This is a genomic window from Bordetella sp. 15P40C-2 (genome assembly GCF_009763235.1).
GTDB lineage: Bacteria > Pseudomonadota > Gammaproteobacteria > Burkholderiales > Burkholderiaceae_B > Bordetella_A.
The window spans coordinates 115,344-230,686 of record NZ_WSJA01000017.1; the positions used below are offsets into that span (position 1 = coordinate 115,344).

Genomic DNA, 115,343 nt, shown 5'->3' on the forward strand with positions numbered 1-115,343 from the left:
TTCCGGTAGGCGGCGACTTTCCGGTGTTTCTTCATCCACGGACCAAAGAGGAATACGCGCTGGCTCGTACCGAGCGCAAATCCGGCCGTGGCTATAAAGGATTTACGTTCTACACCGGCGTTGATGTGACGCTTGAGCAGGATCTGCAGCGACGCGACCTTACGGTCAATGCGATCGCCTGCACACCGGATGGCCAACTGCAGGATCCGCTAAACGGCGCGCGCGATCTCGAAGCGCGCGTGTTGCGCCATGTAGGCGAGGCCTTTGCCGAAGACCCGGTGCGGATACTGCGCCTGGGCCGCTTCGCCGCGCGGTTCGCTGAGTTCCGCGTCGCTGACGAGACCATGGCGCTATGCCGGCGCATGGTCGAAGACGGCGAGGCCGATGCTCTTGTGCCGGAACGCGTATGGAAAGAACTGTCGCGTGGCCTCATGGCGGCGACACCGTCGCGCATGTTGGATGTGCTGGCACAATCCGGCGCGCTGGCGCGCGTGATGCCGGAACTGCAGGAGGTGGCGATGGTCGGCCAGGATCTTGATCGCGCCGCGGCACGCGAGCAACCTCTGCCCGGACGCTATGCCTTGCTCTGCCGTCTGACGCCGGAACGTGATGCTTTGGCCCGGCGCCTGCGCGTGCCGGGCGAATGTGCCGATCAGGCGCGTTTGCTGCCTTCGATGTTGGAGGCGTTGCACGCGGTCGATGCCGAGGACCAACTGGGGCTGATCGAGCGCACCGACGGACTACGCAAGCCCGAGCGGTTCCTGGCAATGCTCGATGCCGCGACGGTGGTGGCCACGACGAACGCTGACGCGTGGCGCGCCCGGTTGGACGAGGCGCGCGGGGTCGATGCAGGAGCGATCGCCAAGCAGCACAGTGGAAACCCTGGCGAGATTAAAGCAGCCGTACGCGCCGCGAGGTTGCAAGCGCTGCAGTCGCTGCGGCATTAAGCCGCCGTATTCGCTGTAGAGCGCAGTTCAGTATGCGCTGCAGAACGCAGCCCGCCTATACCCGGCTTGCCTATAAGGTTGAAAGTCTGTCGCCGCGCGCGAATCCCAGCAGCGCGGTTTCGACTCCACGCCCTACAGCCAGCACTTTGAACAGCTCCCCCATCTCCGCTTCGCTGAGAAGCTTTTGCACCGGTGCGACGGCCTGCGCGTAGCTGCGCACGTCGGTCGGGTCGAGCTGCGCCAGCAACTCGGCCAGACCCGCGTTCATCAAAAACCGCGCTTGCGAGGTATAGCCCAGCACCTGCATGCCCGTCTCAAACGCGGCGTCCGCCATCGCGGTGAAGTCCACGTGCGCGGTGATGTCCTGCACGCCCGGCGCATAAAACGGATCATCATGCGCGTGATGATGCAGATGGCACATCAGCGTTCCGCCCGCGCGCTGCGGGTGGTAATACTCGCGACGAGGAAAGCCGTAGTCGAACAGCAAGGCAGCGCCTTTTTCCAGCCAGCCGCTCATACCGCGCATCCAGGCCTCGGCTTGGAGGTTGATCTCTGACACATAACCGGCCAAAGGCGGCATACGCGCCGCTACCGCGCGTGCAAGCTCAGGCCCCGCAGTGCGCTCCTGCCAACAAAACGCGCCTTGCGCATCGAGTGCGACACCCCGCTCCAGCACATCGCCATCCTCGCTCCAGCGAAACACCGACACGGGCATGGCGTCCAGCACTTCATTGGCGAGCACGCAGCCGGAAAAAGCCCCTGGCAAGGCGTCGAACCACTGTACGCGATCACCAAACTTCGCTAGCCGCGCCTGCTGACGAGCGCGCAGATCCGCCGAGATCTCCATGATGCGATATTGCACATCCGGCAGCAGCTCATCGAGCGCGTTGAGTACGCTCTCGGCCAGTGCCCCGGTCCCGGCGCCAAACTCCAGCACCGTGTGCGTGTCAGTCGCGGAAAGAATCTGCGCCACCTGCCGGGCCACCGACTGCCCAAACAGCGGTGTCAGTTCCGGCGCAGTCACAAAATCGCCCTCTGCGATCGGAATGCCGCGCGCATCGGTGGCAGCCGTGGAAGCAAGCTTGACCGCGCCGGCCGCGTAATAACCCAGGCCCGGCGCGTAGAGCGCCTGTGCCATCCATTGGTCAAAGGGCAGCCAGCCGCCCGCCGATTCAATCGCGAGGCGCAAATGGGCCGCCGCGCGGGCGCTGTGGTTCGCGCTGTCCGTATCCAAGACAGGCAGTGAGGAAGACGTAGTGCGTTGCATAGTCGCTATTGTCCCATGGTGACGGCATGCGATACGAAAGCTATGCCCACGCGTCATTGGAGACGGAAATGCTTGCGACGCTCATCCCAAACGAAACGCCCGCCGAACCCGTCATGGAACGGGCAGGGCGGGCGGTGTGTGCTTTACAACGGGTTGCTTGCGTCAGGACTTCCTGCGTAACACCCCGATGTCAGTCGCGGATTTGGTCGCGACGTGCGCCAGCGGGCTTGTTAAAGCGCTTGGCCGGTGCGCCGTCGCGCGAGGCGAACGGCTTGGCCGACGGGCGGAAACCGCTGGGACGACGGTCGGCGCCGCGGAATTCACCTTCGGCACGGGCACGCGGGCGGAACTCGCCACGAGGTTGGAATTCGCCGCGAGGCTGGAACTCACCGCGTTGACCTTCACGCTGCGGGCGGCCGGCAAAACCGGCAGTCGGACGCGAGTCGCGTTCAGCACGCCAGTCGCCGCGAGGCGCACCAGTACGGGCGGGACGGAATTCGCGATCGCCAGCAGGGCGCTCGTCACGACTGCGCCATCCGCCTTCACGCGGTTGGAAATCGCCACGAGGACCGGCCGCACGCGGCGCGAACTCACCGCGCGGCTTGAACTCGCCACGGGGCTTGAATTCGCCGCGAGGCTGGAACTCACCACGGGGCTTGTGCTCGCCACGGGCTTGGAATTCGCCACGGGGCTTGAACTCACCGCGCGGTTGGAATTCGCCACGAGGCTGAAAATCGCCACGGGCACCGCCTTCGCGAGCGCCTTCACCACGCGGGCTGTATCCGCCACGGCTTTCGCGGAACGGACGGTCACCACCGTGACCACCAGGACGCTTGCCAAACGGCTTGCCACCCCGGCCAGCACCAGCGCCGGTCGGACGCGGCGTGCGCTTCGGTTCCAGACCCGCGATGATTTCGGGGGTGATGGATTGACCGATGTAGTGCTCGATGCGGCGAACTTTATGACGCTCGGAATGCGTAGCCAGCGTGAACGCCTGACCATCACGGCCAGCACGACCGGTACGACCGATACGGTGCACATAGTCCTCGGCCTGCATGGGCAGGTCAAAGTTCACGGCATGGCTGATGCCTTGCACGTCGATACCGCGAGCGGCCACGTCGGTGGCCACCAGGATACGCAGCTGACCGCGTTGCAACTGAGTCAGCGTGCGAGTGCGTTGACGCTGGTTCATGTCGCCATGCAGCGCCGCGGCGGCAAAGCCTTGATCGGCCAAGCGATCAGCCAGGTCGTCGGCGCCACGCTTGGTCGCGGTAAACACAATGGCTTGATCCAGCTTCGCGTCACGCAACACGTGATCCAGCAACTGCATCTTGTGGCTCGCATCGTCCGCGTACAGCAGGCTTTGCGTGATATTCGTGTGCTTTTCTTTGTGGCCGGTGATCTCGATGCGTTGCGGCTCGCGCATCATCTTTGCAGCCAGCTTGGCCACCGTGCCATCGAGCGTGGCCGAGAACAACAGCGTCTGACGATCTTCCGGCAGACGCGAGACGATGGTCTCGATGTCCTCGATAAAGCCCATGTCCAGCATGCGATCGGCTTCGTCCAGCACCAGCGTGTGCACGGTGCTCAGTTTGACGCGACCGGCCTTCAGGTGATCCAGCAGACGGCCCGGGGTGGCGACCAGCACGTCCACGCGACGCGACAGGGCCTTCAATTGGGCGCCGTAGGGCATGCCGCCTACGACCGTGGCGGTACGCAGACCCGGCAGATTGCGGCCATACGAGGCGGTGGCTTCGGTCACTTGCAGCGCCAGTTCACGCGTCGGCGTGAGCACCAGCACTTGCACGCCCACGCCCTTGTTGCCAGGCTGGCCCGCGATGCGGTTCAGCGCGGGCAGCATGAAGGCGGCGGTTTTGCCGCTACCGGTTTGCGAGGACACCATCAGGTCGTGGCCGGCCAGCGCTTGCGGGATGGCCTGAGCCTGCACCGAGGTGGGCGTGGTGAAACCGGCTTCTTGCAGAGCCGACAGAAGAGTGGGGGTTAAACCTAGGGATTCAAAAGACATTACTTGTCCTTACCGCAAATGCGGCGCATGTGCCGGGTACTGCCGGGAATATGCGGCGAAGTCCGGACGACGGTTGATGGAGCATCGGGCCGACCGGATCAACCGTGCGCACGGCGCGTTTTGCTACAACGCGAGGCGGAAGGAAAGGAGGTCAGGAATCGATGGTGTTCGGCATGAGGCCGGGCTTAATTCCCGACGATGACTGCGAATACCAATGGCGCTAAAACGCGCATGAATGCCGAAACAATTTGTGCAGTCCGAAGACTATAACGCGAATTCGCCCTGACGTACAGTCTTTTGAGATTTTTCCGTCGTCCAGTCAATAGGGGGTTTTCCCTGGTCCGCCAGCCAGGCATTGACCCGGGCGAAATGCCCACAGCCCAGGAAGGGGACAGGCGGACGGCGCGCCGACAGCGGCGAGGGGTGATTCGCCGTCAGCACCAAATGCGGGCTGTGGCTTGGCAGCAACGCTTGTTTTGCCTGAGCATGCGCGCCCCAAAGCAGAAAGGCCTTGGGCGTCGGATCCTCTGCCACGCACCGGATCAAAGCATCCGTCACGGTCTCCCAACCGCGCTTGGCGTGCGACGCCGGCTGGCCGTCTTCGACGGTCAGCGAGGTATTGAGCAACAGGACTCCTTGGTCCGCCCAGCGCGACAGATCATTGCCCTGTGGCATGGGCGTGCCAGGGAACTCGGCCGCGATTTCGTTAAAAATGTTCCGCAGGCTCGGCGGGCGTTTGCAGTCGTCGGGGACGGAAAACGCGAGCCCTTGTGCCTGGCCCGGGCCGTGGTAGGGATCCTGGCCCAAAATCACGACGCGCACCTCAGATGGCATCAACGCGGCGAGCGCGCGAAAAGGCGTGGCGGGGTACACCACCGCACCGTCCGCCAGTCGGGATTCGACATGCGCAATCACCCGCGATAACGCCTCGGCGACCGGCGGTGCGTCCAGCGCGGATCTCCAGGCAGCGTCCAATTGCCGGGCTTGCTTGGCCAAGGTGTTGCTGATCAATCGATTGTCGTGTGCCATAACGCGATTTTGGCATACCGAATGCTGGCCCACGGGCCACGGGAGATGGGCGAGCCGGGATTGCCCGGAGTCAGGTATGCCCATGACTAGGCCAGCCAAAATAGGACAGGCTAACCACCGACAGAGTCCCTCCCAACGTTGGCAAGAAAGTTTTTGCCGGTGGGAGTAAAGTAATCACAGCGATCAATGCTAGTTTGGCGGCGCGTACGCGGGCGCCAGACAAATTTTTTTGGAATACGAGTATGAAGTCCCGATTTTGGCGCGCGGCGGCGGTAGCCGTCGTGCTGGCGACCTGCAGTGCTCAAGTCGTGGCCGGTGGGCATCGTCATTACCACGGCTCGCGATATTACGGTGGCGCCGGCTGGTGGGTGGGCGGTGCGCTGCTGGGTGCCGGAGTTGCTCTGGCGCTAAGCAGCGGTCCGCGTTATGCCTATAGTGGCGTGACCTACGTCTCGCCGCCGGTTGTCTATCCGGGGCCGACTTATGTGGCTCCGGCTTATGTCGCTCCGTCGTATGTGGCTCCCTCCGTCACCTACGTGACTCCAGCCCCCGTGGCGACATACGCGCCACCGCGGCTGGCCGTGGCCCCCTCGAGCTTGAATGTGGTGGCCTATCCCGCCAAGGGGCAAAGCGAATCGCAGCAAATGCAGGATCGCCAAGCCTGCGAAAACTGGGCCATGAATCAAAGTGGCCTGAATCCGAACAACATTACCGAATACACGACCACGGCGTCGGCGGACTCTTACACGCGCGCGTTGGGTGCCTGCTTCAAGGGGCGCGGCTACAGCATAAATTGAGGCGGCAATGGCTCGGCGGGTGGACGCTTTGGAGGCGCGCGCCTCCAAAGCGCTAGCGATGAATTAATAAGAGCGAATTCGCCATACGTAATTCATCGCTGACCGGGAGGCCTGACTCGCGGTCCAGATTTGCCGACGCAGTATCGACGCCGCGTCGGCAAAGCCGAGATCACCGGATTGGCAACGCGTACATCAAACCGCCTTGCGTCCACTGCGCATTCAGGCCGCGAGGGATTTTCAGCGGGCTGGCTTCACCGACGTTGCGATCGAAGCTTTCGCCGTAATTGCCGACCTGCTTGATGATGTTGTAGGCCCATTTCTCATCCAGGCCGAGATTCGCGCCCGCGCCTGGTGTGACGCCCAAAATACGCTTGATATTGGGATTCTGGCTTTGTGTTTGCTCGTCCACGTTGGCAGACGTGATGCCGTATTCCTCGGCCTCGATCATTGCGTTCAAGCTCCAGGACACGATATTGCGCCAGCCATCGTCGCCCCGGCGCACGAAGGGCCCCAACGGCTCCTTCGAGATGATCTCGGGCAGCACGATGTAATCATCCGGATTTTGCAGCTTCGAAATGCGGATGGATGCCAGACCCGATGCGTCGGTGCTGAATACATCACAACGGCCCGCGGCGAACGCATTGACCACCTCGTCAAAGGTCTCGATCACGACCGGCTTGTACTCGACATTGTGCGCACGCGCCCAGTCGGCCATGGTGTTTTCGTTCGACGTGCCGGTTTGCATGCAAATCGACGCGCCATTCAGCTCCGTGGCGCTTTTAACACCGAGCGCCTTGGGCACGAGAAAGCCCTGGCCGTCATAGAAGTTAATGCCAGCGTGAGTAATGCCAAGCGCCGTGTCACGCTGTTGTGTGACGGTCGTATTGCGCGTGAGTACATCGACTTCGCCCGACTGCAGCGCGGTGAAGCGCTGTTGTGAGTTCAATGGGACGACCTTGATCTTGTTCGCATCGCCGAATACCGCCGCCGCCACCGCACGGCAAAGGTCCACATCCAGACCTTGCCACACCCCCTTCGCATCGGGCGCGGAGAATCCCGCGAAGCCGGTCGTTGTGCCACAGCGAACCTCGCCGCGCTTTTGCACCACATCCAAGGTCGCGGCTTGTGCGCCGGCTAGCGCTCCCAGCGTCAGTGCCGCGCCGACCACGCTTTTTGTTATGAGTTTCATGATGAGCTTCTCCGTCTAGCTTGGGCCGGATAGCGTTGGCCCGTATTGGTATTCGATCCTACAGATTACCGGGCACTTCATGGCTTGCCAAATTACCAGCCGGAATAAGCTTGCATGTCGCGCCTGCAGCCTTCGCGCAGGCAGTGGCTCTAATCGGTTGGCGTGGCCGAAAGCGCGCGAATCAATTGTTCCCGATATTGCGGCAGCACAGCGCGTACCCGGTCTAGCCTGGCTCTCCATTCCGGAGGCTCCGTCCCAGGGACGATGCGAGGCGCGGCCCATACCGCATCGGGGAAATGCCGGTCACCGCGCCAACGCGGAATCACATGCCAGTGCAAGTGCGGCACCATATTGCCCAAGGAAGCGAGGTTCACTTTATCCGGATGGAACACCTCGCGCTGGATCTGCTCCACGATATATACCGTGCGCATCATCAGGTCGCGTTCGGACAGAGACAAATCTGTCATCTCCGCGTGATGTGCGTTCCAGACAACGCGCGTAAATCCGGGATAGTCGGCGTCTTCGACTTCGATTACGCGCAGTCGTGGGCCGCGCCAAAGCACAACGCCGCCGTCTTGTGCGCAGAGAGGACAATCGAAATCACATGCAGTCATGGCGTCAAAAATAGCGTCGAGTTCGTTGATTGGGAGAGATGCCTGGCGTGCTTAACTGCACACTGACGGCAATGGATGTGACTATAGCCTGCAAGAGGAACCGGAGGCTCCTTTTATATGGAACATCTCACCATCCCCTGTTACTCACGAGTGGCTGGATTAATCTTCATATCAAGGACACTTCATGACCACTCCCATTAGCCTGAGCAGCACCTGGGGCGACATACAGCAGACGATTCAGAGCTACGTCGCCCCGTTTGCGTCCAATGACGCTGCGGTGCGCGAAAGCTACAACGCCAAGGTTACCGAGGCTTACGTCGAATTCGTGAGAAAGGCCAAAGAGTTCCACGATAACGAGCAGTGCTTTGGCGAAGACCTCGCCCGCGAGGCGTTTGAAATCCGTAATGCCATCAAAGAGGCTCACCAGGCGCAAACCTACTGGCTGGGACGCGCCGCGATCTTCGTGCGCAATGTCTTTACATACGGTTCTGGCAACGCCACGTTCGAAAGCCTGAGCAAGAAGAAAAACCCCGAAGAGCTGGCTTACTCGGCGTTCAGGACCGACGGCCGTGACCTGGGTTTGAAAGGCAACGAGCTGGCGGACGTTCTTGGCACGTGGTATGCCATCAAGGATGTCAGCACCCTCTATCCGGAAGACATCACTCGCGCGATGGTCGCAGCGTTCAAGGCTCAGCCCCTGGACAATATCAATCCGAATCCTATCCTCGCCGCTTACAGGCCGCCTGCCACGGCGAAACCGGTGAAGCTAGAGCAGCCGCGGGAGACGGTGGCCGAGCGACTGGTTGCGCAGTTCATGATGAAAGACGAGCAGGAAAAAGCACCCGCGGTACTCTCCAAGGATGCGCTAATGGCCACGATCAAGCCCGCGCACCACCGCGACTACGCGTCGTACATGTAAGACCCGCTTGTAAGCGTGCAGCCCCGCGCGCGACTCTGCCGAAGCAGGCCGGGTCGTGCGCGGTTTTGTTTTTGTTTGCCGATTAAACGATCAAGCAGAAAGTCCATTCATCGCCAACCTTACAGCCAAGGCAATCATGATGAGCGCAATGACGCCATCAAGTACCCGCCAGGCCTTCGGGTTGGCAAAGTAGGGCGCAAACACACGTGAACCCACGCCCAGCACGATCAGCCACAACACACTGGCCGTGACGGCCCCGGCGGCGAACGCCAATCGAGCCTCGTCAAAGCCATGCGCCAAAGACCCCAACACCATAATGTCCAACCAAAAGTGGGGATTCAAGAGCGTAAAGCCCGCTGCGGCCAAGAGTGCCGCCGACCGAGAGGGCACGGCATGTTTCGCGGCCACCAATCCGCCCTCGGCGCGAATCGCACGGCGCGCGGATTGAATCGCATACCACGATAGAAACAGTACGCCGAACCAAAGCACTGCATGCGTCAGCCACGGGAACCAGCTGACGACGGCTTGCAGGCCCCACACGCTGGCAAAAATACAGATGCCATCCAACAGCGCGCAGATCGCGAGAATGCTGAGCAGGTGTGCACGCATCAAACCCTGACGCAGGATGAAGGCGCTTTGTGCGCCCACGACCGCGAACAGACCCAGCCCGGTGGCCGTGCCGCTGGCCCAGGCAGAAAACGTGGCAGGGGTAGAGATGAGCGAGAACATAACTGCAAGCCGAATTAAAAATTACGCCGCAAAAGGGGCGGCGGGATGGCTGCCATTCTGGACCATTCTCGATATGAAATGAAGCTAATTTAATTTAAGCTGATTTAGAATTACTTAATCGTCACATATAGGTGTTCTCATGCGAATTGACCATGGCCATCTGCGCGCCTTGGCCGCCGTGGTGCGCGAAGGCACGTTCGAGCGGGCGGCGGCCGTCCTGCACGTCACGCCGTCCGCGGTCTCGCAACGCATCAAGACATTGGAAGAGCGCATGGGCCGCTTGCTGGTACAGCGTACGGTGCCAGCGGTGGCGACAGCAGATGGACAGGTACTGGTGCAGCTGGCCGAACAAACCGCCTTGCTGGAACACGATGCGCTAGGACGCCTGGGCCTGGATGGTGACGCGGCGCCACAAGTCAGTTTGACGGTGGCGGTCAATCACGACAGCCTGGAAACCTGGTTTATGGAAGCGGCACGCCAGTTCGCCAGCCGCAGCCGGACAACCCTCGAACTGCAATCCGAAGACCAGGACCATACTGCCGCGCTGTTGCGTAACGGGACCGTGCTCGGCGCGGTCACGGCCATGGGCGATCCGGTGCAGGGCTGTCGGGTCCACGCCTTGGGCAGCATGCGTTATGTGGCCACCTGCACGCCCGCGTTTCACGAAAAGTATTTTTCGTCGGGCGTGAGTGCCCGCACCTTGGCGCGCGCGCCGGTGCTCGTGTTTAACCGTAAGGACGCCATGCAGGCGCGTTTTGCGCGCAAGGTGATGGGCGACGAACCCTGGCAGCCACCGGTGTGGTGGTTGCCTTCATCGCGCGCCTTTGTGCAGGCGACGCTGGACGGGCTGGGTTGGACGATGAATCCATTGCCGCTGGTGCAGCAGGCATTGCAAGCAGGTGATTTAGTCCCATTACGCCCGCGCGCCACGGAAGACGTGCCGTTGTATTGGCAACATTGGGGGGTAAACTCAGAGGCTCTAAAGACTTTGACCGATTCGGTTCTGGCTGCTGCCAAGGCGGGCGGCTTGATCCGACGGCGTTAATCGTCAGCGCCGCATAGCGCTGATCAGTTCTCGGAGACGTATACATGAATTTCCGTCAGTGGGCGCTAGCTGCCACATTGGGTTTGTCCTCCATCGCGTCGGCTTGGGCGCACGATTACACCATCGGGCAGATTCGCGTCGATCATCCGTGGGTGCGTGCCACCGCGCCGGGTCAGGCCAATGGCGCTGGCTATATGGAGATCAAGAATTCCGGCGCCAACGCCGATCGCCTGCTATCGGTGAATTCGGATGCCGCCGCACGCGTCGAGTTGCACACCATCGAGACCGAGAACGGCGTGGCGCGGATGCGCCACGTGCCGGACGGAATTGCCGTGCCCGCCAATGGCGAGGTCAAGCTCGCCCCGGGTGGCTATCACGTGATGTTCCTGAATCTAAAGCAACCCTTTAGCCAGGATGGCGAAATTCCGGCCACGCTGAAATTCGAAAAAGCGGGCGAGGTGGCCGTGAAATTCCATGTCATGCCGATCGGTCACATGCAAAAAGGCGAGCATGATCACAGCTCGCACTCGATGAAGCACTAATTCAGGCGTAGTTCCGGGTGCCAAAAATGGCGCTGCCGATACGAACCTCGGTGGCGCCTTCTTCGATGGCGATTTCGAAATCGCCACTCATGCCCATGGACAGTCTGTCGAGCTCGACGCCTTCGATGGCTTCCGCTCGCAGACGGTCGCGCAAATCGCGCAGCGCGCGGAAACACGCGCGAACGGCCTGCATGTCATCGGACTGCACGGCCATCGTCATCAGGCCCTTCACGCGCAGGGCCGGGCATTCGCTCGCGAGCGTACGTAGAAACGCGGCGGCCTCCTCGGGCGGCAAACCATGTTTGCTGGGCTCGGGCGAGGTCTTGATCTGAACCAGCACGTCCAGCTCGCGGCCTTCCGTGTCGAGGCGACGCTGCAACGTGTGAGCAAGCTCCAGACGATCGAGCGACTGGACCTCGGATGCGTCGCGCGCGGCGTCTTTGGCTTTATTGGTTTGCAGGTGTCCGATCATGACCCATTGCACCGCCGCGTCGGATAACGCTTCGCGCTTTTGCCGGATCTCCTGCGTTTTGTTCTCGCCAAATCGGGTGTAGCCCAGCGCGATGGCTTCGCGCACGGCTTCGGGTCCGAATGTTTTGCTGACAGGTAAAAGGGCGACGCTGCCGGCCGGGCGCCCGGCGCGGGCGCAGGCGGCGTCGATACGTTGCTGGATACGGGCCACGCGGGCCGACATCGTGTCCTCGATATTCATCGGAATGTGCTGACTGTGTCGAAAACACGATGATAAACGTCCCGGCGGCACCTCGTGGTTCTACCTCCACGGGCTCGCGTTGACCCTGGGCGGGGCCAGGCATAGAATCGTCGGGCTTTTGTTCCTGTATCCGTGCGCTACGTCATTGGTCGCCGGATTTTGCGCCGGCAGCCCGGCGCCCACTTTTTCGGCTATTTCGCTCCATGTCGCTCGCCGCACCCAACTACGCGTTCGCCGCGCCCTTTCAGAACCCGCCCGCCTCGCCTATCCGTTCGCTGATGCCTTACGCTTTGCAGCCGGGCAACATATCCGTCGCGGGCGGCTATCCCGCCCAGGAGTTGTTCGACGTGGAGGGTCTGAACGCCGCGGCCGAGCAGGTAGCGGGTCGTCTGGGCAGCTGTTTGCAGTATTCCAATATCGACGGACAGGCGAGCCTGCGGCATGCGTTGGCGGCCTTGACCGCCGAGCGGGGGCTGATTTGCGACCCCGACACGGAATTGGCCGTCACGGGTGGTTCGCAACAGGCGCTGGCCTTGGTGAGCCGCGTGATGTTGCAGCCGGGCGACCACGTCATTATCGAAAGCCCGGCCTTTCCCAACTCGGTGCAGGCGCTGCGCTATACCGGTGCCACTGTGCATACCGTGCCGTCGGGGCCGGATGGCGTGGATATCGACGCGCTGGATGAAATGGCAGCGCGGATCCGGCCCAAGATGGTTTGCGTGGTGGCTTCGTTCTCCAACCCCTGCGGCGCCACGATCAGTCGCGAACGCCGTTTGCGTCTGTTGGAGCTGGCGGTCAAATACCAATTCCTGATCGTGGAAGACGATCCCTACGGCGAACTGCGCTTTGCTGGCGAGAGCGTGCCCCCGATCGCGGCGCTCGCCGAGGGCGAGGCGCGGCAGTGGGCGGTGTATCTGTCCACGATGTCCAAGACCATGGCGCCGTCCTTGCGTATCGGCTGGCTGGTGGCCCCGGCCGAGGTGCGCCGCCGCTGCGTGGGCGCAAAAGCAGCGGACGATATGGCGTCCTCGGCCTGGATCCAGGAAATCGTGGCGCAATACCTGGCCGATGGTCGCTACACCAAGCATGTGCCGCGTATCCGCGCCGCCTATGGGGCGCGCTGCGACGCGATGGCGCAATCGCTGCGAGCATCGCTCGCCGACCGCATCGTGTTCAGCCAACCCGAGGGCGGCATGTTTTTCTGGGCGCGGCTAAATGGCGATATCGACGCCACGCGACTTTTGCCCTACGCCATCGAACACGGGGTGGTTTATGTGCCCGGTAAAGTGTTCTACGCGGATCCCGAGCAGGCCGATTTGTACGCAATGCGCATGTCGTTTGCCACCATGAACGAAGCCCAGATCGCCGAAGGCATGGCGCGGCTCGGCCGGGCGCTGGAAGCCTGCGAGGCCAATGCGCCGGTGTCGATCACGTTGCCGTAACAGCGAGATCGGCGCAGCCGCGGCTGACCGGGCCAGCCTCTGGCCTTTCAGCACACCGCGCGTCAGCCTACTGCTTGCGCCGATACAACAGCGAGATTTTCGCAAAGGCGATTTGCAATTCACGTGTGCCGCCCTGGAACACCACGGGGCGGCCGCGCTGGGTAAAGACCACCAGACGTTTGGAAAAGAGCAGCGGCACGAATTTCGCGTAGTGCATCTCGTCCCAGGTCACCGCGCGTCGCGTGATCCAGGTCTGATGCAGCCCCGCCTCGTCAATCGTGGTGACGGATCGCTGCATATGCCACGTCACTAGGGCGAGGCCCACGAAACACAGCAGCACAATCCCGGCGGCGGTGGCGCTGATCTGTTCCGGCGGCAGGCGGATGGCCGTCAGCACGATCTGCAAGCCGATGACGCCGAGAATGACCCACGCCAGGATGCGTACCCAGTCAGGCCAGGCCTGGCCGGATAAGGGCAATGGACCGATTTCGCGTAACAGCGCCTGGCGCTCTTCGAGCGGGGGTATTGCAGTCAGAGGATGCATAAGTTCTACCGTCAGGCCGTCCGTTTAGCCGCGATGGCGTTGCCCGCGCGGCTGCCGCTGGCGCGATTCAGATTCGCCGCCATCCACTGCCCGATATCGACGACTGCATCGAAATCGACGCCGGTTTCGATGTCCAGACCGCGCAGCATGTACAGCACGTCCTCGGTCGCCACATTGCCGGTGGCCCCGCGCGCGTAGGGGCAGCCGCCCAGCCCCGCCACGGAGGTATGGAATATAGCGATCCCCGTCTCCAATGCCGCGAGAATATTGGCCAGCGCCTGCCCATAGGTGTCGTGGAAATGGCCAGAGATGCGGGCCGGATCGACGACTTGTGTGACGGCGCTCATCACTTCCCGCACACGCTTGGGCGTACCGACACCAATCGTGTCGGCCACGTCGATCTCATCGCATCCCAGGGCAAGGTAGCGCCGCGCCACGTCGACGACGGCGGCCACCGGGACCTCGCCCTGATACGGGCAGCCCAGCGCGCAGCTGATGCTCCCGCGCAAGCGCAAGCCCGCCGCCCGCGCGGCCTCGGCCACGGGCTCGAAACGCGCGATGGATTCGGCGATGGAGCAGTTGATGTTTTTGTGGGAGAAGGCTTCGCTGGCCGCGCCAAAGATCACGACCTCGTCGGCTCGGGCGGCGATGGCGCCATCCAGCCCTTTCATATTCGGCGTCAACACGGAGTAGATGACACCCGCTTTGCGCTGGATCCGCGCCATGACATCGGCCGCATCGGCCATTTGGGGCACCCACTTGGGCGACACGAATGACGTGGCCTCGATGTTTGGAAACCCAGCGGCGGTCAGCCGGTCGATCAGTTCCACCTTGATATCGGTGCTGATGAGCGATTTCTCGTTCTGCAGGCCATCGCGGGGCGAAACCTCGACGATCTTGGCGCGGGATGGCAAGCTCATGGCGTTTCCTATGGGGCGGCGCATCGTGGCGTGATGCGATTGGCTAAATCGGCAATGACGCGGGCGCATGACTCGGTCAATGATCGAGAAATCATATCGCAGTCGATTGGCACAGCGGTGGATGGTGGGTCAACGCGGTGATCCTCGCCCGTCCGGCGCATGGGCGGAGACGCACTGTCGGTGCCTCCGCGTTCGCGCTATTACGACTTTACGACTTCAACCGCTGAAAACGGCCGCCCTCCAGGCGTGCAATGTGACCTGCCAGCTCCAGTTCGAGCAGCTGTGCGGTCAAGGTCGGAATGTCCTGGCCGGTGCGTTCCTGTAATACGTCCAAATGCAGCGGGTCATAGCCCAGCGCACGCAATAAGGGCGTGTCAGAAGGGTCGGAGGCGTCCGTGTCGGTGTGTTCAGGCGGCGGTGCGTCCTCGTTGTCGGACGTTGCGGGCGATTGCGAAGACCGAGCCACCGATTTCGTTTGCCCACGAGCGCGGCCCCGCGTCGAAGCGGCCGGTCGGCCGCTGTCGGCTGAGCGGCGTGACCCGCCCAGTTCATCGGTGATGTCTTGCGCGGTCTCCACGAGCTTGGCGCCCTGGCGGATCAGTGCATGACAGCCGCGCGACAGGGGCGAATGGATGGATCCTGGTATCGCGAACACCTCTCGGCCGCTTTCGCCCGCGAGACGCGCGGTAATCAGCGAACCACTTTGACGGGCCGCTTCTACGACGAGTACGCCGCGCGCCAGCCCGGCCACGAGGCGATTACGCGCGGGGAAATGGTGTGGCAGGGCGCCCATGCCCAGCGGCAATTCGGATACCAATGCGCCATGCTCGGCGATACGGTGCGCGAGGTCGCGGTGGCGCGCCGGGTAAACACGGTCGATGCCCGTGCCCATGATGGCCACCGTGCCCGCGCCCTGGGGGCCGGCCTGCAGCGCGCCTTCGTGCGCGGCCGCATCGACGCCCTGCGCGAGGCCACTGACCACGCACCAGCCTTCGCCGGCCAGATACTGAGCAAAGGCGCGCGCGTTCTCGCAGCCGCCCGGCGTGGCGTTGCGCGCGCCCACCACGGCCAACGCGGGCCGGCTGAGATAGCCAGGGTCGCCGTTCACGTACAGCAGCAAGGGTGGGTCCGCGATGGTGAGCAGGTTCTGCGGATATTCTGCGTCCGCGAGCGTCAGGATGGTGTGCCCGGGTTGATCCACCCATTGCAGCGTGCGCTCGATTTGTTCCTGTACTTCGGGCGGCGTGCTGGCGGCCAGTTGGATAGCCAGCGCTTGGGGCACCACTTTGGCCAGCGCCGACGCGCCGAGAGAATAGATGTGTTCGGGCAAACCGAGCGTGGACAGCAGCGGGTAGCGCAGGGCGGGCGTGAGGCCCGGCTCGAGCGAAAAACGTAACCAGGCGGATAGCTCGGCAGGAGAATGAGTAAGCGGCATGGATCAACGAATGGCCCAACGAACGGATAGTGTCGCATGACGCATCCGGACGGTCGGGCGGAGATGGGACGAATTTAGCCCGCTTTGTGCATCATCCTGTTAGAAGAAAACTATTAGAAATCAAGTGTCTAATGAATTATTATTAACGAACCGCTGAAATCTCAGCTTTAACACCTGTTTTTGCTATGGCTCTGCTTCCTATTCTTCATTACCCCGACCCGCGCCTGCACAAAAAGGCCAAGCCGGTTGCGGTGGTGGACGACCGCATCCGGAAGCTGGTGCGCGACATGGCCGAGACGATGTATGACGCCCCGGGCGTGGGCTTAGCCGCCACCCAGGTCGATGTGCATGAGCGCGTCGTGGTCATCGATGTGTCCGAACAGGGCAACGAGCTGCGTGTGCTGATTAACCCCGAGATCACCTGGAAAAGCGAAGAACGCCAGACGTATGAGGAAGGCTGTCTGTCGGTGCCTGGCATCTACGACGAGGTGCAACGCGCCGCGCGGATCCGCTATCGCGCGTTGGATGTTGAAGGCAATTCGTACGAGGCCGAGGCCGATGGTCTGCTGGCGGTGTGCGTTCAGCACGAGCTGGATCACCTGGACGGCAAGGTCTTTGTCGAGTACCTGTCGAACCTCAAGCAGAATCGCATCAAGACCAAGCTGAAAAAAGCCGAACGCGAAGCGCTGCGAGCCTGATCCATGCGCCTGGTCTTTGCTGGTACGCCGGAATTCGCCCGCGTCGCGCTCGACGCGTTGTTGGCTGCGGGGCACGAGATCCCGCTCGTATTCACGCAGCCGGATCGGCCGGCCGGCCGTGGCTTGAAATTAACGCCGAGCCCGGTGAAACAAGCGGCCGTGGCCGCTGGGATCCCGGTCGCGCAACCTCGTAGCTTGCGCCTGGATGGCAAGTTCCCGGAGGACGCCGCCGAGGCACGCGCGCAGCTGGAGCAAGCGAACGCCGAGGTGATGATCGTCGCCGCCTACGGCTTGATCCTGCCGCGCTGGACGCTGGAGCTGCCGCCTCGCGGCTGCCTGAACATTCATGCTAGCTTACTGCCGCGCTGGCGCGGCGCTGCGCCGATTCAGCGCGCCATTGAAGCGGGCGACACCGAAACCGGCGTCACCATCATGCAGATGGACGAAGGCCTGGATACGGGCGATATGCTCTTGGAACGCCGTGTGCCTATTGGCCCGACCGACAGCGCAGCGCAATTGCATGATGCGCTGGCCGAGGCAGGCGGCGTCGCGATTGTGGAGGCCTTGCGGGCGTTGCAAGCCGAGGGTCTGACCGCACGCGCGCAGCCGGCCGAAGGCGTGACCTACGCGGCCAAACTCGACAAGGCCGAAGCCGCGCTGGATTGCACGCAACCTGCCAGCCTCCTGGCGCGGCGGGTACGTGCCTTCAATCCCGTGCCGGGCGCGACAGTGCGTCTGCCTGGCTTAGACGCGCCTGTTAAAGTGTGGCGCGCCGAGGCCTTGGATACCGCTGCGCAGGCTGCACCGGGAACGATTTTGCAGGTATCTGGCCAAGGCATCGATGTGGCCACCGGGGCAGGCGTTTTGCGGCTGCTTGAACTGCAAAAAGCGGGCGGTAAGCGTCAGCCGGTTGATATTTTCGTGCGGGGCTGGCAGCTACCCGTTTGAGTCGCGCCACCCAGTGAAAAGCCGCGTCGAGCGTCATGCTTGCGCGGCCTGCCGCCCCTCAATACAGCGTTTTACGCACCCGATCCGCGAGTTCGCGGTCATAAGTCTCGCCGTCGAACGTCCCTGCGCTCAAGTCAGCCAGCATGCAGCCCACGCTGGGTAGGGTGGTGCGATCAACCTGCTTGTCGGCATCCCAAAGCGCGGAGCGCAGCAGTGCGCGCGAGCATTGAAAGTAGACCGTTTCTACCTCGACCACTACGACAGACCGAGGCGGCTTGTCGTTGAGGGCAAAGCGTGCGAGCAGATCGGGATCGACGCTGATACGCGCGCGGCCATTCACGCGCAGCGTTTCATTCACACCCGGCACCAGAAAAAGCAGCGCCACGCGCGGATCGGCCACGATGTTGCGCAGGCTGTCCAAACGGTTGTTGCCCCGACGGTCCGGAATCAGCAGAGTCTTGTCATCAGCGATGGTGACAAAACCCGCTGGGTCGCCACGCGGCGAGGCATCAAGGCCATCGGGGCCGACGGTGGCGAGAACGACAAAGGGCGCGGCCTCGATAAAGGCACGATAGTGCGGGTGAACGTGGTCCACTTCCTTGAGCAACGAGGCCGGAGCGGGCTCGCCGTAAAGCGCCTGGAGTGCTTCGGTATCATTAATGAAGTGGGTCTCGTTCAGGTCCATGGTTTCCTCTAGATGAGTCTGGCCGGCAGATCAGCAACGGTCAGAATGAGCTCGTCGGGTCCGTGCGCGCGCAAGGCATCGACATGGTTATAACCCCAGGCCACGGACGCCACGTTTACCCCCGCTTTGCGCGCCGCATCAATATCGCGCATCTCATCACCGACAAGCAAGCACCGTTGCGGCGCCAGGCGGTAACGGGCAAGCAGGCGTCGTAGCTTGGAGGCCTTGCCGAACATGTCCGTGCCACACTCGTAATCATCGAACCACGACGAGGCTTGCGGACCCAGCACACGCTGCACGTTTGCCTGCGAGTTGGAACTGAGCACCGTCATACGCAGTCCCGCCGCGCGCAGTTGGGTCAGTGCCTCGGGTATGCCGTCAAATAGCCGCACATCGGGTGCGACGTCGTGCATTTTTCTGCGCACATGCGCCATGATGGAGGGAAGCTTCCAGATCGGCACGCCCAGAAACGCCAGGATTTCGTGGGCGCTGCGGTATCGCAGCTGAGCGCGTTCCTCCGCGTTGGCTTTGCGAAACCCGTATTTCTCGGCCACCTCGTCCATGATGGACTCGAACCAGGGCAGCGTATTGGCCAAGGTCCCATCAAAGTCGAAGGCCACCAAGTCGTATTTCACGCGGTGCTGCCCAGTGGGTCCGTGACATGACCCCGGCGTAGCCACTGCATGACAGGGGCCAAGGCCTCGATAGGGGGCGCCGTCTGCACCACGCGCTCTGCATCCGTCCAGGGGTAGGGCAGGGTGGTGATCCAGCCAAAGACAGACGGCCCGGTATCGGCCGGCAAGTCCAGCATGGTTTCGATTGTGATGACCAGGCTGGTTGCGAGATGCGGTTCGCGCTGGAATGTCCAGTCATAGCGCCCGCAGCCGATGCGAACGCGCCCGCTGGCTTTCTCGTTCATGGCGACGAACCAGTCGCATGCGTAGTCCTCCAGCAGGGCTTGCTCGCCGGGATGGTCCAGATAAAACGTGTAGACGTTCTCGTAGGTCTGTCCGAACGTTCTGACCAAGGTTTCGGTAATGGCCTCGCGGCCATGAGCATGCGGGGGGAAAGCGATGGCGGCCGTGCGCAACGTCATTTTCAACGAGGCATCGGACGCAAAGGCACGCGTCATAAAGAATGGGCGATTCTCGTCCTTGGCGTGCAGGTAGTTCCGCATGACGGATGCGGTGGTGGGTGAGGAGGCGGAGGCGATAGACATAATCGATAAGGATGGGCAGAGCAGTCCGATTAATGCTCGCCTTGGTCTATCCATTTCGAGACCGTAGGCGGCGTGTAAGCGGCATAGCGATCCAGCAAAGCGGAGGGTTGTTGTTCAACGATGAGCATGGCGCGGTGCTCGGCGCGTATGAATGACTCTTGCACCGCGTGGTCGAGGAAGCCGGCCAATTGATCGTAATACCCGGCGATGTTCAGCATACCGCAGGGCTTTTGGTGCATACCTAGCTGTGCCCAGGTCCACGTCTCGAATAGTTCTTCTAGCGTGCCCGCGCCGCCTGGCAAGGCAATAAAGCCGTCCGAACGCTCGGCCATCATGGTCTTGCGTTCGTGCATGGAGCCGACGATGTGCAGCTCGGTCAACTCGCGGTGCCCGATTTCCTTGCGCATGAGGCTTTCGGGAATGATCCCGACGGCCCGGCCGCCTTCGGCCAGCACCGCATCGGCCACGGCCCCCATGATGCCTACGCTGGCGCCGCCGTAGACCAGTCCGATATCGCGGCGGACCATCTCCCGCGCCAGCGCGCGGGCGGCTTCGATGTAGTCGGGACGGTTGCCGGCGTTCGAGCCGCAATAGACACAGAGATTTTTGATTGTCATAGCGTTGAAAAGACAATGAACGGACTTTCCAATCGTGCCGAAAGCCCTCTTCCTAATCTCTTAGTTTACGCAAATGGCAGTTTGGCCGCGTGGCGGCCGGTTTTCTCGTGTGTCTGGACGGTTCGTAAACGGACATGCGGGGGCGCTCGCCAGGGGCGCCCGCGCATGCGATTGAGGGTGTGGCGGGTTTAAATCAGGTCGCCGTGCAGATCGTACTCGTCAGCGTCGGTGACCCGCACGCGCACCAGTTCTCCCGGGCGCAGTTGGCGTTCGGCGCTGACATATACATTGCCGTCGATCTCGGGCGCATCGGCGCTCGAGCGGCCTATGGCGCCGTCCTCATCGACTTCGTCGATCAGCACATCGATCTCGCGACCGATGCGGTTTTGCAGACGCGCGGCGGAGATCGCTTGCTGATGTTCCATGAAGCGTTCCCAACGTTCCTGCTTGACCTCGTCGGGCACCGGATCGGCGAGCGCGTTGGCTGGCGCGCCGTTGACCGGCGAATATTGGAAACAGCCGACGCGATCCAATTGCGCCTCGCTCATCCAGTCCAACAGGTATTGAAAGTCTTCTTCCGTTTCGCCGGGGAAGCCCACAATGAAGGTCGAACGCAGCGTCAGGTCCGGGCATTCCTCGCGCCAACGCTTGATGCGCGCCAGCGTTTTGTCTTCGAACGCCGGGCGCTTCATGGCCTTCAGAATGCGGGGGCTCGCATGTTGGAACGGGATGTCCAGATAAGGCAGGAGTTTGCCCTCGGTCATCAGCGGGATGACTTCGTCCACATGCGGATAGGGATAGACGTAATGCAGGCGCGTCCATACGCCTAGCTCGGACAAGGCCGAACAGAGTTCGGTCATGCGCGTTTTCACCGGACGGCCGTTCCAGAAGCCGCTGCGGTATTTCACGTCCACGCCATAGGCGCTGGTGTCTTGCGAGATGACGAGCAGTTCTTTTACGCCGGCTTTAACCAGGCGTTCGGCTTCGCTCAACACATCGCCCACGGGGCGGCTGACCAGATCGCCACGCATCGACGGGATGATGCAGAAGCTGCAACGGTGATTACAGCCTTCGGAGATCTTTAGATAGGCGTAGTGACGCGGGGTCAGTTTGATGCCTTGAGGGGGAACCAGGTCGATGTAGGGGTTGTGATCGGCCTTGGGCGGCGCGGCTTGGTGGACGGCGCGAACGACTTCCTCGTATTGCTGCGGGCCGGTCACGGCCAGCACGCTGGGGTGCACCTCTCGAATGACGGATTCTTCAACGCCCATGCAGCCCGTCACGATGACTTTGCCGTTTTCCGCGATCGCCTCGCCGATGGCTTCGAGCGACTCGGCCTTGGCGCTATCGATAAAGCCACAGGTGTTTACGACAACCACGTCGGCGTCGTTGTATTCGGGCGTGACTTGATAACCCTCGGTGCGCAGTTGCGTGAGGATGCGTTCAGAGTCGACCAAGGCTTTAGGACAGCCGAGGCTGACAAAGCCGACTTTGGGGGAAGACATGGGGGATACCTCGAAGGGCGCTTGTGCGCTCGGGTCGAAAAAAGGGGATTTTACCGTGGGCGGATCGCATCGATTGCAGGCGGGGGCAACAGGGGTTTTGCAGGTCTCACTACGGCTCATCCGAGGGGGGTTATCGGAGGTGTGTCGTCAGGGGCTGGTGCGTGGCAACGAGTCTCTGTCCCATGGTGCGAGCAGCGGCAATATCAGACCGATGCCAATCGAAATCGCGGCACGCTCATGATAATTTTTTGCCCTCATATTCCGTGCACGTTCTGGCTGCCAAAGCCACGCCTGATCCTTGCAATTCTCTTCGCGGGCTTTTCGATCGTGCAGGTCAAACCTCCTCTTTAGCATCCCCGTTTCGTGCTCAAACTCCCGTTCTTGCGGTTCTCATTTCTTTCTATTTGCCTGATCGGGATCACGTGTCTTGCTCATCCTTTGAGGGCTCAGTCACTGGCGACCGAGGCCGCGGATCATGCCGCTGACATCCAGCGCCGCCAAGATCAGCAGCTCGAATTGCAACGTGAACGTGCCGTGCAGCGGCCCGATGTGCTCTCGGATCCGGACGCGCCAGTGACTGGCTCAGAGGTGCTGCGGCTGCCGCAAGAATCCCCTTGTTTCGAAATACGGGAAGTGCTGTGGGACGGTGATTCCCCGCCGGCGCAATTGCGCCGTCAGGCAGAGGTGAGCACCGGGACTTGCGTGGGAGGGCGAGGTCTGCAGATGTTGCAACAGCGCTTGACTGCCATCTTGATCGAACGCGGGCAGATCACTGCCCGGGTGCTGATTCCAGAGCAGTCCTTGCGCGACGGACGCCTGATACTGCGCTATCTGCCTGGACGCATCTCGGCGGTTGAAGGCGATCCCACTATCGGTTGGTGGCGTACCGTCGTGCCGACCGGGCCCGGTGGCAACTTGAATCAGCGGGATCTCGATCAGGCGCTGGAGAATATGCGCCGGCTTAGCGGGCAGGCCGATGCCAGCATCGATGTGGTTCCGGGTGCGGGGCTAGGTGAGTCGGATATCCATATTCGTCCCGGCACGGGCAAGCGCTGGCATGGCTACGTTGGAGGCGATAACTCGGGCATGCAGAGCATAGACAGAGAGCAAGTCTATGCCGGCTTGACGTTGGATTCCCCGCTATTTCTGTATGACCAGTTGTCCGTGTCGTGGAGTAGCAATGCCGGATGGCGCGATCACGATTCCAACACGCGTGCAGGGTCGATCAATTACAGCATCCCGTTCGGGTACTGGATGTTTTTCGCGGGCGCGGGCAAGTCGACGTATCGGCAGACGCTGCCGGGGTTTGATGAACCCCTTATCTACAGCGGTAGCACCAAGCAATGGCAAGCCGGCGTGTCCGTCGTACCGTATCGCGGACCCTCATATAAGGGCAGCGCCTCGTTGGCCGTGGTGCGCAAGCGCACGTCCAGTGCGCTTAATGATGTGGCGATCGACGTGCAACGGCGGGATATGACGGGATACGAGTTGAATGTGGGCCATCGCCACTATGTGGGGCGGGCGGTGCTGGATATCGGCGGCGGCGTGCGCGGCACGATGCCACAGTTTTCCGATCGGCCGGGCTTTGTATTTGGCGACCCGGACTGGAATGGTCAAAGCACGATTCTGACCGCCCGTGCCGGTCTCTATCTGCCTTTTCGATGGGGCGAGCAAGCGCTCGCCTATCAAGCCAATTGGCAGATCCAACACGCCAAGACCGCGATCATTCCCGCCGACTATTTCAATATCGGCAACCGATACACCGTGCGCGGTTTTGATGGCCAGATGACGCTGGCTGGTGAAGACGGATGGTATCTGCGCAATGACTTGTCGTTCAACCTCGATCGGCTGCTTCGTACGCCGGGGCATCAGCTATACGCCGCGCTGGATGCAGGCCGCGTGGGGGGCGCTTCATCCCAGTATCTCACTGAACGGACCTTGATTGGCGCGGCGATCGGCGTGCGGGGACGATTGAGTTTGCCGTATGTCACAGCGGGCTATGACCTCTCGGCCGGTTGGCCCTTGAAAAAGCCGCAGGCATTGAAGACGGCGCCTACGGTTTATTCGCTGGCAGTGATCTTCGAGTTCTGAGTATCACCTCAACTCGCCAGATCCATCGCGTTCATCGGATATGCCCCGGTGGCCGATCGGCGTGCGGGCAAGTCTCAATACAAACCTGCGTTACGAGGTAAGCATGTCAAAGCTGCGCTCATTCGTTGTCTGGCTCATCCTCTGCACTCAGGTGTGGACGCCCGTCATGGCGCAGACGTTGCCGATCTCGGTGGACAAGGGTATGCCCGGACAAAAGCCGGTGGTCGTTCTACAGAACGGTGTTCCCGTCGTTCACATTGCACCGCCGACGGTGGGCGGCGTGTCGGACAATCGATATACGCAATTCAACGTCGGGCCTGGCGGTGTGGTGTTGAACAATAGCGGGGGCGCAAGTCGGACACAGTTGGCCGGGCAAATCAGCGGCAACCCCATGCTGGGCAATCAGCGTGCGACCACCATCCTGAATCAGGTCACCGCGCCCAATCCCTCTCAACTGCTCGGCGTTTTGGAGGTCGCCGGGGGACGCGCGCGTGTCATCGTGGCTAATCCCGCCGGCATCACCTGTAGCGGCTGTGGGTTCTTGAACTCGGATCACGCGACGCTTACCACCGGCCGCCCGACCATCGGGCCTGACGGCGCCCTGCGCTTCGACGTGACGACGGGCCACATTGTTGTGGCAGGCAACGGATTGCTAGGTGCTGACCTCAACCAGGTCGATCTGATCGCCCGGTCACTGGAAGTCAACGCCGGCATTTGGGCGCAGCGACTGAATGTGATGGCCGGACCGTCGCAGGTGGACGATGCGACGGGCGCCGTCCAAACGCGCCCCGGCGAGGGCGCAGTACCTCCGTTCGCCCTGGACACAGGGGCGTTGGGCGGCATGTACGCCAATAGCATCCGGCTGATCGGCACCGAGGCCGGCGTGGGCGTCAATATCGCTGGCAACCTGATCGCCATGACGGGCGACCTGCATGTAAACGCGGCGGGCGATCTCACCATCCAGCCCGGCGGCACCGCGCAAGCCGCGGGCAACGCGCATCTGCATGCCGGACGCGATCTGGCCATGCACGGTAACGCGACGGCCGTAAACACGTTAAAGCTCGCCGCAGGGCGTGATGCTTCGGTCTATGGCCTTGCAAGCAGCGGCGCAGGCCTGGACATCCTGGCGGACGGCGACTTGTCGATGGGCGCTCAGGCGGGCGTGATGTCGCAGGCCGCTGTGCAGTTGATCGCGGGCCGGAACTTGATGGCCCGTAACCGGTTAGTCCTCAGCGATGGCGACGTGACGGCATCCTCGGGCGGCAGCCTGCGATTTGGAACAGTGAGCGAGACGGAGTCGCAAACGCCGCCAGCCGCAGAGCAGCAGGGCGCAGGCTCTGCCGCCGACGACGCCTCGCCATCGGCCATCAAACTCGCCACAGCGGGCGTGATTTCCAGCACAGGACCAATATTGCTGAAAGCGGGTGACGATGCGGTATTGCCGGGCCAAGTCACTACGGCTGGCAATTTGCAGGTTAATGCCGCGCGAGCGATGAGTGCGGATCATGGCGCCATCTTGCATGCGGGCAAGGAGATGAATTTGGGCGCAGGCGCGGACATGCGGCTGGCCGGGACATTGCAATCTGCGGATATCACGCTGAACACAGATGGGGATCTGAGCGTGGACGGCAGCGCCTTGGCTGAAAACGGCGTGTTGCGCATGACGGGCGGAAAAGATGTGGCGTTGGGCGCCGCCAGTCATGTCCAAGGCAATGACATCCAGATGACGGCGACGCGCGACCTTAAAGCGTCTGGCGCACTGGCCTCGGTCGGACCTGTGACAGCGCAGGCAGGCCGGGACGCTTGGTTGGACGGGCCCTTCGGGGCCGCTGGCGATTTGAGCGTAACCGCTCCGAATTCCATTGTGGTTGGCCAGCGGGGGCAACTGAGCGCTGGCGGCAGTTTGACGCTGGCAGCGGATCAAGATCTCGACGTAAGAGGCGCCGTGCGAGGCCAAGGTGTCACGATGCTGACGGCGGGGAATGCGCTAAATGTGGGGGGTCTGGTTTCGTCTACGTTGGGGCCGCTTAATCTCGAAGCTGATGAATCCTTGACGATAGCTCCCCAGTCCTTCGTCGTGGCGGGCGGCAGGCTTAACTTGCGATCGCTAGGTGAACTGCGTACCGCAGGCACGGTTTCATCCACGACTGACCTGACGCTACATGCCAAAAAGAACGCGTCGTTAGGCGGTCACATGCATGCGGACGGGACATTCAAGGCAAGCGCCGATGGTCACCTAGCGACCCGTCCGCTGTCCCGATTGGATTCGGGGGGGACGTTCAGCCTCACCGCGAAGAAGTCGATGTCCGTCGCTGGCTTCGCGCGCACGAACGGACGCCTGACGCTCTCGGCCGATGAGGACTTGCGCGTCAACGGCAACGCTCTTGCGCTGGGTGGCCTGAACATGACGGCCGGGCACGACCTGACGCTTGGGGAGAAGGGAGAAACGCAAGGCCGTGGCGTCGCCATGCGAGCGGGCAGAGACGTCCGCGCAGGCGGGCGCTTGACGTCTGCTGGCGGTCTGTCGGTGCAGGCGGGGCGTGATGTGCGCTTCGAGGGTGAAACCAGCGCGTTAGCCGGCATCGTGTTGAGCGCAGGACGAGACATAATCGTTTCGTCGTCCGAGCAGCGCGAGACGCTGGGTCCTTCGACGCCGAGGGCCACAGGTACGGATTCCGCCGCAGGTGCACCCCGGCTGTTGATAGGAGACGGGCGCGCCAGTGGCTTGGAAGGCACCGAGTTGATCGGGCACAACGCGAGCAAGTCGGAGACTGCGTCGGCGGTGCAGTTGGCGCCTCGACCTCTGGTGCGGGGGCGCCTCTATGCCGGAGATTCCTTGCTCATGTCAGCGGGCAGCACGCTGGACGTGAGTGCCGGGGCACGGGTGCAGGCCCAAGGTGACATGACGCTGAAAGCCCATGATATTTACTGGGCCGGGAGGGGTTTGACGCATGCAGCGTTGGAAGCGCATGGCCGGCACGATCTACAGCTGGACGGCGAATTCCAGGGCGATGGACTGGTGCGTTTAACAAGCGCCAATGATCTGTCTCTGCGGCGAGATAGCCAGATACAAGGTCCGAAAATTGTGGCGCGCGCCGGGCGAGATGCGAGGATCGACGGGGTGATCGCATCGCACGGAGACGCCACGATCACAGCCAAGCGAGATGCGACGGTAGGCGGGCGTGTCCGCACGGATGGCGCGTTCGACTTGGGCGCTCATCGATCGGTTCGTTTCGATGAGAGCGGCGATGTCGTAGCAAAAAAACGGGCGAATCTGGAAACCGGCGGCGACATCGATGTAGCGGGCACGTTACGCGGTGACCGCGGTGTGCTGATGGACGCGGGCGCGTCCATGTCGGTGGACGGCGTGGCCAATGCTGCGTACGGCGCACTCGACCTACTGGCCAATGAAGATCTCGCCATCGGCCAGCACGGCGATGTGTCGGCGTTCGAATCCATCCTCATCGACACGAAAGGCTCGCTGGACGTGACCGGGTCGGTCACGTCCCGGTCGAACCTGACCATGCGCGCTCGACAGGATGCCACAGTCCTCGGGCAGCTCGACGCGGATGGCACCTCGACAATGACGGCGCGGGCAGGGGTGGATCTGCTCTCGGGGTCACAATGGACATCAAAGGGGGCTTTGCGTATCGCCTCCGACGGCCCGATTTTGGCGGCCGGCACCGTGCGAGGCACATCGGATGTGACGGTGGCCGCGGGGCGAGATCTACAGGTGGCGGGCAATGCGACTTCGATTGAAGGCCTGTTGCGGCTGGACGCCGAGACCGACTTGATTCTCGGCAAGGCGAGCCACATCTATGGCCGCCGCGTCGCGGCAGCGGCGATACGCGATCTCCGGGCTAAAGGAGAAATAAACGTTTCCGGCCCGGCGTCATTCTCCGCAGGGGGCGCTTCTTCCATGACGGGCAAGATCGCCGCTGAGGGACCAATTAACGTGAAGGCCGGCGGCGCATTTGACGCCGTGGGCTCAATCTCGTCGCAGTCCAACCTGACGATACACGTCATACAGGATGCCGAGGTCAACGGCCGACTGCATGCCGATGCTTATCTTCTGTTTACTGCCCTGGGCGATGTCCGGTCAGACGTTGCCTCCCGCTGGACGTCCGGCGCTCTCATGTGGTTCGACGCGGGTGGCCCGCTAACCCTGGCTGGCATAGCGCGTAGTCAATCCGGGCTGCGCCTGGATGCGGGCGACACCCTGCGCTTGAAAGGCAGGGCTATCGCTCGGGGCGGTGCGCTGCATCTAGAGACCGCCACCGATATGCGCTTTGGCGGTGCGAGCAAGACCTATGGTCGACGCATCGTGGCGCATGCAGCACGCGACCTCCATGCGCGGGGCAAAATGGATTCCCCGGGCAGTGTAGACCTGACGGCCGGACGAGACGCGACGATTGCCAGCGAGCTCGACACGCAGGGCGCCCTGGATCTGTCCGCGTCCCGCGATATGAGGCTGGCGGCCCCCGCGCGAGTCAACGCCACCGGTCGCGTGACGGCCGATGCTGGCGAAGACATGTGGCTTGAAGGCACCCTGCACGGCGAGCGCGCGGTTCGGTTGGACGCGCTTGGCGCCATGACACTGAGCGGCTCGACGACTGCGAAGGAAGAGCTGGACCTGACGGCTAGCGCAGACCTCACCATCGCGGAGCAAGGCTACGCCTGGGCCGCGGGCCCTGTGTCCGTTTATACCGGGCGCGATCTGCTCATCTCGGGCGAGCTTCAGTCGCGCGCCGGCCTCACTGCGCAAGCCGCGCGGGCGGCCACTGTGGATGGGCACGTGCATACGGCGGGTGCCTTGGACGTGTCCTCGGGCGCTCAGCTCGCCACGCGTCAGACGGCGCATCTCGATGCCGACGGTCCAATGACATTGACTGCCCAGGACATGCATCTAGACGGTGAGGTATCGAGCGGTAGCGTCATGTCGATCGATGCCAAGGGTCGCGTACACGTTGCGGGCAATGCGCTCGCGGAAAGTGTGCTGGCCATATCTGGTCTGAATGAGATCAACATGACGGCCGGCAGCAGCACGCAGGGACGCGGCATGACGATCGCAAGCGGGGCAGGCCTGCTGCTTGACGGCACGCTGGTGTCCCTCGAGGACATGATGTGGACCGTCTCCCGCATCGCCCACGCGAGCGGCAATGCCACGTCTGCTGGTCGCTTCAGAGTGGCCACCGGCGATTTATTGGTGGATGAATCGGGCGCATTCAAAGCCGAGGACATGTTGATGGCCAGCGTGCGCGGTAACACCACGATGCGTGGCCGGATGCAAGCCTCCAATGCCGTGATGCTCAGCACAGGAGATACGCTGAGCAGTCCAGGCCATCTTCTCGCGCCCCAGGGGAGGCTGAATTTAAGCGCGACACGAGGGAGTGTGGTATTGCCCGCGCGCTCCGTCCAGCAGGCCGGCAGCTTTATTCGTGTTGACGCGGGCCAGAATATCGAGGCCGCCGGCACGACTACCGCCGGGCATGACGTCACATTGAATGCCGCCCGGCGTGCCGCACTGAGTGGTTTAGTGCTGGCGCAAGCCGGCGACCTGACCGCGACCGCGGCTGCGGACATGACTCTGGAAAAGCATAGTCACGTGGAGTCTGGCGCATCGCTGTCTCTGGAAGCAAAGAATCTGACCAACGCAGGCACCACATACGGCAAAGCCAGCGTCAGGCTGTTCGCCGGCGAGGTATTGCGTAATACCGGCCTGGCGCGTTCAGAGGGAAATATGACTGTCCACGCGGGCCGCGAGCTCTACCAGTCCGGTAAGTTCGCTACCGCCGCTGAAGTCGACAGCGCAGCCGGCATGCAAGCCGCTCTGGCCGTGACCTCGCCAGCGATTTATCACAGCGGATCCAGTCAGTCCGGGTACGACCTGACCTTTACCAGCGACTCGCTGGATCTGGAAAATGGCACGTTGTCGTCGGCGGCGCGGCTCGCATTACGCGGAAAAGCGTCCATCAATACGCGTGGCGCGACCTTGTCGGGCGGCAGTGTCGATATCGCGGGCGGCAACCTGAGCAATCAGAACGGTCGGCTATCTTCGACCGGCGATGCGTCATTCAAACTGAGCGGACCGTTAGACAACACGGGCGGCGTTATCTCGGTTAATCATTCCGCCACCGTCGCAGCGAGCCGCATCTTGAATCCACGTGGCACGTTCGCCGCACGCCATCTCATCGTCCAGACCCCCAACGACGTAGTTAATCAGCGCGGTCTGATGCAAGGGTGGGATGTCTTGGATCTGCGTGCGCTGTTTGTCGACAACCGCGACACCGCCGACCAGATCCCGTCGCAATACGGATTGCTCGGGCGCGCGCTCAACATCACGACGGACAGCATCGACAATCGGCACGGCGCCATGTCGGCTGTCGATAAGCTGACCGTCACCACGGCGAAGGATATCGACAACACCCATGGTGTGATGTCGAGCCAACACGCTGCTGTGGTCCACGCGTCCTCGCTGCACAATTCCGATGGCCAGATGTTTGCCGATGAACAGCTCCGACTGACACTGGATCGTCTGCTGGGATTGGGTGCTATCCAGTCCGTTGCGGATCTGTTCGTGACGATCAATGGCGACTTGACGCTTTCACACCCCCTGACGGCCAACCGCGATCTGGCGCTGAGGGTCTCGCGTCGTTTCGAGAATCATGCCAAGGTCTCCGCCGGACGGGACATCACGATGCGAGCGGATCGTTTGCTCAACGGCCCGTCGGGCAAAGTCATCGCCCAGCGTCATAACACCATCGTTGTGAACCAGGATCTGATAAACGATGGTTTGATCGATGGCGCGGTGACGAAACTTCACGCGCAGCAGATAAGCCAGCACGGCCGTATCTACGGCGACCGCGTCTCCATCCAAACAGACGTACTCGAGAACGACGGGGCTTCGCCAGTGATCGCGTCGCGCGGCAGCCTGGACCTGGGCGTGGCTCGTCTGCTGGGGAACCGAAATCATGCGCTCATCTATGCCGCTGACGACATGCGTATCGGGCGGCAACTTGATGAAAACGGGCATCCCTATGGTTTGACGGACACCCTGATTAATCAATGGTCGACGATCGAGGCAGGGGGCAAGGCCGATATCGCGGCCGCGCATCTGCAGAATCTGAATCGGAATTTCGTCAGTGAGGCCGTGTATCTGGGTTCCACCCCCAAGATCTACTACCGGCCAGAACATTCCACCGACATGTACGACGGTGCCACGACCTGGCTATGCGATCTTGTCACTGCAAGCTGTAGCAAAGACCCGGCTTGGCTCAAGGATGACCAAGAGCGGCGCCTGTTGTTGCCCTCGACCACATACCCCGAACACCGCTACGGGCCCCCGTTCGATTATGCGAGCGGAGGACGCGGTGAGCGCGGAGTCAGTGCTCCTATCGCCCCAGCATACTTGGCCCCTCGGCGTCGCTGCATCATCAACGATGCCGAAAGCGAATGCACCATGACGGCGGAAAAGTTCTTTTATGCGCCCGATGCGCGCATCTGGGCGGTGTTCGATGTTGTTCCGCCGTCTGGCTCACGGCCTGAAAAGCCGGTGGAAAAGCAGCCGTGCTGGAGCCGCCGCAGTTGTGATGATCAGCGTGCACGTCAGGAGGCCTACGAGGCCGCGCTCGCCTCCTACGTCGCGCCGTATGAGGAGCTCAACAGACGCATCTTCGCCTTCAACGCCAACTTTGACGGGCGCATGGTGAAGAATTTTCACATCTATCGCGTCGACGAGACTGTATCCGAAAGTCGCACCGTGTCCTCCGATCCGGCGCTCATCGCTATCGGTGGCGATGCGGTTCTGCGAGGCAATGTCCTCAACGATAAAAGCCGCATCTTGGCGGGCGGCGCACTGAACGTCTTGGGCCAAATTCAAAACATTGGTGCGACGGGCGAAAGACGCGTCGAACAACGCGGTACCGTACAGCGCACTTACGAGAGGAAAGACAAACGCAAATACGACGCCGCGCAGCCCTATACCGGTCAAACCAGCGTGACTCCCATCGAGCTGCCAGTTTTTATGGCGGCGGGCCACCAATCCGTAAGCACACGGGAAAAGCCAGGCGCTAGTACCCCTGACGCAGCCGAGCGAGCGGTCGAGGTCAAGCGGGTGGCATTGGACAGTGGCGCCTTTGTTCTGACGGCTCCACCTCCCGCTCTCCTACCGGATAGCCAACTGTTTGTCGTCTCGCATGAGCCGCAGGCCTTGCATCGGGTCAAGACGGACCCTGAATTCACCGGCGAGCGACCCGTCGTTTCCAGCGATTATTTACTGCGCCTGCTGGCCAACTGGCGCGGGGCGGACCCCGTAGTTAAACCTTCTGTCATCGACAAGGAGGGGCCGTTGGATATCTGGACGCCACCCGTGGGTCTGGATCCGCATACCGTCTCGCCCTTAGATGTCGATCTGAATTCGGATGGCGTGCGCATCGGCGTATCCGTGCCCGCAGCGGATGGCGCCGTGCTATCGCATGGCGCAGCCACTGGAGGCTGGGGCGCGCTGGCCCCGGCGGGGGCTCGTTTCCTCACCCCGGCGGGCCAACCCAAACGCCTGGGCGACGGCTTCTACGAGCAAAAGCTCGTACGAGACCAGATATTTGCTGCCACCGGTCAACGCTATCTGGACAACTATCTGAATGCCACTCAGCAATTCCTGGACCTCATGGCTGCAGGTGCTGAGTTCGCCGCTGAACACGACCTAAAACTAGGGACGGCGCTTTCTGCTGAGCAGATGCGCCACCTGACCACGGATCTGATCTGGCTGGTCGAGCGGCCCATCACGCTACGCGATGGCACTATCGACTACGTGCTCGTTCCTCAGGTTTATCTCATCGTGCGCGATGGCGACCTCAAGACCGACGGCACCCTGATGGCTGGCGACACCGTCAACCTCTTCGCGGAGGGTGACGTCACCAATACCGGCAGCATCGGTGCCCGCCGCGCCACCGTCATCGCCGCCGACACCATCGTGAACCGTTCGGGAGGCAGCATTCATGGCGGCTCTATCGACCTGACAGCGCGAGACAGCATCGCGAATATCGCGGCGTTGATCAAAGGTGGGAACATCACGCTGACGGCCGACCGCGACATAGCTTTGACATCAACCACCAGCGATTACAACCAGGGCCAGACGGCCGGCCGTGATCTTGCCGGTGTATCGCGAGTTCAGGCCGACACGCTGCAGATGAACGCTGGTCAAGATATTCGCCTGACCGCGGCATCTGTCAACGCCAAAAGAAGCGCGGGGCTGCAAGCCGGCCGCGACATTGAACTCGGCACGGTGACGCACGCACATAGAGAATCCTACGCCTTTGGTAGACGCAATCGTGCCGAGTTCCGTATCGCTTCCGAGATCGGTAGCGGCCTAGCAGTAGGCGAGGATCTCAGCTTGCTAGGGGGTAGGGATGTCAATGTCCGTGCTTCCGAAGTCACCGCCGGCGCGACCCTCTCTGTGGGCGCAGGCCGTGACATACGGCTCGTGGCAGGCGAGGCCACCGGTGCAGCTCGCGATGAGCGGTATTCCAAAACGCGGAAGTTCCTCTCTCGCAAGACAGAGCATTCGATACTCTCGGTCGAATGGTCACGCGCCCAAGCGACGACCTTCACCGCCGATGCCGCCATCCTGGTGGCCGGCCGTGACCTCGATGTCGCTGGATCAACATTGGGCACGCAAGGCGATCTGATCTTGTCCGCCGAGCGCAATGTCAATCTCATGCCGGGCCGGAACACTGCCGACAGCAGCCATTACGAGCGTGTTCAGAAAACCGGTTTCGGTGCGATGGGTGGACTCAGCTATGGCTCGCGCAAACAGACCGACGCGGTGGACAGCGAAGAGGTCTATCACACGGCTGGCACCCTTGGCAGCGTTGAAGGCGATGTGCACGTCCATGCCGGTCACGGCGTCAATGTCACCGCCGGCCGCATTATCGCGCCACGCGGTGATATCAATCTGAACGCCCAGCACATCCATATCGGCGCGGCCCAGGACAGCGCGGTGGATCGAGAGCGCCACGAGTTGCAGCAATCCGGTCTGACCCTGACGGCCAGCAATCCCGTCGTCAGTGCCATGCAGACTGGCGTGCGCATGGCCGATGCGGCCAGCAGGACAGATAACCCTGTCATGCAGGGCCTCGCCGCGGGCACCACCGCGTTGGCCGCAGCCAACGCCTACGACGCCGTCAAAGAGGCAGCCAGTGCAGAAGACGCATCTGACATAGCCAAAGTCGGCGGCGTCAGCGTCAAGCTAAGTCTCGGGTCTAACAAAAGCAGCAGTCGGTACGACAGCGCGGCGACCTCCGCAGTGGGTTCGGCCATGGCAGCCGGTCGCGATGTCAATCTCATGGCCCAAGGCGCCGGTCCACGCTCCGACATCAGCATCATTGGATCCACGCTATCGGCTGGACGTAACGTATCGCTGATGGCCGAAGGCGATCTGTTGCTACAAGCCGCCCGCAACGCCGATGAGTTTCACTCGAGTAGCAAGGACAGCGGCGGCAGTGTTGGTATCGGTTACTCCACAGGCCAGACCACCGGCCTTACCCTCGAGTTGGGTGCCTCGATAGCGCGCGGCACCGAGCATGGTAAGGAAGAAACCTGGACCCATAGCCACGTCACAGCAGGTGAGGCCCTACGCCTGCAATCCGGTGTCGATACCACCCTGCGCGGCGCTACCGGCCGTGCCGAACAGATCGTGGCCAACATCGGCGGCGACTTCCGAATAGAGAGCTTGCAAGACAAGAGCCGCTACGCATCCAAGACGCGCAACGGCGACATTGAGGTAAGCCTGTGTCTTCCGCCATCCTGCGTTGGCAACAGCATCGCAGGCGGGTTCGGCGTAGGCCAGATGAAGAGCAATTTCGAATCCGTCACCGAACAAAGTGGCCTATGGGCGGGCGATGGTGGCTTTCAGATCGACGTTAAGAACAACACGCGTCTCATCGGCGGCGTGATCGCCAGCAGCGACGCGGCAATCGCGGATAGGTTAAACAAACTCGGCACCGGTACGCTCGTCACCGAAGATATCAAGAACACCGCGCACTACAGCGCACATCAGGTGTCGGTCAGTGGTGGCGTGGGGTTTGGTGGAGGAAAGTCCAAGGAGTCTGGCCTAGGCACCACCAAAGAGGGCGAAATCGCTGGCGGTGCAACCAAAGAAGCCGGCACGTCCGCCTCCACCAGTGCCGGCGGCCTCGGCATGGGTATGCCCATGGTCGCTGCCGCCAGCGGCAGCAGCAGCTCCATTACCTATAGCGCTATCAGCGCAGGTGACATCTTTATCCGCAATGAAGCCGCGCAGCAGGACCTGAGCGGCATGACCGCGACGGAGACCATCGCGTCGCTGAATCGGGATACGTCCGATACGTTAAATACGCTCAGGCCTATCTTCGACAAGGAGAAGATCGAAGCCGGGTTCGAGATCGCACAAGAGGCGAGCCGGCAGGTGGGGCAGTTTTTGGAGAATCGGGCGAAGGAGATCGAAAACGCGAAGTCTCGCGCCGACGATCCCTCGCTGTCGTACGCCGAGCGTGCTCAGGCTGCTCAGCAATACGCCGATCTGGAAACGAAATGGGGGGAGCAAGGTACGCACAGTCGATGGGCGCCTATCATCCTCGGCGCCGCTAGCGGCAACGTCATGGGGGGAACCGGCCAATTCGTACAGGCCGCCGCCGTGAACTATCTGCAGGCCTTGGGTGCTGCCGAAATAAAAGAACTCAGTCATCACTTGGGTGGCGAAGGCTCCGTAGGCCATGCGGCATTACATGCCGTTTTGGGGTGCGCGGGTGCCGCTGCGCAAGGCGCCTCTTGTGGCGCGGGAGGAGCCGGCGCATTTGCCGGGGTAGTTCTCAACAGTCTCGTAGCCAGACTGGAGCAAGACAAAACTCAGCCGCGGTCGCCTGAAGAAGCCCAAGCCCGTGCAAACCTGGTCAGCAGCGTCGTGGCCGGTGTCGCCGCAGCGATCGACCCGGCCGCCGCCGTGCCTGCCGAGTTAGCCGCACGCATCGAAGTCGAGAACAACAGTCTTTACCGGCACCGCGACAAAGTCGCACGCCTGAAAGCCGAGGTGACCCGCATAGCACTCGAGTCTTGCGCAAGCGACAACGCTTGCCTACAAGCTGAGTTCGCCCGCGCCGACCGGGCGGCAGCAGCCTACGAAACCGTCCTGATGCTCAGGCATTACCCGGCAATGTCCAAGGAAAAAGCCGACATGCTCGCGCAGGCCGTGCTGGATATCGCGCCTGTGGTTTCCAGTGCTAGCGCGATGTACGAGCTCGTGACGGGGCTGACGGCGACCGGAGATGAGGCGAATCGCTTTCTAGCGTCTATTGGCGTGGTGCCGGTGGTGGGTGGCATCGTTAAGAAGGGTGGCCAGACGGTGCAGCGGTTTGCTCAGGCGGATACGGCCCTTGATGTGGCGCGGCGGACTACTATAGAGCCGCCGGTCGTGAAATGGAGTGCCCAGGAGAAGCACTTCCCCGGTCATAATGCATACATACCTGGACGTAGCATTTTGACGAGCGATCCAAGGGAGCTGGCAAAAATGGCAGGGACCGGAAAACAGGTTGGTGACTTACCGACCGGGGTCCCAGGCTCCAAAGAGCGTGTGAATTTTGGCGGCGTTATCGGGACGTACATAGACGAGGTGGGCGTGGCAACGCCCACCTCGAACGGGATAATCCATTATTCTAAGGACGGAATCCACATCGTACCCGCGAGACCTTGAATTATGCTAACGATTGACGATCCAACAGTAAAAGCCCGCTTAAGTCTCCAGCGGGCACTTTTAGGCGAAGTGTCGGAGAGGCTACGCGCCGTAGTGTTTTCCGCTACCGAAGCGTCGCTAATAATTAGATTCTATATTGATGGCGAAGTGCGCGAAGAGGATAAAGAATCCGCTTCGACTGTAGAAAGCGAGGTGTTGGCTGACTACGAGCCTAACTGCACAGTGGTGGCCAAATGCGTGCGGATGGATGTGCCAACGCCCATATTAGATGACGGGATATGGGCTTTTAGACGGCGCGAGGTGGTGTTCTAGGCACCACGTCAAATAGATATGTGTTTATAGAGTTTCGGAGCAAGTGACCTCACCCCAAGACACAGGACAACTCAGAATCGGAAAGTACCGGCGACACTAATGCCCAAGGAGGGTGTTTGCCATGAAGATGTCCAAGTTCACTGAAGAGCAGATCGCGTTTGCGCTGCATCAGGCCGATAAAGGCGTTTCGGCCGAACAGGTTTGCCGCAAGGTCGGTGTCTCACAGGCGACCTTCTATGCCTGGAAGAAGAAATACTCCAACTTGAGGACGAGCACAAAACTCAAGCAGCTTGTCGCTGATCTATCTCTGGACAAGGTCATGCTGTTGGACCAGCCAAGGTCACAGGAGAGTTGCCTGCCCTTGCGAGGCGGGAGGCTAGATTCACTAGGTCTGATTTGATCGTCGATCCCGCTCAATCGCTTTCCGGCTTTACTACTCAAGCGTAAGGTTGAAGCCTAGATCACTGCGGTGCTGAGACGAAAAAGCACCCCTACAACCCTATCGCTGAGCAGAGGAAGTCGCAGAGATGAAAAACGAACGTCTAGGCTTTTTCCAAGAGGTAGAGATTGGTACCACTTCGCCTTATAGAGGCATGAAGGGATCAGTGGTAGGTGTCACTGAAGAGGATGGCGTTATAAACGGCTATGCCATATTGGTCCATGCTGAAAGCCGCGTGCTTTACTTCGACAAGCACGAAGTGGCGCCTACAGGCCTACCGCGCTCGCGAGATAGTGTTGACTGAATGTTGGAGCCGCACAGCCCGGGAGTATCCGTATTTTCGTGGGCAAGGCGGTTAAGCAACTCTTACCCTCTGGCTTGCGTGAACCGATCACCGAACATGATGGCGAACTGGTTCATGGCGGACTTCCAATCGAATGCGGCGCGCACTGACTTGGCCAGCACATTGCGCAGTGCCAGCCATAGCAGCTTGATGGCGGCCTCATCGTTGGGGAAATGGCCTCGGGTCTTGATGATTTTACGCAGTTGCATATTCAGGCTCTCAATGGCGTTTGTGGTGTAGATCACGCGTCGAATCTCCGGCGCAAACACGAAGAACGGAATCACGTATTCCCAGGCGCGTTGCCAGGCCTGCACAATCGTCGGGTACTTGGCACCCCAGGGGCCATCGGCGAAGTCCTGCAAGGCCTGCTGCGCGGCCTGCTCGTTGGCCGCGGCATAGATTGGGCGCAGCGCAGCGGCAACCATCTTGCGATGCTTCCAGCCGGCGTAGTCCAGACTGTTGCGGATCAGGTGCACGATGCAGGTCTGTACGGTCGTTTTGGGATATGCCGTGTTGATGGCCTCGGCCAGGCCCTTCAAGCCGTCCACGACAGCGATCAGAATGTCCTGGCAGCCGCGCGTCTTCAGTTCGTTGAACACCTTGAGCCAGAACTTGGCGCCCTCGGTCTGCTCGATCCACAGGCCCAGCACGTCGCGCTGGCCGTCGGCCTGGATGCCCAGTGCGAGATACACCGCCTTGTTGCTGACCACGCCATCGCTGCGGATCTTGACGCGCAGGGCATCGAAGTACACCACCGGATACATCGCCTCGAGCGGGCGGCTCTGCCAGGCCAGCGTCTCGGCCATTACCTCGTCGGTGACCGAACTGATGAAGTCGGGCGAGACCTCGGTGCCGTAGCTCTCGGCCAGAAAGGCCTGGATCTCGCGCACGCTCATGCCGCGGGCGTACATCGCGATGATGCGCTCGTCGAATCCGGTAAAGCGCCGCTCGTGTTTGGGGATCAGGATCGGCTCGAAGCTGCCATCGCGATCGCGTGGCAACTCGACCCTGACCGGACCTCGGTCCGTGATGAGCGTCTTGCCACTAGCGCCATTACGCTCATTGGCCTGGCCCTCGGGTTTGGGCTGCCCGGGCGGGTAGCCCAGGTGCAGATTCATCTCGGCGCCCATGGCCCGCTCGATGACGGCCTTGTTGAAGGCCAGCATCAGATCCTGGACTTCGCTGGGCGTCATCGGCCCCTTGACCAGTTCGTCAAGCAGCCCCTCAGGCAAGGCAGGCAGCGGCCCACGGGCCGCTGCCTGGGAAGCAATGGTGCGTTTCTTCTTCATGGGCATATCCATGCGATTTACCTCTCATGATATGCCTCGCCCACAAAATTCCGGATAGGCTCCACAGCCCAAGCCTAGTGCCTAACCTCCACGACCACCCTCTCTTTACTGATCACTTTCAACATCTGATCGATCAGGCGGCGGTTTTCCTGGTCGAGGTTCGCATCCCATTCATCCAGTAGCAGGTACTGAATCCCTGCGTCTTGCGTTAGTAATTCTTCGATCAGCGCGCGGGCGCGTTGGCCGGTGGACAGATTGCTATGTGTGGCTTCCCAACAGAGTTGTGTATATGCCGCTGGCAGCAGGTACGTCTGCTCTGGAAAGGCCTGCTTGATTGCCAACAGCAGTGTGGACTTCCCCGCGCCATTGTCGCCGCGTATGGTCAGGCGGCCGCCACGACGTTCGCTCAGTGCGTCGCAAACGGTCTGGTAGTCGGTGACGGGCTCGTCGTTGATCGTCATCGTGCCAATCGGCGCGCGAGGAAGACCGTCGTGAGATATGGGGCTGAGAAAACCGAACAGGTATCTTAGACGCGCCGTGGCCGAGGTCCATTCGACCCACTCATAGACCAGAGCACTCAAAGAATTCAGGATGTGGAAGATACGTGTGAGGTTAACAATGATGGCGGCGATAATGCCCGCTTCAGGGCCCTGGCGTATTAGTAGCTCGTACAGGAGGTACGCCGTCGGAATCAAGGAGGCAAACGCAATGGCAATGTTTCCGAGCTGTTTATAGATCGACAAGCGCTGCGTCGCGGCGTAGTAGGCATCGCTGTTGGCGTCGAACTCCTTGCGCCACAGGCGGCTGTTGTAGCTGTTGCCTAGCACCATGTTGTCCCACGCTTTGTGCAGGGTGCCGCCATAGTTTGAATAACGCTGTTCAACGTCGATTGACAACGGCCTGACGAGCCGGGAGAGGCATGCCACCAGCCCTCCACTAAGCACCAGGCTGATCACATAGCCCAGCGCGATTTCTGCGGGGAGGATGACGCCAATGACAATGATGCTAAGCAGACTGTTAAGTGCAAGACTAAGAAAGTCGTGCGCTAATGATATGTAGGAGGAGATGGTCGAGAACGCGTTGCGCGAAATTGCTGAATCGAACGCCGCCTTGCGGTCGGCGCTGCGGTACGCCTCCAGCTTGCCGTAGACCGCCTGCGCCATGGAAAGACAAAACTTGCGGTGCACAGCGTTGATCCAGTGCTGTGTCGTGATGAACGATACACACCCAGGAACAAATGGCAGAATCATCGACAGGAAGTACAAGACCAGAGGCGTGGCATACGGCTGGTCCTGCTGAAATCGGCTGATCGTCTGCGTCAAGAAGTAGGCAGACGAGGCGACGAGCGATTGGTGCACGATCACGAGCAGGATCGTGGCGATGGCGGGCAGGTTGGCGAACACCCGCGCTCGGGGTTGAAGGGTAGAGCGTTTCATAGAGCGCGGCTTACGCCGAAGAAATTTTTTTTATTCTGTCAGAAGTCACAATGTCGCGCACTTGGTTAAGCAGGTCGCGCACGCGGGGAGACACGGGTGTCACGCCTTGGCGCAACAGCGCGGCGATTTGGTTTTCTACCGACTCCACGGATTGAGAGACTTGCGCGCAGATCTTGGCCGTTGGGGGATGCACTAAAGGAGCCGCAGGATGGCCCAGGCACTGCTCGCGGAACAGGATGATCTCGGTAGCGACGATAATGCTGTGAATGACCTTGTCCAACGGTCGAGGGGTTTTTAGCAACGCGGATTGTGCCCAGGTTTCCTGGTCGAGAATCACTGAGTAGTCGTAATGTCCGTAGCGATGTTCATCGATAAACAACGCATGGTGAGTCAGTTCATGGACCAGGAACTCGACGATATCGGGTACTCGGTAGCTGGTCTTCGGATTGGCCCAGATCACACCAATGGCCGATGAGGTGCTGCCACCTCGCGCCTCTTGCGACGGCATCAGAAAAATATCGGTGATCAGTAGATCGAACAGGTGCTTGTGCTGACGCGAAAGCGCCCCCAGACATTCCATCGCGGCAAGGAGCAGATCGGCTTTCTCTCGCGCATGGGGATCGCACGTTTGACTGATGACCTGATCCTGGTTCCTATCGTCGAGCAACGAAAGCGCATCGGAGGACAACATCCTGCAGAAAGCCGAGGCTTCGTTTGGGCCGACGATGAGGTTGACCGCCTGATATTGACCATCGATTTTGCGGCCCTGCAGATTCTCGAGAGCACGGGCATAGTTGACCCATAGCGTCGAGGCGTCGGAAATCTGCTTGGCCTGCAGCCCCGCCTTATGGCAGAACATCAAGACATTTTCGATATGGTGTTCAAGGGGAGACTGAAAGATCATGGTGTGAAGAATCCTCTGCGGGAGTGTGCCGCGCGCCCATGCCGCGCGCGGCGTATAAGGTCTATCAGTCCTCTTTCATCATGTCGTCATAGGCGATCATGCGCAGGGGCTTGGAGTCGTGTCCCCCGGGACACCACGGGCCATCGGGAAAATTATGCGCGATACCTGCGCCCTGCGAGGCGGAAACCGTTGCGATATGGGTTGCCTTTTGCTGGATAAGCTCGTTTAAGTTTGTCGCCGACACGGTGTTCTCCTTGGTTTGAGGTTTACTGCCGGCCTTGGCAGTAGCGCCATTGAACGTCAGTGCATGTCTGACTCGGCGGGGCAAGGCGCACAGGGCGAAAATATCGGACTAGGAAACGTCGATTCGTGTTTAACGCGCGAATTGCGCATTTTTGTCACTCTTCAATCATCGCGCCAGCGGCTACCATAGCGACATTGCATCGTTATTCGTAAACCTATGGCCTCTCGCTCTAGCTCAACTTCTTCTTCTGTCTCACAGCCGCTCAGGCAGCCTTTGTCTATGGTGATTCTGGCAGCGGCCGGCGCCGTACGCGCCGTCATGGAGGGCCGTTCTCTCAATGAGGCCTTGGGCGAGGTAAGCCCTTCCATCCGTCCCGCGACACAAGCCGTGGCGTTCCATACCATGCGCCAGTTGGGCTGGGCCAGCGCCGTGGGCAGCGGTCTGGTGCTGCGCTCGCCGGGTCCGCATTTCGATGCTTTATTGAATGTCGCTCTGTCTTTGCTGAAGGTCCCAGCCCCCGAGCAGGAAGGGGCGCAGGTGATGCCGGGCGCGCCCGTCTATGCCGCGCACACGGTGGTGAATCAGGCGGTCACCGCCGCCGCCGGGCAGCGCAATCTGGCTGCCTATAAAGGCTTGCTCAATGCCTGTCTGCGCCGCTATCTGCGCGAGCGCGACGCCATCGATGCGAAAGTCGCCGATCTGATCGAGGCGCGCTGGAACCATCCGCGTTGGTGGGTGGAACAGCTGCAGCAAGCTTACCCGGATCAGTGGGAGACGATTCTGACAGCTGCCAACGTGCCGCCGCCCATGACCTTGCGGGTCAATGTGCGTCGCGCCACCCCGGATCAGGTGCGTGAGGCGTTCGCGAAGGTGGGTATTGCTGCCGAGCCGGTGGGCGACGTCGGCCTGATGCTGGCCGAACCTAAGCCCGTGTCGCAGCTGCCGGGTTTTCTAGAGGGTTGGTGGTCGGTGCAAGACGCGTCGGCGCAGCGTGCCGCGACATTGCTAGGGGTGCGCGAAGGTGAGCGGGTGCTCGATGCATGCGCCGCGCCTGGGGGCAAGACGGCACACTTGCTCGAGAGTGCCGATATCGAGCTGATGGCCCTGGATTTTGATGCGGTGCGGCTTGCGCGCGTGGCCGACAACCTGAAACGCCTGGGCCTGCGTTCTGAAAAGGTCAGTCTGGTGACCGCCGATGCGGCCAACTTGGATGCGTGGTGGGACGGCCGGCCATTCGATGCGGTGCTGGCCGATGTACCGTGTACGGCTTCTGGTATCGTCCGGCGTCATCCCGATATCCGGTGGCTGCGGCGCGCGCCCGATATTGCGCGCACGGCAGCGCTGCAAACTCGGATTGTCGATGCCCTGTGGAAAACGGTGGCGCCGGGCGGCCGGTTGCTATATGTGACGTGCTCGGTGTTTCCCGAGGAAGGCGAGCGTCAAGCCGAGGCTTTCGCGCGCCGGCATGAAGACGCCGTGCGCCAGGACGCGCCGGGGCAGCTGCTGCCGGTGGCGGTTTCCGGGTCCGCGCAAGGCGAGCAGGACGGCTTTTTTTACGCTTTGTTTGCCAAGCAGCGCTGAATCCCGAAGAATAGCCGCAGTTTGCTTTTCTGCTACGGTTGCTAATGATGTCGCGCCTGTTATGTGGGTTGTTGCTGTGGTTTCTGGTGGGTCCATTCGGACTCGGGCAGGCGTATGCCCAAGATCCTCGGGTGACGAGGATCGAACCCACGATCGTCGAGGGCAAGCTGGAGCTGGATGCGGACATCGAGATCCAGCTCAATGAACAGTTGCGCGACGCCGCCGAACGGGGGCTGGCGCTGTATTTCACCGCCGATATCGTGATCAACCGGGAGCGATGGTGGTGGTTCGACGAGTCGGTGGTCAATACCAGCCGTACTTGGCGCGTGCAGTACAACGCGCTGACGCGCCAGTGGCGGGTGGCCATGGATAGCCTGAGTTTGCCGGTGTCGTCCCTGGACGAAGCCATGGGGATGGTGCGGCATATTCGGCACTGGGTGCTGGCCGATGTGGACCAGTTGGACCGGGAGGTGGCCTATCGTGGCCAGTTGCGGATGCGGCTGGACACCTCGCATCTGACCCGGCCATTTCAGGTCAATGCGCTCAATAGCAGCTCCTGGTCGTTGGAGACCCCGTGGGCCGATTTTTCGTTTGAGCTCGCCAAGCCCCGGGATCCCTCATGAGAATCTTTCTACGGCTGGCCCTGATCGTTGGCGCAATCAGCGGCCTGAGTCTATTGGGTCTGTTGGCCTGGTCGACCGCGAACGCCTCCCGCTTCGCCCAGTATTACGACATGTTGCTGGTGCTCAACGGCATCTTCGCGTTGGCCCTCTTTGTCTGGGTGGTGGCGCTGACTACGCGGCTGGTGCGGCAGATTCGGCGGCGCCAGTTCGGTGCGAGGTTGACAGCAAGATTTGCGTTGGCGTTTGCACTGATCGGGGTGGTGCCCGGCGCATTGATTTACATCGTGTCGGTGCAGTTCATGTCGCGCTCGATCGAGTCTTGGTTCAACGTACGGGTCGATAGTGCGCTGGAGTCGGGCCTCAATCTGGGCAGGGCGGCGTTGGACTCCTTGTTGGCAGACCTTGATGCCAAGGCGCGTTCCATGGCGTCGGAGCTGAACAACACCACGGAGACCGATATTCCGCTCACGCTGACGCGCTTGCGCGAATCCAGCGGGGTCGAGGATGTCATGGTGTTTACGGGCAGCGGACGGCTGGTGGCGTTTTCCACGCATCAGTATGGCCAGTTGCTCCCCGAAATGCCGCCGCCCACGGTCCTGAATCAACTTCGGCTGGGCCGGGGTTATTCCGCCGCCGAAGCCGAGGATACCGGGATGGCGGGCGGCAAGGAAACGCTGATCCTGCGCGTGGTGATTCCGTTGACGCCGGCGCAACGGTTCGACACATTGATGTCATCCGCGTCCGAGCCGCGCTGGTTGCAACTGGTGCAGCCCGTTCCCCAGCAGATCGCCGACAACGCCAATCGCGTCCAACAGGGCTTTCGCGATTATCAGGAATTGGCGCTCTCGCGCCTTGGACTGCGCAAGCTTTACGGCATTACCCTGACGCTGGCTCTGCTGCTGGCCGTCTTCGCGGCCATTGCGGTGGCGTTGTCGCTGTCCAAGCGTCTGGTGCGGCCGCTATTGCGGTTGGCGGCCGGGACACAGGCAGTCGGGGTGGGCGACTATCGCCCGCTGCCGGAACCGCCGGAACGCGACGAAGTCGGTCAGTTAACGCGGTCCTTCAACGCCATGACGCGGCAGTTGGAAGAAGCCCGCCGCATGGTCGAGAGCAATCGTCGGCAGTTGGAACGTTCCAATGTCTATCTGGAAAGCGTGCTGTCTAATCTGTCCTCCGGCGTGCTGGTGTTTGATGAAAGTTTTCGGGTCACCACGGTCAACCAGGGCGCGCAAGCGATTCTGCAGGCCGATTTGCGCGCTGTGATCGGGCGGCCGCTGGAGACGGTCGATGGCATGTTGGAGTTCATCCAAACCGTCCGGCAGGCGTTTGCCCAGCATGCCGCGGTGGGTTCGGAGCGATTGCATTGGCAGCAGCAGTTCGAGATTTCCCTGCCGCCGCCGCCCGATTCGCTGGAATCCGCGCAGGTGTTGACCTTGCTCGCGCGCGGTACGCATCTGCGCGTGGATGGTCGCGGTAATGGTTATCTGGTCGTCTTTGACGACATCACCGAGGTCATTTCGGCCAACCGCACCGTGGCATGGGGCGAAGTCGCCCGCCGCCTGGCGCACGAAATCAAGAACCCGTTGACGCCGATCCAGCTGTCGGCCGAACGGCTGGCCATGAAGCTCGCCGACCGTCTGGAACCCACCGACCGCCAAATGCTCGAGCGCTCCACCAATACGATCGTCAACCAAGTCGCCTCGCTCAAACAGATGGTGGACGATTTCCGCGAGTATGCCCGTACCCCGCCCGCGGTGATGCAGGTGCTCGATTTCAATGCGCTGGTGTCTGACGTGTTGGCGCTTTACGGCTGGGAGCCGGGCGAACGACACTCGGCTGCCGCGCGCCCGCTGGCGCCTGCATTGAATCTGGACGTCAGCCTGGCACAAGAGTTGCCGTACATCGAGGGCGATCCCACCCAGCTGCGCCAGGTCATTCATAACCTGCTGTCCAATGCGCGCGATGCGGTGGCGGAACTGGGCGAAATGGGCCGTGTGCAGGTCAAGACCCAGCTGCTTGGCGAGTCGGACGGCGCAGCCTATCCCGCAGTGCGATTCATCGTGTCCGACAATGGGCAGGGTTTTTCGCCTAAAGTCATGCAGCGCGCCTTCGAGCCGTACGTCACGACCAAGGCGCACGGGACTGGGTTAGGATTGGCAATTGTGCGTAAGATCGTGGAAGAGCATGGAGGCAAGATCGATCTGGGCAACCGCAAGGAAGGCGGCGCTCGCGTTTCGATCTTATTAACCCGCGTCGTGGCTAAGACTGCGACTATGGACGTGGCCCCGCAAGAACGGGATAATGCGGCTACGCAATAGGTGGAAGGTTTATGGCCAGAATTCTGGTGGTTGACGACGAAGTTGGCATTCGTGAACTTTTGTCGGAGATTCTTTATGACGAAGGTCACACGGTCGAGTTAGCCGAAAATGCGGCGCAGGCACGTGCCGCGCGGCTGCGTTCGCGCCCCGATCTGGTGCTTTTGGATATCTGGATGCCCGACACGGACGGGGTGAGCTTGCTCAAGGAATGGGGCTCGCAAGGTCTGTTGGACATGCCAGTCATCATGATGAGTGGTCACGCCACCATCGATACCGCCGTCGAAGCCACCCGTATTGGCGCCATGGACTTTCTGGAAAAGCCCATCACCTTGCAGCGATTGCTCAAGACGATCGCGACAGGTCTGGCGCGAGGACGCGCGGCACAAACCGCGCCTGTCACGACTCCCGCACCTGCCTTATCGCCGGCCATGCCGTCTGAGCCTGACCGCATGCCAGTCGTCTCGGCCGCCGCGCCGGTCAGCCGGCCGTTGCCCGTCGCGGAGCCCGCGCCCGCACAAAGCGGCCGGCTCGGTACTATCGCGCTGGATCAACCGTTGCGCGAGGCGCGGGATGAGTTTGAGCGGATTTACTTCGAATATCATCTGGCGCGCGAAAATAACAGCATGACGCGCGTATCCGAGCGCACGGGTCTTGAGCGTACCCACTTGTACCGCAAGCTCAAGCAACTGGGCATCGAATCGGCGCGCAAGCGTAACGCATGAAAATCCTCATCATGGGGGCCGGTCGCGTGGGCACAAGCGTGGCCGAGAACCTCGTGTCTGAGCAAAACGACATCACCGTGATCGACACCAATGTCGATCAACTGCGATATCTGCAGGAACGCCTGGATCTGCGCGTGGTGCACGGCGACGGCACCCAGGTGGCGGTGCTGGAGGCAGCCGGCGCGGCCGACACGGATCTGTTCGTGGCGTGTTCGGCGTCGGATTCGGCGAATATGGTCAGCTGCAAGATCACGCGGCAGCTTTTTAATGTCCCGCGCCGCATCGCGCGCATTCGCATCCCTGATTTCGAAGACCATCCTGAACTGATGGGCGACGAGGGCTTTTGCATCGATGCGCTGATCAGCCCCGAACGCAGCGTGACGGCGTATCTGCATAGCCTGATCGAGTTTCCCGAGGCGCTGCAAGTCGTGGAGTTCGCGGACGGCCGTATCAGCGTGGTGACGGTGCGCGTGGGGCATGGTAGCGCGATGGCGCATCATCCTATCGCGCAGCTGCGTGACGTGTGGCCGGATGTGTCGGCGCGCGTGGTCGATGTGGTGCGCGATGGGAGGCCCTTGCAGGCGGATCGCGGCACGGTCATCGCGCCGGGTGACGAGGTGGTGTTGGTGGTGGATTCGCGCCATGCACGGCGTGCCATTCGCCAGCTGCGCGAGGCGGAAAAATCCGTGCATCGCGTCATGATCGCGGGCGGCGGCAATATCGGTCTGCGTCTGGCGCGCCAGCTGGCGAAGGAAAACTACAGTGTGCGCATCATCGAACATGATCTCAAGCGCTGCGAATATTTGGTCGCCGAACTGCCCCATAACGTGCTTGTGCTCCATGGTAGCGGCACCGACGAGGAACTGCTCGAGCGTGAGAACATCGGCGATATGGATACGTGGCTGGCGCTCACCAGCGACGACGAAGACAACATCATGTCCTCGCTGCTGGCCAAGCGCCTGGGCGCTCGCAAGGTGATCGCGCTGATCAACCGGCCCGCGTATGGCGAACTCATGCAGGGTAGCCACATCGATATCGCGGTTTCGCCCGCGCAGGCCACGATGAGCGAATTGCTGCGTCACGTGCGGCGTGGCGATATCGTCGTGGCGCATCGTTTGCGCCAAGGTGTCGCCGAAGCCATCGAAGCCGTCGCGCATGGCGATCGGAGCAGCTCAAAAGTCGTGGGACGCACGGTGGGCAGTATCCGTTTGCCCAAAGGCGCCAGTATCGGCGCGCTGGCACGTGGTGACGAGATCATCATGCCGGACGACGATACGATTATTCAGACAGACGATCATGTGATCGTATTCGTGCCTTCACGCCAAATGATGCCGCGCGTGGAAAAGCTCTTCCAAGTCTCGGCGTCGTTTTTCTAAGCTCGGAATCCTGTTCCCATCATGTACGCGCTGGCCAGCTTCCTTTCTTTCCCGGTTGCGGTATGAAGCGGCTGCTGGCGACCTTTTACGTGGCGGGTCTGACCATGGTGGTGTTCTCGCTCACCATGCTGTTGCCGCTGGGGATGGCGTATCTGGGCGATGATGCCGGGCTGACCGCCTTTATCGATGGATTTCTGCTGGCGTTTGGCGGAGGCGGGGTGTTCTGGCTGGCGACGCATCGCGGGCGCAGCGAGCTGCATGCGCGCGACGGGTTTTTGCTGGTGTCGCTGGTGTGGACGCTGCTGCCGTTGCTGGCTGCGATCCCGTTTCTGATTTATTTCCACCGCGCCGACGTGCCGCTATCGTTTACCGACGCGTATTTCGAGGCCATGTCCGGGTTGACGACCACGGGCGCCACGGTGCTGACCGGACTGGACAACTTGCCGCCGTCGATCAATCTGTGGCGGGCCACGCTGGTGTGGATCGGCGGGCTGGGCATCTTGGTGCTGGCCGTGGCGATTCTGCCTTTGCTGGGGGTGGGGGGACATCAGGTGGTCAGGGCCGAGACCCCTGGCCCGATGAAGGACGAGCGGTTGACGCCGCGTATCGCCAGTACCGCCAAGGCCTTGTACGCCGTTTATGCCGGCCTGTCCATGCTGTGTCTGTTCGCGTATCGCGCCGTCGGGATGTCTTGGTTTGACGCCTGGTGCCATACGGCAACCACGATGGGTCTGGGCGGGTTTTCGACCAAGGATGCGGGGTTCGCCTACTTCAATTCCGTGTCGGTGGAAATCGTCGCGATGGTGTTCATGACCTTGGCCGGCATCAATTTCGCGACGCACTTTAACGCCTTGCGCCAGGGAAGTTTGAGGGCCTATCGCGACTGCCCTCAGACCGTTCCTTATCTCACCATCATGCTTGGCGCCGGTCTGGCGATCTCCGCGTATCTTTATTTTCGGGGCGTCTATCACGACCCGCTTCAAGCGCTGCGCTATGGCATGTTCCATACGATCTCCGTGGCGACGACCACGGGTTATGCGAGCGCGGATTACGGGACATGGCCTTTGATCGCGCCGTTGACGATGTTGCTGCTGGCGGCGTTCGTGACCTCGGCGGGATCGACGGGAGGCGGCATCAAGATGGTCCGTGCGCTGCTGCTGGTGCGACAGGTGCGTAATGAGTTGGTGGTGATGCTGCATCCCAATGCCGTCAGTCCGATCCGGATGGGCGGCCGCCTCGTGGAGCAGCGCGTGATGGCCTCGGTGCTGGCCTTCATGATGGTGTATGCGTTGTCGATCGGGCTTTTCACCAGCCTGATGTTGATCTCCGGGCTGGAGCCTATTACGGCCTTTACTGCCGTAGTCGCCAGTCTCAACAACACGGGACCAGGACTGGGACCCGTGGGTCCGATGGGCAATTACGCCATCTTGACCGACTTCCAGACCTGGGTCTGTACGTTTGCAATGTTAATTGGACGTTTGGAATTATTAACGGTCGTCGTCCTCTTCACGCCCATGTTTTGGCGTAAGTGAGCCAAGTTACGGCATGACGTCTTTCGTCATATGTAAGCCGTGCATCCGTCGGATTTTTCTTCCGCTGCGGCCCGTACAGCCATGCCGCCGCCCCAAACCCCGCGAAAATAATGGCTTTCCGGTGCATGCTCTCTCCGCAGCCGCACATTGGCTCGCTAGTGTGCGCTCACTGCGCCGTCTGTCACAGATGAAAACGTGCAGACGTGGGAGGTTGCAGATAAATGTCACGATTTAGACGCTTTCTGGCGCAATTATGCGGCTATCATGGGCTCATAAGACGCCATCTAGCGCCACCCCGGGAGGTTGCCGGGCTTCCAGGCCGAATGGCGCATCCCTACAACTAAATAAGGAGTCAGAGATGGATCAAATTCCGTTCGTCTCGTCCGCCTCGAATTCGCTCGGCATTGAGTTGGAACTGCAGCTCATCAACCCACGTACTTTTGATTTGACTGCTGCCGCGGACGAATTACTGGTGCAACTGAGCAATCACCCTCTCGTGGATCGGATCAAACCCGAGATCACGCGTTCAATGATTGAGTTGAACTCGTCGGTGCATGAACATCCCGTCGGCCTGCTGGCTGAGATGCGTGAAATGCGCGACGTCTTATGCGAGGCCGCCGACGCGGTAGGTGTCTCGGTCGCGGGTGGCGGCGCGCATCCCTTTATGCGCTGGCAGGACCGTTCGATTTCCGATACGCCGCGTTTTCAGTATCTGGCCGAAATGTATGGCTATCTGGCACGGCAGTTCACGGTGTTTGGGCAGCATATCCATCTGGGTGTGAGCTCGGGCGACGCCGCGGTCCGGATGGTGCAGGGCTTGTCTCCCTATATTCCCCATTTCATTGCGTTGTCGGCGTCTTCGCCCTATTACGAGGGCGTGGATACGCTTTTCTCATGCTGCCGGCTCAACGCGGTCAGCAGTTTCCCGCTGGCTGGCCATATGCCGCCGGAGGTGACTGACTGGTATCAGTTCGAGGCTTATATGGCGCAACTGCGTCATAGCGGTTTGGCCGAGAGCATCAAGGATCTTTACTGGGATGTGCGCCCCAAGCCTGAATTCGGGACGGTGGAAATCCGGGTCTGCGATACGCCCCTCACAGTGGAACGCGCGTGCCAGCTGGCGGCGTTTGCACAAGCGCTCTCGGTGTTGGTGACGCGCGAACCCCAGCCGGCGACGAGCGCATGGCTGGCCTATCGTAGCAATCACTTCCAGGCTTGCCGGTTTGGCTTGCAAGGCAGCTATGTCACAGCGGGCGGAGAGCGCGTGCGTTTGATCGACCATGCCAGAGAGCTGTTCCGCAAGCTCGAGCCGATCGCCGAGGAACTCGGCACGGGCGACATGCTTAGCCAGTTGCGCGACGAGGCACTGCGCAATGGCAATGATGCGCGCTGGCTGCGCGGTCAGTTCCACCGCGTGCGGGATTTGCCGACGGTGGTGGAATCCATGACGCGAGTCTGGCGCGGCGAGCGCGATGTCAGCGCATCGACGGAAGTGCCGCGCCGCCGTATCCGCGCGACGTCAGTGCCGATGATGGGCGATGTTCAAGCGCTGGCCACGCCAGAGCCCGGGCTGAACGCCGGCTGGAACGCCGACAGGTTGCATTAAGCGGGTCAGCTTGGGCGTGGCTCAGCCGCCGGCACGGCGGCCGCCGATCGCGCTCACCGACAACCGGGTCTCGTTCGGAGCGGCCCGGCGGGCTGCGGCACGCCACGCATGACCGTAGGACACCTCTATTGTCAGGGGAATCACGCCATCGGCGTTGCGCTGCGCTTCGAGCGCGGCGTGCAGGCGGTGTAGCCAATCGCGTCCGACCAAGCCGCCGCGTCGCTCGCGCGCAGGGTTGCCGCCCAGCGCGCGCACGTCTTCGAGTAGGCGCTGCGGGGTGCGGTAAGTCAGCGTCAGCGTTTCCTGATCCATGACCGGATCCGAAAAACCGTTTTCCACGAGCAAGTCGCCGAAGTCGTGCATATCGACGAACGAAGGTGTGGCGGTGCGCAAACCGGCGTCGACCAACGCCTGTCGCAGTTCGCGTAGCGTGGCCGGCCCGAGACAGGAGAACATGGCCAAGCCGCCGACCTTGAGCACGCGTCTCCACTCGCCCAGTACGGCGTGGGGGGCAGGGTGCCAGTGCATGGCGAGGTTGGACCACACCAGGTCCAGGGTTTCGGGAGCGAGGCCGGTCTCGGCCAGGTCAGCTTGCAGGAATTGAGGCGCGGCTTGACCGCGCCCTACCAGTTTGTTCAACCAAGCTGACATGCCGCCGGGCGCATGGCGCGCGCGGGCGTGGGCGAGCAATGCCGCGCTCAGGTCCAGGCCGGTGTAGGCGGCGTCTGGATATCGTTCGCGCAGCAAAGGCAGGTTGTCACCCGCGCCGCAGCCGGCGTCCAGCAAGGCGGCGGGTTGCAGGCGGATGTACTGCAAGCGACCGAGCATGCGGCGTGCGATCTCGCCATAGAGGAACTGAGCCTCGGACAAATCCCCACGGCGCGAAAACTGTAGCGCGACGTGCGCGGGCACGAGCGGCAAGGTCGGGGGAGCGCTGGAAGAAGGGTGTGACATGAATGTCGCGCTACCGGTGGGCAGCGCCGAAAATCGTGGTGTGATGATGCTGTTCAGTTAAAAGGAACAGCGGGAATGCTATCCATTATTGCCGATTCGCGGAGGATGTTCTTTTGGCGTCGTGTCGTGCGAGGGTGGCGGAACTGGATTCCCACGGATTGTCCGCTATGTGAAGGCAAGGCTGCGGGAGCGCGGCTCTGTCCGGGATGCGCGCATGACATCACGCAGTCAATGCGTGAGGCAGGCCCGCGATGCGCGCGGTGTGCTCAGCGGGGCACGCTGGTTTGCCGCGCGTGCGCGGCGATGACTCCGAACTTCGAGCGTGTCATCGCGGCGTTCGATTATGAGGCGCCGTTTGATAGCTTGATCGCGCGGTATAAAACCGAGCATCGTTTCGGCCTGAGCACTACGCTTGCCCATTTGCTTGCGCAGGCCGTGGCACGGGCGGGCGGCTTGAGCCCACGGCAAGGACCTATATCCGCTTCAGCTACCGTTCTAGTGCCCATACCTTCCAGCGCAGCATCATTGCGCCGGCGCGGATTTAACCCCGCTGGCGAATTGGCGACGAGTCTTGGCGCTGAACTTCACCTGCCGGTGCGACGGGATGTATTGCGTCGCCGACGCGAGGGGCCGCGTCAGGCTTACAGTGGCCGCGCCGCGCGGCATTTGGCGGCGCAAGGCCTGTTCGAGACGGTGGGGCGTCTGGACGGCTGGTCTGTGGGCTTGGTCGATGACGTCATGACGACGGGAGCGACGGTCAATGCGGCGTCCGCGGCATTGCTAAGCGCGGGGGCCGCGCGTGTCGTGGTCCTGGTGGCGGCGCGCACGCCCTGGCGTCAGCCACAGACAGCTAGGGTCGAGGCTGCCGCACACCAATAGTGGCAGTATCTTCGCAAAGCGGTAAAGATCACTTTGGGGTACGTGGTGCTGGCCAAGGGCGCCAGGCGCCGGTCCCTGGCAAAATAACGGCTTCGCGCGCCGCATGGGCGGCTGCGCCAGGATGAAATTCATGTTCCACGTCGTACTTGTCTGCCCCGAAATTCCGCCGAATACCGGCAACGTCATCCGTTTGTGCGCCAACACGGGCGCCCAGCTGCATCTGGTGCGGCCACTGGGATTCGATTTGGATGACGCGCGGTTAAAGCGCGCGGGACTGGACTATCACGAGTGGCAGCCGGTGCAGGTCCATGACTCGCTCGACGAGGCCTTGGCCGCGACCGGTGCTCCGCGAGATCGGTGTTTCGCCCTGACCACCCGCGCGCACCGCACGGTGGCCGAGGTGGCGTTTACGCCCGGCGATGTATTTGTGTTCGGCCGGGAGACTGCCGGTTTATCGGCCGAACAGCTGGCCACGTTCGGCGAGGACGAGCGCATCCGTTTGCCGATGCGGCCCGGGCAGCGCAGTCTGAATCTATCGAACGCCGTGGCGATCACGGTGTTCGAAGCTTGGCGGCAGAACGGCTATGCCGGGGGCGTCTGAGCGGACGCCCCGAATCAGCGATCAATCCAGCGACAAGCCCAAGCGCTTGATCACCGCATTCCAGTTTGCCTGATCCTTGCGAATACGTTCGGTCAGCTCGGCCGGCGTGGACGGCGCGGCGGTGAAGTATTGCTTGGCCAGCTGCTCGCGCACGGTGTCGCTGTTAATGATCTGCGCCAGTTCGCGATTCAAGCGCTCCACAATGGGCGCGGGTGTGCCGGCCGGGGCCAGGATCGCGTTCCACGAGATGGCTTCAAAGCCGGGATACCCTTGCTTGTCCATCGTCGGGATGCCGGGCAGCGAGGGGCTGGGTTCCAGGCTGGTGATGGCCAGGGCTTTCACTTTACCGCTTTGCACTTGGGGCATGGCAATCGCGGGGACCATGAAGCCTGCTTGCACGTCGCCGGCGATGATGGCGCTGATCACTTGCGGGAAACCGGAATAGGGGATTTGCTCCAGCTCGATGCCGGCCTCGCTTTTGAACATTTCCATGGCCAGGTGGGCGGAACTGCCAGGTCCGACCGAGCCATAGTTCAGCGCGCCTTGACGTTCGCGGGCGAGTTTGACGAAGTCCTCCACGTTCTCGACGGGTAGCGCTGCCGGCACCGTCAGCACGTTGGGGCTGGTGGCAACCAGGGTGATGGGCTGCAAATCCGTCAGCGGGTCGTAGCCCAGCGTGTTTTTGTACAGCTCGGGCGCGGTGACGAGCGGGCCATTGATGGTGTAGACGAGCGTGTAGCCATCCGGCGTGCCCTTGGCGACCATGCGGGTGCCGATGTTGCCGCCTGCGCCCGGCTTGTTATCCACGACGATGGGTTGACCCAGGGCCTTTGACAGGGGGTCGGCGATGGTGCGCGCGAGCAGGTCCGGAGAGGAACCGGGCGGGTAGGGCACGACCACGTGAATGGGGCGCTCGGGCCATTCCGCCTGCGCGGCGGCGGGCACCAGCGCGGCGCCCAAGAGGAAAACGAGGCCGCGCAACGCGGCACCGATACGTGATGATCGGGCGATGGACATGTTGGACTCTTTCTAGTCGATAGAGGGGTAAAGAAGCGTAGCGCACTCGCGGTCGCGCGTGTGCATCGGGAATCAGGTTTCCAGGCGGGCTTCGCGCGCCAGGAGCGCAGAGACGGCGGTAACAGGAGCGACGCCGTCGAACAGCACGGCGCAGACGGCCTCGGTGATGGGCAGCTCGACGCCGAGCGACTGGGCACGCTGCAGGGCGGCGCGCGCGCAGCGCACCCCCTCGGCAGTCATGCCACTGGCGAGGATGTCGGCGAGCTTGCGTCCGGCGCCGATTTCCAGCCCCACGCGCCGATTGCGCGAGAGTTCGCCGGTCGCGGTCAGAACTAAATCGCCCAAGCCGGTCAGGCCGGCAAAGGTTTCGGGTTGAGCGCCTAGCGCCACGCCGAATCGGCTCATTTCTGCCAGGCCGCGCGTGATCAGCGCGGCACGGGCGTTGGTGCCCAGCGCCAGGCCGTCGGCAATGCCGCAAGCCACGGCGATGACGTTTTTCAGCGCGCCGCCGAGTTCGACGCCGACGATGTCCGTGCTGGAATACACGCGTACGGCGCCGCCATGCAAAGCCGTGGTGGTGGCAAGTCGGACATTTTCATGGACGCTGGCGACAGTCAGCGCCACGGGCAGACCTTGCGCGACTTCGCGTGCGAAGGACGGCCCTGACAAGACGCCGCCCGGGATGCCGGCGTGGCCCAAGGTCTCCACCACCATTTCATGCGGAAGGCGGGCCGTTTCGGCCTCGAACCCCTTACAGGTCCAGACGACCGGGACGTTGTGTAAATTCAGCGCGGTTAAGCGGTTGGCCAGTTCGCGGCAGATACTATCGAGGCCGGCCACGGGCACACCGAGGATGATCAGCGATTGCTCGGGCGCGGCGGCCAGCGGCGCAAGAGCCGCGTCCAGCTCGTGCGTGATTGCCAACGAACCGGGCAAGGCGATATCGGGGAGATAGCGCGCGTTTTCGTGCGATTGCGCCATTGCCTGCGCCTGTGCGGCGTCACGCGCCCACAGGGTAGTCAGATGGCGGCGGCTGGCCGCGGCGGCCAGCGCCGTGCCCCAGCTGCCCGCACCGAGAACGGCGATGTTCAGAGGAACAGACGGCGGGGTCATGGCGACAGCGGGATTATTGGCGAGTTGCGCCCGGGGGCAGGATGATGCCCGAATCCGCGCCGTTGGCGTTGCCTTGTTGTTGCTGCTGCTGCGCCAGCTCGGCGATGCGCTGCTCGTACAAGGCCTGGAAGTTCACTTCGGCCAGGTGCAGGGCGGGCAGCGAGGTGCGCGTGATCGCATCGGCGATGTTGGCGCGCAGGTAGGGATACAGCATGGTCGGGCACACGATGCCCAACAGCGGATCCATTTGCTCGGCCGGGATGTTGGCCAGTTCAAAGATACCGGCTTGCGTGCCTTCGACCAGGTACATGACCTTGTCGTTGACGCGGGTGGTGACGGTGGCGGTCACGGTCGATTCGAAAATCGTTTCGGCCAGACGCTGACCGCCCACGTTGATGCTGACCTCGACTTGCGGCTGTTCTTGTTCCAGGAACACGTGCGGGGCGTTGGGCATTTCCACAGACAGGTCTTTCAGGTAGACGCGCTGCATGTTGAACGCAGGGGCTTGTTCGCCTGTCTGCTGGGTGTTTTGATCCTGTTCAGCCATGAGTAATTCCGGTTAGGAGTGAGCAAATAGAAAGGCTTTCGGCGCGGGCCGTCAGCCGTTGAGCAGGGGCACGAGGCCACCCGAGCGGTCCAGCGCGATGAGGTCATCGCAGCCACCCACATGTTTTTCGCCGATAAAGATCTGCGGCACGGTGCGGCGACCGGTGCGCTCGATCATGACGTCGCGCTGGGCGGGATCCTGATCGATGTGGATGATCTCCAGGTCCGTCACGCCGCGTTCGGTCAGCAAGGCCTTGGCGCGCGAGCAGTAGGGGCAGTAATCCTTGGCATACATCACGACTTTGGTCATGCGAGGCTCCTTAAGGTTTCTGGGTGACGGGCAGGCCGGCTCCGGTCCAGGCACGCATGCCGCCTTCGAGAACAGAGACGTCGGCAAAGCCCAGGGCGCGCAGACGAGCAGCAATGCGATTGGAATCGCGGCCCGTTTCGCAAACGAGCAATAGCGGCTTGTTTTTCGGCAGCGCGCTGGCTTTTTGCTCGATTTCGGCAGCTGGCAAGCTGCGTGCCTGTGCGATATGTCCGGCGCGGAATTGTTCGGCGGGGCGCACATCGACCCAAACCCCTTGGCGTTGGTTGATCAGCTGAATGGCTTCGGCCGTGGACAGGCCCTTGCCGCCACGGCCTTTACGCAGCGACGGGAACGCCAACAGCACGCCGGAGACCACGGCGACCGCGACGATGAAAATGTTTTCTTTAGCTACCAAGAATTGCAGAAGATCCACAGAGGTTCCTCAAAGGGAGACGAGCTAGCACAATACGCAGCACTCGTCGGAAACGGCGAGCCTGATCGGGACCCGCATCATACTGGGTTCACGGCAAAGCGCCATAGGCGCGCGCCGGACCCCGGTTGGCGACGGGAAAAACCAGGAGCAAATCGCTCAATTATAAAATGAGCGCATTCATTAACCACGAGCCTGCCTTTGGGTGGCCAAAAACCATGTACAAACTCGTTTTGATGCGTCACGGCGAAAGCCAATGGAACCTTGAAAACCGTTTTACCGGCTGGACCGACGTCGACCTGACGGACACCGGCCGCGAGCAGGCCCGCAAAGCCGGTGAGCTGCTCAAGAAGGAAGGCTTCGAGTTCGATGTGGCCTTTACCTCCGTCCTCAAGCGCGCCATCCGCACGCTGTGGATCACGCTGGATGCCATGGACGCGATGTACACCCCGGTGGGCAATAGCTGGCGTCTGAACGAGCGCCACTACGGCAATCTGCAAGGCCTGAACAAATCCGAAACCGCCGCGAAGTATGGCGACGAGCAAGTCCTGATCTGGCGCCGTGCGTACGCCATCGCCCCGGACCCCCTGGCGCTGGACGATGAACGTCACCCGCGTTTCGACAAGCGCTACGCCAAGATCCCGGCCGATCAGCTGCCTGCTACCGAGTGCCTGCAAGACACCGTCGCGCGTGTGCTGCCGTTCTGGAACGAGTCCATCGCCCCGGCCATCCGCGCCGGACGCCGCGTGCTGGTCGCCGCGCACGGCAACAGCCTGCGCGCGCTGATCAAGCACCTGGACAATATCTCCGATGAGGACATCGTGGGCCTGAACATCCCGACCGGTCAGCCCCTCGTGTACGAATTGGATGCAGACCTGCGCCCGATCCGCCATTACTATCTGGGCGATGCCGCGGAAATCGAAGCCGCGATGGCGGCCGTGGCTGCCCAGGGCAAGGCGAAAAAGGACTGATAGATGCGGTGGATGGCCGGTTTGCTGTTGGCGATGGTGTTGGGCTCGGCCCCACTGCCGGGCATCGCGGCGCCCTCGGATCTGGCAATTCGCCAGTCCGAAGCCGAACGGCAGCAAGCGGCCTTGCGCGATCGGATCGACGCGCTCCATAAATCGCTGGAGGACCGCGAGGCCGCGCGCAGCGAAGCCGTGGATTCGCTCAAGGCCTCCGAGCTCTCGATCTCGCGCATCAATCGCCGCTTGAGGGAATTGCAGGCTGAACAGGATCGGGCCGAAGACGATCTGCTCAGCCTGGAAAAACAAATCCAGTCGCAGCAGCAAGCCTTGCAGCAGCGCCGCGGCGAATTAAGCGATCAGCTGCGCACGCAATACGCGAGCGGCTTGTCGCCGTGGACCGCGCTGCTATCGGGCGATGATCCTCAACAATTGGGTCGCAACCTCGGTTACCTGGGCTATGTATCGCGCGCCCGCGCCGAGGCCGTCCAGAGCCTGCGCGCCGATCTGGAGCGCCTGGCGTCGCTACAACAGCGCGCGGAGTCGCGCCGCGCGGACCTCGCGCGTACGGTCGAAGAGACCTCCAAACAAAAGGCCGAGCTCGTCAAACAGCAGTCCGAGCACGCCACCCTGGTCGCCGAACTGGAAGGGCAGATCGCCGCGCAGCGGGCCGAGGCGCGCAAGCTGGGTCGCGACGACAGCCGCTTGTCCACGCTGATCGTCGATCTGGAAAAAGCCATTGCCGAGCAAGCCGCCGCCGCCAAGCGCGCCGAAGAGGCCCGTTTGCGTGCCGAAGCCGTGCGGCGGGCCGAGCAGGCGCGGCTTGCCGAAGAAGCCCGCATCAAGGCCGAGGCCGAACGTCAGGCCGCCGCCGCCCGTGCCGCGGCCGCCGCGAAAGCGCAGGCTGAAGCCGAACGCGCCGCGCTCGCGGCCAAGACTGAACAGGCTCGTGCCGCCGCGCAGGCCGAGCGCGAAAAAGCCGAGCGTGCCGCCGCCTTGGCACGCGAGCAAGTCGAAGCCGCACGCGAGCAGGAGCGCCAAGCCCGCGCGCGCGGCAACGTGGCCCTCGGAGATTTCGGCGATTTGCGTCCCGTCAGTTCTGGCGAGGTGCGCACCGCGCCTACGCCGGCCCCAGCCGCCACATCGAGCGCGTCCTCGACCCGCACGTCCCCAAGCCGGGCGACCGCGGCAGACGATGACGCGCGCAGCGAGACCAGCGCTGGGGATACGGAAGCCGAGCGTCGCCCGCCGCCCGTGGCCCGCACTGCGCCACCACCGCCTGTCACCGGAGGTGGCCTTCGGCATGGCATGACGCCGCCCGTGCGCGGCGCGGTACAAGGCCGATTTGGCGTGGATCGTCCGGATGGCGGCGTTTGGCGCGGCATCGTGTTGCGCACATCGGCCGGCACGCCAGTCAAGGCCGTGGCGCCCGGCACCGTGGTTTATGCCAATTGGTTGCGCGGCTTTGGTAACCTGATCATCATCGATCACGGCAAACAATATATGACGGTATATGCCTACAACCAGAGCCTGCTCAAGCAGGTGGGCGACACCATTGCGGCGGGCGACACCATCGCCACAGTGGGCTCCACCGGCGGACAGGTGGAATCGGGCCTATACTTTGAAATTCGATATCGAGGCACTCCGGTCGATCCAACCCAATGGTTGGCTCTTTAAATCCGGCTCAACATCAGGAAGTGTGCATGAGCACTCGCAAGTTTCGTGGTTTCGGTTTGATAGCTATCGGCGTGGTAGCGGGCGTCCTGCTCAGTGTGGGCGTGTCCGCCATCGCGCAACGGGGCAGCCCATTGCCGTTGGATGAGTTGCGGCAACTGAGCAATGTTTTCGCCGCGATCAAGAACAACTACGTCGAGGCGGTCGATGACAAGACGCTCATCGACAATGCGATCTCGGGCATGGTGTCCAACTTGGACCCACACTCGGCGTATCTGGATGCCGATGCCTTCCGCGATATGCAGAGCACGACGCAAGGCGAATTCGGCGGCCTGGGCATAGAGGTCGGATCCGAAGACGGCTTTGTCAAAGTCATCTCGCCCATCGAAGACACCCCGGCTGCGCGCGCGGGCGTGATGGCGGGCGACTTGATCATCAAGATCGACGACACCCCCACCAAGGGGATGGCGTTGAACGAAGCGGTCAAGCTCATGCGCGGCGCGCCTAAAACGCCCATCACACTCACGCTGATGCGCGCCGACAATCCGCAGCCCATCGTGGTCAAGATCGTGCGCGACGTCATCAAGGTGCGCAGCGTGCGCAGCAAGATGCTCGATGGCGACGTTGGCTATGTGCGCATCGCTCAGTTCCAGGAAAAAACGGGCTCCGATCTCGCTCGCCATCTGAAGGAACTTGGGGCCAAGGGCGCGCCCAAGGGCCTGATCCTGGATCTGCGCAATGACCCGGGTGGCCTCTTGACCAGCGCTATCGGTGTGGCGGCCGCGTTCCTGCCGCCGGATGTGTTGATCGTGTCCACCGATGGCCGCACGCCGGATTCCAAACACAAGTACATGGCAACGCCCGCCGAATACTCGCGCGGCGAGGGCAACTATCTGGCCGGTCTGCCCGCATGGGTGAAGACCGTGCCGATGGTGGTGCTGGTCAACGTAGGCTCGGCCTCGGCTTCCGAAATCGTGGCGGGCGCGCTGCAAGACTATAAGCGCGCCAAGGTCTTGGGCAACCGCACGTTTGGCAAGGGCTCGGTGCAAATCATCCTGCCACTGAGTCAGGACACCGGCGTGAAACTCACCACCTCGCGTTATTTCACGCCTAAGGGCCGTTCGATTCAGGCTACCGGCATCGAACCGGACTATGTGGTCGCCGACACGGCCGAAGGCGATTTGTTCCGCCTGCCGCGTGAAGCCGACCTGCAGCGTCACCTGTCCAATAGTCAGGCCGAAGAAGTGAAATCGATGTTGGACGAGGATGTGCCGCCGCCCCCAGCCGGCAAAGTCTTTGAATTTGGTGGCAAGGATGACTTCCAGCTGCAACAAGCACTGAATCTGCTGGCTGGCAAACCCGTGCAAAAGGGCTCGGCCCGCGCGCAGGCGCAGGCCAATGCCAAGCCGACGCTTAGCGGCGAAACCGAACGCAAGACCATCACGCCCAATGGCGTGGAGCCGGCTCAGAAGAAATGATCGACCGGCGGTTGAGCAAATGAACGACCAACAGTTACTCCGATACGCCCGGCATATCCTTTTGGACGAGCTGGGCATCGAGGGGCAGGAACGCTTTCTCTCCGCCCGGGTGCTGGTGGTCGGGGCAGGGGGCCTGGGTTCGCCTGCCGCGCTCTATCTGACTACCGCCGGCGTGGGCGATATCACGCTGGCCGACGATGACATTGTCGAGCTGAGCAACCTGCAACGCCAGATCCTGCATGTGGAATCGAGCGTGGGCCGGCCCAAGGCCGAATCGGGGCGCGACATGCTGGCCGCGTTCAATCCCGAAACCCACGTGACCGCGCGCGTGGAGCGGCTGGACGGTGTGAAGTTGGACGAGGCCGTCGCTGCAGCCGATCTGGTGCTCGACTGCACGGATAACTTCAAGACCCGGCACGCCATCAATCGCGCCTGTGTGCATCATCGCAAGCCGCTCGTGTCCGGCGCGGCGATCCGGTTCGACGGGCAGGTGAGCGTGTACGACCTGCGCAATGATGACGCGCCGTGCTATCACTGTTTGTTTCCCGAAGCGGATGATGTCGAGGCCGTTAACTGCGCCACGACCGGGGTTTTCGCGCCGCTGGTTGGCATCATCGGCGCCATGCAGGCGGCCGAAGCGTTGAAGCTGCTGGCCGGTATCGGTGAGAGCCTGTCTGGCCGGCTGCTGTGGCTGGATGTGCGCACGATGCATTGGCGTAGCGTGAACGTGCGCCGCGATCCAGAGTGCGAGGTGTGCAAGGATCGGGAACATCACGCGGTGGCCGCGTGAGCGCGGATCGTGCGCTTTAGCATCATTGTGGGTCTAGCCTGACTGGCCCACGCAAACACATACCAAATCCACCACAAGCACCAGCACCGCGGCGTTATACGGCTCGGCCTGGCCACGCTGCCCACCCGCGCCCAACACGCAGACTTGCACCACCTGTGCTTCACAAAGTTTTCAGATAACCTGAAAATTCTTCTACAATCGTTGGATGCTGACGAAATCCACAACCCTCACCGAGCAGGTAGCGAGCCAACTGGCGGCAGAGATCGCCGCTGGCGTGCATCCCGTGGGCGGGAAGCTTCCGACCGGCAAAGCGCTCGCCCAGCGCTATGGCGTCAGTGCCGCCGTGATCCGCGAAGCGACGGAGCGGCTGCGCGCGCAGGGCCTGGTGGCGAGCCGACAGGGTGCGGGTTGCACGGTGATTGCGCGTACGGCCAGCGGCGGTTTTCAGGTGCCTGGGCGCAGCTTGTTGACACGGCAGCAACTGGCCGATGTGTTCGAGTTGCGGATGGAGCTCGAAGGCAGCGCGGCGGCGTTAGCGGCGTTGCGGCGCGATGCCGCGGATCTGGCCGAAATGCAGCGCTGCCTGACTTTGCTCGAGCAGCATTTGCATCATCCCGAGCTCGCGGTCGAGCACGACATCGCGTTTCATGCCGCGATTGCCGTGGCCACGCATAACGCCTACTACCAGCAGCTGCTGCAGTATTTGAATCTGCAGGTACGAGCCGCCGTGCGCATGGCGCGCGAAAACACGCTGCAGCATCCATCGGCAAGCGTGGACGAGGTCCATCAAGAACACGTCGCCGTGCATCAGGCCATCGTCGCGGGCGATGCGGCGTTGGCCCGGCAGGCGGCGCGGCGGCATTTGCGGCGCGCCGCGGCTCGGCTCGCATTGAATCTTTCCGAGGTGGACGGCGCATCTGGCCACTCGACCGAGGCTACATCTTTATCTACCGGACAGACACCATGACGACTTCCGATTTCTCGCAGCGCCTGATCGAGGCGTTGGGGCCAGACACCGTATTCACCGCGCCTGATGACATCGAGCCGTGGTTAACCGACTGGCGTGGCCTGTACAAGGGTCAGGCGCAGGCCGTCGTGCGCCCTCGCACCACGGAAGAGGTCGCCAAGTGTCTGGCGCTTTGTCAGCAGGCGGGGGTGCCGGTCGTGCCACGTGGGGGCAATACTGGCCTTTGCGGTGGCGCGACGCCCGACGGCGCGCCGGCCAACGTCGTGCTGTCGTTGGATCGCATGAACAAGGTGCGTTCTGTCGACACGATCGCCAATACGCTGGTGGCAGAGGCAGGGTGCATACTCGGCAATCTGCGGCGCGTGGCGGAGGAGGCCAACCGTATGCTGCCGTTGAGCCTCGCCGCCGAGGATTCATGTCAGATCGGCGGCAACGTCTCCACCAATGCGGGCGGTGTGAACGTGGTGCGCTATGGCATGACGCGCGAGCTGGTCTTGGGCATCGAGGCCGTGTTGCCAACGGGCGAGATTTTTCACGGCCTGCGCACCCTACGCAAGGACAACACCGGCTACGATCTGAAGCAGTTATTAATCGGCGCCGAAGGCACCTTGGGCGTCATCACGGCGGTGGCGTTGCGGCTCTTCCCCCGCAATAGCGTACGGTCTGTCGTGTTGGCCGCGGTGCAATCGCCGCAGCAGGCATTGGAACTCGCTGAACTCGTCAACGATCAGTGCGGCCCACGTCTGCAAGCCTATGAGTTTTTCACCGGCGACTGCGTGGACCTCGTGCTCGCACATGCGCAAGGCGTGCAGGAGCCGTTCGCACAGCGTTATCCCGGCTATGTGTTGATGGAGCTGGCCGACACCGCCGACGAAGACGCGTTGAATGCATTGTTGGAAAACGTGATGGGTGCGGCGCTCGAACGCGAACTGTGCCTGGATGCGGCGGTATCGACCTCGATGGCGCAGCTGCAAGCGCTGTGGAAGCTGCGTGAAGAAATCTCCGAGGCGCAGCGTGCGGACGGTCCGCATTTAAAGCACGATATCTCGCTGCCTATCGAACAGATCCCCGCCTTCATGGAGTCGGCCGAAAAGCGCGTGCGCGAGGCGTATCCCGATATCCGTCCGTTTATCTTTGGCCATTTCGGCGACGGCAATCTGCACTACAACTTGTCGCGTCCGGCGGGCGCGCCGCGCGAGTGGGCGCAGCAGCAGGGCGATGCCGTAACCGATATCGTGCTGGATGAGGTCAATCGCTATGGCGGCAGCATCAGCGCCGAGCATGGGATCGGCCAGCTCAAGCGCGATCACTTCCTGCATAGCAAGGACCCGCTGGAGCTGCGTTTGATGCGCGATATCAAGCGGCTGTTCGATCCCGCTGGGATCCTGAATCCGGGCAAGCTGCTGTAAGGGTGAGTGCGTCAACGATGGGCCGATTGGAGTTGACGCACTCAGCAGGTGCATAGGCACCGTATGAGCGCGCGCGGGTGAACACCAGGGTCAGATGCGCGCGGTCTATGCTCGCGCGCCATGCATGGTGGCGTCACCCTGACGCCACCCTTTGATCAACGTCGCTTCGATTCAAACAAGATCGGTTGCTGCAACGCGGCCGGCGATGGCGCCGGAACGCTGACCTCCGCGATGATCGCATCGCTCTGGATGGGCTGCGGGGCGCTGGCATCATCGCGCACGTTCTGCGTGATCTTCATGCTGCAGAACTGAGGACCACACATCGAGCAGAATTGCGCCGTCTTCATCGAGTCCTTGGGCAAGGTCTCGTCATGAAACTTGCGCGCGGTATCGGGGTCCAGGCTGAGGTTGAATTGATCCTCCCAACGGAACTCGTATCGCGCTTTCGAAAGCGCGTTATCGCGCATCGCAGATCCGGGGTGTCCCTTCGCGAGATCGGCGGCATGGGCGGCGATCTTGTAGGTGATCAGTCCGTCCTTGACGTCTTGCTTGTTGGGTAGCCCCAGATGTTCCTTGGGCGTGACATAGCAAAGCATGGCCGTGCCATACCACGCGATCATCGCCGCGCCGATGCCTGAGGTGATGTGGTCGTAGCCGGGGGCAATGTCCGTGGTCAGCGGCCCCAGCGTATAGAAAGGCGCCTCATGACAATGCTCGAGCTGCAGCGTCATGTTTTCCTGGATCAAGTGCATCGGCACATGGCCGGGGCCTTCGATCATCACCTGTACATCGTGTTTCCACGCGACCTGTGCGAGTTCGCCCAGGGTCTTTAGCTCCGCGAATTGCGCGGCGTCATTGGCATCATAGCCAGAGCCAGGACGCAGGCCATCGCCAAGCGAAAAGCTGACGTCGTAAGCTTTCATGATCTCGCAGATGTCTTCGAAGTGCTCGTACAAAAAGCTCTCTCGGTGATGGGCGAGACACCATTGCGCCATGATGGCCCCGCCGCGCGACACGATTCCGGTGAGGCGATCCGTGGTCAATGGAATAAACGGCAGTCGTACGCCGGCATGGATGGTGAAATAGTCCACGCCCTGTTCAGCCTGTTCGATCAGCGTATCGCGAAAGATCTCCCAGCTGAGTTCTTCGGCTTTACCGCCGACCTTTTCCAGCGCCTGATAAATAGGTACCGTCCCAATGGGCACCGGTGAATTGCGGATGATCCATTCACGCGTCTCATGAATGTGTTTGCCGGTGGAAAGATCCATCACCGTATCGGCGCCCCAGCGGGTCGCCCAGGTCATTTTCTCGACTTCCTCGCCCACGCCGGAACTCACGGCCGAGTTGCCGATGTTGGCATTGACCTTGACCAGAAAATTGCGCCCGATGATCATCGGTTCGAGTTCCGGGTGGTTCACGTTGGCGGGAATAATGGCCCGCCCACGTGCGACTTCATCGCGCACGAACTCGGGCGTGATCACGGCGGGCAATGCCGCGCCAAACGACTGCCCCGGATGTTGCCGTGCCAGCCTCTGCGCGAGTTTTTCGCCTTGCGGGCCGGTCGCGCGAAGCGCCTCCAGATCGTGCTCACGGCGCAGGTTTTCGCGCAAGGCCACGAACTCCATCTCGGGCGTCACGATACCGCGCCGCGCATAGTGCATTTGCGTGACGTTATGTCCGTGCCGCGCGCGCCGTGGCGGGCGCTGCGCGATAAAGCGCATGGCCGAGGTGGCGATATCCTCGAGCCGGGCGCGGCCATAGGCGCTGGTGGGGCCTTGCAGTCGTTCGGTGTCGTCCCGATCGGCAATCCAGGGCTCGCGCAGCGCGGGCAGGCCTTGTTGGATATCGATCTTCGCCTCGGGGTCCGTGTAGGGGCCGCTGGTGTCGTAGGCCGTCAGCGGGGGATGTTGTGTGCCGCCATACTGGGCAGGTGCCGGGCTTTGCGCGATTTCCCGAAACGGCACGCGTATGTCCGCGCGCGAGCCCGTGACGTAGACCTTGCGTGATTGGGGAAAAGGGACAGTGACTGCTGCATCGACGGCCGCTGTGGCCGCGACGAACTTCGGGGAGGGGTTCATTGAATGCTCCAAAAAGACGTTGGAGCCGAACGGGGGGAATTCCAGGCGTGACCGGGCAGGGCGAACCCGCCGGCGTGGCATTGGAAGACGCTCCCAGCATCGGCATTATCCGTACTGGTACGAAGGGACTCTCTCAACACGTCGCCATCACTGCGCGACGAGTACCCCTGCGTGGGAATGAGTATAGACTGCTAAAGGGATGTCGTTTGTCCTTACGGTTTACAACTGCACACGGATGAAACTATTGTGACCCTCGCCAGCCCGCTACACTTTTTGTAAATTGGAACTCAGGCGGGGCGCTGATCCGCAGTACCCTTGTATCAATCAAAAAGGAATAATCACCATGCAATTCACTATGCGCAAGTTAGCGCCCGCTGTGGCCGTACTCACGTTCGCGCTCGCAGGCTGCCAGACCTCGCCCAAGCAAACGGCCAAGACCGACGAAGCGGCGCAGTCGACGCAGGCGCAAGGTCAGGCGGTGACGGCTTCCTCGGTTGAGTTTTATGTGGCCCGTACCGCTTCGGCTCCTGGTCTGATGGAAATCAAGGTGCCGGACGGCTCGCTGTTCCTGGAGCGTCAGCCCGCGCTCACGCGTGCGGATCTGAGCGAGGCGGCGGCGCTGGTTGATCGTGATGGACAAAACTATGTGGGCCTGCGCTTTACCGAAGGCGGTGCGCGCAAGCTCAACGATGTGAGCAACCAGAACGTCGGCAATATGCTGGCCCTGGTGATTGATCGCGAACTGGTGGCCGCGCCGCGCATCGCCGAGACGCTCAATCGGGGTGTATTGGCCTTTGGTGTGCCCTCGGCCCAGGCGGCATCCGAAATTGCGGCCAAGATCCGCGGTGATCAAGCTTCTGCCGCGCAGCCCAACGGATCGTCCGCGCCCAACGTGCCGAACCCGGCATCTCCCACCGCGCCGGCACCGCTGACGCCGCGCTGATCGCCGGGACTGCAGGGTCGGTGCCACGCGCCGACCCCGTGGCAGTATCAAATAGAAAAGGCCTGGGATGTGACATCCCAGGCCTTTTTGTTCACCGATTCAAGCGACCGGTCATCGCAATGCCGTGACCGGGGCAACCCGGGGCGAACCCCGCGCTGCCCTCGATGCATCAGTCTTCTTCGACGAAGGCTTCCTGACGCTTCTTGCGAATCGACGGCAGGGCCACGAGCACGACAAGGATCAACGCCGCACCCAGCAACGAGGCCGACAATGGCCGCGTCACAAACGTCGTGAAATCGCCGCGCGACAGCAGCAGGGCACGACGGAAGTTTTCTTCCATCATGGGTCCCAGCACCAGACCCAGCAGCAGCGGGGCGCCTTCGCACTTCAGCTTGGCCCAGATATAGCCGATGATGCCGAAGATCGCGGTGACGTAGATATCGAACACGTTGTAGTTCAACGAGTACACGCCGATCGTGCAGAACACCAGAATGGCCGGGAACAGGATGCGATAAGGCACTTTCAGCAGCTTGACCCAAACGCCGATCAGCGGCAGGTTGAGCACCACCAGCATCAGGTTACCGATCCACATGGAGGCGATCAGACCCCAGAACAGTTCCGGGTGGCTGGTCATGACCTGCGGGCCGGGCTGAATGTTGTGGATCGTCATCGCGCCCACCATCAGCGCCATCACGGCGTTACCCGGGATACCCAAGGTCAAGAGCGGGATAAACGAAGCCTGTGCGCCGGCGTTGTTGGCCGATTCGGGACCAGCCAGACCTGCGGGGTGGCCTTTACCGAAGCGTTCCGGTTCCTTGGACAGTTTCTTTTCCAGGGTGTAGGAGGCGAACGCCGACAGCACAGAACCGCCGCCGGGCAGGATACCCAGAACCGAGCCCAGCGCCGTGCCGCGAACGATGGCCGGGACCGCTTCACGGATTTCCTGCTTGTTGGGGTAAAGCGAGCCGATCTTGTCTTCGAGCTGGACGCGGTTTTCTTTTTGCTCCAGGTTCGACAGGATCTCTGCGAAACCAAACACGCCCATGGCCACGATGGCGAAGTCGATACCGTCTTGCAGCTCGGGGATGCCGAAGTCATAGCGCGCCACGCCCGAGTTCACGTCGGTACCCACCATGCCCAGCAGCAGGCCCAGCAGAATCATGCAGATTGCCTTGGGCAGCGAACCCGAGGCCAGCACCACGGCACCGATCAGACCCAGGGTCATCAGCGAGAAGTATTCGGCGGGACCGAACTTGAAGGCGATTTCCGACAGCGGAGGCGCGAACGCGGCGATCAGCAGCGTGGCCACGCAACCGGCAAAGAACGACCCGATAGCCGCCAGCGACAGCGCCGCGCCCGCACGGCCATTACGTGCCATCTGGTGACCGTCGAGCACGGTCACCACCGCTGAGGTTTCGCCTGGCAGGTTAACCAGAATCGCGGTGGTGGAGCCGCCATACTGCGTACCGTAGTAAATCCCGGCCAGCATGATCAGGCCAGCCACCGGCGGCAGCACATAGGTGATCGGCAGCAGCATCGCGATGGTGGGCACGGGCCCCAAGCCAGGCAATACGCCGACCAGGGTGCCCAGAATGCAGCCCAGCAAGGCGTACAGCAGGTTCTCAGGCGTGAACGCTACGGAAAAACCGAGCGCCAAGTGTTCCATCAATTCCATGATTGTCTCTCTTCCCCGTGTGTTTTAGTTCATGCCCAGAAACGACGGCCATAGCGGGAAAATCAATCCCAAGCCCTTGATGAACGCCAGCCAGCAGAACACCACCAGGAAGATGGCGTTGACCAGCGCGACGCGGAAGCTGTACTCGTAGCTGGCCACACTGCTGGCCATGACGAGCAGGAACAGCGAGAGATACAGACCGAGCGGCCGCAGCAAGGCGCCGAACAGAATGACGGAGCCGATAATGATGAACAGGATTTTGAAGTCGAAGCGATCCACCGTGGTCTTGGTGGCCTTGGGCGACATGGCGCCCAGCGCGACGACCGCGCCCAGTACGGCCAGACAGATGCCTAGCCAGAAGGGGAAATAGCCTGGGCCCATGCGGGCAGACGTTCCCATTTGATACTGAGTGGCGATGAACGCAAAACCCAGGCCCAGCAGCGTAAACATCGCTCCTGCCCAGAAATCTTGCTTATTCCTTAGCTGCATAGAAGGTCTCCGTATTGTGTCATGCCTACTGCTTCGGCACGGTTAGTGGCAACGCAATGTCTAAGGACGCAAGCAGCTTGGACCAGAACAAAAAAAATATGGCGCGGCAATTCGAGCCATATTCGGGTGCACAAGCGTCCGGACATGTCGCGCGCCACCAGCACGCAAAGTCCAAGTCGGGGTGGATCGTATCACGATGTACTAGGGATTTCTGTTGGTGAATCCTCTAAGTATTGAACCTTCGGGTATGTCCCTATCTGGCCCAATACGCTGTGCGCAAAGCCTGCTTTTATAGGGATCCGGCGCCTGAATATCGCGTTGTCGCGACGGCGCTGCCCGTGTGGAAAACGTCCCCGATTAGTCGGCGCGGACAATGTGATGTCCCATGCTGCGCTTTATTGTTTACAGTGACGGCGTCAGCTGTGCCCGTCAACTCTTTGTAAAAGCGACCATCAGATGGACATCCTTCCGGAAATACGCGCGGCGTTCGCGCCCACGGGGCGTCTACGCGCTTCGATCAATCTTGGTAATCCTATTCTTGCTGGACGTAATGCGGCTGGCGAACCCGCGGGCGTGTCCATCGATCTGGCGCGCGAATTTGCCCGGCGGCTAGGGCTCGAACTGGAGCTCGTGGTGTTCGACACGGCGGGCAAGTCGGTGGACGCCGTCACGGCGGAGAGCGCCGACATCGGGTTTTTCGCGGTGGATCCCGTGCGTGGCGCAGGCATTCGCTTTACCGCGCCCTACGTGCTGATCGAAGGGGCCTACCTGGTCAGGCAGGATTCGCCGCTGCGAGAAAACGACGAGGTGGATCGTGCCGGACATCGTGTCGTGGTCGGCAAGGGCAGCGCCTATGACTTGTACCTGACGCGTGAATTAACGCAGGCGGAGATCGTACGCGCACCGAGCTCGCCCGCAGTCGTCGAGACGTTCCTGGCGCAGAACCTGGAGGTGGCCGCGGGAGTGAAACAACAATTGGAAGCCGATGCGCAGCGCGTCGGTGGCGTGCGGCTGCTGCCGGGACGTTTTATGGTGATCCGTCAGGCCATGGGTCTACCCAAGGGGCGCGATGCGCGCGCGGCGGCATTTCTGGTCGCGTTTGTAGAGGATGTGAAAGCCAGCGGCTTTGTCGCCGAGGCGATGAAGCGCCACGGCATCCAAGGCGCCTCGGTCGCACCACCCGAAGCACCGCCGACATTCTGATTAGGGAAAATCCCAACCCGGTTTTGCCGGATTCGTTGTGTCAGGGCGACACATTTGGAGGCTGTCGGTACGAGCCAATCCCGATGCGGGCGCACCGGCAGCGTTACGACGCGGCCCCCGGCACCGGGTCTTGTACCCGCTGCTTGATCTCTTCGTGGTGCCGTTCCATCGCTTGACGCAATTCGCGCCGCTGGCGCGCTGCCTCGTAGCGCTGGCGCTGTTCCAGGGTTTTCAGCTCCAGCTGCGGCACGGGCGTGGGCTGCCCGTTTTCGTCCACCGCCACCATCGTGAAATAGCAGCTGTTGGCGTGACGCACGACTTGTTTGCGGATGTCCTCGGTGATCACCTTGATACCGATTTCCATCGAGGTCCTGCCGGTGTAGTTGACCGAGGCTAGAAAGGTCACCAGCTCTCCCACATGAATGGGTTGCCGGAACATCACCTGATCGACCGACAGCGTCACGACATACTGGCCGGCGTAACGGCTTGCGCAGGCGTAGGCCACCTGGTCAAGGTACTTCAGAATCGTGCCGCCATGCACATTCCCGGCAAAATTCGCCATATCCGGCGTCATCAGGATGGTCATGGAGAGCTGGTGCGTGGTGTCTTGCATGGCGGTGCGAGGCGAGTGAAAAACGTCATGGTACTGCGTGCGCACGGCGCTTGGCCGCAGCAGCCCTCAATATCCTGCCCAACTGGTGTACTGTCGGGGTTGAGGCGCTGCGCGGATGGACGCGAGCGCGCATCACGGCAAGGAGCAAGGCGTGTCTGAATCTCGGAAAGTCATGATCGTCACCGGCGGTAGCCGGGGTATCGGCGCGGCGGTAGCGCGTCTGGCTGCGCGACGCGGTTATGCGGTCTGCGTGAACTATCGCCAGCGCAGCGATGCGGCCGACGAGGTGGTGCGCGCCATCGAGGCCGAGGGTGGCCAGGCCATCGCGGTGGCGGCCGATGTCGCTGACGAGGGTCAGGTGGTGCAGCTTTTTAAAACCGTCGACCGCGAGCTGGGGCGTGTCGATGCGTTGATCAATAATGCGGGCGTGCTGGAGACGCAATGCCGTCTGGAGGATATGGATGCGGCGCGCATGACCCGCATCCTGACCACCAACGTCGTGAGCGCGATGGTGTGCTGTCGCGAAGCGGTGCGACGCATGGCGCCCCGGCATGGCGGACGCGGCGGCTCCATCGTCAACGTCTCGTCAGTGGCCTCACGTCTGGGTTCGCCGGGCGAATACATCGACTACGCGGCCTCCAAGGGCGCCATGGACACGTTGACGATCGGCTTGTCCAAAGAAGTCGCCGCTGATCAGATTCGCGTGAATGGGGTGCGGCCCGGAACGATCTATACCGAGATGCATGCCAGTGGCGGCGAGCCAGGGCGCGTGGATCGGTTGGCCAGCTCCATCCCGCTGCAGCGCGGCGGCACGGTCGAGGAAGTAGCTGGCGCCGTGATGTGGTTCTGCTCGGACGAGGCGGGCTATACGACGGGGTCGTTTATCGAAGTGTCCGGGGGCAAATGACCGCGCACGTCATACAGCCGCTCAGTGGCGCCGTGCCGTCATCTCCCTGTATCTGGATAGTTTGGCCCGGCGTCGTGGAAGCCGCCATTGCTATAGGGATTGACCGCGCCGGGATGCGGCGGGCCCGGGTTGTCGCCGAGTGCGCAGCCCGACAATAGTCCGGCGAGCGCCAATGCCGCCAGGACAGGCGGTCGAAGTGTAAAGGCTTTCAAGTATCGCGACATGTTGGTCTCCGGAATGCGCTGCGCCAGACGCGAGCGTTCGCAGCTGGATCAGCGCATGAGTCGTGCCAGCTCCGCGCCCGGGTCCTCGGCGCGCATGAATGCCTCGCCCACCAGGAACGCGTGCACGTCGTGCTTGCGCATCAACTGCACGTCATCGCGGCTCAGAATGCCGCTTTCAGTCACCACGCGCTTGCCGGGGGGGATGCGCGGCAGCAGGTCGATCGTGTTCTGCAGGCTGGTCTCGAACGTACGCAGATTGCGGTTGTTGATACCAATCAGATTGGTCTTGAGCGACAGCGCCGTATCTAATTCCTCGGCATCGTGCACCTCGACCAGCACATCCATGCCCAGTTCCATCGCCAGCTGTTCCAGGTCGCGCAGCTGATTGGGCGCCAAGGCCGCCACGATCAACAGCACGCAGTCGGCACCCATGGCGCGGGCGGAGATCACCTGGTAGGTATCGACAATGAAGTCCTTGCGCAGCACGGGCAGCGGGCAGGCCGCGCGCGCGCGGCGCAGATTGTCATGCGAACCCTGGAAGAACTGCACGTCCGTCAGCACCGACAGGCACGCTGCGCCATGCACGGCATAGGTGGCGGCGATGGCGGCCGGATCGAAGTTTTCGCGCAGCACGCCCTTGGAGGGCGAGGCTTTTTTGACTTCGGCGATGACCCCGGCGTGACCCTGGGCGATTTTGTCTTCGATAGCCTGGGCAAAGCCTCGTACGTCTTGGCGGGCCTGTGCTTCGCGCAGCAGTTCTGCTTCGCTGCGCAATTGGCGAGCCGTGGCGACTTCCTCGGCTTTGACGGCCAGGATCTTCGCAAGAATGTCGTTCATTTCAAAAATTTCCGGGTATAGGCGCAGAATTCTTCCAACTTGGCGCGCGCCGAGCCATTAGACAAGGTTTCAAATGCCAGCGAAAGAGCTTCGCCGATATTGTCGGCCTTATTGCCTGCATAAATCGCCAGCCCCGCGTTAAAGGCCACGATGTCGCGCGCCACGCCTTCGACATTATCCAGCGCTTCGATGACCAGCTCACGCGATTCCTCGCGATTGCTGACTTTGATGGCTCGATTAGACACCATCGCCAGGCCGTAGTCTTCGGGGTGGATCTCGTACTCGCGGACTTGGCCGTCTTTCAGTTCGCCCACCAGGGTGGCACTGCCCAACGAGGCCTCGTCCATGCCGTCACGACCATGCACGATCAGCACGTGGCGCGAGCCCAGCCGTTGCAAGACGCGTACCTGGATGCCGACCAGATCGGGGTGGAATACGCCCATCAGCTGATTGGCCGCGCCCGCCGGGTTGGTGAGCGGGCCCAGGATGTTGAAGATCGTGCGTACGCCCAGTTCCTTGCGGATGGGGGCGACGTTTTTCATAGCGCTGTGGTGGGCGGGGGCGTACATGAAACCAATGCCGGTCGCCTGCAGGCATTCGGCGACTTGCTCCGGGCTCAGCTCCAGGTTGGCGCCCAGGGCTTCGAGCACGTCGGCGCTACCCGAGGACGACGAGGCGCTGCGCCCGCCGTGTTTGGCGATGGGCACGCCAGCGGCTGCCGCGACAAACATGGCGGCGGTAGAAATGTTGAAGGTATGGCTGCCGTCGCCGCCCGTGCCGCACATATCCAGCAGGTCTTCGGGGTTGGGGGTGACGACCGGCGTGGCGAATTCGCGCATGACCTGCGCCGCCGCGGTGATCTCGCCGATGGTTTCTTTCTTGACGCGCAAACCCATGATGAGAGCGCTGGCCATCTGCGGGGACAACTCGCCGCGCATAAGCATGCGCATCAGGTGCAGCATTTCATCGTGGAAGATTTCGCGGTGCTCGATGCAGCGTACGAGCGCTTCGGTGCAGGTGATAGACATAAAGGTATTCCCCGAGGATCAGATATTCAAAAAGTTTTGCAGCATGGCGTGCCCGTGTTCGCTCAACACCGATTCCGGATGGAACTGTACGCCGTAAATGGGCAAGGTTTTATGACGAACCCCCATGATGTCGCCATCCGGCGCGGTGGCCGTGACTTCCAGGCACTCGGGCAGTGTGGCGGGATCGATGGTCAGCGAGTTGTAGCGGATGACCGTGTAGGGGGAGGGCAGGTCTGTGAATATATCGGTGCCGGTGTGGGTGATCTGAACCGTTTTGCCGTGCATGATCTGCTGCGCGCGCACGATGCGTCCGCCATAGGCGGCGCCGATGGCCTGATGGCCCAGGCACACGCCCAGAATAGGCACTTCGCCAGCAAAGCGCTGGATGAGTGGTACTGACACGCCGGCCTCGGCCGGCGAGCACGGGCCTGGCGACACGCAGATGCGATCCGGTCGCAGCGCGGCGATTTCATCCAGCGTGATCTGGTCATTGCGGGCGACGCGGACGTCTTCGCCGAGTTCGCCGAAATACTGCACCAGGTTGTAGGTGAAGGAGTCGTAGTTATCCAACATCAAAAGCATGAGGCACCTGTAGCGGTGAGGGCGCGAAGGGTAGGCCTGGGCGCGCCGAGATTCTGAAAAGCGAGGGGGAGGCTTATCCTCGCGTGTGTGGGTCGGGTCTGATTCGGTCTGTGTCCGGAGTGGGGCATGTCGAACGCGGTTCAGTCGTATTCAACGCGCTTTCGGTATGCCTGGTTGGCCGCGCTCGGCTCAGATCGGTTCGTCCAGCCCATGTTGCACCTGTTCAGCCGCACGCAAAACCGCGCGCGCCTTGGCCTCGGTTTCGGCCCATTCGGCTTCGGGGTTCGAGTCGGCGACGATGCCGGCGGCCGCCTGCACATACAGCATGCCGTTTTTGATCACGCCGGTGCGGATGGCGATGGCGACATCCATTTCGCCGCCATAGCTCAGGTAGCCGGCCGCACCGCCATAGATGCCGCGGCGTACCGGCTCGAGCTCGTCAATGATTTCCATGGCGCGTACCTTGGGTGCGCCTGTCAGCGTGCCAGCGGGGAACGCCGCGCGCAGCACATCCATGCTGCTCATGCCGGCATGCAGGTTGCCGGTCACATTAGAGACCAGGTGCATGACGTGCGAATACCGCTCGATGGTCATGGTGTCGGTGACCTTGACCGAGGCAACTTCGGCCACGCGGCCCACGTCGTTGCGCGCCAGATCGATCAGCATGACGTGTTCGGCGATTTCCTTCGGGTCGGCCTTCAGCTCCTCGGCCAGCGCCAGATCCTGCTCGGGCGTGGCGCCGCGTTTACGCGTACCGGCCAGCGGGCGGATGGTGACTTGCGATTTGGTCACGCCCTCGTCCTGGATTTTTTCCTGACGCACCAGGATTTCGGGCGAGGAGCCGACCACCTGGAAGTCACCGAAATTCCAGAAATACATGTACGGAGACGGATTCAGCGAACGCAGCGCGCGATAGAGCGACAGCGGCGAATCGCGGAAAGGCTTGGCGATGACCTGGCCGATCTGCACCTGCATGAGGTCGCCGGCGGCGATGTATTCCTTGGCGCGATGCACGGCGGCCAGATAGTCCGTCTTGCTGAAATCGCGGCGTTCCTCGGTCAGCATGCTGGGATGGCTGTAGGGGATATCCACCGGGCGGCGCAGGCGGGCGCGCAGATCGCGCAGCCGGGTCTGCGCGCGGCTATAGGTCTCGGGTTGACGCGGATCGGCGTACACCATCAGGTAGGTGCGACCGGCGAGGTTGTCGATGATGACCAGTTCGTCCACGTGCATCAGCATGATGTCGGGGGTGCCGTCATCCATGCCCGCCGGAAACGGCTTCACGGCAGGGCCCAGGCGCGGTTCGATGTGGCGCACGGTGTCATAGCCAAAATACCCGGCCAGCCCGCCGCAGAAACGCGGCATGCCCGGAGGCAGGGCGACCTTGAAACGCGCTTGATATTGTTCGATGAACGCCAGCGGGTCGCCTTCGTGGGTTTCTGTCACGTGGCCATCGCGCAGGACCTCGGTGTGCGTGCCGCGAGCGCGAATGACGGTGTGCGAGGGCAGGCCGATGAACGAGTAGCGGCCAAAACGCTCGCCGCCCACCACGGATTCCATCAGGCAGCTCATCGCGCCATTCTGCGGACCGGCGTGGGCCAGTTTCAGATAGATGGACAGCGGCGTGTCCAGATCGGCGTAGGTCTCGGAGATCAGCGGGATTCGGTTGTACCCCTGGGCCGCCAGGGCATTGAATTCGATTTCGGTCATGTCAGGTCTCTTGGTAGGGGGTCCAGGGACCGGACAGATACAAAAAAGCCCGGTCCAAGTTGTTGGGTCCGGGCTTTGGCGCTGTTTTTACAGCTGCGGCGCTGGGAGGCTTTACGCGTCCAGGCCGGGAAGGTCTATCGCCACCCGGAAGACAAACGCCACCAACGCCACGAGGCGCTGAGCATTTGGTTCGAGAGGCGAGCAGTCATGTAATCAGGTCTGAGTCAAAAAAGCTCAATACAGGAAAGGGTGGGTGTCGTCGCGGTACTGCTGTTGCGGCTGACGCCCCGGCCTATCAGGCCTGCTGCAGCGTGGCGTTTTGTTCGGCAATCCACTCGGCTGCATGAGCAATGCTGTTTACTATAGCATCGACATCCAGAGTTTGTACATCTTGCCCTTCGTTATAGCCATAAGGCACCGCCAGCACGCGCATGCCTGCCGCGCGCGCGGCCAGGGCGTCATTGACCGAGTCGCCGATGGCGACGGTCTGCTGGGGCGTCACGCCCAGGCGCTCGCAGGCGTAGAACATTTGATCGGGGTCGGGTTTGCGTCGCACGCAGGTGTCCCCGCACACGACTTCCTGGAAAAAACCAGACAAACCCGTACGCTCCAAGAGCGGCAGGGTGAATTCGGTGGGCTTGTTCGTGACCACGGCGAGCTTCAAACCCCGCTCGCGCATGGCCTTCAATCCCTCGATGACGCCGTCAAACACGGTGGCTTTGTCGCCATTGACCAAGTGGTAATGGCGATAAAACGAGGTGCGTGCCTGTTCAAAGGCCTGCGGTTCGGGATCGGGGGCGTGCAAGGACCCTGCCAGGGCGCGGCGCACCAGATTGTCCACGCCCTTGCCGACGAAGGTTGCCACCACATCGATGTGCAGCGCGGGCATACCGAGCTCGATACGCATGGCGTTGGCCGCATGGGCCAGATCGGGGATGGAGTCCAACAGGGTTCCGTCCAGGTCGAGCAACGCGGCTTGGAAAGTGGTCATTGCAATCTCAATCGTTAAGGCTAAGGGTCGTCGGAGGGGAAAACAGGGCTTACACCGATACCGTGTCGGCGCGTCCGATTTCGCGGCGCAGATCTTGGATGACCTGGGTGTAATCCGGTTTGCCAAAAATGGCCGAACCGGCGACAAACGTGTCGGCGCCAGCCGCGCGGATTTCAGCGATATTGTCGACTTTCACGCCGCCATCGACTTCCAGCAAAATGGGCTGACCACCGGCCTGCACCCAACGGTCGATGCGGCCGCGCGCGTCGCGCAGCTTGGTCAGCGTGGAAGGAATAAAGCTCTGGCCGCCAAAGCCGGGATTGACGGACATCAACAACACCACATCGAGCAGTTCCATGACGTGATCCATGGCATCCAGCGAACTGGCCGGGTTGAACACCAGGCCGGCCTTGCAGCCGTTATCGCGGATCAGCGACAGCGTACGATGGACGTGGCGCGAGGCTTCGGGGTGAAAGGTAATGATGTTCGCGCCCGCCTTGGCGAATTGCGGAATCAGCTCATCCACCGGTTCGACCATCAGGTGCACGTCGATCGGCACCTGGACGTGCGGCCGAATGGCGGCACAGACCATCGGGCCGATGGTCAGGTTGGGCACATAGTGATTGTCCATGACATCGAAGTGGATCCAGTCGGCGCCAGCGGCGACGACATTGCGCACTTCTTCGCCCAGACGGGCAAAGTCGGCAGACAGGATGCTGGGGGCGATACGGGCTTGGGCCGGGGACGAGGCGGGCATGATGGTCGGAGTTTCCACGGGCATAATGTGCCATTATTGTAGTTTGCGCGTGTGACAGTTGCCCGTCGGGGCGGTTTGTCGCGCGGCGCGCCGCTCAACCGCCTCTGTGCTCACCGGGAAAGGCCCGTGAAACCCTACGACCTGACCGTCACCGTCACGCCCCAATTCGTGCCCGAGCAATCGGACCCCGCCGAACAGCAATACGTGTTCGCCTATACCGTGCGCATTACCAACACCGGCGAGCATCCGGCCCAGGTGATCAGCCGCCATTGGATCATCACCGATGGTCATCAGCGCGTGCAGGAAGTGCGCGGCCTGGGCGTGGTGGGCCAGCAACCGCTTCTGGCTCCCGGGGAAACCTTCGAATACACCAGCGGTTGCCCGCTGCCTACCCCGGTAGGCACCATGCGCGGCACGTATCACTGCGTGGGCGAGAATGGCATTCCCTTCGAAGTGCAGATTGCCGAGTTCATGCTCGCCATGCCACGCACCTTGCATTGACGGCGTACGTTTTTCCCTATCGATCGCTCATGAATCGTTATTTGAAATTATTGTGCCTGCCACCCCTGCTGGCGGCCCTGGCGGCGTGTACGACGCCCGCACAGTCCCCAGAGGAAACGCTGCCGGGCCAGCCCGCGCCCGTGGAGGCCAGCGATAACGCGCCGCTGGTGGTGCCAGATCTCAATGCGCTGCGCGATACGCCGGCGCGTAAACTCGCCGGCCGGTTCCAGCGGGCCAGTTGGGCGGAGATGCCGGGTTGGTCGAATGACGATCTGTCGAATTTCTGGCCCTTGTTCGTGCGTAATTGCCGAGGACTGATGCGTCAGACTTCGGGCAATCTCGCCGCACCGGCGCGCGCCACGCCCCGCGCCTGGCAGCCGGTGTGCGCGGCGGCGGCCAAGCTGGAAGGCACCCCGATGGACGCGGCGGCGGTACGGCAATTCCTGCAGACGCATTTGCAGCCCTGGCAGCTCAACGGCGCTGATAATCGGCAGGCCGCCAACACGGTGACCGGCTATTACGAACCCTTGGTGCGCGGTTCGCGCCGTCAGGGCGGGGTGTATCAGTGGCCGCTATACGGCGTGCCAGAGGATCTGCTCACGATCGACCTGGGTTCGGTCTACCCGGAGCTGGCCGGCAAGCGCGTGCGCGGCAAGCTCGTGGGCAAGCGCGTCGTGCCCTACGACACGCGCGCGAGCATCGAGGCCAGCGGCAAGCGCCCGCCCGTGGTTGCGTGGGTGGACGATCCCGTGGATAACTTCTTCCTGCAGGTGCAGGGTTCGGGTCGCGTGCTGTTGACCGATGGACCCGACGCGGGCACGACCATGCGGGTCGCGTACGCCGATCACAACGGCCAGCCGTATGTGTCCATCGGCCGCTGGCTGATCGACAAGGGCGAGCTGCGCGCCAACGAGGCATCGATGCAGAATATCCGCGCCTGGGCGCAACGCAATCCGGCGCGTGTGCGCGAGATGCTCAACGCCAACCCCGCTGTGGTGTTCTTCCGCGAGGAGGTCGTCACCGACCCGGAACTCGGGCCCAAGGGGGCATACGGTATTCCGCTGGCGGCGAAACGCTCCATCGCGGTGGATGCGAGTTTCGTGCCGCTGGGCACGCCGGTTTATCTGTCGACCACCTGGCCCTCCTCGGATCGACCGCTCCAGGGTCTGGTTTTTGCGCAAGATACCGGGGCGGCAATCAAAGGCGCCGCGCGCGCTGACCTATATTGGGGCTTTGGCGACGAGGCAGGAGCCCAGGCTGGCCGCATGAAACAACGGGGTCAGATGTGGGTGTTGTGGCCCAAGCAAGCCGGGGAGCCTACTGCGCGATGAGTACACCGATTGTTATCTGCGGGGCCGGGATTGTCGGGCTGGCCAGTGCGCTGGCGCTGGCCCGTCGCGGGCAGCACGTCACCTTGCTGGCGCCCGCGCGCACGGTGCCGCCCGCGAGCGCGGACGTTTATCACCCCCGCGTGTATGCCATCTCGCCCGCCAGCCAGCGGTTCCTGAACGAGATCGGCGTCTGGGACGCCATGCCGGCCGAGCGCATCACGCCGGTCGAGGCGATGGAAATCCACGGCGACGCGGATGGACGGGTGGAGCTCAACGCCTGGCAAGCCGCCCAGCCCCAGTTGGCCTGGATCGTCGAGTCCGGCGAAATCGAACGGGTGCTGTTGCAGGCGGTGCGCATGTTTGGCATCGCCTGGATCCAGGATCGGGCGGTCGCTTATCGCCCGGGCGCGGTGCAAACCAGCGCGGGCGACTGGATAGAAACCGAGCTCGTGGTCGCAGCGGATGGCGCGTCGTCGCCTTTGCGTACGGCTGCCGGGATTCCCCATACCTCGGTGCCTTATCACGAGACGGGTCTGGTCGTGCATTTGGAAACCGAGCGTCCCCATCAGGGCACGGCGTTTCAGTGGTTCCGCGATGATGGCGTGCTGGCCTTGCTGCCGATGCCCGATATCGCGGGCACGCATCAGGTTTCCATGGTGTGGTCGATGCGGGAAAAACAGGCTGCCGAGCTGCAGGCCTTGCCCACCGATGAACAGACCGCGCGGCTCGAACGTTGGCTACTAGAGGCCTCGCAGGGGCGCCTCGGCCGCTTGAAGGTGCGCAGCAAACTGCATGGCTTCCCGCTGACGCTCGATCAGTCGCGTATGACCGCGCCCGGCATCGCGCTGGCCGGAGACGCCGCGCATCGCGTGCACCCGCTGGCCGGCCAGGGCTTGAACCTGGGTCTGGGCGATGTCGAAGCTTTGGCCCGCGTCGTGGCCGAGCGCGAGTCATATCGGCCGGCCGGGGATGAGCGCGTGCTGCGCCGCTATCAGCGCGCGCGCGCCGAGTCCGTGCTGGCGATGCGGGTGGCCACCGATGGTCTGCACAAATTGTTCCGTGCGCCGCAGGCGCCCCTGGCATGGCTGCGTAATGTAGGCATGCGCTGGGTCGACGGCGCACCGGTGTTAAAGCGTTATTTGATCGATGGCGCCTCGCGTAACTGAGTCGTCACTAGGAGTTGTTATGCGTAAGCGCGTTATTTCTTATCTAGCACCCGTTCTTTGCGCCGTGGGGTTGACGCTGTCGGCCGGCGCCGGCGCACAGACGGCGGCCAAGCCCAAGCCCGCCGCCGCCGCTGCCGATCCGCGCGAGGCGGCCGTCGCCAAGCGTTTTGGCGAAATATTCGGCATTCAGGAAGTCGCCGGCGCGCGCCGCACGCCCTATGGTATTTACGAGGTGCAGGTCGGCTCGGACCTGGTGTACACCGATGAAGGCGTGACCTGGGTCATGGAAGGCCCGCTCATCGATGTGGCGACGCGCCGCGACATGACGCGCGAGCGACTGGAACAGCTCGGTTCCATCCCGTTCGATCAGTTTCCCTTCGAGTTGGCCGTCAAACAGGTGCGTGGCAATGGCGCGCGCAAAATGGTCGTGTTCGAAGACCCGAACTGCGGCTATTGCAAGCAACTGCACAAGACCCTGAAGGACGAGAATAACGTCACGATCTACACGTTCCTTTATCCGATTTTGTCGCAGGATTCCGTCACCAAGTCGCGCGACATCTGGTGCGCGAAAGACCGCGCACGTGTCTGGCGTGAGTGGATGGTAGAGAACACCATTCCACCCACGGCCGAATGTGATGCGCCCATCCAACAGGTCACGGCGCTGGGCCGTAAATTGATGGTGCGCGGCACGCCTGCCATATTCTTTCCGGACGGCAGCCGCCTGAATGGCGCGGCTCCCATCGCGACGATACGCAGCCATCTCGGGAAATAATCACGATCGAGGCAATAACAACAGGAGACTAGCCGTGAGCGACGACACGATTCGCATTGCAATACTCGACGATTATCACGGCGTGGCCGAACGCTACGCCGATTGGACGACTTTGGGGCCGCGGGCGCAGGTACAGACGTTTCGCGACTATCTGCCCGACAGCGCGCGCGCGGCGGCCCTGGCGCCGTTCGATGTGATCGTCGCAATGCGAGAGCGTACGCCGTTTCCGGCGGACTTGATCAATGCGTTGCCGCAGTTGCGGCTGTTGATTACGACAGGCATGCGTAATCTCGCCATCGATATGGATGCCTGCCGCGAGCGCGGCATCGTGGTCTGCGGCGCGCCTGGCAGTGCCGACGCGAACACCGCCACGGCCGAACTTGCCTGGGCGCATATTTTGGCGCTGTTCAAGAATCTGACGACCGAAGACGCCAATATGCGGCGCGGTCTGTGGCAAACCGGCATGCCCCGGCCGCTCGCCGGCAAACGCCTAGGCGTCGTGGGGCTGGGTAAGCTCGGCACCGCCGTCGCGCAAGTCGGTCGCGCATTTGGAATGACGGTGCAGGCCTGGAGCCCGAACCTGACGCCCGAGCGCGCTGCCCAAGCGGGCGTGCAATACGCGGACAAGCACACGCTGTTCGCTGATGCGGATGTGGTCAGCCTGCATCTGATCCTGAGCGAGCGTACCCGCAACGTCGTGGACGCGGCCGCGCTGGCGGCCATGAAGCCCACAGCGTTTCTGGTCAATACCTCGCGCGCGGGGCTGGTGGATCAGGAGGCGTTGTTCGACGCCCTGCGTAAAGGCCGTCTCGCTGGCGCGGGCCTGGACGTTTTTGACGAGGAACCGTTATCGGCCACGAGCCCCTGGCGTGCCCTGGATAACGTCATCCTGACGCCGCATCTGGGTTACGTCAGCGAGGAAAACTTCACCGCGTTTTATCGCAACGCGGTTCAGGCCGTGCAGGCCTGGATGTCGGGTGAGCCGAAACGCGTGTTGAACGCCGAGGCCTGATGGCCGCTGTGATGGCGTAAAAAGCGGCGTGCAAGCGGAGCGCGGATCAGCCCGGCGGATCGTCAGACCTGCCGTGCGCGGCACACCATGCGTTTAACGCCGGGTGAATACGATCTTCTGCTCCGTCATCAGCGAGCCGTCGTCGGCCCCGGTGTCATGACACCCCGCGTCGGTCTGCTGTTCCTGCGCATCATTGGTGGGATCGATCGTGTCGAACGCCGTGTCGCCATTTTCATCGGGGATGCCCGTCGGTTTGAGCCCCACGAAATCGAACAGCTCGCGGTCCATCAGGTGCGAGGGCACCACACGTGCCAGCGCATTGAACACATTCCACGACCGGCCGGGATGTTTGCGATCCCATTCCTGGATCATCCGCCCGACCTCCTGGCGCTTCAGGTTTTCCTGCGAGCCGCACAAGTTGCACGGAATGATGGGGAACTGCTTGAGTTGCGCGTAGGCAATCAGGTCGCTTTCGGGGATATACGCGAGCGGCCGGATGACGGTATGGCGGCCGTCGTCGGAGACGAGCTTGGGCGGCATGCCCTTGGTCTTGCCCCCGTAAAACAGATTCAGGAAAAACGTCGCCAGAATATCGTCGCGGTGATGACCCAGTGCGATCTTGGTCGCACCCAGTTCGTCGGCCACGCGATACAGAATGCCACGCCGCAATCGCGAGCACAGCGAACACATGGTCTTGCCCTCGGGGATGACGCGGGTCACGATCGAGTACGTATCCTGCGTCTCGATATGAAACGGCACGCCCAGCGAGGTCAAATAATTAGGCAGCACCTCGGGCGGAAAGCCAGGCTGTTTCTGATCGAGGTTCACTGCGATGATGTCGAAGGCGAACGGCGCGCGTTTACGCAAGGTCATCAGAATATCCAGCATGGCATAGGAATCCTTGCCGCCGGACAGGCAGACCATGACGCGGTCGCCTTCCTCGATCATGTTGTAGTCGCTGATCGCGCGCGTGGTCTCGCGCGCCAGGCGTTTGGTGAGTTTATTGCCTTCGTGGCGGATTTTTTCTTCCGCGCGCGTGCGGATCTTGACGGGGGTATCCATGAGGTCCTGCGTAGTCACGTCGTCGGCCTAGCGATTGATCTGTATTTCCACGCCCACGGCGGCGCAATCCGCGAACGCCATGGGTTTGCTGATGCGTAGCCGCACGCCGCGCACTTCTTCGAAGTCGCGCAACAACCGATGCGCGACACGCTCGGACAACGTTTCGATCAGGTTGACATGCGCGCGCGTGCATTCGTCGACAATCGCTTCGCGCAGGTGACGATAGTCCAGCACGCTTTGAATGTCCTGGTCGTCGACATTGCGCGTGATGTCGATATCGAATTCTGCATCAATGTGCAGCGGCTGGGTGGCCCGGCGCTCGTGCTCGAGGATGCCAATGCGGGCATCCAGGGCCAGCCCGGAGAGGAAAATGCGACGTGTAGGCATGATGTCTACCTATAGAGAGAACCAGAATTGTAAGGCGCGCGCCGCCCCTGGCTACAATTCCGCCTAAACGCCCGCGCGGCGAGAGATGGCGACATACGGAATCAGACATTTATGCAGGTCTACGACGCAGTCATTGTGGGAGGAGGTCCGGCCGGTGCCTCGTGCGCGATCTGGCTGGCGCGCCTGGGCTTGTCGCCCGTCTTGATCGAGGCCAGCGACAGGCTGGGCGGTCTGGGCAATGACAATCCCTTCGCCGATGACTGGATCGCGGTGTTGCCCGGCGTGACCGGGCAAGAGGTGGCCGCGAATATTGCCCGCAGCGTCGAGGCCGCACGGGTGCCGGTGCGTCTGGCACGGCGCGCGCGCGAGGCGTTTCGGACAGAACAGGAATTCGAGGTGGTCGTCGATTCACCCCGCGCGGGGGAGGGCGCGAGGGCGGCCGACATGGATCGCGTTCGGGGCCGCTCGCTCGTAATCGCCTCGGGCGTGCGCGCGCGAGGCTTGCCCGGACATGCGCCCGGCACGTCGTGGCCCGGGGTGTTCGTGGGTCCCGGCTCGTCCATCGTGGCGCAGGATTATCAAGGGTTGTCCGTCGCGGTCCTGGGCGGCGGGGACAACGCCTATGAAAATTTCGTCTATGTGCGCAATCGCGGCGCCAAGCGCGTGCATTTGTACGCGCGCAGTGTGCGGGCTCAGCAGCAATGGATCGCGCGTGCCGGCGTCGAAGGTGTACATGTGGGGCCGTACGAAGTCGACCCCGTGGCGCGTACCGTGGATGGCCACCGCTACGATCTTATCCTGGTGTTCTACGGCTGGGAGCCCCAGGCGGCCTTTGCCGAAGGCCTCGGCCTCGAACACGACGCACGCGGATATATCCATACCGATCCCGTGACGGCACAAACCAATGTGCCGGACGTCTACGCGATCGGCGAAGTCGCCAACCGCATGCACCCCTGTGTCGTGACATCCATGGCGGACGGGGTGGTGGCGGCCAAGGCGATTCAGCGGCGCTGGGAACGTCGCTGAATCGCCTTGTCGTGACGATTAGTACTTGCCGGACAACAACTCGCCCGCATCGGGGACGCGCGTTTCCAGGTTCAGCACTTGCAGCATGCGATACACCGTCGCGGCGGCGGCGGTCACGACCGGCAGGCCCAGGCGGTCCTGCGTGGGCTGGATCGAGGCCAGCGAAGGCATTTGCACGCAGGCCGACAGCACGACCGCGTCCACGCCATTGGTGTTCAGGCGCTTGACGTGTTCGGCCGGGGCGAGCGGATCTTGCGCGCCGACCTTCAGGTTATCGGCGATTTCCAGCGACACGGCGTCGTGTACTTCGATGCCTTCGTGCTCGATGTAGTCCACCACCAGCTTGGTCAGCGGCTTCATGTAAGGCGTCAGGATGGCGACCTTGCGCGCGCCGATGGCGTGCAAGCCTTCCACCAGCGCACCGGCGCTGGAGATCACCGGGGCCGGGCCGCCGTTGTCGACGGTGGCTTGGTGCAGGCGCTCTTGCGAGACACGGTGGTAACCCAGGCCCTGGCTCATGATGGCGACCAAGCAGGCATAGCCCAGTACGTCCACGCGAGCGTCGGACAGTTCCTGAGCGCAACGGTCGGATTCACGGTCCATGGAGGCCAGCTCGGCGGCGGTCACTTGCTTCATGCGCATGCGGCTCGAGTGGAACGTGTAGCGTTCCGGCGCGAATGCTTCGCGGCGGCGCAGCATTGCCGGGATTTCGGTTTCCATCGTGGTGTTCGAGCTAGGCACGATTTGGCCGATACGGATGTTGCGAGGTGACGTGGTCATGATAAGCCTCCAAAAAATAGGCGTGAGCGAGCCCGGCCGCCCCTGTAGGGCGGTAGTCCGAGAACGTCGGGCTCAGTAAATGGACGGGGAGAGAGCGTTATTCCGCGGTGATGCCCGCTTCTTCCACCGTGCGTTTCCAATAGGCCAGCTCTTTGTCGACCCGCGCTTGCAGGGCGTCGGGACCTTCGAAGCGGGCTTCGATGCCGGCGGCCTGGGCGTTTTTCTGCGTGGACGCTTGCTGCACGGCAGCTTCGACACTGGCGGCGAGTTTGTCGATGACCGGTTGTGGCGTGCCGGCCGGGGCGAACAGGCCGACCCAGGATTCCAATTGGTAAGCGGGCAGCCCGGCTTCGGCCGTGGTCGGCACGTCCGGCAGCATCGGGTGACGCTTGTCGGCGGTGACCGCCAGGGCGCGCAGTTTGTTGGTTTGCACGTGACCCATGACCGACGGCGGCGTGGTGATGAAGACTTGCACGTTGCCCGCCAGCACGTCCTTGATCGCCGCGCCCGAGCCACGGTAGGGCACGTGCGTCATTTTGGCGCCGGTGAGCTGCGAAAACACTTCGGTGCCTAGATGCGAAAGCGAGCCCACGCCTTGCGAGGCGTAGTTGATCTCACCCTTGGACTGCTTCACTTCCTCGATGAAGTCGGTCAGGTTGGTGGCGTTGACCGTGTCGGGGTTCACGGCGATGACGTTGCTCGACACCGTGATCAGACCCACCGGCACGAAGTCCTTGGGTGCCCAGGGAAGGTTGCTGGTCAGATTCGGGTTGCCCACGTGGTAGGCGGAGTACGACACCAGCAGGTTATAGCCGTCCGGCTTGGAGCGCGCGACCGCTTGGTAGGCGATATTGCCGCTGCCGCCATCCTTGTTTTCCACGACCACGGTTTTGCCCAGGGCCGAGGCCAACGGCTCGGCGATGATGCGCGCCGACGTGTCGACCAGACCGCCGGGCGGGTTGGGCACGACCAGCGTGACGGTGCGGGTGGGGAAATCCTCTGCGGCATGGGCGGCGAACGCCGTGGCGGCAAGCAGGGTGGTAGCGAGCAGTTTATGCATGAAAACGTCTCCGGGGGCACAGCTAATTGTGATGGGACTATTGTGCGCGCGTGCAACAATACTTTCCAATATCGTTTTTATCTCATTTGATATTTTTCGCAAATAACTGCGTGCCGTTTGCGAGGCGGTATTTGCTATTTAACTGCGGCGGGCTTTGCTTTGGAACTACGACAACTGCGCTATTTCGCTGTGCTGGCCGAGGAGCTGAATTTCACCCGGGCGGCAGCACGCCTGCACATTTCCCAGCCGCCGTTAAGCCTGCAGATCGCCCAACTCGAACGCGAACTGGATGTGCGCTTGTTCGACCGGAATAACCGCCGCGTCGTGTTGACGGAGGCCGGCGAGGCGTTTCTGAACGATGTGCGCATCACGCTTGGGCGGCTGGCCGATGCGACCTCGCGCGCCCGCGATGTGGAACAGGGTTTGGCCGGACGGATCGAAATCGGCTTGTCGGGATCGCACTTCATGGGGCCGGTGCCCGCGTTGATCGCGCGCTACAAGCAGCAGAATCCGCAGGTGTCGGTACTCTTGAACGAGATGAATCCGGCGGCCCAATTGGAAGCCCTGCGCGGCCATCGGATCGATGTGAGCATTTCGCGCAGCAAAGTGGATGATGAGCTGCTGCAGTCCATGCCCTTGTGGCCGGACCCGGTCGTGGTGGCTTTGCCCACCGCGCATCCCCTGGCCGGCCGCGCGCGTGTGGATCTGTCCGCGCTGGCGGACGACAATTTTGTAGTCTTGCGGCAGGAGACCTCGGGATTCGCGCGGCTACTGGCGCAGGCCTGTGCGCAGGCCGGGTTATTGCCGCGTGTGGTGCAGACCGTGGCCGAGGTGCCCGCGCAGCTTGCTCTCGTGCAGGCGGGCCTGGGCGTGGCCTTGGTTCCCCGTTCGACTTGCGAGCATTTTGGCGAGCGGATCGCCGTGTGCGAGCTGTCTGCCAGTGTCGGCCAGGGAATGGTGTACGCCGTAACGCGCCGCGAAGGCGGGCGCCGGGCGCTCGATCCCTTTTTGCACGCGGCTGCGGAGATGGGGCAGGAGCTGCGTCGGGATCGACGCGGGCGGCGACCGCGCAAGGCTGCCGGTCTGTCCGGCCCTGCCGTATCCGAAGGAGAGGGTGCCGGTTAAAACAGTGCCCTCTCCGAGGCGCAGGGCACCGGGTAAGAGGGGGCAGCCATGCCGCATGGATGGCACACGCCCACGAACCTATGCTCTGGCTGTCATGACGTGGTCAGCGCTTCGGACGTACCGAGCCACGCCTCGGCTGTCATTACGCAGTCCAGCACATATAACGTGCCCATCTACGCCTCGGCTGTCAGCACACAATCCAGCGCCTCGGGTGCGCCCAGTCTGACCTCGAAGGCACGCAACTCATCGCGTCGGAAAACGTGAATCGTGACGCGCGCGCCCGGGCGATATTGCGCTAGCAGTTCTTCCAGCCCACCCGGTGCGTTGACCCGCAGGCCGTCGATGGCCACCAGCACATCGCCCGCCGCCAACCCGCCTTTATGCGCGGCGCCGCCTTCGAACACAGTGGCTAGCACCAGCGCATCGCCTTGTTTGCGGGTGCGTACGTCCAGCGTCGGAATGTTGAGCGATGCTTTCCAGCTCAGCGTGATGCCTTGCGGCTCGAGTAATTCGGCCAGCGGCACGTCAGCGGTGCCATAGGCATAACGCGCAATAAAGCGACGCGTGTCCACGCCCGTGGCTTCACGTATCAACGCGGGCAGCTCGTCTTCGCTAATGCCCTGTGGGGAGCCTTGGTAGAACCTGCGGCCATATCGTTGCCACAGCAACCGCATGACATCGTCCAGCGATCGCGTGCCGCCGCTCTCACGGCGGATCAGCAGGTCGAGACCCAATGCGACCAGCGATCCCTTGGTGTAGTAGCTGACCAGCGCGTTGGGTGAATTCTCGTCCTGCTTGTAATAGCGGGTCCAAGCGTCGAACGAGCTTTCTGCGACGGATTGCTTGTGCCGGCCCGGCGCGCGCGCAACGCCACTGATGGTCTTGCCCAGCAGGCGCAAATAGTCGGGCAAGCCGATGGTGCCCGAGCGCAGCAGCATCAGGTCATCGTAGTAAGAGGTAAAGCCCTCAAACACCCACAACAAGCGCGTCAGCGCGGGTTCTTGCAGCGCGTACGGCACGAATGCCGCGGGCTTGATACGCTTGACGTTCCAGGTGTGAAAATATTCGTGGCTCACCAACCCCAGAAAGGTGCGATACCCCTCGCCCTGACCGGTCTGCCCGATGACCGGCAGATCCTTGCGCGAGGCCATGAGCGCGGTGCTGGCGCGATGCTCCAAGCCGCCATAGCCATCGCCCACCACCATGGTCATGAAGACATAGCGGTCGCTGCTGTCGAGAAACGGCGCGCGCTTGCTGCGCGGTTCGAACAACGCGATTTGTGCTTCGCAAATGCGCCGCGTGTCTTCGACGATGCGATCCAGATCCAGATTGGGGATGACGCCGGTGAACACCATTTCGTGTTCGGCCCCATGCGCGGTAAAGCGGGCGACTTGCGGCGTGCCCATTTCCACGGGGTGATCGATCAGCGCGTCATAGTCCGGCGCCAGATACAGGCCAAAACCATGCCGGCGAGCCGCGCCGCGATAGCCGCGCGCTTCGGGCAGACTGGTGTACACCTTCCAGCCGTCGATGCCGCGCGGCGGCGCGAGATCGACCAGACAGGGCGCATTGTCCTGGCCCTCAACCCGTAGAAAGACACTCGTGCCGTTGAAAAAACCGTGGGTTTCATCCAGATGCGCGCCGCGCACGGACAGATCCCAGGCATACACCACGTATTCCACCTGCAGCGGCCCGGCGCAGGGCGCAACTTGCCAGGTATGGTTGTCCGTCTTGGCCACGCGCACGGGGCGACCGCCGGACCTGGCCGACAAGGTCTCTATTTGGCGCGAAAAATCGCGGATCAAATAGCTGCCTGGTATCCAGGCGGGAAGACTCAGTCGTTGACCTTCCGGATCCGGCTGCGTGACGGTCAGCGATATCCGGAACCGATGTCCGGCGGGGTCATGGGGTTCGAGGCGGTAAATTACGGATGTGTCCATTGCGTTATCTTACTTGTCTACGCTTAATTGTTCAGGAGACCGTGCATGAGCGAACCCTTAGTGTTGGTCGAGACCCGGGGCCGGGTCGGTTTGTTGACCTTGAATCGTCCCAAGGCCCTTAACGCGCTCAACGATGCGCTGATGGATGAGCTCGGCGCGGCATTACTCGCGTTCGACGCCAATGAAGACATCGGCGCCATCGTGATTACGGGCAGCGAAAAAGCCTTTGCCGCGGGGGCGGATATCGGCGCGATGAAAGACTGGTCCTACATGGACGTCTACAACAGCGAGTACATCACGCGCAATTGGGAAACCCTCAAGCGCGTACGCAAGCCCGTCATCGCCGCGGTGGCCGGTTACGCCCTGGGCGGCGGCTGCGAGCTGGCCATGATGTGCGACATGCTGATCGCCGCGGACTCGGCCAAATTCGGACAGCCGGAAATCAAGCTCGGCGTGATCCCCGGCGCGGGCGGCACCCAGCGCTTGCCGCGCGCGGTCGGAAAAGCCAAAGCTATGGATCTGGTGCTGACGGGCCGCATGATGGGCGCCGAGGAAGCCGAGCGCGCCGGGCTAGTCTCGCGCATTGTGCCGGCCGACAAGCTGCTGGACGAAGCCATCGAGGCCGCCACCGTCATTGCATCGATGTCCTTGCCGTCGGTGATGATGGCCAAGGAATGCGTCAATCGCGCCTATGAGTCCACGTTGAGCGAAGGCATGCTGTACGAACGCCGCCTGTTTCATTCCTTGTTTGCCACCGAGGACCAGAAGGAAGGCATGGCGGCCTTCGTGGAAAAGCGCAAGCCCGCGTTTACACACCGTTAGACCTGAATAAGGGGCGTATAGCCCTGTAACCTTTGCTTTACCCGGCGGTTTTATTCCGGGCCTATGCTGTCAGGGCGTGATAGTCAGAGGCCGTCCCCGTCGCGGGGATGGCCGGCTCGTCTTTTCAAACATGAACAAGGAGCCTTTCCATGCCCTACTGCATTGCTCACCGCCGAGAGTGGCCGAAGGCTATCCTCGCCGGCGCCATCAGCGCCGGTTTTGCTTGCGCCGCATGGGCGCAGGCGCCGCAACCTTCGATGCGTCTGGTTTCCCAAACGCCCACGGCCGCCGTCAGTCCCTCGGTCACCGCCGATGAATTGCAAGATATCGCGGTCGACGCCTATCTGTATGCCTACCCGATGGTCTTGATGGAGGCCACGCGCCGTGCCTCGACCCAGGTGCAGACATCACTGGCCGGGCGCGCGCCCATGAATCAGTTCGGTCACCGCACCGCTTTCCCCGAGCCCGGCGCGACGGATGTGGGCTGGCCTAGCGCCGATATGCTGTATTCCAGCCTCTGGTATGACGTGAGCCGTCAACCGCTGCTCATCCGTGTGCCGGCCTCGGGCGGGCGGTATTACTCGATTTCGCTCCTAGATATGTGGTCCGATGAGTTTGCCTCGCGCGGCAGCCGGGTCACGGGGGATGGGGAACAGCAGTTCTTGCTCGTTGGTCCGCACTGGCACGGACCCGCGCCGTCGGGCACGCCCGTGGTCCGCAGTCCGACGGGCATGGGCTGGTTGCTCGCGCGTATTCAAACGGGCGGGCCCAATGAATACGGGGCCGTGAATCAATTCCAGGCCGCGATGAGCGCGACGCCCTACGCGGTGTCGCCGCCGACGCCCGCACCGCTGCCCATGTCGCCGCAGCGCGCCGGCGCCGCGAAGCCGCCTACATGGCAAAACGACGGTGCCTACGGCGGTGCATCCGCCTGGAGGCCACCGGCTGCGGGGTTTGCGCAACCGTCGGCGGTTACCTGGGATCTCGCGGGAACGCCCGCGGAACAGGTCGCCAATATGTCCGCCGCCACATTCTTTACGCTGTTCAATGAATTGCTGCGCACGAATCCGCCGCATGCGAACGACAATACGATCCTGACGCGCATGCATCGCATCGGCTTGATCGGTCCTCAGCCGTTCTCCTATGACCGGCTTGATCCAGCGGTCAAGCAAGCGTTGGAAGAGGCGCGTCCCTTGGCCGGTCGCCGGATCGCCGACACCGTGACCCATCTGGGTACGCCGGCTAACGGCTGGAATACGGTGCGCACCGGTATTGGCAGCTATGGCACGGACTACGCACGCCGTGCGGCCGTGGCCTATGCCGGCCTGGGCGCCACCACGCCGGATGAAGCGCTGTATCCGGTGACCGCGGTGGACGACAGGGGTAGGCCGCTGGTCAGCAACGAAGACTACGTCCTGCATTTCGACAAAGCCCAGCTGCCCCCGGTCAACGGCTCTTGGTCGCTGACGGTCTATAACCAGAACAATGCCTGGTCGCCGAATAACAGCGGCCGCTACACATTGCGCAGCACCGACCCGTTGAAATACAACGCGGACGGCTCGCTCGACATTTATCTTTCTCGCAACGACCCCGGCACGCAAAAGCGGGCGAATTGGTTGCAGACCCCGCAAGAAGGGCCATTCACCCTCAACATGCGTCTTTACTCTCCAAAAGACCTCGCTCTCGATGGTGGCTGGGCGCCTCCGCCCGTACGGCGCGATTAACCCCATTCTCGACGTGGTCTTAGCGCTCGGGACGCAACAGCAAGCTGCTGTTGCGTCCCTTTCACGCACCTGAAAATTCCTCTGTTTTGATTTGCTCGCGTAGGTAAAAACCCGCTATACTTTACGGGTTTGACGCTTGCGGGATAACACGTGTGGTGTACCCACCGCGCACGTCTTTATCGCGCAGGAGCGGGGAAATCTGATGCAGCAGGGCCAGCAGGTTGAAACACCTTTGGCATTGACCGATGCCGATCGCGCGGCATTGAATGCTCAGGCTTGCCGAGGGCTCCTGCGGGTAATGGCCGCGCAGGGAGCCATGGGACTCGCGGCAGCGGCAATTGCGGGGATCATTGCAGGGGCGTCGGCTGGCTGGTCAGCATTGGCGGGGGCAGGGGCGTATTTCGTACCCAACGCATTATTTGCGTTGCGTCTGCTCGTGAACGTGCTGAAAGCGGGTCGGGCTAGTCCTGTTACGTTTCTCTTTGGTGAAGTAGTCAAGTTGCTCATGACGGCCTTGCTGTTAGGGTTACTGGCGCGCCTGGCGCATGACTGGCTGGTTTGGCCGGCCGTGTTGTTCGGTCTGGTACTCACCCTCAAGGGCTATCTTCTGCTGTTGATGTTCCGCAAGTTGTCGTAGTTGCTTAGAAATCATGCAAACGATCGGTTCGCAAGGGCCGGTCACACAGCAAACAGGGTAGGGATCAAATGGCAGCCGCCAGCGACGTATCGCCTCAGTCCGCGTACATTCAGCACCATCTGGTGCATCTGAACAATATTGGCGAAAAGCAATCTGTCATTGCTCAGTTCGACGTCATTAACTATGACTCGATATTCTGGTCGCTTTTGATGGGTTTGATCGCCGTGCTGTTCCTCTGGGCAGCGGCGCGCCGCGCGTCCTCGGGCGTGCCGGGTCGTTTGCAGGCCTTTGTGGAAATGCTGGTCGATATGGTCGACGAGCAGGCCAAGGGCATCGTGCACAACGCCAAGAGCCGTCTGTTCATCGCCCCGCTGGCACTGACCGTGTTCGTCTGGATCATCCTGATGAACGTGCTCGACCTGATCCCGGTCGACCTGTTGCCCTCGATCTTCCGCTGGACCGGTCTGGGTGCCGACCATCACGATCCGCTCTACTACCACCGTATTCTGCCGACCGCTGACCTGAACGTGCCGATGGGCATGTCGCTGGGCGTGCTGCTCCTGATGCTCTACTACGGCATCAAGATCAAGCATCCGGGCGGTTTCGTTAAAGAACTCTTCTCGGCTCCGTTCCATGCCCATGGCATCGGTGCCGTGCTGCTGGCGCCTGCCAACCTGCTGCTCAACATCATCGAATACGCCGCCAAGTCGGTTTCGCTGGGCATGCGGTTGTTTGGCAACATGTTCGCCGGCGAACTCGTGTTCATGCTCATCGCTCTGCTGGGCGGTGCCTGGACGGGCCTGAATGCCGCCAGCGTCGGTTTCGGGATTGGCCATGTTTTAGCCGGTTCGGTGTGGGCCATCTTCCACATCCTGATCGTGCTCTTGCAGGCTTTCATCTTCATGATGCTGACGCTGGTTTACCTCGGTCAGGCTCACGAAGGGCATTGACCCCTTTTCCCGGCGCGGTCCATCCGGGTCGTGTCGGGGCGCAAGGTTTTCTTGCATTCCTAGCAGTATCCGTTTTCTTAATTAATTGACTTCAGATTTCTAACCAAGGAGTTGTCATGACCAACGTCGCTTTCGTTGCTCTCGCTTGCGGTCTCATCATCGGTCTGGGCGCTATCGGCGCATGTATCGGTATCGCATTGATGGGCGGCAAGTATCTGGAAGCTTCGGCTCGTCAGCCCGAACTGATGAACGCGCTGCAAACCAAGATGTTCCTGCTGGCCGGTCTGATCGACGCGGCGTTCCTGATCGGTGTGGGTATCGCCATGCTGTTCGCTTTCGCCAACCCGTTCGTCGGCTAAGCCCTACGGATCATGGCAACGCCCGCCGCTTGTTCAGTGGCGGGCATGACGCCGACAATAGCGGAATCCTCCGCTGCAAGTCGGCAAAGTATCGAGTGCTCCGCGTCGCCATTAGTGCGCCCGGGGCCGTAAGGTGTTAAAGGAACGACCGTGAATCTGAACGCGACGATCTTTTTCCAGATGCTCGTGTTCTTCGTTCTGGGTTGGTTCACGATGAAATTCGTGTGGCCCCCCCTGACGAAGGCGATGGACGAGCGCCGCCAAAAAATCGCCGACGGCCTAGCCGCCGCCGAGAAGGGTAAGGCCGATTTGGCCCAAGCCCAAGCGCGCGTCAGTCTGATCGAGGCCTCTGCCAAATCCGAAACCCACGCTCGCATTCTCGAGGCCGAAAAGCAAGCCGCCTCGCTGATCGAGCAAGCTCGCCGTGAAGCCGAAGCTGAACGTGCTCGCATCATCGCCCAAGCCGCGCAAGATGCCGCACAGGAAGTTCAACGTGCTCGCGATGCGCTGCGCGACGACGTCGCGGCGCTGGCGGTCAAGGGTGCCGAACAGATCCTCAAGCGCGAGGTTGACGCCCGCGCACACGCCGAGCTGCTGACCCAGCTCAAGGCGCAGCTTTAATCCGGGAACGCCATGGCTGAACTTTCCACTGTCGCCCGGCCCTACGCCGAAGCGCTATTCAGCGCGGCGCGCGACGACAAGGCCGGCCTGCCGGCTTGGGCCGATCTGATCGGCGAGCTGGCCCAGGTGGCCGACAACGCCGACGTGCGCGAAGCAATGTCCGATCCCCGATTGGCAGATGCACAGCGTGTCGAGTTGTTCGCCGGCCTGATCAAATCGCCGTTGCCCCAGCAGATGCGTAACTTCATCGAGCTGCTGGTGGCTAACGACCGGCTGCTGTTGCTGCCCATCATCGCCAAACAATTCGTCGCGCTGAAAAACCGCCACGAAGGCACGGCGCAGGCGGAAATCACCAGCGCGTTCGAACTCAGCGACGCTCAGGTCAAAGAACTGGTCGATGCGCTCGAGGCCAAGTTCGGTCTCAAGCTCAATCCCAGCGTCTCCGTTGACAAGTCGCTCATCGGCGGCGTGCGGGTGGCGGTCGGTGACCAGGTGCTCGATACTTCCGTACAAGCCCAATTGGCCCGCTTGCGGGATACGCTGGCCGCTTGACGCGCGCTCGGCCAGATAAACAGGATTCCAGGAGTCAATATGCAACTCAATCCCTCCGAGATCAGCGAACTGCTCAAGAGCCGCATCGAGGGCCTGGGCGCTTCGGCTGACATTCGTACCCAGGGCACGGTCGTGTCCGTGACCGACGGTATTACCCGTATTCACGGTCTGTCCGACGTGATGCAGGGCGAAATGCTCGAGTTTCCCAACAACGTCTTCGGCGTGGCGCTCAACCTCGAGCGCGATTCCGTCGGTGCCGTTATTCTGGGTGACTACACCGGTGTGTCCGAAGGCGATCAGGTCAAGACGACCGGCCGCATTCTCGAAGTCCCCGTCGGCCCCGAACTGAAAGGCCGCGTGGTCAACACGCTGGGTCTGCCGATCGACGGCAAAGGCCCGATCAACACCAAAGAAAGCGACATCATCGAGAAAGTGGCTCCCGGCGTTATCGCCCGCCGCTCGGTGTCGCAACCGCTGCAAACCGGTATCAAGGCTATCGATTCGATGGTGCCGATCGGCCGTGGCCAGCGCGAGCTGATCATTGGCGACCGTCAGACCGGTAAGACCGCTGTTGCCGTCGACACGATCATCAGCCAAAAGGGCAAGGGCGTTACCTGCGTGTACGTCGCCATTGGCCAGAAGGCATCGACCATCAACAACGTGGTGCGCAAGCTCGAAGAGCACGGCGCCATGGAATACACCATCGTCGTGGCGGCTTCCGCCTCCGACTCGGCCGCCATGCAATACCTGGCTGCCTACGCCGGCTGCACGATGGGCGAATACTTCCGCGACCGCGGCGAAGACGCGCTGATCGTTTATGACGATCTGACCAAGCAAGCCTGGGCCTATCGTCAGGTCTCGCTGCTGCTGCGTCGTCCTCCCGGCCGTGAAGCTTACCCCGGTGACGTGTTCTATCTGCACTCGCGTCTGCTCGAGCGTGCCGCTCGCGTGAACGAAGAGTACGTCGAGAAGTTCACCAACGGCGCCGTCAAGGGCAAGACCGGCTCGCTAACCGCGCTGCCGATCATCGAAACCCAGGCTGGTGACGTGTCGGCTTTCGTTCCGACCAACGTGATCTCGATTACCGACGGTCAGATCTTCCTGGAAACCGACCTGTTCAACGCTGGTGTGCGTCCCGCTATCAACGCCGGTATTTCGGTGTCGCGTGTGGGTGGTGCCGCTCAGACCAAGGTCGTCAAGAAGCTCTCCGGCGGTATCCGTACCGACTTGGCGCAGTACCGTGAACTGGCCGCTTTCGCTCAGTTCGCCTCGGACCTGGATGACGCAACCCGTCGCCAGCTCGAGCGCGGCAAGCGCGTGGTCGAACTGCTCAAGCAGCCGCAATACCAGCCGCTGCAAGTGTGGGAATTGGCCGTCACGCTGTACACCGTCAACAACGGCTATCTGGACGATGTGGACGTCACGCGCGTTCTGGCATTTGAAAAGTCCTTCAAGGACCAGCTCAAAGCCAAGCACGCCGGCCTGATCCAGCGCATTGAAGACACCAAAGAACTGTCCAAGGACGACGAGGCCGAATTGGCCGCCGCTCTCCAGGATTTCAAGAAGCACGGTGCTTTTTAAGGCAATGTCTGGCGTAGTGGCGGACCCCGTGTCCGCCCTACGGTAGGGCGGGGCGAGCCCCGGCCGTAACCCGCCAAGCCGTTACAACAGGAAAGCGCAATGCCCGGAATTAAGGAAATCCGAACCAAGATCAAGAGCGTGCAAAACACGCGCAAGATCACCAAGGCCATGGAAATGGTCGCCGCATCCAAAATGCGCAAGGCGCAGGAACGGATGCGCGCGGGCCGTCCATACGCCACCAAGGTGCGTGAGATCGCCGCGCACTTGATGCAGGCCAACCCCGAGTACAGCCACCCCTATCTGATCGAGCGCGAAGTCAAAGCGGTCGGTGTCGTGCTGGTCACGACCGATAAGGGTCTGTGCGGTGGTCTGAACACCAACATCAGCCGTGTCACCTTGGCCAAGCTGAAAGAATTCGAGCAGCGCGGCATTCCCGTGCGCACGACGGCTTTCGGTAACAAGGGTCTGGGCCTGTTGACGCGTATCGGCGCCAACCTCGTCTCCAACGAAGTTCAGCTCGGCGACAAGCCGGATCTGGACCGTCTGTTGGGCGCGATCAAGGTGCAGCTCGACGCTTACCTCAATGGTGAGATCGACGCTCTGTATGTGGCGTCGACCCGCTTCGTGAACACCATGAAGCAAGAGCCGGTGTTCCTGCGTCTGCTGCCTTTGGCCAGCGGCTTGGATGACCCCTTCCAGTCGGGCGCTGAGGCTTTGGAATCCGTTTCCGAAGTCAAATCGAACTACAGCTGGGACTACATCTACGAACCCGATGCCAAGAGCGTGATCGACGATCTGTTGCAGCGTTACGTCGAAGGTCTGTTGTACCAGGCAGTGGCCGAAAACATGGCCTCGGAGCAATCGGCCCGGATGGTTGCCATGAAGGCTGCGTCGGACAACGCCAAGAAGGTTATCGGCGACCTGCAACTGGTCTACAACAAGACCCGTCAGGCAGCGATCACCAAGGAAATTTCGGAAATCGTAGGGGGCGCAGCCGCTGTGTAAGCAGGCTGCATCCCGTCAAAAAGCTATCAAGCAAGGAATCGACATGAGCAACGGAACCATCGTTCAGTGCATCGGCGCCGTGGTGGATATTCAGTTCCCCCGCGATCAAATGCCCAAGATCTACGAAGCGCTTACCCTGGCTGACGATACGTCGCAGTTCGCCGAAAAGGGTCTGACGCTGGAAGTCCAGCAACAGCTGGGCGACGGCGTGGTTCGTACCATTGCCCTGGGCTCCAGCGACGGCCTGCGTCGCGGCATGAAGGTCGAGCGCACCGGTGCGCCGATCTCGGTGCCCGTGGGTCACGGCACGCTGGGCCGCATCATGGACGTGCTGGGTCGTCCCATCGACGAAGCCGGCCCCATCCAGGCCGACGAAAAGCGCGCCATTCACCAGACCGCTCCCCGCTTCGACGAACTGTCGCCGTCGGTGGAACTGCTGGAAACCGGCATCAAGGTTATTGACTTGGTCTGCCCGTTCGCCAAGGGCGGTAAGGTCGGTCTGTTCGGCGGCGCCGGTGTGGGCAAGACCGTCAACATGATGGAACTCATCAACAACATCGCCAAGCAGCACAGCGGTTTGTCGGTGTTTGCCGGTGTGGGCGAACGTACCCGCGAAGGGAACGACTTCTACCACGAAATGGAAGAGTCCAACGTGTTGGACAAGGTGGCCATGGTGTTCGGTCAGATGAACGAACCTCCGGGCAACCGTCTGCGCGTGGCACTGACCGGCCTGACGATGGCCGAGAAGTTCCGTGACGAAGGCCGTGACATCCTGTTCTTCGTGGACAACATCTACCGTTACACCCTGGCCGGTACCGAAGTGTCGGCACTGCTGGGTCGTATGCCGTCGGCCGTGGGTTACCAACCGACGCTGGCCGAAGAAATGGGCGTGCTGCAAGAGCGCATCACCTCGACCAAGACCGGCTCGATCACCTCGATCCAGGCCGTGTACGTGCCTGCGGATGACTTGACCGACCCGTCGCCTGCCACGACCTTCCAGCATTTGGACTCGACCGTCGTGTTGTCGCGTGACATCGCTGCTCTGGGTATCTACCCGGCCGTGGATCCGCTGGATTCGTCCAGCCGCCAGCTCGACCCGCAAGTCGTGGGCGAAGAGCACTACGCCGTGGCCCGTGGCGTGCAGCAAACGCTGCAGCGCTACAAGGAACTGCGCGACATTATCGCGATTCTGGGTATGGACGAACTGTCGCCGGAAGACAAGCAGGCCGTGGCCCGCGCCCGTAAGATCCAGCGCTTCCTGTCGCAGCCGTTCCACGTGGCAGAAGTGTTCACCGGCTCGCCCGGTAAGTACGTGCCGCTGGCCGAAACCATCCGCGGTTTCAAGATGATCGTCGAAGGCGAGTGCGACGCGCTGCCCGAGCAGGCCTTCTACATGGTCGGCACGATCGACGAAGCCTTCGAGAAGGCCAAGAAACTGCAATAAGGATCTGATATGGCTACCCTGCATGTGGATGTCGTCAGCGCACAGGAATCGATCTTCACCGGTGAGGCGAAGTTCGTGGCTCTGCCTGGCGAAGCGGGTGAACTGGGCATTCTGCCCGGCCACACCCCGCTGATTTCGCGCATACGCCCTGGTACGGTCAAAATCGTCCGTCCGGATGGCGCCGAGGAAAACATCTTCGTCGCCGGGGGCATCTTGGAAGTGCAGCCTGGCATGGTGACGGTGTTGGCCGATACGGCAATCCGTGCCGCTGACTTGGACGAAGCTCGCGCCGAACAAGCGCGCGCCAAGGCCGAAGAAGCCCTGCGCAATGCCAAGGACAAGGCCGATATCGCCGTGGTTGAAGCCGAGTTGGCCATGCTGGCCGCCCAGGCTGTGGCCGCGCGCAAGCTTCGTCAAACGCGCAGCACGCACTAAGCAGTACCCCCGCTGGCGTTTGACGCTGGCGGGCGTCGCAGTAAACAAAAGGCAGCTTCGGCTGCCTTTTTGTTTATGCAGGGTGGATGTTCGGCGTGTGGATTTGTCGCGCGTTTTTAGTCCGGTAACTGCCCGGCAGCGCTGGCACCCGCGGGCGGCACGGGCGCCGTACGCGTCACCAGCACCTGGTCCACGCGATACGTATCCACGTCCATCACTTCGAATTGGTAGCCGCCCAGGTTAACGATGTCGGTTCGACGCGGCACCCGGCGCAAGGCTTCCATCAAGAACCCGGCCAGCGTTTCGTATTCCTCGCCATGGAGCTCGTCCTCGATGCCGAGCACGCGTCCCACATCCTGAATCGGTGTCGCGCCATCGATCAGCCAGGAATGATCATCGCGTTGGATGATGAACTCCTCGTCGCCCGGCGATACCAGTTCGCCCATCACGGTACTCATCACGTCGTTGAGTGTCACCAACCCGACGATCAAGCTGTACTCGTTGACGATCATCGCAAAGTCTTCGCCCACCTGCCGAAACTGTTCCAGCACCTCGGCCAGCGTCAGCCGGTCGGGCACGACCAGCACCTTGTGAATCAGCTTGGGATCGGTCAACGCGATCGATTGACCATTCAGCAGCCGCTGATACAAGTCTCGCGTATCGACATAGCCCACCACGTGATCGATGTCGCCGCGGCAGACGGGATAGGTGGAAAACGGTTCTTCGGCGATGCGCGCGCGGATGATGTCCTCGGGGTCGTCCTGCAGGAACCAGGCGATCCGATCGCGATGTGTCATCGCGCTTTCCACCGTGCGGGTATCCAGCTCAAAGATGTTTTCGATAATGCGCTGCTCACCGCGCGCCAGCACGCCCGAGCGCGTGCCCGCCTCGGCCAGCGCCAGAATATCGTCTGACGTAATACGTTCGTCGCGGCGTGTCGGCAAGCGCAGCAGACGCATCAACTGGTCGGCGGTACGCGAATACAACCACACCAGGGGCGAAAAAATCCGCACCAGAATGCGCATCGGCCCGATGACCCGCAGCGCGAGATGCTCGGGCTCGGCCATGCCGGCTTGCTTGGGGATCAAATCGGTAAGCACGATGAACAATGAAGTCACCAGAACGAACGAACCGATGAACCCCAGGGTGCCGGCCAGCTCCGGTTCGAGCCAGCGCGCGAGAAATCCCGAGAAAGTCGGACTGAATACCCCTTCGCCCACGATACCGCCCAGAATCGCCAGGCCATTCACGCCGATCTGAACTGCCGTGAAATAGTGTCCGGGCTGCTGCTGCACACGCAGGACTTCTTCCGCGCGGGTGTCGCCCGCCTCGGCCAGTTGCCGCAGCCGCAGACGCCGCGAGGCGGCCAGGGCGATCTCCGCCACGGAGAAGAACGCGGCTGCGATCAACAGCGCCAACAACAGCAGAAGATTCTGTCCAAGTGTCATTACCAAGGGCGAGAGTGGCCGGGCTCGCTGAAGTGATACACGCGTCGATTCTACCGTGGACCCTTTACCGCGCCATTGGATGTGTCGTGTCCAGGAGCTACGTTGATGACAATGTTGCAGCGGCACGCCCGGCGCGGTTCGTTACGGTCATTTATCGATATGTTCGATTAATCAAGCCAAAATCTTCATTGGACCGCAGTAATTTCGATCCCTAAGATGAGCCCATCTATCTGCGGGAGCGAATCGCTGTGGCCAAATGGGCAATTGGAATTGATATTGGAGGCACGTTCACCGACGTCGTCGCGTTGAACTACCAATCTGGCGCGCTGCGCACCTTGAAGGTGTTGACCACGCACGGTGATCCCACCGACGGCGTGATGAATGGCATTAAGCAGCTCATCGAACATGCGGGTGTGACGCCTGCGGATGTCGCGCGCGTCGTGCATGCGACGACGCTTTTCACCAATGCGCTGATCGAGCGCCGTGGCGCCAAGACCGGGCTCATCGCGACTGCAGGTTTTAGCGATATCGTGCAGATCGGCAACGAGCGTAAGTACGACCTGTATGACCTGGGCATCGAGCCCGCGCCCGCGCTGGTGCCGCGCAACCTGCGGGTCGAGATCAGCGCTCGCATGGACGCGCGCGGCAATGAGGTGGCGCCGGTGGACGCGCAAGAGGTGCGCCGCGTCGTCGAGCAGTTGGTGGCCGATGGCGTTGATTCGATCGCGGTGTGCTTGCTGCATTCCTATGCCAACGTCGCGCACGAACAGCAAGTGCAGGCGGTGATCGCCGATCTGTACCCGAACCTCAGCGTCACGCTATCCAGCGATGTCGCACCGGTCATCCGCGAATTCGAACGGATGTCCACGGCCAGTGCGAACGCCTATATCAAGCCGCTGGCGATGGGTTATCTCGACACGCTGCGCCGCAGGCTGATGGAGCTGGGTCTGCCTAAAGACGTGTTGATGATGCTCTCTAACGGGGGCCTTTCGCATATTGCGGAAGCGAAGAAGACGCCGATCGATTTGCTGGAATCGGGTCCCGCGGCCGGCGCGATTTCCGCCGCCCATCATAGCGTGCGTGATGATCACGCCAATCTGCTGGCCTTCGATATGGGCGGCACCACGGCCAAGCTTTGCCTGGTGGAAAAATCGCGTCCCGCGATTTCCTACACCTTCGAAGCGGCACGGCAAAAGCGTTTTGCCGAAGGCTCTGGCTTGCCCATCCGTATCACGACGATCGACCTGATCGAAATCGGCGCGGGCGGTGGCAGTATTGCTTATAAAGATGCGTTGGGTTTGATGAAAGTGGGGCCGCAAAGCGCGGGCTCCGAGCCCGGCCCGGCCTGCTATGGCTTGGGTGGCATCGAACCCACCGTCACCGATGCGAATCTGGTGTTGGGTTATTTGAACCCGGATTACTTCGCCGGCGGCGCGATGAAGATCGACGTGTCGCGCGCGAAGTCGGCGCTTGCCGACCTGGGCGAGCAGTTGCGTTGCGAGGCCCAGGAAGTGGCATGGGGCATCCATGATGTCGTGGCCGAGAACATGGCGAGCGCAGCGCGTGTGCACGTCGCCGAACGCGGCCGCGATCCGCGTGACTTTGTGTTGTTGTGCACGGGAGGCGGTGGCCCGCTGCATTCCTATTATGTGGCGCAGAAAATCGGCGTGCGCAAGATCATCTGCCCGCCGGCTGCGGGCGTAGCATCGGCGTATGGCTTGCTCGTTGCGCCGGCGCGCGCCGACCGTGCCAAGACGGCGAGCTTCCGTCCTTCGACCGACGAGCTGGCATCGCTGGAGCAGATGTTCTCGTCGCTCGATGCGCAAGTCACCGAGGCACTCGCACCGTTGGATGCAACCTTTGGCCCGATTCGCCTGACGCGTTACGCGGACGGCCGGTTCACGGGACAGGGCTTTACGTTGACGGTCGCTTTGCCCGAGGGACCCTATCACCCCGCCGACGAAGCCGCCGTTCGCCGCGGCCTGGTGGCGGCCTTCGAAGCGGGCTATCGCGAAAAGTTTGGACGCACGCCACCCAATGTGCCGATCGAACTCGTGAACCTGCGCGTCAGCGGCGAGGCGCCGCCGCGCGAAGAACTGATCGAAACACCGCTTGAGGCAGCCGCCTCGGTCGAGCCGCGCGCATGGCGTCCCGTGTACTTCCGTGAAATTGCCGGCTATCACAACACGCCTATCTACGAACGCGCTGCACTGCGCGCGGGCTTTACGGCTCAAGGTCCGTTGCTGGTGGAAGACGAGGGCTCAACGTTGGTCGTGGGTCCGCGAGGGCACGTCACGCAGTCGGCGACCGGCAATCTGATCATTGAAATTGGTGAGTGATATGCACGAAGTAAAAATGTCCGAAGCGGCTGCCGACCCGATTTTCCTCGAGGTGTTCTGGACCCGCGTGCGATCGGTCGTCAACGAAGCCGCCAAACTGATCATCCGCACGTCGTTCTCGACCTTGTCGACCGAGGCGAACGATTTCGCCGTGGTGTTGACCGATTCGCAAGGCCGGTCGATCACGGAAAACAGCGGTAGTATTCCGTCCTTTATCGGTACGCTGCCGCGCACCGTGCAGGCCACGATCGCCAAGTTTGGCCATGCCAGCATGAAGCCCGGTGATGTCTTCATCACGAATAATCCGTGGATCGGCACGGGGCATTTGAACGATGTGACGCTGGTCAAGCCGATCTTCCACGAAGGCCAACTGGTGGCGTTCGCCGCGTCGACCGCGCACGTGCCCGATATCGGCGGCAAGATCCGCTCGGTCGACAGCCGCGAGTTGTTCGAGGAAGGTTTTCATATCCCGCTGATGCGCTTGTTGTCGGAAGGCGAGGCGGATCAATCGCTGCTGACACTGCTGCGCACCAATGTGCGCACGCCCGATCAGACTGTGGGCGATATCTGGTCGCAAGTGGGCGCGGTCGAACTCATCTCCTCGCGTCTGGAAAACATTCTGACCGAGTATGGCTTGCCGGGCGTGGACCCCTTGGCCGCAGCGCTGTTTGATCGTAGCGAAGTCGCGATGCGTCAGGCCATCGCCGCATTGCCCGATGGCGAGTATCGCTACCACATGCAGACGGACGGTTTCGACCAGCCGTTTGACTATCATGTGACCGTCAAAATCTCCGGCGAGGAGATCAGCTGCGACTACACGGGTTCTTCGCCGCAGCAACCGCGCGGCATCAACTGCGTGCTGGCTTATACGACGGCCATGTCCGTCTATGCGATCAAGTCTCTGCTGCTGCCCGATCTGCCGAACAACGATGGCTTGTTCCGCCCGATCAAGGTGCATGCGCCGGAAGGCTCGATTCTGAACCCGCGCGAGCCGGCCCCGGTCGGCGGCCGTGCATGCACGGGTCACTACGTGCCCATCGTCGTCTTCGGCGCGCTACAAGAGGTATTGCCCGATCGTGTGATCGGCGGTGCGGGCTCGCCGCTATGGATCTCGAACTTCTCGGGCGTGCGCGAGAACGGCAAACCGTTTGCGACCGTATTGTTCTTCAATGGCGGGATGGGTGCGGCATCACACAAAGATGGCGCGCCGGCGATGTCGTGGCCGAGCAATATCTCGCCCACACCGATCGAAATCGCCGAAAAAGAATCCCCGGTCTTTTTCAAGGCCAAAGCGTTGCGCGCCAACTCCGGTGGCGCGGGGGAATATCGCGGTGGTTTGGGGCAAGAGATCACGTTTGTGAATCAGCATACCGGCCCATTGACCATCATCTTCCTGACCGAACGCACGAAGTTCGCCGCGCCGGGTATTCGTGGCGGCGAACAGGGCGCACTGGGCGAAGTGTTGATCAACAACCAGCCGATCAATACGCGTTTACCGCAAGTGTTGCAACCTGGTGATGAGGTTACCTTACGCACCCCGGGCGGTGGTGGTTACGGACCTGCGACGCGTCGCGCCGAGGACCGTAAACGCCAAGACTTGGCCTTGGGGTATATCGGCTGAACGTAAGTTTGGCAGTCAAAGGGGCGCGCGGGTGCGCCCCGTCATAACAGAGCAAGAGGGAAAACATGTCTTTGAAAAAACTGAGTCAAGTTTCTTTACGAGCAGTGGCCGTCGCGGCTGCTGCTTTGTCGTTTTCGGCGCCCTCCGTGGCTGCCTTTCCAGAACGCCCGGTGCGCATTGTTGTGCCCTATGCGCCGGGCGGTTCGGTGGACTCCATGGCCCGTATCGTGGGCGAGAAGATGAGTCAATCGCTCAAGCAGCCCATCATCGTCGAGAACCGCGCGGGCGGTGGATCGAATATTGGTGCGAGCTACGTGGCAAGCTCGGCACCGGACGGCTATACCGTGCTGCTGGGGACATCCGCCGCGCTGGCGACCAACACCAGCTTGTACGACAAGCTCAGTTTTGACCCGATCAAGGATTTTCAGCCGATCTCGCTGGGCGCGAAGCTGCCCAGCATGGTGCTGGTCAGCTCCCAGCGAGACATCAAGTCCATCGAGGAACTGAACGCCGAGCTAAAGAAAGAAGGCGATGCGGCGTTTTATGCCAGCTCGGGTAACGGCACGCCTGCCCATCTGGGCACGGAGTTGTATAAGCACGAAGTCGGCGGTTTGAAGACCGTGCACGTGCCCTATAAGGGCGGTGCGCCGGCGCTGGCCGATATGGTGGCCAACCGCGCAACGTTCATGATCGCGATCCTGCCCGAAGCGGCTCCGTTCGTGAAGCAAGGTCAGCTGCGCGCATTGGCCGTGACGACCAAGGAACGCCTGCCCGAATGGCCGGATCTGCCCACCGTTGCTGAAAGCGGTATCCCCGGCTATGAGATTGAAGCCTGGTATGCACTGGTCGCCCCGGCTGGCACGCCGGCGGACACCGTGGCCACGTTGAACAAGGCGTTCAATGATGCGTTGAAAGATCCCTCTGTCTCGACCCGCCTGAAGAACATGGGCTTTACCGTTGTCGGTACCACGCCCGAAGAACTCGGCGCGCATATGAAGAGCGAAAAAGCCAAGTGGAAGAAAGTGATCGATCTCGCCAACATCAAGGCGGATTGATTCAAGCGTCTGGCAGCATCACTCCAGGAGGAAGGGTGCTGCTGCGTAACTTGGTTTGAATGCATTCAAGAAACGCGGCAGCGGCCGGCGAGGCCGTGCTCAGCTGCCGCGACACCACGCACAGTTCGCGATGTGTCGTCGGTTTATCCAGCAGGCGGAACCGCAAACCCTGAACCGACCCGCTGGCGGCGGTCAGCGCGGGCACGAGCGAGTATTTCCCGGGGATCTTCAGAATGGGAAACAAGGTCGTCGTGCTGGAGTATTTCGCCTCGTCGCGGGTAGCCTTGATAAAGTCCGGCGCACAGCGTTTGATGTGCAGGGCGATACTGGTGTCATCGGTCAGCCCGATAAATCGCGCCGGGTCGAGTTGATCCCAGGTCAGCGGTTCGTCCATGTTTTGCGCCAGCGGATCGGCGGGATCGAATATCGCGCCATAGCGGTCTTTCAGCAAGGGCGTGTAAACCAAGTCGGGTCGATCCTCAAACCGCCCCGCGATGGCCAAATCGATTTCCCCATTTATCACCATGCGTTCCACGAGTCCGGCGCCCGCATCGCGGATAGAAACCCGGATATTGGGATGGCGTTCCTTGAACTCGCGAATAATATCGACCAGGAAAAATTCAATAAACGATATCGCGCTGGCAATACGGATTTCGCCCCGCTGCAATTGCGCGGTCGCGCGTAAATCGGCGATCGACGTGTCGAATAACTGAATTAAACGCTGCGCTTCCGGAACATAGCGCTCGCCTTCGACCGTGAGCGATACGCGCCGCGTGCTGCGATCGAACAGCTTTAATCCGATGGCCTCTTCGAATTGCTGAATGGTGTAGGTGATAGACGACTGCGTCATGAACAGCCGCGAGGCGGCCGCCGTGAACGAGCCCGTCTGAGCGATTTCCAGAAAACAGCGCAAATGCCTGAGCGAGATATGGCGAGACACGAGCAAACCCCTACGCGCTCTGAGGCGCTTTTTCGTTAATCGGCTGTCGCGCAGGTCCAGTTTGAAAATACTGGCGGGTTTGCGCGCGCCGAGCCGTGATGATAATGCGAGCGCCTTCAGGCTTAGGGAAAAATCGCCGGGCCCGAGCCAGCTGAAAGGCGTTTTGAACGTTTAAACCGAGTTTAATCCGCGATCTTCTACCGGCCTGCTGGGCGGTCCGGTATTAAACGGCTGGCGGCGCTGTCGCTAATACATTGTCTCGGATGCTGTTTCCCCCTCCGCGATTTCATCCGAGACAAGAATTAGAACCATGAAATTCAAACTGCTGCCTACCTTCGCGCTGATAATCAGCGCGTTCTCTTCCACCACGGCCTGGTCGTCAGAGCAACGCACGATTCTGGATAAAAATGGGGTGCCCATTTTTGAAATGCGGATCTTCGACGTAGGCGACGGCCCGTTTTTCGCTGAAGACGGCGAGCCGCAAACTTCCACCTGGAACTTGAGCCCGGGGCAAGTCAACGGCGTGAAATCCGCACTGGATTATTGGGGTGAGCTGATTCAGGTTGCCCCGGGGAACAACCCGGCCATTCTCAACCTGGGTACCGTGGATGATGAGGGGGCTTTTGCCGACAGTGCGCGAGCGTCCGATCGCACCGGCGTGGGCACCAACGTTAACGCTGCGATTAACAATCGCGCCGTGGGGGAACTGCAGTACGGCGCGCATGGGTTTGTTGGTATCGGTACCTTGAACTGGACCGACGAGCCGTATCGGCCATCTCAAATTGTCTTGACGCCTCAGTTGGATATGACCACCGTCATTGTGCACGAAGCCGCGCACGCGTTGGGAATTGGTTCGAACATGGTGTATCCGGACGACGTCGAGGACGACGAGGATGAGGGCGACGGAGACGATCTCCCCATCATCCGGTTTCCCAAGACGCTCTCCGTTTGGGAAGAGCATCTCTATGACGACAATCATCAGCGCGCGCGTGCGAACCAGGTGCTTTATTGCGAACACTGCGACAACATCACGCATGACGAGAACGGCCGGCCGCTAACGCCGGCTGACATATTCGACGTCCGCCAGGACAAAGCCTACTTCGCGGGCGAGCACGTGCGCGAGGTCCTTGCCGGCGCGATGCCGGGCGTCCCGCTCACGCTGTACGGGGGCGATGACTTCGATGCGCCCATCTGGTCGCATCTGGAGCTGAAGAACAGCCTGATGAGCCATCAGAATTATCGCAACTACACGAATTTGATGGAGGCCGAGGTCGCGGTATTGCAAGACCTGGGATACAAGATCGACCGCAGGAATTTCTGGGGGTATTCGATCTATGGGGATAATCAAACCCTGGTTAACGATCATCCTTTTTTCGCGCGTAACGCCGATGGCACGGCGTATTTGCCCAATTCCTACAATACCTCGACCTTGGGCCTGGGTCTGCATATCTACGGCAGCAACAACACCGTCACGCAGCGCGCGGATCTGTTGTCCGCTGGCGCGGGCGGAGGCGGCATACGCGTAGACGGCGCGAATAACCGCCTCACCATACTGCCGGGGACCCGGGTGCACGCCGATGGCGCCTATGGGCGCGCCATTATGTTCGCGTATGGCAAAGGCCATACCCTGACGCACCGGGGCGATGCGCAGGCGTTGGGTGAGGGTGGTATCGCGGCGAGCTTCGATTTCGGTCATAACTCCTTGGGCGATGAGACGGAGTATCGGGGCTCTTATATCCGGACATCGGATGAAGAACCCGTGCTGATGTTGGCCGAGCTGAGAGGCCCGTTGGTCAGCAAGGTCGATGTGACGGGCCGATTGGCCGGTAGCTATGCCTCGATCTACATCTCCGAGAATGCCTACGTCGGTCAGATCAATGTGATGAGCGGTGCGCAGTTAACGGGCGACATCATCTCGCGCTATGACCAGGTTGATCAGAACCAGGCGCAACGTCTCACGAGACTGACATTCGGCTATCAGGCGGACGCGAACGGCCGGTCCACGGGCAAGGCTGACTCGCGTTTCGCGGGCGTCTATGACGGCAATATCGTCGGCATTAACAATCTGTCGTTGGAGCTGATGGGGGGTGTCACCCAGTTGACCGGGAACCACGAGCTGTACCAGGCCAATGTGGCGCCCGGTGCGACGCTGGTGTCTTCGGGCAGTTATCAACTCAATAGCGCGGGCGCCTTCACCAACCAGGGCAAACTGACCACCGCGCAAGCGGGTCAGTCCATCACCATCGCTGGGACGTATGTTCAACCCGCGAGCGGCGAGCTGGCCCTGCAGTTCAATAACCAAGGTCAGTTCAGTAGTCTCAGTGTCAGGGGCAATGCCGCCGTCGACGGCAAGCTCAGCTTCACGCCCGAGCGCGGCTATTACGCTGACGGCTTTAGCGTAACTTCGGGGCAGTGGGTGCAAGCCGATTCCTTCACCGGTGCTTTCCGCACGCTGTCAACGAATTCGGAGTCGCCGACCTTGGCAATCCAGGCCACGGCGCTGGACGCGAATCGCTATCAGGTGGCGGTGTCACGTCCCGCAAACGCTTACGGGCAATATGCCTTCACGTCCAACACACGCGCGGCGGGTTCTGCGCTTGGCTCGCTCGCGGGCAGCGCCCCAAGCGATGTGCAAGGGCTGATCACGGCATTGGACTTCTCCGCCGCCGATGGTTCGACCATACGGTCCGCCTTGCCGCAACTGACCGGTGAAATCTATGCGTCCGCCAAGGGCTCTTTGATCAACACCAGCGCGACAACGCGTTCGGCGGTATGGCATCGATTGGGAGGGGTCACGAATGCCGACAATTCCGCATCAGTCACGGGCTCGACGCCAAGCGGAGCGAGTTCGATGGCATCGTTGAACTCGCCGAGCGCCGGACCCACCAATGACAGATCGGGTGCCGTGGCATGGGGCTATGGTTTCGGCGATTGGAGCAACCAAAAAAGCAACGGCAACGCTGCCCGTACCACCACGAACACCGGCGGCTTTGTCACCGGTATCGATACGGAGGTTCAGGCATCATGGCGAGTCGGTGTGCTCGCGGGCTATAGCCATTCCAGCATCAAAGTCAAAGATCGATCCTCTTCCGGTGGCAGCGATAACTACACGCTGGGCGTGTACTCGGGTAAGGAATGGCCGCGTGGTGCGGATGCCTTGTCACTGCGTTCGGGCATTGCCTATACCTGGCACAAACTGGATATGGATCGTAGCGTCGGATTCGCGGGCTATAACGACAAACTGTCATCCGACTACGATGCTGGCACGTTCCAGATTTTCAGCGAGCTGGGCTACCGTGCGCACCTGACTGACGCTGCGAGCATCGAGCCTTATCTCAGCCTGGCTCACGTCAACCTGAGAACCGACGGCTTTACTGAAGACGGCTCCAATGGCGCGGCGCTCAAGGTCCGCTCGGACACGACGAATACGACGTTCTCGACACTGGGCTTGCGGGGTGCGACCGCGTTCCAGTTGGGCACGATTCCGGCCTCGGCGCGTATCGATGTGGGCTGGCGGCATGCGTTCGGTGACACGACGCCCGATTCCACGGCTAGCCTTGCGGGATCGAATGCCTTTACCGTCTCCGGCAGCCCGATCGGCAAAAACACCGCGATCCTCGAAGCGGGCTTGGATTTTCAGGCCGGCAAGAACACGCGCTTCGGCCTGGCCTACGAGGGCCAGTTCGGCTCGGGCTTGCGGCAGAACGCCGTCAACCTCAATCTGATGGCGAGGTTTTGACACATGCCTTAATCCGGCAGGGCATAGGCCATCAGGTAGTCGCCCATCTTCGTCCCAAATGACCCGTGCCCGCCCGCCATCACGACCACATACTGTTTACCGTTAATCGCGTAGGTCATCGGCGTGGCCTGACCGCCAGCGGGCAGGCGCGCCTCCCACAGCAGTTCGCCATTGCTCACATCAAAAGCACGCAAGTAGTTGTCCTGGGTCGCGGCGACGAACATGACATTGCCTGCGGTCGAGATCGGGCCACCCAGACCAGGGACGCCGATCTTGACCGGCGGCAATTCAAACAGATGCGGCAGGCTGTCTTGAATCGTGCCGATGCGCTTTTTCCAGACGACCTCGTTGGTCTGCAGATCGACCCCAGCGACATACCCCCACGCGGGCGCCTTGCAGGGTAGCCCCAGTGGGGATAGAAAGGGATTGAGCTCGACGCCGTACGGCGTGCCATACATGGGCTGCACGCCGCTTTCAGGTCCGCCTTCGCGGTCTTTGATCGGGCGGTTTGCGTCTTCGGGCCGGAGCTTGGAAACAAAAGGCAGCCCTATAGGATTCGTCAGTGCCACTTGACGGTCCTGATTCACGGACATGCCGCCCCATTCGAAAACGCCCAGGTTACCGGGGAAAACAAGTGTGCCATTCTCCGAGGGCGGGGTATAGATGCCGTCGTAATTCAAGCGTTTGAAAATCACCCGACACATCAACTGGTCGAGCATCGTGGCGCCCCACATGTCTTTATCGGTCAGCTTCTCCTGGGGTGCAAGGTTAAGCGCGGAAAACGGTTGCGTTGGCGCATAACGTTCGCCCTGCGTCGGCGGGCCACGCTTGACGGTCTGGGGCACGGGCTGCTCGGTGACGGGCACGATGGGCTCGCCATTGCGACGATCGAGCACAAACACATTGCCTGTTTTCGTGAGGATATAAATCGCCGGTACCGTCTCGCCGCTCGCTAGCGTCACATCCATGAGCGACGGTTGCGCCGGTACATCCATGTCCCATAAATCGTGATGCGTGGTCTGAAAATCCCAGATCAGTTTGCCCGTGGACGCATCCAGCGCCAGCATCGCGTTGGCATAACGTTCCTTTAACGCATCGCGGTCGCCGCCCCAGATATCGGGCGTGCCCACGCCTGTGGGTACGTACACCACATCGGTCTGCGCGTCGTAGGCCAGCGGCGCCCAGGCATTGGGCGAGTTGTGCACGAACAGTGTGTTCTCGCCGGGCATGGCGTTGGGGTTCTCCGCGCCGGTATCGAACACCCACTTCAACTCGCCCGTGTTCACGTCATAGCCGCGAATCACGCCAGACGGTTCTTTGTTGGAAAAGTTGTCTGTCACCGAGCCACCAATCACGATGGTCGTGGCGGTCACCACGGGCGGCGACGTGGGGTTATAGCCACCGGGATAAGCGTGTGGCATGCTTTTTTGCAGATCGATTTCACCGTCGTTGCCGAAGTCACTGCATTTCTGCCCATTGTCGGCATTTACCGCGATCAAGCGACCGTCATTGGTGGGCAGCAGTACTTTGCGCGGGCAAATGGAGGAGGGCGCGCTGCCTGATTTGCCCATACTTCCTGGGAAACGTTCGAGGTTGCCGGCATCGTGATAAGACACGCCTCGGCACGTCAGATGCTGAAAGCTTTTATCTGCCTTTAATTGCGGATCGAAGCGCCACAGCCGTTGGCCGGTGGCCGGGTCCAGCGCGTCGAGAAACTGGTGTGGCGTGCAAAGGAAGAGCTTGTCGCCGACCTTGATGGGCGTGACCTCATTGGTCGTTTCCGCCGAATCGTTCTCGGTGCGAAAGTCGCCAGTACGATAGGTCCACGCGACTTGTAGATCTTTCACGTTCTTGTCGTTGATCTGTGCCAGCGGCGAGTAACGGATACCGCCTTCGGTGCGACCGTAAGCCGGCCAGTCATCTTGTGCCACGCCGGGCACAGGGCGCGCTTGGGCAGGCTGGGCCCGCGCCAAGGTGCCATTGATCTCCTGCGGATCATTGAAGATCCCATAGCCCATCACAGCCAACATGCCGACCATCGTAATCGCGATCACGGCCTTGGCCGGGCCTGCCGACACAATCCCGCGCGTGGCAGGGGGTAGCAGGAACCATAGCCCCAGCAAGAACAGCAAACCATAGCGTGGCGCCAGGGCCCAGAAATCCGCACCGACTTCCCATATGCCCCAGAACCACGTGGCGAGCAGCGCGACGGCATAGCACCACAGACCCGCCGCACGAAAGCGCCACAGAAAGACGGCGCTAACGATGAGGACCATGCCCAATAAAACGTAATACCAAGATCCGCCGAGCGCCGCCAACCATATGCCGCCCGCGAAAGCATAGAGCGCGATGAGGACCAGGACGATCCAGCCTAAGGTTTGCGATGCGCTCCTGGAGTGGCCGTCGGTGTTCATGGCAAGCGTCCTTTCGATCTAGGGTCTTACCACTATAGACAGAATCGAACGCAGCGGCCAAACGCCGCCTGTTACGGTCTGCGACACCAACATGACCAAATAGTCATGACAAAGTAACTTGACCCTCTAAGACCGCGTAACGGACCATTTACGGCCTTGCTTCGCGGGTGAACGGAGCTGGTTCGACATATAGATGGAGACGACTAAATGCGTAGCGTTGACTACCGAGACTTAATCGGTGGCACCCTGATCATCCTTGCCGGCGCGGTGGGGATGTATCACTCCCTGACTGCCTTCCAGGTGGGTACGGCGGCACGAATGGGGCCGGGATATTTTCCTGCCATCACTGGCGGGCTGTTAATACTGTGCGGCATCCTGATTGTGATCCCCGCATTGCGGCGCGCAGGGCCCATGCCGACGTTGGAGCTCAGGCCGTTGATCTGGATCAGCCTGTCGGTGCTCGCGTTTGCGCTGTTGGTCTTGCCCTTCGGGTTGGTGCCTGCGGTGATTGTGCAGAGTCTGGTCGCCAGTCAGGCGGATCGCAAGCTGTCTAGAAAGGGATCGCTGTTGCTTGCAGTGGGCCTTGCTGGCGGTGCATGGGTCATCTTTAAAGGCGGTCTGGGGGTCATTCTTCCCGCGTTCGCCTGGCCCTGGTAGAGAGGATAAAGATGGAACTGTTTAACAACATCGCGCTGGGCTTATCGACCGCGCTTGCATGGAACAACTTGCTCTGGTGCATTATTGGCGTTTCGCTTGGCACCTTGATTGGCGTGATCCCGGGCGTGGGAACCTTGGCGACGATGTCGCTGCTGTTTCCCATCACCTACGTGCTTGAACCAACGGCCGCACTGATCATGCTGGCGGGCATCTGGTATGGCAGTACCTATGGGGGATCCACCGCCTCGATTCTGTTGAACTTGCCCGGCACGCCGGCGAATGCCGTGACCTGTCTCGAC

96 protein-coding genes, 1 pseudogene and 1 riboswitch (2 of these 98 cut by a window edge) are annotated in these 115,343 nt (G+C 61.7%); of the genes and pseudogenes, 53 read left to right on the plus strand and 44 right to left on the minus strand.

Going from position 1 to position 115,343, the window contains the following annotated elements; all coding sequences use genetic code 11:
- A protein-coding gene (locus GOQ25_RS07680) for a CCA tRNA nucleotidyltransferase (RefSeq protein ID WP_160349875.1) crosses the window boundary here: on the plus strand, positions 1–947 show its 3' portion. The gene continues 196 nt to the left of window position 1, outside the view; only the last 947 of its 1,143 coding nucleotides appear in the window; its start codon lies beyond the left edge, outside the window; its stop codon occupies positions 945–947.
- 70 nt (positions 948–1,017) lie between these two features.
- Here the strand turns inward: GOQ25_RS07680 and GOQ25_RS07685 are convergent, their stop codons facing one another.
- From GOQ25_RS07685 to GOQ25_RS07695, 3 genes are all read right to left on the minus strand, one after another.
- Positions 1,018–2,214, minus strand: a complete 1,197-nt coding sequence (locus GOQ25_RS07685; protein ID WP_160349876.1) for a class I SAM-dependent methyltransferase — start codon at positions 2,212–2,214, stop codon at positions 1,018–1,020.
- 190 nt (positions 2,215–2,404) lie between these two features.
- A complete protein-coding gene (locus GOQ25_RS07690) occupies positions 2,405–4,240 on the minus strand; it encodes a DEAD/DEAH box helicase (RefSeq protein ID WP_160349877.1) in 1,836 nt (611 codons plus the stop codon).
- Positions 4,241–4,504: 264 nt separating this feature from the next.
- Entirely contained in the window at positions 4,505–5,269 is a 765-nt protein-coding gene (locus tag GOQ25_RS07695; protein WP_160349878.1) for a uracil-DNA glycosylase, read from the minus strand.
- A 242-nt stretch (positions 5,270–5,511) separates the two neighbouring features.
- Here GOQ25_RS07695 and GOQ25_RS07700 point away from each other — a divergent pair, with 242 nt between their 5' ends.
- Entirely contained in the window at positions 5,512–6,066 is a 555-nt protein-coding gene (locus tag GOQ25_RS07700; protein ID WP_160349879.1) for a hypothetical protein, read from the plus strand.
- 169 nt (positions 6,067–6,235) lie between these two features.
- Here the strand turns inward: GOQ25_RS07700 and GOQ25_RS07705 are convergent, their stop codons facing one another.
- Together GOQ25_RS07705 and GOQ25_RS07710 are read right to left on the minus strand one after the other, a co-directional pair.
- Positions 6,236–7,255, minus strand: a complete 1,020-nt coding sequence (locus GOQ25_RS07705) for an amino acid ABC transporter substrate-binding protein (RefSeq protein ID WP_160349880.1) — start codon at positions 7,253–7,255, stop codon at positions 6,236–6,238.
- A gap of 149 nt (positions 7,256–7,404) precedes the next feature.
- Entirely contained in the window at positions 7,405–7,869 is a 465-nt protein-coding gene (locus tag GOQ25_RS07710) for an HIT family protein (RefSeq protein ID WP_160349881.1), read from the minus strand.
- Between the two features lie 184 nt (positions 7,870–8,053).
- On the opposite strand from GOQ25_RS07710, the gene GOQ25_RS07715 reads away from it, so the two are divergent.
- Entirely contained in the window at positions 8,054–8,788 is a 735-nt protein-coding gene (locus tag GOQ25_RS07715) for a hypothetical protein (protein ID WP_160349882.1), read from the plus strand.
- 90 nt (positions 8,789–8,878) lie between these two features.
- Here GOQ25_RS07715 and GOQ25_RS07720 read toward each other — a convergent pair whose 3' ends face one another.
- The gene (locus tag GOQ25_RS07720; protein WP_160349883.1) at positions 8,879–9,517 is read right to left on the minus strand and encodes a LysE/ArgO family amino acid transporter; all 639 of its coding nucleotides are present in this window, start codon (positions 9,515–9,517) and stop codon (positions 8,879–8,881) included.
- A gap of 139 nt (positions 9,518–9,656) precedes the next feature.
- Here GOQ25_RS07720 and GOQ25_RS07725 point away from each other — a divergent pair, with 139 nt between their 5' ends.
- On the plus strand, positions 9,657–10,562 hold the full coding sequence (locus GOQ25_RS07725; protein WP_160349884.1) for a LysR family transcriptional regulator ArgP: 906 nt from the start codon (positions 9,657–9,659) through the stop codon (positions 10,560–10,562).
- 44 nt (positions 10,563–10,606) lie between these two features.
- Positions 10,607–11,104, plus strand: coding sequence for a copper chaperone PCu(A)C (locus GOQ25_RS07730; RefSeq protein ID WP_160349885.1), 498 nt, complete (start codon positions 10,607–10,609; stop codon positions 11,102–11,104).
- Between the two features lies 1 nt (position 11,105).
- On the opposite strand, the gene GOQ25_RS07735 is transcribed toward GOQ25_RS07730, so the two are convergent.
- Positions 11,106–11,816 (minus strand): YggS family pyridoxal phosphate-dependent enzyme, encoded by a 711-nt coding sequence (locus GOQ25_RS07735; RefSeq protein ID WP_160349886.1) that lies wholly within the window; start codon positions 11,814–11,816, stop codon positions 11,106–11,108.
- Positions 11,817–12,019: 203 nt separating this feature from the next.
- On the opposite strand from GOQ25_RS07735, the gene GOQ25_RS07740 reads away from it, so the two are divergent.
- Positions 12,020–13,258: a PLP-dependent aminotransferase family protein gene (locus GOQ25_RS07740; RefSeq protein ID WP_160349887.1), complete on the plus strand. Its 1,239-nt coding sequence runs from the start codon at positions 12,020–12,022 to the stop codon at positions 13,256–13,258.
- Between the two features lie 67 nt (positions 13,259–13,325).
- On the opposite strand, the gene GOQ25_RS07745 is transcribed toward GOQ25_RS07740, so the two are convergent.
- The 3 genes from GOQ25_RS07745 to dprA all read right to left on the minus strand — a co-directional run bounded on the left by GOQ25_RS07745 (position 13,326) and on the right by dprA (position 16,157).
- Positions 13,326–13,802 carry a hypothetical protein gene (locus GOQ25_RS07745; protein WP_160349888.1) on the minus strand — a complete coding sequence of 159 codons (477 nt, stop codon included), beginning with the start codon at positions 13,800–13,802 and terminating at the stop codon, positions 13,326–13,328.
- 11 nt (positions 13,803–13,813) lie between these two features.
- Positions 13,814–14,722, minus strand: a complete 909-nt coding sequence (locus GOQ25_RS07750) for a hydroxymethylglutaryl-CoA lyase (RefSeq protein WP_160349889.1) — start codon at positions 14,720–14,722, stop codon at positions 13,814–13,816.
- A 208-nt stretch (positions 14,723–14,930) separates the two neighbouring features.
- A complete protein-coding gene (gene dprA / locus GOQ25_RS07755; RefSeq protein ID WP_160349890.1) occupies positions 14,931–16,157 on the minus strand; it encodes a DNA-processing protein DprA in 1,227 nt (408 codons plus the stop codon).
- A 185-nt stretch (positions 16,158–16,342) separates the two neighbouring features.
- On the opposite strand from dprA, the gene def reads away from it, so the two are divergent.
- Positions 16,343–16,855 carry a peptide deformylase gene (gene def / locus GOQ25_RS07760; protein WP_160349891.1) on the plus strand — a complete coding sequence of 171 codons (513 nt, stop codon included), beginning with the start codon at positions 16,343–16,345 and terminating at the stop codon, positions 16,853–16,855.
- A 3-nt stretch (positions 16,856–16,858) separates the two neighbouring features.
- Positions 16,859–17,803 carry a methionyl-tRNA formyltransferase gene (gene fmt, locus GOQ25_RS07765; protein ID WP_160349892.1) on the plus strand — a complete coding sequence of 315 codons (945 nt, stop codon included), beginning with the start codon at positions 16,859–16,861 and terminating at the stop codon, positions 17,801–17,803.
- Positions 17,804–17,861: 58 nt separating this feature from the next.
- On the opposite strand, the gene GOQ25_RS07770 is transcribed toward fmt, so the two are convergent.
- The 5 genes from GOQ25_RS07770 to rimO all read right to left on the minus strand — a co-directional run bounded on the left by GOQ25_RS07770 (position 17,862) and on the right by rimO (position 21,829).
- Positions 17,862–18,488, minus strand: coding sequence for a pyridoxamine 5'-phosphate oxidase family protein (locus tag GOQ25_RS07770; protein WP_160349893.1), 627 nt, complete (start codon positions 18,486–18,488; stop codon positions 17,862–17,864).
- An 8-nt stretch (positions 18,489–18,496) separates the two neighbouring features.
- Positions 18,497–19,123 (minus strand): HAD-IA family hydrolase, encoded by a 627-nt coding sequence (locus GOQ25_RS07775; protein ID WP_160349894.1) that lies wholly within the window; start codon positions 19,121–19,123, stop codon positions 18,497–18,499.
- Positions 19,120–19,707: a hypothetical protein gene (locus GOQ25_RS07780; protein ID WP_202109361.1), complete on the minus strand. Its 588-nt coding sequence runs from the start codon at positions 19,705–19,707 to the stop codon at positions 19,120–19,122. The genes GOQ25_RS07775 and GOQ25_RS07780 overlap by 4 nt, the downstream gene beginning before the upstream one ends.
- Before the next feature lie 29 nt (positions 19,708–19,736).
- The gene (locus GOQ25_RS07785) at positions 19,737–20,324 is read right to left on the minus strand and encodes a TIGR00730 family Rossman fold protein (protein ID WP_160349895.1); all 588 of its coding nucleotides are present in this window, start codon (positions 20,322–20,324) and stop codon (positions 19,737–19,739) included.
- A 188-nt stretch (positions 20,325–20,512) separates the two neighbouring features.
- Positions 20,513–21,829 carry a 30S ribosomal protein S12 methylthiotransferase RimO gene (gene rimO, locus GOQ25_RS07790; protein WP_160349896.1) on the minus strand — a complete coding sequence of 439 codons (1,317 nt, stop codon included), beginning with the start codon at positions 21,827–21,829 and terminating at the stop codon, positions 20,513–20,515.
- 438 nt (positions 21,830–22,267) lie between these two features.
- Here rimO and GOQ25_RS07795 point away from each other — a divergent pair, with 438 nt between their 5' ends.
- From GOQ25_RS07795 to GOQ25_RS07805, 3 genes and pseudogenes are all read left to right on the plus strand, one after another.
- Positions 22,268–23,920 carry a ShlB/FhaC/HecB family hemolysin secretion/activation protein gene (locus GOQ25_RS07795; RefSeq protein WP_236844517.1) on the plus strand — a complete coding sequence of 551 codons (1,653 nt, stop codon included), beginning with the start codon at positions 22,268–22,270 and terminating at the stop codon, positions 23,918–23,920.
- A gap of 103 nt (positions 23,921–24,023) precedes the next feature.
- A complete protein-coding gene (locus GOQ25_RS07800) occupies positions 24,024–36,644 on the plus strand; it encodes a hemagglutinin repeat-containing protein (protein WP_160349897.1) in 12,621 nt (4,206 codons plus the stop codon).
- A 433-nt stretch (positions 36,645–37,077) separates the two neighbouring features.
- Positions 37,078–37,302, plus strand: a pseudogene (locus GOQ25_RS07805) (transposase); the annotation flags it as partial.
- A 459-nt stretch (positions 37,303–37,761) separates the two neighbouring features.
- On the opposite strand, the gene GOQ25_RS07810 reads toward GOQ25_RS07805, so the two are convergent.
- The 4 genes from GOQ25_RS07810 to GOQ25_RS07825 form a co-directional block, all read right to left on the minus strand.
- Positions 37,762–39,033 (minus strand): IS256 family transposase, encoded by a 1,272-nt coding sequence (locus GOQ25_RS07810; RefSeq protein WP_370519923.1) that lies wholly within the window; start codon positions 39,031–39,033, stop codon positions 37,762–37,764.
- A 68-nt stretch (positions 39,034–39,101) separates the two neighbouring features.
- Entirely contained in the window at positions 39,102–40,463 is a 1,362-nt protein-coding gene (locus tag GOQ25_RS07815) for a hypothetical protein (RefSeq protein WP_160349899.1), read from the minus strand.
- A gap of 10 nt (positions 40,464–40,473) precedes the next feature.
- The gene (locus GOQ25_RS07820) at positions 40,474–41,367 is read right to left on the minus strand and encodes an HEXXH motif-containing putative peptide modification protein (RefSeq protein WP_160349900.1); all 894 of its coding nucleotides are present in this window, start codon (positions 41,365–41,367) and stop codon (positions 40,474–40,476) included.
- A gap of 64 nt (positions 41,368–41,431) precedes the next feature.
- Positions 41,432–41,611 (minus strand): hypothetical protein, encoded by a 180-nt coding sequence (locus GOQ25_RS07825; RefSeq protein ID WP_160349901.1) that lies wholly within the window; start codon positions 41,609–41,611, stop codon positions 41,432–41,434.
- 279 nt (positions 41,612–41,890) lie between these two features.
- Between GOQ25_RS07825 and rsmB the strand changes: the two genes are divergently transcribed.
- From rsmB to GOQ25_RS07860, 7 genes are all read left to right on the plus strand, one after another.
- Positions 41,891–43,192 (plus strand): 16S rRNA (cytosine(967)-C(5))-methyltransferase RsmB, encoded by a 1,302-nt coding sequence (rsmB, locus tag GOQ25_RS07830; RefSeq protein WP_370519920.1) that lies wholly within the window; start codon positions 41,891–41,893, stop codon positions 43,190–43,192.
- 44 nt (positions 43,193–43,236) lie between these two features.
- On the plus strand, positions 43,237–43,815 hold the full coding sequence (locus GOQ25_RS07835) for a DUF4390 domain-containing protein (RefSeq protein ID WP_160349903.1): 579 nt from the start codon (positions 43,237–43,239) through the stop codon (positions 43,813–43,815).
- Positions 43,812–46,133 carry an ATP-binding protein gene (locus GOQ25_RS07840; RefSeq protein ID WP_160349904.1) on the plus strand — a complete coding sequence of 774 codons (2,322 nt, stop codon included), beginning with the start codon at positions 43,812–43,814 and terminating at the stop codon, positions 46,131–46,133. The genes GOQ25_RS07835 and GOQ25_RS07840 overlap by 4 nt, the downstream gene beginning before the upstream one ends.
- Before the next feature lie 11 nt (positions 46,134–46,144).
- A complete protein-coding gene (locus tag GOQ25_RS07845) occupies positions 46,145–46,855 on the plus strand; it encodes a response regulator (RefSeq protein ID WP_160349905.1) in 711 nt (236 codons plus the stop codon).
- Positions 46,852–48,231: a Trk system potassium transporter TrkA gene (gene trkA / locus GOQ25_RS07850; protein WP_160349906.1), complete on the plus strand. Its 1,380-nt coding sequence runs from the start codon at positions 46,852–46,854 to the stop codon at positions 48,229–48,231. Before GOQ25_RS07845 ends, trkA begins: the two co-directional genes overlap by 4 nt.
- Before the next feature lie 62 nt (positions 48,232–48,293).
- Positions 48,294–49,763, plus strand: coding sequence for a TrkH family potassium uptake protein (locus GOQ25_RS07855; protein ID WP_160349907.1), 1,470 nt, complete (start codon positions 48,294–48,296; stop codon positions 49,761–49,763).
- A gap of 358 nt (positions 49,764–50,121) precedes the next feature.
- Positions 50,122–51,369, plus strand: a complete 1,248-nt coding sequence (locus tag GOQ25_RS07860; protein ID WP_160349908.1) for a YbdK family carboxylate-amine ligase — start codon at positions 50,122–50,124, stop codon at positions 51,367–51,369.
- A 21-nt stretch (positions 51,370–51,390) separates the two neighbouring features.
- Here GOQ25_RS07860 and GOQ25_RS07865 read toward each other — a convergent pair whose 3' ends face one another.
- Complete coding sequence (locus GOQ25_RS07865; RefSeq protein ID WP_160349909.1) at positions 51,391–52,323, minus strand: methyltransferase domain-containing protein; 933 nt, start codon at positions 52,321–52,323, stop codon at positions 51,391–51,393.
- Between the two features lie 303 nt (positions 52,324–52,626).
- Between GOQ25_RS07865 and GOQ25_RS07870 the strand changes: the two genes are divergently transcribed.
- Together GOQ25_RS07870 and GOQ25_RS07875 are read left to right on the plus strand one after the other, a co-directional pair.
- Positions 52,627–53,202 (plus strand): ComF family protein, encoded by a 576-nt coding sequence (locus GOQ25_RS07870; protein WP_236844518.1) that lies wholly within the window; start codon positions 52,627–52,629, stop codon positions 53,200–53,202.
- A gap of 130 nt (positions 53,203–53,332) precedes the next feature.
- On the plus strand, positions 53,333–53,803 hold the full coding sequence (locus GOQ25_RS07875) for a tRNA (cytidine(34)-2'-O)-methyltransferase (RefSeq protein WP_160349911.1): 471 nt from the start codon (positions 53,333–53,335) through the stop codon (positions 53,801–53,803).
- Between the two features lie 21 nt (positions 53,804–53,824).
- On the opposite strand, the gene GOQ25_RS07880 is transcribed toward GOQ25_RS07875, so the two are convergent.
- The 5 genes from GOQ25_RS07880 to GOQ25_RS07900 all read right to left on the minus strand — a co-directional run bounded on the left by GOQ25_RS07880 (position 53,825) and on the right by GOQ25_RS07900 (position 57,222).
- Positions 53,825–54,820, minus strand: a complete 996-nt coding sequence (locus GOQ25_RS07880; protein ID WP_160349912.1) for a tripartite tricarboxylate transporter substrate binding protein — start codon at positions 54,818–54,820, stop codon at positions 53,825–53,827.
- Positions 54,821–54,892: 72 nt separating this feature from the next.
- Positions 54,893–55,933 (minus strand): NAD(P)H-dependent glycerol-3-phosphate dehydrogenase, encoded by a 1,041-nt coding sequence (locus tag GOQ25_RS07885; RefSeq protein ID WP_160349913.1) that lies wholly within the window; start codon positions 55,931–55,933, stop codon positions 54,893–54,895.
- A 13-nt stretch (positions 55,934–55,946) separates the two neighbouring features.
- On the minus strand, positions 55,947–56,480 hold the full coding sequence (gene secB / locus GOQ25_RS07890) for a protein-export chaperone SecB (protein ID WP_160349914.1): 534 nt from the start codon (positions 56,478–56,480) through the stop codon (positions 55,947–55,949).
- Positions 56,481–56,531: 51 nt separating this feature from the next.
- On the minus strand, positions 56,532–56,789 hold the full coding sequence (grxC, locus tag GOQ25_RS07895) for a glutaredoxin 3 (RefSeq protein WP_160349915.1): 258 nt from the start codon (positions 56,787–56,789) through the stop codon (positions 56,532–56,534).
- 10 nt (positions 56,790–56,799) lie between these two features.
- On the minus strand, positions 56,800–57,222 hold the full coding sequence (locus GOQ25_RS07900; RefSeq protein WP_160349916.1) for a rhodanese-like domain-containing protein: 423 nt from the start codon (positions 57,220–57,222) through the stop codon (positions 56,800–56,802).
- Positions 57,223–57,437: 215 nt separating this feature from the next.
- Between GOQ25_RS07900 and gpmA the strand changes: the two genes are divergently transcribed.
- The 6 genes from gpmA (at position 57,438) to GOQ25_RS07930 (ending at position 64,502) form a co-directional block, all read left to right on the plus strand.
- Complete coding sequence (gpmA, locus tag GOQ25_RS07905) at positions 57,438–58,190, plus strand: 2,3-diphosphoglycerate-dependent phosphoglycerate mutase (RefSeq protein WP_160349917.1); 753 nt, start codon at positions 57,438–57,440, stop codon at positions 58,188–58,190.
- A 3-nt stretch (positions 58,191–58,193) separates the two neighbouring features.
- Positions 58,194–59,861: a murein hydrolase activator EnvC gene (locus GOQ25_RS07910; protein ID WP_160349918.1), complete on the plus strand. Its 1,668-nt coding sequence runs from the start codon at positions 58,194–58,196 to the stop codon at positions 59,859–59,861.
- A gap of 26 nt (positions 59,862–59,887) precedes the next feature.
- Positions 59,888–61,336, plus strand: a complete 1,449-nt coding sequence (locus GOQ25_RS07915; protein ID WP_160349919.1) for a S41 family peptidase — start codon at positions 59,888–59,890, stop codon at positions 61,334–61,336.
- Positions 61,337–61,355: 19 nt separating this feature from the next.
- A complete protein-coding gene (locus GOQ25_RS07920) occupies positions 61,356–62,126 on the plus strand; it encodes a molybdopterin-synthase adenylyltransferase MoeB (RefSeq protein ID WP_160349920.1) in 771 nt (256 codons plus the stop codon).
- Between the two features lie 205 nt (positions 62,127–62,331).
- Complete coding sequence (locus GOQ25_RS07925; protein WP_160349921.1) at positions 62,332–63,093, plus strand: FadR/GntR family transcriptional regulator; 762 nt, start codon at positions 62,332–62,334, stop codon at positions 63,091–63,093.
- Positions 63,090–64,502, plus strand: coding sequence for an FAD-binding oxidoreductase (locus GOQ25_RS07930; protein ID WP_160349922.1), 1,413 nt, complete (start codon positions 63,090–63,092; stop codon positions 64,500–64,502). Before GOQ25_RS07925 ends, GOQ25_RS07930 begins: the two co-directional genes overlap by 4 nt.
- 155 nt (positions 64,503–64,657) lie before the next feature.
- On the opposite strand, the gene thiC is transcribed toward GOQ25_RS07930, so the two are convergent.
- Positions 64,658–66,580, minus strand: coding sequence for a phosphomethylpyrimidine synthase ThiC (thiC, locus tag GOQ25_RS07935; protein WP_160349923.1), 1,923 nt, complete (start codon positions 66,578–66,580; stop codon positions 64,658–64,660).
- Between the two features lie 74 nt (positions 66,581–66,654).
- Positions 66,655–66,759, minus strand: a riboswitch (TPP riboswitch).
- 164 nt (positions 66,760–66,923) lie between these two features.
- Between thiC and GOQ25_RS07940 the strand changes: the two genes are divergently transcribed.
- Positions 66,924–67,523 carry a preprotein translocase subunit SecD gene (locus GOQ25_RS07940; RefSeq protein ID WP_160349924.1) on the plus strand — a complete coding sequence of 200 codons (600 nt, stop codon included), beginning with the start codon at positions 66,924–66,926 and terminating at the stop codon, positions 67,521–67,523.
- 169 nt (positions 67,524–67,692) lie between these two features.
- Here GOQ25_RS07940 and GOQ25_RS07945 read toward each other — a convergent pair whose 3' ends face one another.
- Positions 67,693–69,198, minus strand: coding sequence for a tripartite tricarboxylate transporter permease (locus tag GOQ25_RS07945; protein ID WP_160349925.1), 1,506 nt, complete (start codon positions 69,196–69,198; stop codon positions 67,693–67,695).
- Positions 69,199–69,222: 24 nt separating this feature from the next.
- A complete protein-coding gene (locus GOQ25_RS07950) occupies positions 69,223–69,687 on the minus strand; it encodes a tripartite tricarboxylate transporter TctB family protein (protein ID WP_160349926.1) in 465 nt (154 codons plus the stop codon).
- A 456-nt stretch (positions 69,688–70,143) separates the two neighbouring features.
- Between GOQ25_RS07950 and GOQ25_RS07955 the strand changes: the two genes are divergently transcribed.
- Positions 70,144–70,890, plus strand: a complete 747-nt coding sequence (locus tag GOQ25_RS07955) for an ABC transporter substrate-binding protein (protein ID WP_160349927.1) — start codon at positions 70,144–70,146, stop codon at positions 70,888–70,890.
- Positions 70,891–70,993: 103 nt separating this feature from the next.
- On the opposite strand, the gene GOQ25_RS07960 is transcribed toward GOQ25_RS07955, so the two are convergent.
- Positions 70,994–71,503, minus strand: coding sequence for an acyl-CoA thioesterase (locus GOQ25_RS07960; protein ID WP_160349928.1), 510 nt, complete (start codon positions 71,501–71,503; stop codon positions 70,994–70,996).
- A gap of 115 nt (positions 71,504–71,618) precedes the next feature.
- Between GOQ25_RS07960 and GOQ25_RS07965 the strand changes: the two genes are divergently transcribed.
- Positions 71,619–72,410: an SDR family oxidoreductase gene (locus GOQ25_RS07965; RefSeq protein WP_160349929.1), complete on the plus strand. Its 792-nt coding sequence runs from the start codon at positions 71,619–71,621 to the stop codon at positions 72,408–72,410.
- Positions 72,411–72,448: 38 nt separating this feature from the next.
- Here GOQ25_RS07965 and GOQ25_RS07970 read toward each other — a convergent pair whose 3' ends face one another.
- The 7 genes from GOQ25_RS07970 to rpe form a co-directional block, all read right to left on the minus strand.
- Positions 72,449–72,634, minus strand: coding sequence for a hypothetical protein (locus tag GOQ25_RS07970; protein ID WP_160349930.1), 186 nt, complete (start codon positions 72,632–72,634; stop codon positions 72,449–72,451).
- Between the two features lie 48 nt (positions 72,635–72,682).
- Positions 72,683–73,471: an indole-3-glycerol phosphate synthase TrpC gene (gene trpC, locus GOQ25_RS07975; RefSeq protein WP_160349931.1), complete on the minus strand. Its 789-nt coding sequence runs from the start codon at positions 73,469–73,471 to the stop codon at positions 72,683–72,685.
- A complete protein-coding gene (gene trpD, locus GOQ25_RS07980) occupies positions 73,468–74,499 on the minus strand; it encodes an anthranilate phosphoribosyltransferase (RefSeq protein WP_160349932.1) in 1,032 nt (343 codons plus the stop codon). The genes trpC and trpD overlap by 4 nt, the downstream gene beginning before the upstream one ends.
- An 18-nt stretch (positions 74,500–74,517) precedes the next feature.
- On the minus strand, positions 74,518–75,081 hold the full coding sequence (locus GOQ25_RS07985; RefSeq protein ID WP_160349933.1) for an aminodeoxychorismate/anthranilate synthase component II: 564 nt from the start codon (positions 75,079–75,081) through the stop codon (positions 74,518–74,520).
- Positions 75,082–75,270: 189 nt separating this feature from the next.
- Positions 75,271–76,791 carry an anthranilate synthase component I gene (gene trpE / locus GOQ25_RS07990; RefSeq protein WP_160349934.1) on the minus strand — a complete coding sequence of 507 codons (1,521 nt, stop codon included), beginning with the start codon at positions 76,789–76,791 and terminating at the stop codon, positions 75,271–75,273.
- A 295-nt stretch (positions 76,792–77,086) separates the two neighbouring features.
- Complete coding sequence (locus GOQ25_RS07995) at positions 77,087–77,782, minus strand: phosphoglycolate phosphatase (protein ID WP_160349935.1); 696 nt, start codon at positions 77,780–77,782, stop codon at positions 77,087–77,089.
- Between the two features lie 49 nt (positions 77,783–77,831).
- Positions 77,832–78,563: a ribulose-phosphate 3-epimerase gene (gene rpe / locus GOQ25_RS08000; protein WP_160349936.1), complete on the minus strand. Its 732-nt coding sequence runs from the start codon at positions 78,561–78,563 to the stop codon at positions 77,832–77,834.
- A gap of 102 nt (positions 78,564–78,665) precedes the next feature.
- Between rpe and apaG the strand changes: the two genes are divergently transcribed.
- Genes apaG through GOQ25_RS08025 form a run of 5 tightly spaced genes read left to right on the plus strand, consistent with a single transcriptional unit; the run spans position 78,666 to position 83,321 of the window.
- A complete protein-coding gene (gene apaG, locus GOQ25_RS08005; protein WP_160349937.1) occupies positions 78,666–79,040 on the plus strand; it encodes a Co2+/Mg2+ efflux protein ApaG in 375 nt (124 codons plus the stop codon).
- A gap of 29 nt (positions 79,041–79,069) precedes the next feature.
- The gene (locus GOQ25_RS08010; RefSeq protein WP_160349938.1) at positions 79,070–80,371 is read left to right on the plus strand and encodes a murein transglycosylase A; all 1,302 of its coding nucleotides are present in this window, start codon (positions 79,070–79,072) and stop codon (positions 80,369–80,371) included.
- Positions 80,368–81,537: a UbiH/UbiF family hydroxylase gene (locus GOQ25_RS08015; protein WP_160349939.1), complete on the plus strand. Its 1,170-nt coding sequence runs from the start codon at positions 80,368–80,370 to the stop codon at positions 81,535–81,537. The genes GOQ25_RS08010 and GOQ25_RS08015 overlap by 4 nt, the downstream gene beginning before the upstream one ends.
- A gap of 19 nt (positions 81,538–81,556) precedes the next feature.
- The gene (locus tag GOQ25_RS08020) at positions 81,557–82,309 is read left to right on the plus strand and encodes a DsbC family protein (protein WP_160349940.1); all 753 of its coding nucleotides are present in this window, start codon (positions 81,557–81,559) and stop codon (positions 82,307–82,309) included.
- A gap of 49 nt (positions 82,310–82,358) precedes the next feature.
- Complete coding sequence (locus tag GOQ25_RS08025) at positions 82,359–83,321, plus strand: D-2-hydroxyacid dehydrogenase family protein (RefSeq protein WP_160349982.1); 963 nt, start codon at positions 82,359–82,361, stop codon at positions 83,319–83,321.
- A 93-nt stretch (positions 83,322–83,414) separates the two neighbouring features.
- Here the strand turns inward: GOQ25_RS08025 and ttcA are convergent, their stop codons facing one another.
- Together ttcA and folB are read right to left on the minus strand one after the other, a co-directional pair.
- A complete protein-coding gene (ttcA, locus tag GOQ25_RS08030; RefSeq protein ID WP_160349941.1) occupies positions 83,415–84,383 on the minus strand; it encodes a tRNA 2-thiocytidine(32) synthetase TtcA in 969 nt (322 codons plus the stop codon).
- Positions 84,384–84,410: 27 nt separating this feature from the next.
- Positions 84,411–84,770, minus strand: a complete 360-nt coding sequence (folB, locus tag GOQ25_RS08035) for a dihydroneopterin aldolase (RefSeq protein WP_160349942.1) — start codon at positions 84,768–84,770, stop codon at positions 84,411–84,413.
- 111 nt (positions 84,771–84,881) lie between these two features.
- On the opposite strand from folB, the gene GOQ25_RS08040 reads away from it, so the two are divergent.
- The gene (locus GOQ25_RS08040; protein ID WP_160349943.1) at positions 84,882–85,796 is read left to right on the plus strand and encodes an NAD(P)/FAD-dependent oxidoreductase; all 915 of its coding nucleotides are present in this window, start codon (positions 84,882–84,884) and stop codon (positions 85,794–85,796) included.
- A gap of 18 nt (positions 85,797–85,814) precedes the next feature.
- Here the strand turns inward: GOQ25_RS08040 and GOQ25_RS08045 are convergent, their stop codons facing one another.
- A complete protein-coding gene (locus GOQ25_RS08045) occupies positions 85,815–86,576 on the minus strand; it encodes an Asp/Glu racemase (protein WP_160349944.1) in 762 nt (253 codons plus the stop codon).
- A gap of 97 nt (positions 86,577–86,673) precedes the next feature.
- On the minus strand, positions 86,674–87,636 hold the full coding sequence (locus tag GOQ25_RS08050; RefSeq protein ID WP_160349945.1) for a tripartite tricarboxylate transporter substrate binding protein: 963 nt from the start codon (positions 87,634–87,636) through the stop codon (positions 86,674–86,676).
- A 159-nt stretch (positions 87,637–87,795) separates the two neighbouring features.
- Here GOQ25_RS08050 and GOQ25_RS08055 point away from each other — a divergent pair, with 159 nt between their 5' ends.
- Positions 87,796–88,761, plus strand: coding sequence for a LysR substrate-binding domain-containing protein (locus GOQ25_RS08055; protein WP_160349946.1), 966 nt, complete (start codon positions 87,796–87,798; stop codon positions 88,759–88,761).
- 173 nt (positions 88,762–88,934) lie between these two features.
- Here the strand turns inward: GOQ25_RS08055 and GOQ25_RS08060 are convergent, their stop codons facing one another.
- Positions 88,935–90,701: a M61 family metallopeptidase gene (locus tag GOQ25_RS08060; RefSeq protein WP_160349947.1), complete on the minus strand. Its 1,767-nt coding sequence runs from the start codon at positions 90,699–90,701 to the stop codon at positions 88,935–88,937.
- Between the two features lie 45 nt (positions 90,702–90,746).
- On the opposite strand from GOQ25_RS08060, the gene GOQ25_RS08065 reads away from it, so the two are divergent.
- The 11 genes from GOQ25_RS08065 to GOQ25_RS08115 all read left to right on the plus strand — a co-directional run bounded on the left by GOQ25_RS08065 (position 90,747) and on the right by GOQ25_RS08115 (position 100,831).
- On the plus strand, positions 90,747–91,523 hold the full coding sequence (locus GOQ25_RS08065) for an enoyl-CoA hydratase (RefSeq protein ID WP_160349948.1): 777 nt from the start codon (positions 90,747–90,749) through the stop codon (positions 91,521–91,523).
- A gap of 149 nt (positions 91,524–91,672) precedes the next feature.
- Entirely contained in the window at positions 91,673–93,247 is a 1,575-nt protein-coding gene (locus GOQ25_RS08070) for a DUF1254 domain-containing protein (RefSeq protein ID WP_160349949.1), read from the plus strand.
- Positions 93,248–93,449: 202 nt separating this feature from the next.
- Positions 93,450–93,884, plus strand: a complete 435-nt coding sequence (locus GOQ25_RS08075; protein WP_160349950.1) for an ATP synthase subunit I — start codon at positions 93,450–93,452, stop codon at positions 93,882–93,884.
- 68 nt (positions 93,885–93,952) lie between these two features.
- On the plus strand, positions 93,953–94,834 hold the full coding sequence (atpB, locus tag GOQ25_RS08080; RefSeq protein WP_160349951.1) for a F0F1 ATP synthase subunit A: 882 nt from the start codon (positions 93,953–93,955) through the stop codon (positions 94,832–94,834).
- Positions 94,835–94,950: 116 nt separating this feature from the next.
- Positions 94,951–95,193 (plus strand): F0F1 ATP synthase subunit C, encoded by a 243-nt coding sequence (gene atpE, locus GOQ25_RS08085; RefSeq protein WP_003815363.1) that lies wholly within the window; start codon positions 94,951–94,953, stop codon positions 95,191–95,193.
- Positions 95,194–95,343: 150 nt separating this feature from the next.
- Positions 95,344–95,814, plus strand: a complete 471-nt coding sequence (locus tag GOQ25_RS08090) for a F0F1 ATP synthase subunit B (RefSeq protein ID WP_160349952.1) — start codon at positions 95,344–95,346, stop codon at positions 95,812–95,814.
- Between the two features lie 12 nt (positions 95,815–95,826).
- Positions 95,827–96,366, plus strand: a complete 540-nt coding sequence (locus GOQ25_RS08095; protein ID WP_160349953.1) for a F0F1 ATP synthase subunit delta — start codon at positions 95,827–95,829, stop codon at positions 96,364–96,366.
- Positions 96,367–96,405: 39 nt separating this feature from the next.
- Positions 96,406–97,947: a F0F1 ATP synthase subunit alpha gene (atpA, locus tag GOQ25_RS08100; RefSeq protein ID WP_160349954.1), complete on the plus strand. Its 1,542-nt coding sequence runs from the start codon at positions 96,406–96,408 to the stop codon at positions 97,945–97,947.
- 99 nt (positions 97,948–98,046) lie between these two features.
- Positions 98,047–98,952 carry a F0F1 ATP synthase subunit gamma gene (gene atpG / locus GOQ25_RS08105; protein WP_160349955.1) on the plus strand — a complete coding sequence of 302 codons (906 nt, stop codon included), beginning with the start codon at positions 98,047–98,049 and terminating at the stop codon, positions 98,950–98,952.
- A 43-nt stretch (positions 98,953–98,995) separates the two neighbouring features.
- Positions 98,996–100,396, plus strand: a complete 1,401-nt coding sequence (gene atpD / locus GOQ25_RS08110; protein ID WP_160349956.1) for a F0F1 ATP synthase subunit beta — start codon at positions 98,996–98,998, stop codon at positions 100,394–100,396.
- A 9-nt stretch (positions 100,397–100,405) separates the two neighbouring features.
- Complete coding sequence (locus tag GOQ25_RS08115) at positions 100,406–100,831, plus strand: F0F1 ATP synthase subunit epsilon (protein ID WP_160349957.1); 426 nt, start codon at positions 100,406–100,408, stop codon at positions 100,829–100,831.
- Positions 100,832–100,947: 116 nt separating this feature from the next.
- Here the strand turns inward: GOQ25_RS08115 and GOQ25_RS08120 are convergent, their stop codons facing one another.
- Entirely contained in the window at positions 100,948–102,279 is a 1,332-nt protein-coding gene (locus tag GOQ25_RS08120; protein WP_160349958.1) for a hemolysin family protein, read from the minus strand.
- 248 nt (positions 102,280–102,527) lie between these two features.
- Here GOQ25_RS08120 and GOQ25_RS08125 point away from each other — a divergent pair, with 248 nt between their 5' ends.
- From GOQ25_RS08125 to GOQ25_RS08135, 3 genes are all read left to right on the plus strand, one after another.
- Positions 102,528–104,618: a hydantoinase/oxoprolinase family protein gene (locus tag GOQ25_RS08125; RefSeq protein ID WP_160349959.1), complete on the plus strand. Its 2,091-nt coding sequence runs from the start codon at positions 102,528–102,530 to the stop codon at positions 104,616–104,618.
- 1 nt (position 104,619) lies between these two features.
- Positions 104,620–106,239, plus strand: coding sequence for a hydantoinase B/oxoprolinase family protein (locus GOQ25_RS08130; RefSeq protein WP_160349960.1), 1,620 nt, complete (start codon positions 104,620–104,622; stop codon positions 106,237–106,239).
- Between the two features lie 65 nt (positions 106,240–106,304).
- The gene (locus GOQ25_RS08135) at positions 106,305–107,294 is read left to right on the plus strand and encodes a tripartite tricarboxylate transporter substrate binding protein (protein WP_160349961.1); all 990 of its coding nucleotides are present in this window, start codon (positions 106,305–106,307) and stop codon (positions 107,292–107,294) included.
- A gap of 1 nt (position 107,295) precedes the next feature.
- Here GOQ25_RS08135 and GOQ25_RS08140 read toward each other — a convergent pair whose 3' ends face one another.
- Complete coding sequence (locus GOQ25_RS08140; RefSeq protein ID WP_160349962.1) at positions 107,296–108,234, minus strand: LysR family transcriptional regulator; 939 nt, start codon at positions 108,232–108,234, stop codon at positions 107,296–107,298.
- A 310-nt stretch (positions 108,235–108,544) separates the two neighbouring features.
- On the opposite strand from GOQ25_RS08140, the gene GOQ25_RS08145 reads away from it, so the two are divergent.
- Positions 108,545–111,973 carry an autotransporter domain-containing protein gene (locus GOQ25_RS08145; protein ID WP_202109363.1) on the plus strand — a complete coding sequence of 1,143 codons (3,429 nt, stop codon included), beginning with the start codon at positions 108,545–108,547 and terminating at the stop codon, positions 111,971–111,973.
- An 8-nt stretch (positions 111,974–111,981) separates the two neighbouring features.
- Here GOQ25_RS08145 and GOQ25_RS08150 read toward each other — a convergent pair whose 3' ends face one another.
- Positions 111,982–114,387 (minus strand): glucose/quinate/shikimate family membrane-bound PQQ-dependent dehydrogenase, encoded by a 2,406-nt coding sequence (locus GOQ25_RS08150; RefSeq protein ID WP_160349963.1) that lies wholly within the window; start codon positions 114,385–114,387, stop codon positions 111,982–111,984.
- Positions 114,388–114,594: 207 nt separating this feature from the next.
- On the opposite strand from GOQ25_RS08150, the gene GOQ25_RS08155 reads away from it, so the two are divergent.
- Both GOQ25_RS08155 and GOQ25_RS08160 read left to right on the plus strand, forming a co-directional pair.
- Positions 114,595–115,044, plus strand: a complete 450-nt coding sequence (locus GOQ25_RS08155; RefSeq protein ID WP_160349964.1) for a tripartite tricarboxylate transporter TctB family protein — start codon at positions 114,595–114,597, stop codon at positions 115,042–115,044.
- 11 nt (positions 115,045–115,055) lie between these two features.
- Positions 115,056–115,343, plus strand: the beginning of a protein-coding gene (locus tag GOQ25_RS08160) for a tripartite tricarboxylate transporter permease (RefSeq protein WP_160349965.1). The gene runs 1,230 nt beyond the window's last position; the window shows 288 of its 1,518 coding nt (coding positions 1–288); its start codon is at positions 115,056–115,058; the stop codon falls past the right edge of the window.

Coding starts and splice junctions, on each gene's coding strand:
- GOQ25_RS07685 (WP_160349876.1), bottom strand. CDS start 2,214: ATGCAACGCACTACGTCTTCCTCACTGCCTGTCTTGGATACGGACAGC.
- GOQ25_RS07690 (WP_160349877.1), bottom strand. CDS start 4,240: ATGTCTTTTGAATCCCTAGGTTTAACCCCCACTCTTCTGTCGGCTCTG.
- GOQ25_RS07695 (WP_160349878.1), bottom strand. CDS start 5,269: ATGGCACACGACAATCGATTGATCAGCAACACCTTGGCCAAGCAAGCC.
- GOQ25_RS07700 (WP_160349879.1), top strand. CDS start 5,512: ATGAAGTCCCGATTTTGGCGCGCGGCGGCGGTAGCCGTCGTGCTGGCG.
- GOQ25_RS07705 (WP_160349880.1), bottom strand. CDS start 7,255: ATGAAACTCATAACAAAAAGCGTGGTCGGCGCGGCACTGACGCTGGGA.
- GOQ25_RS07710 (WP_160349881.1), bottom strand. CDS start 7,869: ATGACTGCATGTGATTTCGATTGTCCTCTCTGCGCACAAGACGGCGGC.
- GOQ25_RS07715 (WP_160349882.1), top strand. CDS start 8,054: ATGACCACTCCCATTAGCCTGAGCAGCACCTGGGGCGACATACAGCAG.
- GOQ25_RS07720 (WP_160349883.1), bottom strand. CDS start 9,517: ATGTTCTCGCTCATCTCTACCCCTGCCACGTTTTCTGCCTGGGCCAGC.
- GOQ25_RS07725 (WP_160349884.1), top strand. CDS start 9,657: ATGCGAATTGACCATGGCCATCTGCGCGCCTTGGCCGCCGTGGTGCGC.
- GOQ25_RS07730 (WP_160349885.1), top strand. CDS start 10,607: ATGAATTTCCGTCAGTGGGCGCTAGCTGCCACATTGGGTTTGTCCTCC.
- GOQ25_RS07735 (WP_160349886.1), bottom strand. CDS start 11,816: ATGAATATCGAGGACACGATGTCGGCCCGCGTGGCCCGTATCCAGCAA.
- GOQ25_RS07740 (WP_160349887.1), top strand. CDS start 12,020: ATGTCGCTCGCCGCACCCAACTACGCGTTCGCCGCGCCCTTTCAGAAC.
- GOQ25_RS07745 (WP_160349888.1), bottom strand. CDS start 13,802: ATGCATCCTCTGACTGCAATACCCCCGCTCGAAGAGCGCCAGGCGCTG.
- GOQ25_RS07750 (WP_160349889.1), bottom strand. CDS start 14,722: ATGAGCTTGCCATCCCGCGCCAAGATCGTCGAGGTTTCGCCCCGCGAT.
- dprA (WP_160349890.1), bottom strand. CDS start 16,157: ATGCCGCTTACTCATTCTCCTGCCGAGCTATCCGCCTGGTTACGTTTT.
- def (WP_160349891.1), top strand. CDS start 16,343: ATGGCTCTGCTTCCTATTCTTCATTACCCCGACCCGCGCCTGCACAAA.
- fmt (WP_160349892.1), top strand. CDS start 16,859: ATGCGCCTGGTCTTTGCTGGTACGCCGGAATTCGCCCGCGTCGCGCTC.
- GOQ25_RS07770 (WP_160349893.1), bottom strand. CDS start 18,488: ATGGACCTGAACGAGACCCACTTCATTAATGATACCGAAGCACTCCAG.
- GOQ25_RS07780 (WP_202109361.1), bottom strand. CDS start 19,707: ATGTCTATCGCCTCCGCCTCCTCACCCACCACCGCATCCGTCATGCGG.
- GOQ25_RS07785 (WP_160349895.1), bottom strand. CDS start 20,324: ATGACAATCAAAAATCTCTGTGTCTATTGCGGCTCGAACGCCGGCAAC.
- rimO (WP_160349896.1), bottom strand. CDS start 21,829: ATGTCTTCCCCCAAAGTCGGCTTTGTCAGCCTCGGCTGTCCTAAAGCC.
- GOQ25_RS07800 (WP_160349897.1), top strand. CDS start 24,024: ATGTCAAAGCTGCGCTCATTCGTTGTCTGGCTCATCCTCTGCACTCAG.
- GOQ25_RS07810 (WP_370519923.1), bottom strand. CDS start 39,033: ATGCCCATGAAGAAGAAACGCACCATTGCTTCCCAGGCAGCGGCCCGT.
- GOQ25_RS07815 (WP_160349899.1), bottom strand. CDS start 40,463: ATGAAACGCTCTACCCTTCAACCCCGAGCGCGGGTGTTCGCCAACCTG.
- GOQ25_RS07820 (WP_160349900.1), bottom strand. CDS start 41,367: ATGATCTTTCAGTCTCCCCTTGAACACCATATCGAAAATGTCTTGATG.
- rsmB (WP_370519920.1), top strand. CDS start 41,891: ATGGTGATTCTGGCAGCGGCCGGCGCCGTACGCGCCGTCATGGAGGGC.
- GOQ25_RS07835 (WP_160349903.1), top strand. CDS start 43,237: ATGATGTCGCGCCTGTTATGTGGGTTGTTGCTGTGGTTTCTGGTGGGT.
- GOQ25_RS07840 (WP_160349904.1), top strand. CDS start 43,812: ATGAGAATCTTTCTACGGCTGGCCCTGATCGTTGGCGCAATCAGCGGC.
- GOQ25_RS07845 (WP_160349905.1), top strand. CDS start 46,145: ATGGCCAGAATTCTGGTGGTTGACGACGAAGTTGGCATTCGTGAACTT.
- trkA (WP_160349906.1), top strand. CDS start 46,852: ATGAAAATCCTCATCATGGGGGCCGGTCGCGTGGGCACAAGCGTGGCC.
- GOQ25_RS07855 (WP_160349907.1), top strand. CDS start 48,294: ATGAAGCGGCTGCTGGCGACCTTTTACGTGGCGGGTCTGACCATGGTG.
- GOQ25_RS07860 (WP_160349908.1), top strand. CDS start 50,122: ATGGATCAAATTCCGTTCGTCTCGTCCGCCTCGAATTCGCTCGGCATT.
- GOQ25_RS07865 (WP_160349909.1), bottom strand. CDS start 52,323: ATGTCACACCCTTCTTCCAGCGCTCCCCCGACCTTGCCGCTCGTGCCC.
- GOQ25_RS07870 (WP_236844518.1), top strand. CDS start 52,627: ATGACTCCGAACTTCGAGCGTGTCATCGCGGCGTTCGATTATGAGGCG.
- GOQ25_RS07875 (WP_160349911.1), top strand. CDS start 53,333: ATGTTCCACGTCGTACTTGTCTGCCCCGAAATTCCGCCGAATACCGGC.
- GOQ25_RS07880 (WP_160349912.1), bottom strand. CDS start 54,820: ATGTCCATCGCCCGATCATCACGTATCGGTGCCGCGTTGCGCGGCCTC.
- GOQ25_RS07885 (WP_160349913.1), bottom strand. CDS start 55,933: ATGACCCCGCCGTCTGTTCCTCTGAACATCGCCGTTCTCGGTGCGGGC.
- secB (WP_160349914.1), bottom strand. CDS start 56,480: ATGGCTGAACAGGATCAAAACACCCAGCAGACAGGCGAACAAGCCCCT.
- grxC (WP_160349915.1), bottom strand. CDS start 56,789: ATGACCAAAGTCGTGATGTATGCCAAGGATTACTGCCCCTACTGCTCG.
- gpmA (WP_160349917.1), top strand. CDS start 57,438: ATGTACAAACTCGTTTTGATGCGTCACGGCGAAAGCCAATGGAACCTT.
- GOQ25_RS07910 (WP_160349918.1), top strand. CDS start 58,194: ATGCGGTGGATGGCCGGTTTGCTGTTGGCGATGGTGTTGGGCTCGGCC.
- GOQ25_RS07915 (WP_160349919.1), top strand. CDS start 59,888: ATGAGCACTCGCAAGTTTCGTGGTTTCGGTTTGATAGCTATCGGCGTG.
- GOQ25_RS07920 (WP_160349920.1), top strand. CDS start 61,356: ATGAACGACCAACAGTTACTCCGATACGCCCGGCATATCCTTTTGGAC.
- GOQ25_RS07925 (WP_160349921.1), top strand. CDS start 62,332: ATGCTGACGAAATCCACAACCCTCACCGAGCAGGTAGCGAGCCAACTG.
- GOQ25_RS07930 (WP_160349922.1), top strand. CDS start 63,090: ATGACGACTTCCGATTTCTCGCAGCGCCTGATCGAGGCGTTGGGGCCA.
- thiC (WP_160349923.1), bottom strand. CDS start 66,580: ATGAACCCCTCCCCGAAGTTCGTCGCGGCCACAGCGGCCGTCGATGCA.
- GOQ25_RS07940 (WP_160349924.1), top strand. CDS start 66,924: ATGCAATTCACTATGCGCAAGTTAGCGCCCGCTGTGGCCGTACTCACG.
- GOQ25_RS07945 (WP_160349925.1), bottom strand. CDS start 69,198: ATGGAATTGATGGAACACTTGGCGCTCGGTTTTTCCGTAGCGTTCACG.
- GOQ25_RS07950 (WP_160349926.1), bottom strand. CDS start 69,687: ATGCAGCTAAGGAATAAGCAAGATTTCTGGGCAGGAGCGATGTTTACG.
- GOQ25_RS07955 (WP_160349927.1), top strand. CDS start 70,144: ATGGACATCCTTCCGGAAATACGCGCGGCGTTCGCGCCCACGGGGCGT.
- GOQ25_RS07960 (WP_160349928.1), bottom strand. CDS start 71,503: ATGCAAGACACCACGCACCAGCTCTCCATGACCATCCTGATGACGCCG.
- GOQ25_RS07965 (WP_160349929.1), top strand. CDS start 71,619: ATGGACGCGAGCGCGCATCACGGCAAGGAGCAAGGCGTGTCTGAATCT.
- GOQ25_RS07970 (WP_160349930.1), bottom strand. CDS start 72,634: ATGTCGCGATACTTGAAAGCCTTTACACTTCGACCGCCTGTCCTGGCG.
- trpC (WP_160349931.1), bottom strand. CDS start 73,471: ATGAACGACATTCTTGCGAAGATCCTGGCCGTCAAAGCCGAGGAAGTC.
- trpD (WP_160349932.1), bottom strand. CDS start 74,499: ATGTCTATCACCTGCACCGAAGCGCTCGTACGCTGCATCGAGCACCGC.
- GOQ25_RS07985 (WP_160349933.1), bottom strand. CDS start 75,081: ATGCTTTTGATGTTGGATAACTACGACTCCTTCACCTACAACCTGGTG.
- trpE (WP_160349934.1), bottom strand. CDS start 76,791: ATGACCGAAATCGAATTCAATGCCCTGGCGGCCCAGGGGTACAACCGA.
- GOQ25_RS07995 (WP_160349935.1), bottom strand. CDS start 77,782: ATGACCACTTTCCAAGCCGCGTTGCTCGACCTGGACGGAACCCTGTTG.
- rpe (WP_160349936.1), bottom strand. CDS start 78,563: ATGCCCGTGGAAACTCCGACCATCATGCCCGCCTCGTCCCCGGCCCAA.
- GOQ25_RS08010 (WP_160349938.1), top strand. CDS start 79,070: ATGAATCGTTATTTGAAATTATTGTGCCTGCCACCCCTGCTGGCGGCC.
- GOQ25_RS08015 (WP_160349939.1), top strand. CDS start 80,368: ATGAGTACACCGATTGTTATCTGCGGGGCCGGGATTGTCGGGCTGGCC.
- GOQ25_RS08020 (WP_160349940.1), top strand. CDS start 81,557: ATGCGTAAGCGCGTTATTTCTTATCTAGCACCCGTTCTTTGCGCCGTG.
- ttcA (WP_160349941.1), bottom strand. CDS start 84,383: ATGGATACCCCCGTCAAGATCCGCACGCGCGCGGAAGAAAAAATCCGC.
- folB (WP_160349942.1), bottom strand. CDS start 84,770: ATGCCTACACGTCGCATTTTCCTCTCCGGGCTGGCCCTGGATGCCCGC.
- GOQ25_RS08040 (WP_160349943.1), top strand. CDS start 84,882: ATGCAGGTCTACGACGCAGTCATTGTGGGAGGAGGTCCGGCCGGTGCC.
- GOQ25_RS08045 (WP_160349944.1), bottom strand. CDS start 86,576: ATGACCACGTCACCTCGCAACATCCGTATCGGCCAAATCGTGCCTAGC.
- GOQ25_RS08050 (WP_160349945.1), bottom strand. CDS start 87,636: ATGCATAAACTGCTCGCTACCACCCTGCTTGCCGCCACGGCGTTCGCC.
- GOQ25_RS08060 (WP_160349947.1), bottom strand. CDS start 90,701: ATGGACACATCCGTAATTTACCGCCTCGAACCCCATGACCCCGCCGGA.
- GOQ25_RS08065 (WP_160349948.1), top strand. CDS start 90,747: ATGAGCGAACCCTTAGTGTTGGTCGAGACCCGGGGCCGGGTCGGTTTG.
- GOQ25_RS08070 (WP_160349949.1), top strand. CDS start 91,673: ATGCCCTACTGCATTGCTCACCGCCGAGAGTGGCCGAAGGCTATCCTC.
- GOQ25_RS08075 (WP_160349950.1), top strand. CDS start 93,450: ATGCAGCAGGGCCAGCAGGTTGAAACACCTTTGGCATTGACCGATGCC.
- atpB (WP_160349951.1), top strand. CDS start 93,953: ATGGCAGCCGCCAGCGACGTATCGCCTCAGTCCGCGTACATTCAGCAC.
- atpE (WP_003815363.1), top strand. CDS start 94,951: ATGACCAACGTCGCTTTCGTTGCTCTCGCTTGCGGTCTCATCATCGGT.
- GOQ25_RS08095 (WP_160349953.1), top strand. CDS start 95,827: ATGGCTGAACTTTCCACTGTCGCCCGGCCCTACGCCGAAGCGCTATTC.
- atpA (WP_160349954.1), top strand. CDS start 96,406: ATGCAACTCAATCCCTCCGAGATCAGCGAACTGCTCAAGAGCCGCATC.
- atpG (WP_160349955.1), top strand. CDS start 98,047: ATGCCCGGAATTAAGGAAATCCGAACCAAGATCAAGAGCGTGCAAAAC.
- atpD (WP_160349956.1), top strand. CDS start 98,996: ATGAGCAACGGAACCATCGTTCAGTGCATCGGCGCCGTGGTGGATATT.
- GOQ25_RS08115 (WP_160349957.1), top strand. CDS start 100,406: ATGGCTACCCTGCATGTGGATGTCGTCAGCGCACAGGAATCGATCTTC.
- GOQ25_RS08120 (WP_160349958.1), bottom strand. CDS start 102,279: ATGACACTTGGACAGAATCTTCTGCTGTTGTTGGCGCTGTTGATCGCA.
- GOQ25_RS08130 (WP_160349960.1), top strand. CDS start 104,620: ATGCACGAAGTAAAAATGTCCGAAGCGGCTGCCGACCCGATTTTCCTC.
- GOQ25_RS08135 (WP_160349961.1), top strand. CDS start 106,305: ATGTCTTTGAAAAAACTGAGTCAAGTTTCTTTACGAGCAGTGGCCGTC.
- GOQ25_RS08145 (WP_202109363.1), top strand. CDS start 108,545: ATGAAATTCAAACTGCTGCCTACCTTCGCGCTGATAATCAGCGCGTTC.
- GOQ25_RS08150 (WP_160349963.1), bottom strand. CDS start 114,387: ATGAACACCGACGGCCACTCCAGGAGCGCATCGCAAACCTTAGGCTGG.
- GOQ25_RS08155 (WP_160349964.1), top strand. CDS start 114,595: ATGCGTAGCGTTGACTACCGAGACTTAATCGGTGGCACCCTGATCATC.